Source organism: Nitrosopumilus sp., from assembly GCF_025698945.1.
Lineage (GTDB): Archaea > Thermoproteota > Nitrososphaeria > Nitrososphaerales > Nitrosopumilaceae > Nitrosopumilus.
The window spans coordinates 1-114,211 of the sequence record NZ_JAILWM010000002.1; the positions used below are offsets into that span (position 1 = coordinate 1).

Genomic DNA, 114,211 nt, shown 5'->3' on the forward strand with positions numbered 1-114,211 from the left:
AAAAAACGACAATATGACAATCAGATACGAAGCAAATCCACCAAAAATTTTACCTGGAGTAAACACGGATGAATCAGTATCAAAATTTCTCGATAAAATAAAAAGCATATCAAAAAAATGTGATGCAATACACCTTACAGAAAATGTACTTGGTCACCAAAGAGTATCACCAATTGAAGTTGGTAAAAAACTAAAAACAGAAATTCCAAATATTCCTATTACTGTAAGTCTGAGAGTTAGAGACAAAAGTGAGAAAGAGATTTCAGAATATGTAAAAAAATGCATTGATGTAGGTTTTTCTGGAATTTTAATCCTAATGGGAGATCCATCACAAACTGGAACTCCAGATTCAGGCCAATTCCCAAGTACAGTACTAAAGAGACTAAGAGATGAAAAAATAGATTCTAAAATTGATTTGTACCTTTCCATTTCAAATAACCCAGATTTTACAAAAATTTCAAAAAAGTTAGATGCTAAACCCAAAGGATTCATGACTCAAGTAATTCAAAAAATAGAACAAGTTCAAAATCTCGTAGATAATCTTAAAGGATTTTCAATAATTCCAATTATTTTATTTCCTTCAGAAAAAAATGAAAAATCAGCAAAATTTTTGAATTTAGATTTTGCATCCTATAATCAAAATTTTGAAGAGTTTGTAAAAAAAATTCATGATTTGACGGGGGATGTTTTAATTACATCTCCAAATGATTTTAATGGCTTGAATGAATTTTTGCAAAAAAATAGTTAGAGAACAAAATATTTTGCATCAGGATGATGAACAACTATTGCTGCAGTAGATTGTTCAGGAATTATCTGTCCAGATTCAGTTAATGTCATTCCAGACTTTTCAGGTTGCAATAATTTCCATACCAAGTGATGTTGTGCAACATCAGGACAACTGGGGAATCCCCAGCTATATCTTAAACCACCTTTTTCTAAATTCATTTCAGATTTTATTTTACGATTTACCCATTCTGCCAAAGCTTCTGCAACTTCTACGGCTAATCCATGCAGATAATATGCATCAGTATACTTGTCTTCCTTATTCCACTGTTCAATGATTTGTGCTACTTTATTCCCAACAGTTACAGATTGAAATGCAACAATATCATTTTCACCAAAATAATCTGTCAGACATAGGTGATCAGGTTTTGTAGAACGAGGAAATTCCAATTCCACATCCTCCCCGTGAGGATTCTCTACTAGTAATTTTCTATTTTTGTTATGACATTTGAAATAACCATAAACAATTTGGGGTTCAAAGAGTTTTTCTCTAATTATGCGCATCTTCCATTCTGTTAGAATCTGCTCATGATCATCTTCAGATGCAGAGCCTGCCTTTCCTCTCAACCCCCAAGATAATTTGAATAATGATTTTTTATCAATCATAGTCCAAACTTCTGCCATATTGATTTGATCGAATGTTAATCGAATTGGTTCTCCAATTGTTTTTAGAGTAGGGGCAGGTACAGGCTTTATATCACTTTTAGGAAGTGTGTCAGGATCTATGGATGCAGTAGATTTTTCTTTCCAATTTTCTAGTTTTATTTTCCAATCAGCTAAAAGTTTTGGTTTGTCATCTGAAATTAAAACATCCATTGTTTTTAGTCCTTCAAACATAGTATTACAATAAAAAACACCTGGCTCATAGATGCCACCATCTTTTGCGATTCGATTGATATAGTTGCTGTTAATTGCAGCACCTCCACAAAGAATAGGAATAGTCATTTTATTTTTCCTAGCATGTTCTACAAAAAACTGCATTTGTTTTGATGTAGAAACTAATAATGCAGATAAACCAATAGCGTCAGGTTTTACCTCATCAATTTTTTCTATGAATTTTTGTAATGGCACTTGTTTGCCTAGATCATATACTGAATAACCATTATTTTGAAAAATTGTTTTTACCAAATTTTTTCCAATATCATGAACATCACCATAAACTGTTCCCAGAACTAGTTTGCCTTTGCTAGTTCCTTCCTCTTTAACTAGATACTTTTCTAATTCTCCAACTGCAGCCTTCATACATTCAGCAGATTTGAGAACAAATGGCAAAATTAATTCCCCTGCACCAAACTTGTCACCAACTTCCTTCATTGCAGGAAGTAGATCTTCATTTAGAATTTTAATTGCCCCATCATGTGTTAATTCTTTAGGAGCATCAAGGGACAAAATACCATCATTATCTTTTATGATTTCAGGTTTTCCAATTTTATCAGCTATTGCCGCTACAACATCATTTTGAATTCCATCTTTTAGGCGATTTACGATTCTAAAATTTGCACGTTTTCCAGCAGGCCAAGAAGGATCAACATCTACTTTTTTAGATTCAGTAGTCCCTTGCGGACCTGTTTTTTCAAAATAGGAAATTAAATCAGATAATGCATTGGGATGAGTATTAAAGATCAGATCTTCTGCTAATTTTTTCTCTTTATCATCAATTTCACCATATGGAATTATTTCTTTGGCATTAACAATTGCAGAATCCAATCCAATTTTTACAGCATGATACAAAAATACAGAGTTGAGAATCTTTCTAGCGTATGGGGCCAACCCAAAACTGATGTTACTTAAACCCAATGTTGTAAATGAATTTGGAAATTTTTCTTTTACTAGTCGTATTCCTTCTAAAGTGTTTTTTCCTGCATCAAGAAATTCATCCTCACCAGTAGCTAAAGTAAATGTTAAAACATCAAAAATAAATTGTTCAATCTTTAAACCATATTTTTTTCCTGTCTCATAAAGTAATTCTGCAGTTTCTACTTTTTGCTGAGGAGTCTTTGCCATTCCGTTTGGCCCAATGCATAATGCAATTGCAGGTAAACCATATTTTGCCATTAAAGGTGCTAATTTTTTGAATCTACTCCCATCACCTTCAAGATTAATGGAATTAATTATGGGTCTTCCAGGAATTTGTTTTACAGCTGCTTCTATTACTTCAGGATCAGTTGAATCAATTACTAGAGGTGCATCAATTTCTAAACTTAATCGTTTTACAAGATTTAACATGAATGTTAATTCATCAGATCTTTCAGTTGTTGCAACACACACATCAAGACAATGTGCTCCATCCTCAACTTGAGCACGAGCTAAATCAACTAGTCCATCATAATCATCATTCAAAACAAGTTGTTTGGCTTTACGTGAGCCTTGAGTGTTAATTCTTTCACCAATAATTAATGGTGCAGGAATTTGTTTTAATTCAACTGCCTTTAATGCAGAACTAACTCTAGGAACATTCAATATTATAAAATCACCACAGTTTTTCTAAATACTTAACTCTCTATAGAGTTGGCTCTTTCGTCAATTACTTTTCGTAGTTCTTTAATGTGTTCAGGATTTGTACCGCAGCAGCCACCAATTATTCGAACTTTTTTGTACTGATCAAGAAAATCACTTAATGCCTCACCCATCTTTTCAGGAGTCATTTTGTAAACTGCTTGTCCACCTTGATTTTCAGGCATACCAGCATTTGGAACAACTAGCAAATTATGTTCATTTTGCTCATTTAGCCACTGTACACTAGGATTCATCTCAATTGGACCAGTAGAGCAGTTCAGACCAAAAACATCAATCCCCATATCTGAAACCGTGGTATATGCTGCTTGGATATTTGTTCCAAGTAACATTTTTCCGTATTGATCTAAAGTAGTGTTTGCAATAATCGGAACTTTCTTTCCTGTTTTCTCCATTGCATTATGACATGCTTCAATTATCAGTTTTACTTCCAATATATCCTGACTAGTTTCAATTAGTAATGCATCCACTCCTCCAAGAATTAATCCTTCAGCTTGTAACTCAAATGCAATTCTTAATTCATCAAGGGGTTTTTGTCCCAAGTCAGGATCATTTGAGCTTGGCAAATATCCAGATGGGCCCATAGAACCTATTACATATCGAGGTTTGTCAGAATATTCTTCACAAACTTCACAAGCTAATTTTGCTATCTTTTTGTTAAATTCTACAGTTTGATCGCCAAAACCATATTCATCTAATTTTATTTTATTTGAGCCAAAAGAATTTGTTTCAATACAATCAGCTCCTGCATCTAAATAATTTCTATGGATTTGTTTAATCCATTCAGGATGTGTAAGTATTAGACCGTCATTAAAGCCATCTTGATTATTTGGAAAGTCTTCAGGTTTTGGATCATATTTTTGAATCTCAGTACCCATAGCACCATCAAAAAGTAAAATACGGTTTTTTAATGCATCATTAAATGGTTCTTTAGCAGACAATTAAATTTCAAAATGTTCTTGGAGAGTTTAACTCTTTTCAGAAAAATCCACAAAGATTCAGGTTAATGACACGTATATTGAAATTAGGTAAAAAGTAGATGCAGTTACATTTATGCAAAAGATTCAAGTGAATAACCTAGTTCGTAGTGCAACCTTCTTTCAACATGCAGGAATCTCAATAATTTTTGTTTTCATGCCTTTAATTGCAAAGGGAGTTACCGAATCCATATTTGAGATTGGGCTCTTAGTAGCATCATTTAGTTTTTCCCAAATTTTATCAGAAATTTACTTTGGAAGACATTCAGATAAGAGAGGAACCAGGCTCAAATTTATCAGACTAGGCTTCATTGGTTGTGCCATTGCATTTGGATTGCATTATTTTGCCGATGATCTTGGAATGTTCTTTCTTGTTAGAATAGCAGCAGGAATTGCTAGTGGAATTATGATTCCTGCAATGATTGCATACACCTATGAGGCAAATATTGATAAAAAAAGAGCAGCAACGGTAATTTCATTTCATGCACTTGGATGGCTTGCAGGAATTGCAGCTGCAGGATTTGCTAACGATCTTAAATTAATTTTCATAATTAGTTCATTATCTTTTGTTATTGGATTTTTGTTTACAATAAAACTACCAAACCCTCAACAAGAAAAGGAATTAACACCGGGAACTACAAAAAAAGTAATTTCTAAAAACAAGTATCTTTTTTCATCATTACTACTTCGACATATTGGTGCAGCTGCTGTTTGGACTATACTTCCAATATTATTAATGGAGAGACTAGGGGCAGAACTTTATCAAATATCAATTGTTTATGTTGCAAATACACTGACAGCATTTATTTTGATGAATGTCATGGCAAGTAAAATTAATCTCTCAAATGTAACAAAATTTAAAATTGGAATTGGGTGCACAACTTTCGTCTTTATTGGATTAGCATTTATTACAGATTGGTGGATGGCAATGCCATTTATGTCACTAGTGGGAGGAACATGGGCATTTTTATTCATTGGAGGAAATTTTCATCTAATGGAAAATAATCCTCGTTCCACATCAACTGGGATATTTAGTTCAACAATATCTATTGCTACAGTAGTTGGTCCTGTAGTTGCAGGAAGTATTGCATTTCTATTTGATTACACTGCAGTAATGTATTTTGCAATTGCAATAATCATTTGTGCATTTGGCATTTCATTAAAAATCAAGTAGAAGATAGAAGATTATCTCAATCCCCATCGTGACATTACTTTATGTTCTAATCTCTTGAATATGAGACCATCAATTACAAGACCAATTCCCATAATCACAAGCATTATTGCAATTACCTGTGAGACATCAGTTAGAGAACGCCCAGCATTTAACAAAAAGCCCAATCCTAGGAATGAAAATAGTAGTTCGGCACCTATCACACCTCTCCAGGCAAATGCCCATCCTTGCTTGAATCCTGAAATCATGTATGGAAATGCTGCTGGTATCAAAACAGCAGTAATCAATTGAGTGCCCTTAGCACCCATATTTCTTGCAGCCTCAATAAAGTGAGGATTAATGTTTTTGACACCAGTGTAGGTGTTAATAGTTACAGCAAAAATTGCACCAATTGCCGTAACAAAAATTATTCCACCATCAGTTAATCCAAACCAAAGTATTGCAAGTGGAACCCATGCAATTGATGGAATTGATTGTAATCCCAATACAAGTGAACCAACAGTTTGATTTACAACTTCTACTCTTGCCATAAATATTCCCAACACAACACCACCTACAATAGCTATAGCAAGTCCAATTGCTAATCGCCACATACTTGTTGCAATTCCATAAAATAAACTACCATCAGATGCACCATATGCTAAATCTTCAGCTACCTCATATGGAGATGGAAAAATGTTATCAGGCCAAAGTCCAGACATAGAAATTACTTGCCAGACCACTATTATTCCAATGTAAAATGCAATTCTATGAGGAGTAAAATTTTTTGCCATCAGAATCACTCTTTACTTTTCTTTACCTCAGGTCGTAATTCTGCTAAAATGTCTTGTTGGAATTTTAATAATGATTCATCTTGAGTGACTCTGGGTCTTGGGAAATTATTTTCAACTTCTTTTTTAATTATTGACGGACGGTTAGTAAAAATTGCAACTTTAGTTCCAAGGACTGCAGCTTCTGCAACATTATGAGTTACAAATAGAATTGTTTTCTTTGTTTTTTCCCAAATCAATTGCATTTCAACTAACAATAAATCGCGAGTTTGTGCATCAAGTGCTGCAAATGGCTCATCCATTAACAGTACATCAGGATCCATTACAAGAGCTCTCGCAATAGCTACACGTTGTTTCATTCCAGTTGAAAGTTGAAATGTGTAAGAGTCTGCAAATTTGGTTAGCTGCATCATATCCAGATATCTATTGGATATCTTTGCTCGCTCATCTTTTGGAATTCCAGCCATCTTTAGTCCAAATTCTACATTATCCTGAACTTTGAGCCAAGGAAATAATGCACCTTCTTGGAAGACCATAATTCTCTCAGGACCGGTTTCACCAACTGGTCTACCATCAAATAGAATTTGGCCTTCATCAGGAGTTTCCAAGCCTGCAACGATTCGTAAAAAGGTAGATTTTCCACATCCTGATGGTCCAACTAAGCATACAAAATCACCAGCTTCTACCTGTAGATTTACACCTCCAAGTGCCTTTAGTTTGTGTGAATCATGGGCAAAATATTTTACAATATTTTTTGCTTCAAGTTTAGTCATTTAGTTAAATTTACCTCCAAAGTGTCAGTATCAAAATAATAAAAAATATTAGTCAAGTCATATCCATTTCGTCCCAAGTAACCAAGTGCATCTGCTTTTTCTGCAAACGAATAAACAGAGTTTGGAAGGGGGTTAGAAGTAATTACCAAATTAGATAGAGCAGTATCAATTACTTCATCAGACATTGATTTTCCCAAATGTGATTTTATAAAATCATTAAATATGATTCTTGTTTCAATAGGATTCTCATTAATCCACATTACAGTTTCTTGATGTGATTCTAAGAAATTAATTGCTAATGCAGGATTTTTTTTAACAAAATCAGTATTTGCAATTAAAAGAACAGTAGTAAATTCATTATTTGGCCATAAATCCTCTTCATAGAATAATCGTTTTCCATCAAGTTCAGTTTCTAAAATTGTGGCCCATGGTTCTGCAACCCAGGCACCATCAATTTCTCCTTTTACAAATAATGTATAGATGTCAGGGTTTGGAATATTATAGATTATTACAGAACCTCCTTTTTCTGCAGGTTTTAATCCATGTTCAGAGATAAAAGTTCGCAAAGAAACATCTTGAGTATTACCAATTTGTGGAGCAGCTATTTTTTTACCTCTAAAATCAGAAGCATTATTAATTTCTGAATTTGGATGAACAATAAAGCTGGCACCACCACTTGCAGCACCAGAAAGAATTCTGATGTTATGGTTTTCAGATTTTAAATATCCATTAATTGCAGGAATTGGTCCAACATATGCAAAATCAATTGAATTCGCAAATAATGATTCAATTACTTGTGGCCCACTATCAAAAACTCTAGTTTCAATTTTTATCTCATTACCAATTTTATTTGCAAAGAATCCTTTTTCAATTCCAACAATAGGTACTGCGTGTCCTATATTTGGAAAAAAAGCAATTCTAATCTTTTCAGTAGACGATTTATCAGAATTTTGAGAAATAATAAGCGCAGAAATCAATGCAACACCTACAATTCCTGCTACAAGTACCGATCTATTTTTCATAAAACAGCGTTATATTTGACCGTTAAATAATCATCGAATTTTAGCTTAAGCTAGTCAAAGATGTTTCCAAATTAATTCAATTCCAGCCGTATCACAAAAGATAAATTCCAAATTACGACGGAAAAGATGTTTTATGACTCAAAAAGGAATTCTTGCATTTTCTGGTGGACTAGATACATCAGTTGTTGTAAAATATTTACAAGAAGAACATGACATGGATGTAATTACAGTTACAGTGGATGTTGGACAAGGAGATGATAATAAAAAAATTGCAGCAAAGGCAAAAAAGTTAGGTGTAAAAAAACATTACAACATTGATGCAAGAAAAGAATTTGTCAAAGACTATATTTTCCCATCAATTAAGGCAAATGCATTATATCAAAAAAAATATTGTCTTGCAACAGCTCTTGCAAGACCATTGATTGCTGAAAAAGTTTTAGAGATTGCAAAAAAAGAAAAAGTCACATCACTTGCACATGGATGTTCGGGAAAAGGAAATGACCAAGTTCGTTTTGATATTACACTAAGGTCTGGATCTGATCTTCCAATCATTGCACCAATTCGAGATAAGAATTTGGATAGAGTTACAGAATTAAAGTTTGCAAAAAAACATGGAATAGAAATTGATTCTGTTGCAAAAAAATTCAGTATTGATCAAAATTTATGGGGACGTGCAATTGAAGGAGGAGTTTTAGAGGATCCATACAATGAACCACCAGATGATGCATTCATTTGGGTTAAAACAAAAAACTTACCTGATAAACCAACCTATCTAGAAATTAAATTTGATAAAGGAATTCCAGTAGCAGTAGATGGTAAAATTATGGAATCACAAAAATTAATAGAGTATGTAAACAAAAAAGCAGGTTCTGCTGGGGTTGGAATAGTTGATCATATTGAAGACAGAGTTGTCGGAATAAAATCAAGAGAAGTATATGAAACTCCTGCTGCAACTTGTCTAATTGAAGCACATCAAGATTTAGAAAAGATGGTCCATACAAAACATGAAAACAAGTTCAAGTCCTTAATTGATGATGAATGGTCATATTTGGTATACTCAGGATTATGGCAAGATCCTCTAAAAACAGATCTGGACGGATTTATTGAGGCATCACAAAAACCCGTATCAGGAACAGTCAAACTCAAGCTATACAAGGGCAGTCTCAGAGTAGTTGGAAGAAAATCAAAAAATTCATTGTATAGTCACAATATTGCAACATATGGATCAGAATCAACTTTCGATCAAAGATTAGCTAAAGGATTTGTCGAATTGTGGGGAATGCAATCAACAGAAGCTAATAAATTACAAAAGAAAAGGTCAACAAAAACATGAACTGCCCAGAATGTGACGCAACACTAAACATCCCAGATGATGCCTCAGTTGGAGAAATAGTCTCCTGTCCTGATTGTGGTGCCGACTTTGAAATCGCAAAAAAAGACGGATCAAATGTTGAGCTTAAACAAGCAGAAAGCGTAGGCGAAGACTGGGGAGAGTAATGTCAAAAGTCTGTATTGTGTTTGACCGCTTAAGAGCGGAAGAAAAGATGCTCCAAAAGGAGGCATCAGAACTAGGACATGATACAGTGATGCTAGATGCAAAGATCACACAGATAAACACAGATAGTAAAAAAGCCGATTTTGATCTTGGAGATGTTGTTTTAGAGAGATGTGTTAGTTATTTTAGAGGTCTTCACTTTACTGCAAGTTTAGAATTCCTAGACATACCAGTTCTTAACAAATTTGAAGTTGCAAATATTTGTGGAAACAAAATGTTCATGACTTTACTTTTAAAGAAAAATAATATTCCTACTCCTAAAACATATTTTTCATTTTCAAGTGAGAGTGCAGCTGAGAATTTAGAAAAAGTTGGATTTCCATTAGTCATCAAACCAGTAATTGGTAGTTGGGGAAGAGGAATAATGCCAATTAAGGATAAAGATACAATGGACGCAGTTTTTGAAATAAGAGATATCACAGATAGCCCACATGATAGAATTTACTATTTGCAAGAAGTTATCAAAAGACCTCCAAGAGATATCCGAGTAATTACAATTGGAGATGAGCCTATTGCAGCCATGTATAGAAAATCTTCAGGTGGCTTTAAAACGAATATTGCATTAGGAGCAGATCCAGAACTTTGTGAGATCACAAAAGACATGGAAGATCTTGCCAGTAAAGCTTCCAAAGCCATGGGGAGTGGCATTTTAGGAATAGACATGATGGAGGATGAGAAAAGAGGTTTAGTTGTTCATGAAGTAAATAATACTGTAGAATTCAAAGGATTAGCAAGAGTTGCCAAGCAAAATATACCAAAAAAAATGGTAGAATTTGCGCTAGACTACGTTAGGAAATAAATTATACTTCATTACGAGGAGGTTTATCATGAAAGTAGGTGTTGTAGGAGCATCAGGTTATGTAGGTGGAGAGACACTCCGTCTTCTTGTTAATCATCCAGATGTCGAGATATCCATGGTAACATCAAGACAACATGTAGGAGAATATCTACACAGAGTTCAACCAAGCTTAAAGGGATTTACCGATCTAACATTTTCAGAATTAGACTATGACAAGTTAACGGACAAATGTGATCTTGTATTTACTGCAGTACCTCATGGAACTGCCACTGAAATAGTAAAAGCCCTCTACGACAGAGGCATAAAAATAATTGATTTGAGTGCAGATTATAGATTACATGACCAGGATGCATACGATAAATGGTATGGATGGGAACACCCACATCCTGATTATTTAGCAAAATCAGTTTTTGGAGTTCCTGAATTACATAGAGAGGCAATTAAAAAAGCACAACTAGTTTCATGTCCAGGTTGTATGGCAGTAACATCAATGTTAGCCCTTGCACCATTAATTCGAAATGATATCATCGATACGGATCATATTGTAGTGGATTCAAAAATTGGGTCCTCTGGAGCAGGGTCTGGTTCAGGAACAGCACATGCAATGAGAGCAGGGGTGATTAGACCATACAAACCAGCAAAGCATAGACACACAGGCGAAATAGAACAAGAACTAAGTGAAATTGCAGGAAAGAAAATACATGTTTCAATGAGTCCACATGCAGTAGATGTTGTTCGTGGAATTTTATGTACAAATCACACATTTATGAAAAAAGATATTGAAGAAAAAGAGCTGTGGAAATTATATCGTCAAGCTTATGGCGAAGAGAAGTTCATTAGACTGATCAGAGATAAAAAAGGATTATACAAATTCCCAGATCCAAAGTTTTTGGTTGGTTCAAACTTTTGTGACATAGGATTTGATATTGACGAAGACAATAATAGATTAATTGCACTATCTGCATCGGACAATCTGATGAAAGGTGCTGCAGGTTCTGCCATTCAAAACATGAATGTAATGTGTGGTTTTGATGAAATGAATGGACTCAGATACACACCGTTAACTCCTGTTTAGAAATGATCACAATCAAAATTGGTGGAAGCGTTGTTGATAATTTACATCCATCTACAATTTCAGACATAAAAAAAGTTTCAGAAACTGAGGGAGTAATTTTAGTTCACGGTGGAGGAAAAGAAGTTACAAAAGTTTGCGAACAATTAGGAAAAGAACCAAAATTTGTAACATCACCAAGTGGAATCAAAAGCAGATACACTGACAAAGAAACAGCAGAAATTTTTACAATGGTAATGTCTGGCAGAATCAACAAAACCATTGTTCAAATGCTTCAAAAAAATGGAATTAATGCAATTGGACTTTCCGGAGTAGATGCAAAAATAATAGAAGCAGATAGAAAAAAGAAACTTCTAATTGTAAATGAAAAAGGCCGAAAACAAGCAATTGATGGCGGTTATACAGGTAAAATCAGAGATGTAAATGCGAAATTTATCAAGTTGCTCTTAGAGCAAGGGCTCACTCCAGTTATTTCACCAATAGCAATTAGCGAAGAATCAGAATTTCTAAATGTAGATGGAGATAGAGCAGCTGCATATGTCGCAGGGAAAGTAGGAAGTGACAAAGTATTGTTCATCACAAATGTAGATGGGCTTTTAATCGATGAGAAACTCGTTACTAATCTAACATTGGCTGAAGCAAAAGAGATCAGACCTAAAATTGGTCCTGGTATGGAGAAAAAAATACTTGCGTCAACTGAAGCCTTAGATATGGGGGTAAAAGAAGCATTAATTGCTAATGGTCAAAAAGAAAATCCAATATCATCTGCAATTGCACATGATAATTGTACGGTGATCAAACATGAGTGAAGATCAATTCATGGGAAATCTCTATCAGAGATTTCCAGTTACTATTGAAAAAGGAGTAGGAGCTCATGTTTGGGATATTGACGGAAAAGAATACATTGATTGTATGGGAGGATATGGTGTTTCATTAGTCGGTCATCAGAATCAAAGAGTAAATAATGCAATAAAAGAACAAATCGATAAAATAATTACAGTGCACAGTTCACTGTACAATAAAACTAGAGAAGAATTTTTAAAATTACTAATAGGATTAGCTCCAAAAGGACTAACACAAGTTCATTTAAACAACAGCGGTGCAGAAGCAATTGAAGCTGCAATAAAGTTTGCAAGAAAATTTACAGGAAAAAAAGGAATGGTTGCAATGAAAGGATCCTATCATGGAAAATCATTTGGAGCTTTATCATTAACATTTAATCCAAAATACAAAAAAGCATTTGAACCACTTGTGGAGAAAGTTTCATTTGCATCATTTGGCGACATACAATCACTTCGTGAAGTGATTGATGATGATACAGCATTTGTGATTTTAGAACCAATTCAAGGAGAGAGTGGAATTAATGTTGCACCAGATGGATTTTTGCAAGATGTTAGAAAACTCTGTGATGAAAAAGGAATTCTGTTAATTTTTGACGAAATACAAGCAGGATTGGGGAGAACAGGACGATTATGGGCATGTGACCATTGGAACACAGCACCAGATATTTTATGTCTTGCAAAAGGAATTGCAGGAGGAGTTCCAATGGGTGCAACACTAGTAAGACCAGATATACTTGCAGCAATGAGTAAAGGAGAGCATTCTTCAACATTTGGAGGCAATCCAATTTCATGCGCTGCAGGAATAGCAGCATTAAAAGCATTGACTGAAGATGGCTTGATTGAAAATTCTGAAAAGATGGGGAAATTATTCAGAGAGGGTTTAGAGAAACTAAAAGAAAAACACACCATGATTAGAGAAATTCGTGGAAAGGGATTAATGATTGGAGTTGAGATGAAATTTGAAGTCAGAGACATACTAATGGGTTTAATTAAAGAAGGAGTTCTAATGCTTTATTCAGGGCGAAATATACTAAGAATTTTACCACCATTAGTAATTACCGAAGATGACATAACAAAAGTTTTACATGCTCTAGATTCTGTATTAACAAAAGAGGAAGAAAAGAGAGATGTATAAAGACAAAGTAGACGAAAAAATTATTGGATATCTGAAAGAAGATTCAAGAGAATCTTTTGTAGATATTGGAAAAAAATTAAAGCTATCAGAATCAGCAGTTAGAAGAAGAGTTAAAAATTTAGTTGATAGTGGAACAATTAAAAAATTCACACTTGAGTTAGGTGAAGAAAATACAACAAGTGCAATTGTTCTTGTTTCAGTAGACTCTGCAACAGATACGGCAAAAGTTTCATTGAAGCTGGCTAAACTTGAAGGAGTGAAAACAGTTTATGAAATTACTGGTCAGTATGACATCACTACAATAATTAGTGCACCAAGTATTGCAGAAATCAATAGTAGTATTGATGCATTAAGAAAAATTACGGGTGTAGTCGATACAAACACAGTAATTATTTTAAGAAAAGTCATCTAATGCGACTTTCGCTTAAATTATTTATTTTAAAACTAAATTAGGATCAAAAATAATTAAAAATAACGAAGATAGTACGAATATGTTTATATCATCTATTTTAGTTAGCGATATCAGTAATGAAAGATCCGAATCACTATGCAAACATCTACAATGCATACGATAAAAATCCAAAGAAAATCAAGGTATTAGATAGTACCTTAAGAGAAGGAGAACAACATCCAGGTGTTTCTTTTACAAGTAAGCAAAGAATTCAGATTGCATGGATGTTAGATTATTTTGGAGTTGATCAAATTGAAATTTCGCCTGTTGTATCTAGTGATCATAAAGAAGCAACTAAAACAATAATCAAACAAGGACTCAAGGCAGATATTGTTTCACATGGACGTGCACTCAAAGAAGATATTGATGTGTCATTGGATTGTGATGCAAAATGGTGTGCGGCATATTTAGGAATTTCAGATATTCATCTTAAAGACAAATTAAGAATTTCTAGAGAGCAAGCACTTGAGAGAGCTGTTGAAACTGTAGAATATGCAAAATCACATGGACTAAAAATTAGATTCACAGTTGAAGATGGAAGCAGAGCAGAGCCAGAATTTTTACTAAAAGTATGTAAAGCAATTGAAGAGGTAGGAGTCGATAGAATTAGTCTTCCAGATACTGTTGGTATTTTACGACCTATTGGAATGTATAATTTTGTTAAAAAAGTCAGAGACGTAGTCGATGTACCCCTTGATGCACATGTTCATAATGATATTGGGTTTGCAGTAGCAAATGCATTTTCTGCGTGTGATGCTGGAGTGGACCAAATCCATACAACAATTGATGGTATAGGGGAAAGAACTGGAATTCCACCACTTGCAGAAGTTGCAGTAGCATTAACATATTTGTACAAATCACCAAATGATTTCAGATTAGATATGCTACTAGATCTTTCAAGATTAATTGAAGATTATACATCAATAAAACCATATGATTCAAAACCTATTGTAGGTTCATCGGCATACAAACACAAAGCAGGAACACATCTTGCCGCAATTCTTAGAAATCCAGCAGCATACGAGCCAATTCCTCCAAGAGCAGTGGGAAATAGGAGAAGAATTGTCTTTGGAGAATTAGCTGGTAAAACTGGTGCTGCCTACTTGATGTCATTATTGGGACTTGAAAAAGATGATGAGGGTGCAAAGGCAGTAGCAGCCGGACTAAAGAGTCTCAGAATGGGGGATCTAATTGAAATACCATTGGAAGACAGACTTGAAAAAAGGATAATTAATGATAAATAAAGAGGATTAATGGAGAGAAGATATGTCAAAATGTGAAGAATGTGATGCAGAGATTTCCATACCAAGTGACGCACTTGAAGGAGAGATTGTAACATGTCCGGAATGTGGCGCAAGTTTTGAATTAGCAAAAGGTTCAGACGGTTTCGATCTAAAGCCTGCCCAAACGGTTGGCGAGGATTGGGGGCAGTGAGTCCTGACGTTACGATTCTTTATGATACCATCCGTTGGGAAGAAAAAGCTCTATTAGAATCAGGTAAAAAAAACAACATAAACATCCAGATGGTAGATTGTAAGAAACTTGCATTAGATTTAGAAAAAAAACCAGAAGATTATGGAATAGTTATTCAAAGATGTGTTAGTTACTATAGAAATCTTCATTCAACTGCAGCTCTAGAGGGACTAGGAGTTAAAGTAATCAATTGTCTTAACACAGGAGTATTTGCAGGAAATAAATTATTTACACATATGCTTCTAAAAAAATTTGGTGTGCCAACGCCTGATGCAACTGTTGCCTTTTCAAAAGATGCAGCGTTAGAAGCATTAGATGTGCATGGTTATCCTAAAGTCATCAAACCAACAGTTGGCAGTTGGGGAAGATTAATTTCAAAATTAAATGATCGAGATTCAGCTGAGGGAATTATTGAAAGCAGAGAAAACATGTATCCAATTTATCAAATTCATTATCTAGAAGAATTTGTTCAAAGACCTCCAAGAGATATCCGAGCAATAATGGTAGGCGATAAGATTGTGGCTGCAATTTACAGGACATCAGGGAATGGGAATTGGAAAACAAATATGGCACTTGGTGGAATTGCAGAGCCATGCAAAGTTACATCAGAGATGGAAGAGATGTGTATTAAGGCTAAAAATGCAGTTCAGGGGGATATTGTAGGGGTGGATTTGATGGAAAGTGATGAAAAAGGATTAGTTGTTCATGAGGTTAACAATACTACAGAATACAAAAACACCGTTAGAGTATGTGAAGTTGATATTCCTTCTTTAATGTTAGATTATGCAATAAAGGTAGACAAGTAAAAATTGGACACACATTTTACCGTCACACCAAGATATGCAGTAAAAATGCTTGAGAAAGCACTGAGATTGTATACACCGTCACTTAGTGAAAAGCCAATGGCAGAATTTTTAGCTGATAAATGCGATGATCTTGGATTTGAAGAAATTCAAATTGATGAAGTTGGAAATATTATTGCAAAGAAGGGGTCGGGTTCGCCAAAAATTATGTTATGTGGACATATGGATGTAGTTCCAGGAAAAGTAAAGGTAAGAAAAGAAGGAGATTCATTGTATGGTCGGGGTGCATCAGATGCTAAAGCACCACTAATGGCAATGTTATTTGCAGCAGCTTCTATTCAAAATAATAACGGAACCGTATTTTTTGTAGGAGCAGTTGATGAAGAAGGCAATGCAACTGGAATTAAAAATTTAGTTAAAAAAAAGATAGGAATTGATTATGCAATTTTTGGAGAACCAAGTGGAATTAAACAAGTAACAATTGCATACAAAGGAAGACTGGCAATTAATCTAAAGATCAGTGTGGATGATAGTTCACATGCAAGTGCACCATGGCTCTCAAAAAACGCCATACAAGAATCAATAATTTTTGCAAAAGAACTCAAAGACAAATTAGAGGATGGACAAGATGAAAAATCAAAAGGAATGTTGTTAACAGCAACAATGACTGAAATCAAGGGTGGAACAAGTCATAATGTAACCCCAAAAGATTGTGAAACTACTTTTGATATACGAATCCCAGTTGATATGGATTGTAAAACTGTTGAACAAAAAATTGCAACGCTGGTTAAAGAGATAGCACAAAAAAGAGAAGTAGAGGCATTTTATTCAATTCTTGATGAAACTGAACCATTTGAGGCGCCTCATAATTCATCTCTAGTGAGGGCTTTCACGCTAGGAATAATGGAAGTTGAGAATTCAAGACCTTCATTAATAAGAAAAACAGGTACTGGAGACATGAATGTTCTAGGAAATCAATGGCACATTCCAGTTGTCACATACGGTCCAGGTGATCCTCACGAAGCACATACAATTGATGAAAAAGTATCAATTGATGAGTATCTACGTGGAATTGAAATTCTCAAAAAAACTCTACAGCACTTAAAAAGACTACACGATAGAAAGATGCAGTAATGCTTTGGTTTGTAGGTTTAGGTGTATCTGGATTCAAATCAATTCCAATTGAAGCTCTAGATGTTTTATCTAAAGCAGACATTGTCTATTTGGAGCAATTTACAAGTCCAATTGGAAAATCAGATTTAAAAAAAATTAAAAATTCAACAAAAGCAGAATTCAAAGAAGCAAAAAGATGGTTAGTTGAAGACGGCAATGAGATTTTGAAAAATTCAAAGAAGAAAAAAGTTGTTTTATTATCATATGGAGATCCGTATATTGCTACAACCCATATCGAATTAAGAATAAGGGCAATTCAAGAAAAAATCAAAACATTCTCAATTCATGCATCATCCTCATTAACATCTATGATTGGTGAATGTGGTTTACATTTTTACAAAGTTGGAAGAATTGCAACAATAATGAGTGAAATGAAATCACTTACTACCCCATACTATGTAATTTACAAAAATATCATTGAAGGAAATCACACAATTCTGCTATTAGAATATAATCAAGATAAGGATTTTTTCTTAGAACCAAATACTGCATTAAAGGGATTATTAGAAACAGAAAAAGGACAAATAAGAAATGTTATTGATTTATCAACATTTGTTATCGTTGCATCAAGAATCGGGTTCAAAGATCAGACTATAATTTCAGGTAAAATTTCTAATCTAAGAAAAAAAGACTTTGGAAAACCACCACACACTATAATTATTCCAGGAAGGCTCCATTTTACTGAATCAGATGCATTGAAGATATTAGGAGAGTGTATTGATGAACCATTTGACAATTCTGAAAAAACTAGTAAAATTTCTACCCAAATGATGAGAAAATATGTTCCAATGATAAGAGATGCATTAGAAGAAATCAAACCACTCTACAAAGATCAGAAGGAATTTCACATAATATTAGAAAATGCAGAATTATACATTCAAGATGCTGAGAAATTTTTAGAAGATGGGCAAGACGAGGTAGCTATTTTGAGTATCGGGTATGCTGATGGATTAATTGATGCATTGAGATTGGCAAAAGGCCTTGATCCAAAAATGTAGTTTTTAGCGATGAATTAAAGAGAGGGTCTAAGTTAGGAAAAATAATGGAGCAAAGTGAAAAGGTCATTCTTTCTTCAATGTATGTATCAGAAATTGAAGGAATATCACCATTTGAAATAATCAGTAAAAAAACTAGTCTGTCATTAAATGAAATTAATTCTAAAATTGATGAGTTGGTAAAAAAACAATTAATCAATAAAGACAGAACAACTCTGACAGAAATTGGCCGTAATTCATTACGAGTTGTTTTAGCAGGGGGAGTTTTTGATATTATTCATCCAGGTCATATTCATACTCTAAATGCTGCAAAGGCATTAGGAGATGTTCTGGTGGTGGTAGTTGCAACTGACAATACAGCAGTAAAGATGAAAAAAAGAAGGCCATTGCATAGCCAAGAGCAAAGACAGGAATTAGTTCAATCATTATCCATAGTTGATCTTTGTTTAATTGGACAAGAAGATGATATCTTCAAGACAGTTAATCGTGTCAGACCCCAAATAATTGCACTTGGGTATGATCAAGTTCATCAAGAAAAATTCATCATTGATGGATGTAAAAAGATTGAACTTGAAGCGACTGTAGCAAGATTACAGTCTCCAATGCCTGAGAGTTCTAGCTCAAAAATTGAAAAAGAATACGGGGAATCTATTCACGGAATTTAGGAATTTACTTGAATTCTGATTGATATTTTAGAGCCATCTTTGAGTTTTCCAGATTTCCTAATACATACTTTAGAAATTAATTCAATGATAGAATCATCATGATGAGTTCGCTCAAGAATAATTAATTCACAATTTATGGAATTGTTGATCTTAGCTTGAAAGCATTTAACCCAACCATATGTCCTTTTACCATCTGAAAAACTTTGAATTTTTACACCATTGAGAGTTTCAAATTGTTTTATAGCCTCTTGATGAATTTTTTTATCTAATCTTACATTTAGAGTTCCCGGAAATGGAATGTAACCAATTTTTGATTTGAATTGTTTTGTATAACCTTTAAGAGCCATGTAGTATGCACCTTCACCCATTCCTGAAACTAATGTTCCCTGAAGATCTACATGTGATGGTGATGAATCTAAGCTCTTTTGTAAAATGGATAATAGTTTAACCATTTCAGAATATCCTTTTGATGTAATTTTTACTGAGATATTTCTACCACTGATTATTCTTTCAATGAATTGATTTTGTTCTAACTCAAGTAGATGCTTTGATGCAGCTTGCTGAGATTTTTTAATATTTTTTCCAAGTGATGAGGTTGTAATGGTAACATAATTGTATTTTGCACCTTTTGATAGAAGATAAGATAGAGTTAGGATGTGCTGAATTTTTAGTTCAGTCATCTAGAATCCTATGCTACGCCTAGGTCACCGAATGTTTTTAGTGTCATTCCATCAGAGTTGGAAAGTTTTGCAACTCTATGTCCTATTACATATTCAATTCCAGCATTTTTGGCGCCTTCTAAGAGTCTCTGAGTAATAATTCCATCAAGAAGGAGATATTTGATTCCTGATTGAGTCGAGAGTTTACTTACAACTTCACTAATAGGAACCTTGAATATTTCATTTTGATCACTATCTAGAGCAACAGCTTCCAAAGTTTCATTGAGATTTGGAAATATTTTGGATGCAACTTCTGCAAGTGGTTTATCATCTTCACTTTTTAGAGAAGCAGTTGGTTTTCCACTTTTAATCTCTTCAGCTATTGGACTTAGTATTTCATCAATTCTTTGTGGAGTTAATTCTTCAACTTCAACTCCAGAATCTGCTTGGAGTTCATAATCCAAAGTAACAACAGATTTTAGCTCTTTGAGAATAAAGCCACCAGATCTATCACCATCTAAGAATGCAACAACTGTATCTTTAGAATTACATAGTTCTTTGATAGATTCATCAATTTTAGCACCTTCAATTGCCAATGCATTATCATAACCAGCTCTTAGAAGATTAATCACATCTGCACGTCCTTCAACTAGAATTACCCAGTTAGAATCAAACAATCCAGAACTGCATGTGAGTTTGGATGGACCATAAGTGGATAGTTTTCCAGTATCACCTTGATGAACATCATTTAGCATACTTTCTCCTTCACTTACAGTTTTAGTTGCCCATTTTTGCTTGATTTCTTTTGCACGTCTAACAATATCGTCTTTCTTTGCTGCTCTTACATCATCAATTGCTTCTAATCTAAATTTACAATCAAATGGACCTACTTTGTCAATGCTTTCAATTCCTGCTGCAATTAATGCACAAGTATCAATATCAGTACTCATTGGAATTAATGCATCACCAGTCGTAGTGTTGGCAGTAGATTTTGCATTAACTTCAATGCGACCTACTTTAGAAACTCGTTGCAGTTCATTCAGATTCATCTCTGGACCTAACAGACCTTCGGTCTGTCCAAAGATAGCTCCGATTATATCTGCTCTTTCAACGAGCCCATCAACTTCATAGGAAAGTTTAACATGATATTTGACAATTCCTGATTGAGGCATAAATTATTCATCTCCTTAATTATCATATTTTGAGTTTCTACCTTCGATATATGAGGGTATCGCAATTTCTTCAAAAATATTTGAAATTTAATTAAAAATCGATTAACACCACGGGCTAATCGAAGATAAAAATGAAAAATAATGATTTTAGTTTATTCAGTGCTAAATGAGTGACCACATGAACAGGATTTTGTAACATTTGGATTATTGATTTTAAATCCAGAGCCCATTAGGCTTTCAATATAGTCTACGTTAGCACCCTGTAGATGATCAACACTGTAGCTGTCAACTAGGAGTTTTACACCATTTTCTTCCATGACGATGTCATCTTCTTCTGGTGCTTTTTCGAAGCCCATTCCATAAGATAGACCAGAACAACCGCCACCTTGAACATATACTCTAAGGTATTCAGGGGCTTCTGCCTCTTCTTTCATGAATTCTTTGATTTTCTCAGCTGCTTTTGCTGAAACTGTGATCATCTTTTGTGTTTGTTCAGTTGCCATTATAAGAGAAAATGGCTGTTCAAATTATAATAAGCTTTTGCAACTCTACAGAGTAGTACAATTCTAGTTTCAGGCTAATTTGTGAAGAAATTAGAGATTTCAGTGATCCGCAATATGTTGTACCAAATCACTTGTGGTAATTATTCCAACCACATTATCATCATCAATAACGGGTAATTTTCTAACTTTTCTTGTAGACATTAGATCAGAGGCAGTCCATAAATCAGAATCAGAATCAATAGAAATTAGAGGTGTCGACATTATTTGTTTTACAGGAATATCATTAGAATTAGAATGTGCAACTATTTTAATTGCAAAATCTCTGTCCGTTACAATTCCAATAGGAAGTTTATTTTCTAAAACAATCATTGCACCAACCCCAGTATCTTCCATTATTTTTGCAGCATCATTGGCAGTAACAAATGAGTCAACAGAAACAACAAATCTATTCATAATTTCTCTAACACTAGTTTTTTGTTGGATTGGATCAGGTGGATTCATTAGTGATTTTAAACCAAAGCCATATTTGAAACAGTGAATTGAATTTCAAAATTGATAATTAATTTTCAATCTAAAAATAAAATAAGAAACCAAATTGTGGGTAAATTAATCTAAAGAAAAATCAATGATTAATTTATTCTAGAATTTGGAATTAATTCTACAGTTGTTTCTTCCAAATCACAATTGATAGAAATGGACTTTACTTTACTTTTGTATAGAAAGTATTTTTTTCCATCTTGGCTAATCGAACCAGAGATTGAGAGCAATTTTGCATCATACAGAGTTTGCAATCTTCGATAGACAGTACTGATTGGGATCTTTTTTTCGCTTGAGATTTCCATGGCAGACTTTGGTTTTTCCAAAGTATTTTGAAGTATTTGCTTGCAGTATTTATCAGCAAGGATTTCTAAAACTATCTGTTTTCTCTCTTCATCCATTATCTTTTGGGATTGAATTAGTTCTTGCATATACCATAAATATCAAAATTAGATATAACAAAGCAGTATACAGTGCAAGACAAAGCAGACTCATTGAATAAATTCACTATAGATGGCATTATAGTATGAAAAAGTTTGTGAAAATATGTCTTCCATTATTGATGTTTTCAATAATTTTGGTTTCATTATCTGCCAATACTGTTAATGCTCAATCCATCCCCGAATGGGTTAAAAACAATGCATTATGGTATGGTCAAGGAATTATTTCAGAAACAGAGTTTCTTGATGCAATTAAATTTTTGATCGAAAATGACATCCTAATTGTAGAAATGGGTGAGTCACAACCAGAAATCAAACACGCATCAGTGTTGATACCCAATGGAAACTCTGAAATTTCAAAGGCAGGATTTTATTCTCCATTAAATCTTCAAATTTCAACAGGCACTACAGTTTCATGGGTAAATGAGGACTCAGTATTGCACAACATCCAAAGCTTAGACGATAAGGGAAAAGTTGTTGATTGGTTTAACAGTCCTCCATTAGATACTGGCGATGTATACGAATTTACTTTTGAAAAACCAGGAGTTTATCACTACTATTGTTCATTCCATCCATGGAGAGTCGGAACAGTAACCGTAGAATAGAATAAACGAATTCAAATCCATTTTTTAATTTAATAAAATAATAAAGAAATTGGAGATAGCTATTTCTTTGACTTGTTTACAAACGCAGTCATTCTTTCTTCTCTGTCTGGATGAGTAAAGCAATTTCTCCAAGCAAGGATTTCTAGTGCAAGACCAGTATCAAGATCTGCATTTCTTCCCTTGTTGATTGCTACTTTAGACATTTGAACGCCCATTGTAGAGTTTCCAGCAATTTGTTGTGCCATTTTCAAAGCTTCTTCCTGTAATGATGCAAGAGGAACTACATGATTGACTAGTCCAATCTCTTTTGCCTCATCGGCTTTGATCATTTTGCCGGTGTAAACAAGTTCTTTTGCCTTTGCTATTCCCACAATTCTCATCAATCTTTGTGTGCCACCCCAGCCTGGAGGGACACCAATTGTTACTTCTGGTTGACCAAGTCTAGCAGTATCTGCTGCTATTCTAATATCACAAGACATTGCAAGTTCACATCCTCCACCTAAAGCAAAACCATTAACTGCTGCAATTGTTGGTTGTTTTACCAATTCAACAGTGGCAGTTAGAAGTTGACCAGTTTTTGCATATTCTACTGATTCATCTGGAGATATTTTTGACATGTATTCAATATCTGCACCAGCAGAAAATGCCTTTTCACCTTCACCAGTCAAAATGATAACTTTGACATCATCATTTTGGTTTAGATCTTCAAAAGTTTTGATTAGTTCTTTTGCAACATCAGTATTCATAGCATTGAGTTTGTCAGGTCTGTTTATTTTGACTGTACAAATGCCATCAGAAGTAGATGTGGTAACGAGTGACATAATAATTTGCCAAGTTATGCGAGACTTAAATGTTATCTATTTTTTGAGAAATTTGCCCCATTGAGCTAATGCCCCTGCAGCTTCAACCCAAGTTCTAAGATCTTGATAAACTGGCACTTGATGTTTTTCAACTAATTTTGCCATTTTTTCAGTATATGGGCCACCATTACATCCAACTAAAAGTGGTTTCTTTCCTTTCTTTTGGAATTCTGCAAGATAGTCAACAATTTTTTCTTCTAGAGGATCATCTTGGAAAACAAACCAAGGCATTGCAATATCAATATTTTTTTCTTCCATGAATTGTTGAATGACAAATCTATAATCATCTGCTGTTGCACCACCACCAACATCAGCTGGGTTTCCATTGTGAATTGGAACCGCTGGTGGAAAACGTGCTTTCATTTTTTTAAGAAGATTTGGAGATAACTTTCCTATAGTAAGACCAAATCTTTCTAATTGATCAATTCCACCAATCATTGGGCCTGCACCATTACTAGTCATAGCAACACGGTTACCCTTTGCAGGAGGTTGCCATGCTAATGCCTTTAGAACTCCTGCTAGTTGCTGATAACTGTCAACTGAAATAATTCCTGCTTGTTTGAATGCACCCATAATAATTGCATTTGAGCCTCCAAGAGAGCCTGTATGCGATGCTGCTTGTTTTGCTCCTGCTGCAGTTCTTCCACTCTTCCAAATAACGATAGGCTTCTTTTTTTCTTTCATTACACGTTTAGCAGTATTGATGAATTTTCTACCATCACCAAATCCTTCAACGTATAATCCAATGACTTTAGTTTGAGGATCATTTGCAGCATACCATATCATATCTGCTTCATCAACATCAGAGCGATTTCCAAAACTAATCATCTTTGATAACCCAAAGACATCAGCGCTTTCTAACATACTAATTCCCATTGTCCCACTTTGTGAGAAAAATGCAACAGGGCCCAATTTGGAACGTAGCATTCTTTCTTGTCCTTGGAATGCACAATCAAGGCGATTTGCTGCATTAAACATTCCAATACAGTTTGGACCAATAATTCGAATGTTATGTTTTTTAGATAATCTTGCAACTTCTGCTTCATAATCTGCACGTTCACCTCCAAGCTCTTTTCCACCTCCTGAAACAATAACCACACTGTGAACTCCTTTCTTTGCACAGTCCTCTAAGACAGGAGGAGTGACAGACAAATCAACCGAAATCACAACTAGATCGACATTACCTGGAATAGCTGAAACTGATGGATAACATTTTTGTCCAAAGATTTTATCAGCCTTAGGATTTATTGGATAAACCTTTCCTTTAAAATCATAATTTACAAGACTATCTAAGATAGAGTTTCCAATTTTTCCTGGTGTTGCAGATGCACCAACTAGTGCAACAGTTTTGGGAGTAAAGAATGTCTCCATGTTTTCTTTGTTGGGTTTTGCTTTTGAGATGGAATTTTTCTTTAATTCATTGTTGAGAATAATTTTTGCATCAACTACATAATGAGATTTAGGATAAACAATTACAGGATTAAAGTCGATGCTGTTAATATAATCAGCATTGTCTACGCCTAATTTTCCAATTTGAACTAACATTTTTGCAACCATATTAAGATCAATTGGTTCACTTCCTCTGAATCCTTTGAGAAGTTTTGAACCCTTTAGTTCATTAATCATAGATTTTGCATCAGAAGTTGTAATAGGAAGCATTCTAAAGGCAACATCTTTCATTACCTCAGTCATTATTCCTCCAAGTCCAACCATTATGATAGGACCAAATTGAGAATCATTTTGAATACCTACAATTAGTTCCACACCCTTTGGAACCATCTTTTCAAGAAGAATTCCTTTAACTTCTACTCCTTTCTTTTTAGAAAGACGACCATACATATCATTGAATGTTTTTTTGACATCATCCACATTATCTAATCCTACTTTAACACCACCAACATCAGTCTTGTGTAAAATTTGTGGTGACACTACTTTCATCACAAGTGGGAAACCAATTTTTTTAGCTTCTTTAACTGCTTGATCAGCAGATGTTGCAAGAGCATATGGGGGAACTTTAACTCCATACGTTTTAAGAATAGATTTTGATGATTCTTCAGTGATGACTTTGTGATCGGTTTGAATAATTTCCTCAAAAATTTTCTTAACCACAGTCATCGTTCGATCGATGAAATTAAAACTCAGTATATTAAACTTTGGTCAAAGATGAAATGAAGATTTGAAATTATTGTAAAAATTCTTCATATTTGTTTTCACAATTGAAATATTTTCATGGATATCAGATCTTATTTTTTGAGGATCAATGTATGGAATTTTTTGCAATTTTTCCTCAGTGTTATTTATCCAAAGATTCACCATTTCTTCATTAACCTCTAAATGAAATTGTAATCCAACTGCACTCTTGTACTGAAATGCCTGATTAGGATAATATTCAGATGAGACCAAACGCGTAGCATTTTGTGGTAAATCAAACGTATCACCATGCCAATGAAATACAGTAAATGGATTATCAAATCCTGAAAATAATGAATTGTTATTATGAATTATCAAATCATTGTAAAAACCAATTTCTTTTCTTGGACCACGATATACTTTAGCACCAAATGTTTTAGCAATCAATTGAGAACCTAAACAAATTCCTAAAACAGGAATATTTTTTTCAACATAATTTTTAATTAATTTTTGCTCAGCCTGTAAATATGGTAAATCATCATTTGCACTCTCAGGTGCACCTAAAATTATAGCTAAAGAGAATTTTTCGTTAGGAAGATCTTCATGTTTTGCATTAACTGAAGTGATGTCAAATCCATCATCTTGGAGTAATTCTCCTAAATATCCTGAACCTTCAATTTTTGTATTTTGTACAAGCAATACATTAGACATTATTCTATTATAACAAAAGTGCTTAATATGTTAGAATGAGTTTTAAAAATATGTTAGTTACAGAACAAGAAATTTTAGAATTAAAAGATTTCATATTAGAATTAAATTCCATACAAGATAGTGTAGTAATAGTAGAAGGAAAAAGAGATTCAAATGCTCTAAAAAAACTTGGATATATAGGACAAATTTTAGAATTTCACAAATATGGTGGAATGGTTAATTTTACAGACTCGGTGGCAAAATATGAAAAGATCATTATTCTTTTTGACAGAGATAAGAAAGGAAGACAGCTTACAGGAAGAACATTGAATTTACTACAAAGAAGAACTAATGTTGATCTTTCCTTCAAACGAAAGCTTCGATTAATTACAAAGGGAAAGATAATGTTTATCGAACAACTAGTTTGTTATGAATCGTATCTTGCCTAAGATTATGGCCAAATGCCTTTCTGGTTAAAGGCCTCTAATACACGCCCTACTGCTAGAACCATAGTTGCTTTTCTCATATCGATTTTGTGTTTCTTTGCAACGGCATAAGCATCCTTGAATCCTTTAGTGATATTTTCTTCCATCTTATTTGCAACTTCATCAAATGTCCAATAGTAGCCCATGTTGTTTTGAACCCACTCTAAATACGATATACATACACCTCCAGAATTTGCCAAAATGTCTGGAATTACCAAAATTTTCTTTTGGAAGATAATTGGATCTGCTTCAGGCAATGTTGGACCATTTGCAGCTTCTGCAATAATTTTACACTTTAGATTCTTTGCGATTTCTGCATTAATTTGATTCTCAAGTGCACCAGGTACTAGAATATCACATTTAGTAGTAAGTAATTCTTCAGTTGAGATTTTTTTGCTTCCAGGAAATCCAACTACAGAACCTGTTTTTTGTTTATGTTCAATAATTTTGCTAACCTTTGCTCCATTTGGAATAGAGATAGAACCTTTAGAATCACTGACTGCAATTACTTTAGAACCCATCTTTTCAAGATATTCACCTGCAAAAGTAGATGCATTTCCAAATCCTTGTAATACTACTTTAGCTCCTTTCAAACTTAATTTCAATGCTTTAGCTGCTTCTCTAATTGTATATGCAGCGCCTAATCCAGTTGCAACGTTTCTTGCAAGAGAACCACCCATTGAAATTGGTTTTCCGGTAATTACTCCAGGAGAATATTGATTATCATTTAATTTGCTAAAAGTATCCATGATTTGTGTCATTTCTTTTCCTGTTGTGTAAACGTCAGGAGCTGGAATGTCTTTGTTAGGACCAATTATTTCAGAAATTTTATACGCAAATCCTCTTGTCAGTCTTTCAAGTTCGCCTTCACTAATCTTTTCAGTTTTTGGATTTACAAAAATTCCACCCTTTCCTCCACCAAGTGGAACATCAACTATTGCACATTTCCAAGTCATCCAAGAAGATAAAGCCATGACTTCACGTTCCATATACTCAACTCCACCTTCAGGATTAAAGTAACGAATACCACCTTTGTAAGGACCTCTGTCATTGTTATGTTGACTACGAAAACCTGTGAAAATTCTAATTTGACCATTGTCCATCTTTACTGGAATCTTTACTCTCAAAACTTTGTTTGGCATTGCCAAATATTCTCTAATGCCTTTGTCTTTAATTCCTAAAACATCACATGCATCATTAACTTGTTGAGTAGCATTTGCAAATGGGTCATGTTTAACCAAGGTGATCGTATTACAGAATATCAGATTATATAAGTTTGGTTTAAAATGGCTGATCGCAAATTAAGATTTAGGTTTAGAGATAGATCTTTTTGTGATTTAGTTTTCTATCTAATTTGTCAATGGCTTCTTCTAAGGTGTGGATATTAATTTCAAGAAAATTAGACAGATGAAAAATTGCGCCATATTTTTCGCCAATTTTAGAAACCAAGTTGTTTTTCTCAAGAACATTCATGTGATGCTGAACTGCCTTGTAATCTATCTCTAGTTCTTGTGCTAATTGATGGGTATTGTATGGATGTTCTAGCAGATGCATCACTATACGTAACCTAGTAAATCCACCCCGAGTACTTGTAAACAAGTAAAGAAGAAGATTGCGAGTTTGTTTATCGACCTTTCTTTGTTGACTTGGTTGAGATCTAAGAATTTCTTTGAATTGAACTAGTTGATTGGCCATGTTAATTAAAAATTAGACAATTATGCTTAAAACCATATGTCCAGATCTTTTCCAAATTATGCATATTTCATATCAAGACAATTACCCTTAAATTGACTGAGAATAAACTCGTGATAACATGATGGCATCACGTGGTTACGATATGACACCTACAATGTATTCTCCAGATGGCAGAATATACCAAGTAGAATATGCCATAGAGACTGTAAAAAGAGGAACATTAGCTTTAGGAATACTTAGCAAGGATGGAGTAATTTTAGCAGTAGAAGAGAAACCACGAGCACTACAGACTGCAAATGTAACTCAGAAGATTTTCCAAGTTGATTTTCATATCGGGGTTGCTGCAGCAGGATATATTCCAGATGCACGAGTTCAAGTAGATAGTGCCAGATTCTTCTCACAGGGAAATAAAATGACATATGATGAATCTGTCGAAGTTGCAACAGTAGCTAAACATTTAGCAGATCAATCTCATCAATTTACTCAATATTCAGGAGTTCGTCCAAACGGTGTTGCATTGATAATTGCAGGAATTGATCAAAAAGGAGAATCAATCTATGTAACTGATCCAAGTGGAACATATGTTCAGTATGCAGCAATTGCAATTGGTTCAGGATCTGATGAAGTAAATGCATTCTTGGAAAAACATTACAATAATGAAATGAGTCTTGAGGATGCAGCAGCATTAGCAATTGCAGCAATTAATCTCAAAGCAGAAAACAAAGAAGGACTCAATCATGTAAAAATGGCAAAGATCACAGTTAAAGAAAAGATATTTGAAAAAATTTCGGAATCCGAGTTACAAAATTATTCTAAAAACTCATCAAAATTCAGCTGAATAGAATTAGATTTGAAAACTATTCAAACTAGGATATAGAAGCGAAGTATAATGGGATTAGGAAGTTACTGGGGAGAAGTAATGGAGGTACTTCGAGAGATAATTCCAGTTTATGACAAAGTAAACTCAATCATATCATTAGGAAAAGACGGTGAACATAGAAACAGAGGAATTTCCAAGAGAGTTCTACCTGGAAATAAGATTCTGGATGCAGGTTCTGGATTTGGAAACATGTCAAAGACAGCACTAAAGCTAACAGATGGAAAAATCTCAATCACACTTTACGATCCTCTTGTGCCAATGCTCAAAAACACTAGTTCGCACTTTGAAAAACTTCCAGATATGGCAAATGGAGTGTTTGAACACATTCCATTTAGAGACGAAGAGTTTGATGCAGTGCTATGTGGTTATTCATTAAGAGATGCAATCAATCTTAGAATTGCAATCTCTGAGATTCATCGAGTTTTGAAAAAAGAAGGTAGATTTGTTATTGTGGATTTGGGAAAGCCAGATAATGCATTCATTAGAGCAGGAGTTTCATTTTATCTAAGATGTATTTTGCCCATACTTGCATTTGCAGCTGGTGGAAGATTGGGATTAAAGTTTGGAACACTATATGGTACTTTTAAAAGATGGCCACAAAATAAAAAACTTGAAGAGTTATTGTTAGAAAAATTTTCCAAAGTAGAATTTGAGAAAGATCTTATGGGTGGCGCAATAATGGTTGCAGCATACAAATGAATAGAGTTCTGATACTAGTAAACATCACAGGTTTAATCATCGGTATTTCTTATGGATTACATGGACCTATACTTCCAGTATTTGCAAAAAATGTAGTTGGTGCAACTTATTCTGAACTTGGATTTATCGGATTAGCCAATTTTATTCCATACATGTTCATTCCACTTTTTGTAGGAGTTCTTCTTGATAGAATCAATAATGGATTCTTACTTGCACTAGGTGTAGCAATCAACTCTGCATCAATTTTTCTTCTATCAATTGCACAATCAGCTCCTGAAATAATGGGCTTTAGAATAATGACAGGAATTGCACATGCATTCTTTTGGCCTCCATGTGAATCTATAATTTCAAATCAAAGTACAGAAAAAAACAGAGTCAAAAACATCTCTTGGTTTACAATGTTTTTTGTAATGGGATTCATGGTAGGACCATTATTAGGCACAGTATTTCTTGAAGGACTGGACATCACATATAGAATTCTATTTCAGATTACGGCATTTATTCTTGCAACAGCAATAATTACAGCATTACTAGTCTCAAGAAAAAGAGTCAGAATTCATCATGATAGAATTTCGTTTTCATCAATAAAAGAAATGAAGAAATTTCCAGAAGTCATAGTTTTGTTGATTTTTTGTACATCATCATTTGGAATAATTCTGACTATCTATCCTGCATTCTTAAATGACAATGGAATGAGTGATACTGATATTTTGCTGTTGTTTTTTGTTTTTGGAATATCACGAGTTGTATCACTTGCGCTTGCAGGAAAATTAGCTAGAAAAACAAGTCAAACATTGATTGCAGCAACAATTTCAGTTTCGATTGGATTAGTAATCTCTGTTTTTGCCGATTCAATCATTACATTTGGAATAGCCTTGGTTCTAATGGGATTTGGATTTAGTATATTCTTTCCATTGACATTAGAGATCATTTTGAGTAGGACTTCAAAAGGAATTTCAGGTAAAATTATTGGAGCATATGAAACAATTTTTGGATTAGGTTGGGCAATTGGTCCAACAATTGGAGGCCCAATTACTCAATCATTTGGAAATCACACTCCATATTTGGTGTTTGGGGTTATTGGTATTGGAGTTACAATTCTTGCAATATTATCTAGAAGAAAATTAGAACCACAAAGAGTTCTAAATTGATGTTGTTCCACGCTTTTTAGAACAGATATCTAATGCATCACTTACTGCAGTTACAAACACTTTACCGTCTCCCTTGGTTCCAGTGCATGCAACATTAGCAATTGAATCTAAAACATCATCTAATTTTGGATCATCTACAACGCAAATTATCATATCTCGATTATAGTATTGACCAACTAAAGGAGGATCTTGTTTTCCTTGTCCTTGAACATGATGTATAGTAACACCACCAACTCCATGTTTTTTGATTGCAGCAACAACCTTGTCTCTTAATCCAGGTTGAATAATTGCTTCAATTTTTTTCATAAAATCAGTGTAACGTGAATTTCTTTAAATCAATAAGTGGATTCTCAGGGATGATTTTCAAAGATGGAATTGAACACTCAGGCATAATCCAAACATTAGGTTTAATTTTAAATTAGAAAATATCTCATTATGATTGATTATCCATTAAATGTTGGTGGTAGTGAATGGATAATCATAATTTTTGTTGCACTAGTTTTAATTTTGGGAACAGGAAAACTTCCAGGGGCTGCAAAAAAACTGGGACAAGCAGTAAACGAATACAACAAAGCAAAAAATGATATCAAAGATCACATGAAGGAAACAACTGAAGAAACGCCCAAAATTTCAGGTCCTGTTGGTACTGAGCGAGAGAAATTAGAGATCATGGCAAAATCAATTGGAGTCAAAGTTCAAGACAAAACAGATGATGAACTTCGAGAGATAATCTCATCAAAATTAGGTCAGAAAAAAACAGACAAGCCTGATCAGAATTAACTATTTTGATTTTTTAATGCGATACAAATCTTCATCAAGTCGTTTTTTTGCAAATTTGTAATAGTCTGGAACAATTTCAAATCCAAGAAAATTTCTTTTGAGAGATTTACTGACTACTGCAACTTGACCAGAACCAAGAAATGGATCTAAGACCAAGTCTTTTTTTTCACTAGAATAATGTAGAATTTTTTCAATAATTTCTGAAGGAAGTTTTGTAGGAGTCTTTTCATCGCCTGTCCAGTATTCTCGTTTTATTTCCCAAACATCTTCTTTATCCCTATAGTGTAGGCTTCTACCATCCTTTGTTTTAGAATCTTTTTTGAATCTAGAATATGGGAAAAATTTTCTTTTCTTGTCATCTTTGCATACATAAAGACAATGATAATGAGATGTTACAAATTTGCGTTTAGTTACAACTCCAAATTGATACTTCCAAATAATATGATTTACAGTAGTAAAACCAACATCATTTAGAGCTTGTAAAATATCTTTGAGATTATTCCAACCAGAGAAAACATACATGCTCCCAGAATCTTTTAAAATTCTAAAAACTTCACTCATCCATGCAAATGTAAAATCATAGTAATCCTCTGGTTTGATCTCATTATATCCAGAAAGAACTCGTGAAGATGTTCTGTTATAATTTGCTTTTTTAGCCTTAAAGTTTATAGCAAAAGGAGGATCAGTAATTACAAGATCTACAAAATTTTTCTTAACTGAATTCATTCCATCAATGCAATTAACATTGTAAATGTTGTTGATTTGTATTTTTTTCATTTTTAAATTGAAGACTATCCCCTATCTTAATAATGTCATGGGTAAATTGGAGTGATTAAACAATAAATCACCTAGAATGACTAATCGATTAGATGAAATTTTCATGTCCAAAGTGCAATTCTAAGATCGAGATTCAAAGAACATTCAATAAAAAAATGCATGTCTCATGTGTGAAATGTGGAATTGAGGATATTTTAGAATATTCTAAAAACATTGATGAAGTTTTCTTGGAATTTCTCTCAAGATTTGATCAAGGACTAGTTTCAGAGACTGGAATTTCAGAAGGCCTTCAAGATCAAGGAATTGTCAGAGCAGAAAGTGAAATCAAAAATATGATTGGAAAAAACAATCCAGACAAGATAACTGAAGATATTTTGTTTACAAAAAAAGACTATGTATCTGATTACAAAGTTTTGAAAAATCCTGAGCCTAAAATGGGTTCAAAAATAGAAGATTTTGGTTTAGATGATTCAATTTCAGATTACCTAAAAGAGATAAAAATTGAGCAACTCTATCAATTTCAAGAAGAGTCAATTCAGGAAATATTATTTGGAAAAAATATAGTAATTGAAGCTCCAACAGCATCAGGAAAAACTGAAGCTTTTTTGATTCCAGTAATTCAAAGAATAAAAAAAGATTCTGTAAATGGAAGTGTTTTTGCAATTTTTGTGTATCCAACCAAAGCATTATCAAGAGATCAATATCCTAAAATTCAAAATTTTGCAGAGAAAATCAATGTCAATGTTAAGATTTTTGATGGGGATACAAATCAAATAGATAGAAGAGACATTATTGATAACCCACCTCAGATCCTAGTTACGAATTTTGATGTAATTCATTATCATTTATGGCATCAAACAAAATTTTCATCATTGCTTGCATCAACTAGAATCTTAGTTGTGGATGAGGCTCATGTTTATTCAGGAATTTTTGGATCAAATGTTCATTACATAATTAAAAGACTCAAAAGAATCTGCAATAATAAATTACAATTTGTGGCAGCTTCTGCAACGCTAGATGATGCAAAAGAGTTTTGTCAGAAACTGTTTGGAGAGAAAATGCAAATCATTCATGGTTCAGGTAAAAAAGGCCAAACTGACTTTGTGATGTTATTTCCATCTCTGAGAACTCAAAGAGCACTAATGGTTGATTTGACAAAAAAATTAACTGAAAAAAATCACAAGACAATGGTTTTTAATAATTCACATCTGAATTCTGAACTTTTGGCAATTCAGGCAAAAAAACAAAAAGTAAACATCAAAGTTCACAGAGCCGGACTGATGGCAAATTATCGAACATCAGTTGAGAAGCAATTCAAAGAGGACAAACTGCAGGCAATATCATGCACTCCTACGCTTGAATTAGGCATAGATGTGGGAAATGTGGATTGCGTTATCTCATCTACCATTCCAGTAAATCGACTTGTTCAAAGAATTGGCAGGGCAGCAAGAAAAGGGCAAAGAGGATATGCATTTTTAGCATTAGGTAATGATCCTATTTCACAATACTACAAAAATCATCCAGATGACTATTTTGAAGACATTGAAAAAACATACATTGATCCAAAAAACCCCTTTGTAGAAGAATTTCAAGTATTAGCGATGGCATGTGATAGACCAATATCAAAGCACGAGTTAAAAGAACATCAAGAAGTAATTGAGCATCACATAATCAAAGAAAATCTTGTAGAAAAAAATAACAGAATTGTTCCTAATTTTGAGAAAATTAATTCACTACTAAATGACTATAGTATTAGAGGAATTGGAAACTCTGTTGATATTTTCTTAAATGATAGAAAAGTCGGAGACAGGGTATTACCAATTGCCTTAGAAGAATTGCATAAAGATGCAATTTATTTTTTAGCTGGAATACGTTACAAAGTAAAGGAGTTTGATTATCCTAAAAAAAATCATGCAAAACTAGAGAAAATTCCAAGAGATTATCCTTACTACACCAAATCATTAACTGAAGAATGGCCAACAATCGAAACAGTTTATGACAGACGAAAGGCAAGAGGTGTGGAAGTAGCGTTTTGCAAATTACATATACAAAAGAAGGTTTACGGATATGTCAACATTGAGCTCGGACAAGAGGTCACTCAGGGAGAAAAAGTATTACTTGATGATCCCTTGGAATATGATTTTGTAACAAAGGGAATCGTATTTCATGCACCAAGACCACTCAAAATTATTGAAGAATCAGAAGATGAAGAGTATACAGAAGCTAGTGGATATCACGCAACAGAACATGTGGTAATTGAGGGGAGTAACATGATTACAGGTGGAGTTTCACAAGATTTAGGTGGAATTTCACTAGGAACTTCAGGCTTGATTTTCATCTATGATGGTGCAATAGGTGGAAGTGGTGCAAGTAAAGCACTCTATGACAGATTTGAAAAAGCCCTTGAGCGAAGTATGCATATCGTAAAAGAATGTCCATGTCAAAATGAATCAGGGTGTCCAAGATGTACTTTCTCATATAGATGTGGAAATAACAACGAGTATCTACACAAGTATTCATCCTTAGAAATTCTTGAGAGAATCAATAATGGGGAAGAGACAGAACTAATAGATCCCTCTGAGGGAGACCGACCATTAGTATAGAAAAATCAAAATGGGATAAATATGCCACAAGTATAGCAACAATATGGAAAAAGTGGCTCTAATTACAGGAAGTTCTTCAGGAATTGGATTGGAGACTTCGCTTGCATTAGCAAGAGAAGGATATGTAACATTTGCAAGTATGAGGGACACAAAAAAGGCAGCAGAATTAGAGCATGCTGCAAAAAAAGAAAATCTATCAATTGAAGTTTTAGAATTAGATGTCGATAAAGAAGAATCAATTGTTTCAGCTGTAAAAAAAATCAAAACTCAATGTGGGAGACTTGATGTACTAGTTAACAACGCAGGGTATGGTCAGTTTGGATGTACAGAAGATGTGAGTGTTGATGATTTTAGAAAACAGTTTGAAACAAATTTTTTCAGTATTGTTCGAATCATTCAAGAAGTTGCACCTATTATGAGAGAACAGAACTCAGGAATTATTGTAAACATTAGTTCTGTTGTTGGAAGACTAGGATTGCCTGGATCTCCGGCTTATATCAGTACAAAATTTGCATTGGAAGGGTTAAGTGAATGTTTAAGATACGAGTTAGGTCAGTTTGGAATTAAAACCACTCTAATTGAACCCGGGGTGATAAAGACCAACTTTTTTAATTCAATGAAAGTTCCAGAATCAAAAACAGATCCTAAATACAAATCACTTACAGAGAACATTTTGGCAGGACTAAAAATGATGGTTGAGATGGGAACACCACCTTCAGAGGTAGCAAAAGTGATTATCAAGGCAATTAATGACAAGGAGATTTTGCCAAGATATACTGTTGGGACTGATGCTGCCATGTTTTTGGAAGCAAAAAAGATGAAAACAGACCTAGAATTTGAAAAATACATGAGTAAAGAGCTTTTTCCCAGCTGACATCGTACTTGTACGTTAAATTGATATACACATAGAATAGAGTTTTTGTCAAAGTCCTCAATTTTAAAGTGATAAGAATGAAATGGAAAACTCTGCAACATAATGGAATCTTATTCCCCCCTGAATATGAGGCTCAAGGAATTAAGATAAAGATCAAAGGAGAGACAGTCAATCTTGATCTGAATCAGGAAGAGATGGTATACCAGTGGGCAAAAAAGAAAGACACTCCATATGCTCAAGATAAAGTATTTCAAAAAAACTTTACAGCAGATTTTGCTAAAACTCTAGATCCAAAATTTAGAAAAATTTCATACGAAGATATTGATTTTTCAAATGCCTTCAAAATAGTTGACAAGGAAAAAGATCTACGTGAGATGATGACAAAGGAGGAGAAAAAAGCTCTGGCAGCAAAAAGAAAAGAACTTCGTGAGAAGCTAAAGGCAAAATACGGAGTAGCAATCATGGATGGAAAAGAAGTAGAAGTTGGAAATTACATGGCAGAGCCTCCAGGAATTTTCATTGGAAGAGGCGAGCATCCACTTAGAGGAAAATGGAAACCACGTGTCACCCCAAAAGATGTAACACTAAACCTTGGAAAAGAGGCAAAAGTCCCAGAGGGAGATTGGGGAAAAATTATTCACGATAAAGATTCTATGTGGCTTGCCAGCTGGATGGACTTTCTTACTCAAAAGAGAAAATATGTGTGGCTAGCTGATACTGCAGGATTAAAACAAGATAGAGACAAGGAAAAGTACGAAAAAGCAGTAAAGCTTGCAAAAGAGATTGAAAAAATCAAAGACAGAATTGTAAAAGATATGAAAAGCAGTGATCCAAAGATTAGCAGGATTGCTACTGCATGTTATTTAATTTATAGAACTGCTATGAGAGTAGGAGACGAAAAGGATCCTGATGAGGCAGACACAGTTGGTGCTACGACACTACGAAAAGAGCATGTCAAAATTACTTCAAATGCAATTGAGTTTGACTTTCTAGGTAAAGACAGTGTAAGATGGCAAGAAACAGTAGTTGCTCAAGGACACGATAAACAATTTCAGGAAAATCTAAAAAAATTAATTGAAAAGAAACAACCAAAAGATGAGATTTTCGATGGTATTACATCAAGACATGTAAATGCATATTACTCTAGCATTGTCAAGGGATTAACTGCAAAGGTGTTTAGAACATACCTTGCAACAAATGTTGTTAAAGACTATCTAGTAAAACATGACGATATCAAATCAAAGACTGCAAATGAGAAATTATATCATGCAAAATTGGCAAATCTTGAAGCTGCCATAATGTGTAATCATAAAAGAACCATCCCTAAAACATTTGAGCAATCACTAGAAAAGAAGAGAGAGACTCTCAAAAAAGTAGAAAAAGATCAACCTTGGAAAAAGACACAGGAGACTCTCAAAAAAGTAGAGGCAACAAATCCAAAGACTGATGCTCAAAAGAAGACCAAAGAGAAAAGAATCAAGACATTAAATGAGCAAATAAAAAAACAGAAAAAGAAACACAAAGAGAGATTAGAGAAATTAGAATTACAGATTGATTTGTCAGAAAAGACAAAGGATTACAACATTGGAACATCTCTGAGAAATTACATAGATCCACGAGTTTTCAAAGCATGGACTGATGAAGTGGGTGCAGAATGGGAAAAATTGTACACATCAGCATTACAAAAGAAATTCCTCTGGGTAAAAAATGAAAATGTCAAATGGCAAGAATTAAAGTAAATTTTTCATTAAAAAGCAAAAAATTATTTTAGAATCATTTAATTTCCCAAATTTTCAGGCTAATACTATGCCGGGGTAGCTCAGCCTGGTTAGAGTGCCAGTTCAATTGGTAGACTCTAACGGTTCTCCAACTAAGGCAATACTCATAATCTGGAGGTCGCGAGTTCGAAACTCGCCCCCGGCACACATAATTTAGTTACAAGCTCAGTACCACACGCTCATAACTATGCAGAACTAGGCAGTTTTTGGAGAGTATCAAACTAAAACATAAAACCGCAGTGGAGTTCAACTTCGCGGGGGATTCGTATACCATTTTGGGATCAAAATAAGACGCAAATAGGTTAAAGACAAGTGCCTACTGGAGGATTACCAGAAATTGTTTCAATAATTGTTCCATGACATGTATTGTTAATTGATCCAGAAGTATTGTTGAAAATACCTAAAGTATCTAGCTTTGTCAAACATACTTGCGCACAAAAATTGAAAAAGTATCTAATCTATTCTAGTTCTTCATTTGATTCTGAATCGTTGTTACTTTGAATTTTTTTTAGCATTGATTTTCTTACAAGAATTGGGATGTTATAGTATGTTGCTAATGCTATGGCATCAGAGGCCCTGAAATTTCTAAACACCATGTCTTTTTTTCCAGTAAAATACAGATTTGCTCTAAAGACTCCTCCACTTTCATAGATTTTTACCTTGACTAAAAGAATCTCATTTTCCTCACAAATTTGCTCAATAAGGCGATAGACAGTTGGAGGGTCTTCACGCTTTCCATCCATAAAACCTGAAATGATACTTGCTACTTCAGATGAAAAACCAGACATAAGAAACTCTACTTTTTCATCTTTGAAGAGAACTGCACCTGTAAGTGGATCTAAAATTCCAATTTGATCTATCTTGACTGTCTCATAGTCTGTGTCAATTTCATCAATTTTCATTGGCAATATTCATCACTTTTTTGATTTTTTCATCCTCTTCTAGCATTACTTTTTCAAATTTTTCTCGCAGTACATCACATTTTGCCTGCTTTTCACCTTCATCCATTTTTGAGAATCGTATGGCTCTAATTTCATTAACAAGTGCAGAAACTATTTCATTTGTTTCATACATGATAGCATCAATTTGTTTTTGTGATTTGGGATCCATGTTTTTAAAATAATACTTTGATAGTTAAACTTAGTTTAAAGTTATCATGTTTAAAAATTCAACATTGAGAATCATACCACTTGTTTAATTAGGATTTTCCCGTATGGTATACTGTATTGAACTTTGGTTTGATACAACACATGGAAACGCAGGGTTTTAACCCAATACGTTGTACTCAGGTATGCCGTATCATACGTTTCCATGAATCATATTACAAGTAAATATCAGTCAAGAAAATCAGATCTTTTCTTTTAATTCAAAAACAGATAAAAAATATTGTGAGAATCAAACCCACAATCTAAAGAAAACATATTGATTGTGGGATTTCCCAGTAACAGGCTTGTAGGTACTGCTTTTACTTGTTAGTAAGAATTGAAACTTCTTCAGAGAATTTTAGGTTTGGAATGAATATCTTGCGACCATCATCAGCGATTGCAATGGTTTTCATCAAGTGTATTTCAGAAATCTTTCCTTTCGCATCTCCAATCTGAATAATATCGCCTATGTTTATTTCAGGATTTAGATACAAGCCTATTCCAGATACAATGTTTTTCAAATGATTAAAGAGTGCAAATGTAAACAATGCAAATGCCAATCCCATAGAGGCTATCATTTCCGAGGCAAGATCAAAGAAGCCAAATACAAATCCAAGATAAGATGCCTCAATTACTATAATTATTAACGAGAAAAGTCCAGTTAGTTTTTGAACACCAATTAGATTGCTTAATTTTTTGTTGATGATTATTCGGATTGTCAGAAAAGCCAGCACTGAAATTATTAGTGAGATTATTACATACATTAGTTCTTGGTAATCCATAGTCTAAAATCTACGACATATAAAATAAAGAAGATCCTAATTATCAAGTTCAATGAATGACTAATGCAAAAACATGGCATCATTTTCATAAGTGAGAATTGCCAATTTATTGATAAATCATAAAAAGTTCTTAAATTAATGGCTAAAAAACCTGCAAACAAACCAACATCATTTCCTACACTGTCAAATCTTTCAGATTTTGACAGGGCAATAGATAATTTCAAAAGAGATCTTGAAAAATCATTTTGGTCTTTTCCAAGAATGGATTTTTCATTTCCCAAAATGCCTGAAGCTGGATATGACATAATTGATGAAGGAAAACAATTCCGAATGAAGATGGATGTTCCAGGATTGAAGAAAAACGAGATAAATCTCAACGTTACAGACAATTCAATTGAGGTTACTGGAGAACACAAAGAAGAAGAAAAAAAGAAAAACTATTTGAGAAAAGAAAGACACAGCATGTCATACTATCAGACCATTCCATTGTCTGAAAAAGTAGTTCCTGGAAAGGTCAAGGCAAAACTAACTGACGGTGTATTGGATATAACTCTGCCAAAAATCAAACCAACCCTTGTACCAAAGAAAAGATCTGTAAAAGTACAATAATCTTTTCTGCTTATTTTTTAAATCCAATAATTTGTAATTTTGGGTTTTATTTTCGATCTTGAAAATAATTAATCTGTTTTTGACTAAAGTTATGTGTAAAAGAAACATAAAAGAAACATAAAATAATCATAACAAAATTCACAAGTAAAAGATTAATCTCTTTGAATAGTAAGTATTATCATAGCTCCAAGGAAATTCTTTATTTACAAATCAGATGGGTGTAGAGTCCAATTTAATGAAAACAAAATACTTAGTACGTGTATGAGAGCAGGTGCAAGTAGAAAGACTGCAAAGATTATTTCTGATTACAGAACTCGTGAAGTGCCAGTAGTGGAAAATAATGAGATCATCGGAATAGTTACTGCAAAAAGAATCTTGGAGTTGCTTTCAACTAAAGGCAACAAATCGATCAAAGCTAAGATGATTTACACTAAAAACCCCATAATAATATCTTCAGAAAAACCTCTTAGTAACGCTAAGAAAATCATGACTTCAAAAAGATTAGATCATTTACCTGTTGTGGATGGTGGAAAAATCAAACAGACTCTCACTCCTGCACATGTAATTGAATATGTTTTACCTCAAGAACGTCAGGGAAACAGATCAGTTGGAATGCGAACTGCACATAAATTGGATTTTAAAATTGGCGATATTGGTAGAACACGAGTTCCTCAATGCGCTCCTGATGATGATCTTGATAAGATTCTAAGTTTAATGCTAAAAACTGACACTACTTGTTGTTTAGTTAATCTCGGAGATACTCTTGAAGGAATCATTACGTTTAGAGATATTCTAGGATTAATATCAAAATAAAATAAATCCAAAATTCTTAATGATAATAAAGTAGAATTAGCCATTAGAAAAATACTTCACATATGATTTGAACGCCAAATGTGGTTTTCCTAATATTGGTTTGATTAAAAAATCAAAAGTTAGTTTGTGGGATTCATCAGTGCTGCTCTTTCTTTGGTTTTTTGATCAACTAAAGCATCAACATATTGACCTGGTTTTGCATCACATTTACCTATATTTACTGCATATCCATCAAGGGTTTCAGCAACACATCCATTATCAGTGACTGCGATCACTTTTACCATTTCCACATTTTCTTGTGGTGTAGTGTATGCCATCAGATATACAAAAAGTAGACCTGCAGCTGCCAAAATAATCCCTCCTATCATAAGAGTAGAGTTTTTTGATGATTTTTTGTTTGGCTGTCTCTTTATTGCAGACATGATTCTACTAGGTAAAAATTGGATATAATATAGAAGTATACGTTGTATGACAATGCACTATAGTGTTGACTAAGTCGTTATATGCAATAATATCAAAATCTATTCATGCAAACACTCCAACTATCCAGAATACAAGATTCTGAAAGAAAAAATTGTATGTTAGAAGTTGTATCGGACAAATACTGTAGAGCAATACTAGAAATAATAAAATCTCAACCAAAGTCTGCAATAGAGATTACGAATGAGACTAAAATACCAATAAGTACAGTCTACAGAAGAATCCAAATGCTTCATGATAACAAATTGCTTGTAACATCTGGGATGATAAGTGAAGATGGTAAGAGATTGTTCATGTACAAAAGCAAAATCCAAGGAATGAAGTGCAATTTCAATGAGGGCAACGTAGAAGTTGAGTTAATTCTCAACAATTAATTCTTTTTTAATATTCATGTTCGTCAAAATCTGCCCCTAAAGATATTGTAGTTATGATAGTGGATTCTGTCGTTTCAGTCTTGATCTTTTTTTCTGGTAGAAATTCGTGAAATATCTCAGCTAGTAATTGTTCGGTAAATAGCGACCAAGATGCTCCTAGATTATGTTGGATTATAAAATGATGTAAAGACCCTTCTACTCTGTGATCTGATTTCATCCCAGAAGCACGCATATACTCTTCTAAAGTTTCTATACAACGTTTTAGATCATACTTTCCTTTCATAAACAGGACATTGTCTTTGATTATTGGTTTTAGCAGATCAACTATAATGTTTATGTCCTGGTTTTCCAAATTTACCCCTAGTGATTGTAAAATATCTTTAGGAACTGGAATCATTCCAATTTTGTCTCCAAACCTATCCCATTGAATATATTTTTCAAGAATTTGTCTAACCAATACATTTTGAGAGATTCCTTGTTGCATTGCATCAGTCTCTAAAGCCTCAACCAGTTTTACTGGAAGCCTATAAGTTACAGTCCTAGTTTTTTCTTTTTTTGTTAGATGTGTTTTGACATCCATTAACTAACAATTTTCATAAGATATGATAATTATTAAACCAAGATCAACCAAGTATTAAATATCACAATAACAGTTTTGAGAATCAACGAATTTAGTTTATTTGAAAATAAACAATCGTGCATATGGGAAAGTTCTACAAAAAATGTGGAAAGATTATGAGAAATTCTGAAACTAGTCATTGTTATGACGAATGTCTTTTTACAGAGGTCAAAAAAAGCAAATCACTAGAAGATTCTAAAGGTGCAGAATAGGGGATGAAGAAACATATCCTTGGAAAAAACCTTTATGCAGTTTCTAATTGTATCACTAACAACTCTGGATAGGCTGACATGTCTTGGAGATTTTTTGATCAGTGTTGCTTGTTTAAGATTGTCTTCATCAGTGTTTATTGTAATTCGTTTTGGTATGAAAAACGAGGCAGATTCTATATTTTATACCGTCGGTAAAAATGAAAATTATGTTCCTGCAATACTGCATCTGTTTGGACCAAGTTCTAAATCAGGAATGTCTGCTAGAGTCAACGGAATTGTTCCCTTGTTTATCTGTATTATTCTCTGATAGTTCATTGGTCTTGGAACCGTAATGCTAACTATATGTTTTACAAATTCGTCTTTTGATAGTTGCAATACATCATGTTGCTTTGCCTTCTCTATTGTAGTTGAATATACTCCATTTTCAGGCTTTACAGTTACCCCATGATGGGTTGGAAATACCAAAGTTTCAGGCAATAAAGTCAATATCTTGTTGTGCAATGAGTCGTAAAGATGATTTGCAAATTCTTCGGCCTGGTCTCGAAGATCTGGCCTTCCTATGCTTTCAATAAACAAGATATCGCCAGTAAAGACATACTTTTGATCAATTAGATAACAAAGACTTCCAGGAGTATGGCCTGGAGTATGAATTACTTTAATTTTTGAATCTCCAAATAATATTTCGTCTCCATCTTTTAGAAGATTTGTATTTCTATCCCATATTTCATGTCCACTTTCAAACATTGTAGCACCTGTAAGCTCTGAGAGTTGTTGAGCTGATGAGACATGGTCTGCATGTTGATGTGTATCTAGTATCTTGACTATCTTTGCGTTTTGTTGTTGTACAATCTCTTGGTATTTTTTTGGTGGAAACAAGGGATCAATTACAACTGCTTCTCCTTTTGATATGATCATGTGTGAAAGACAACCTTTTCCGACTTTTTCAATTTGAATCACATCTGGGTTTTGTGCTACTGTTTTTGAATTAAGAACTTGACTCCATCCAGCAAGACCACCTTCAAGTACATGTGATTGTAGGCCATTTCTTGCCAACGCAAATGTTGCAATCATAGCTCTGTTCCCATGTGGACATATAGTTATGATTTCTTTGTCTTGGGGAATCTTTGAAATGTTTTCAGAAATAAATACATCTGGAAGTGGAATATTCACACTACCAGGTATTTGAAAATCAGAAAACTCATCCTTGTCTCTTACATCTAGTAAGAATACATTATCATCAGAGAGTTTATTCCATAAATCCTCAGGTTTGATAGTAACGGGGGGATGACCTTTAACAAGTTCTTTATCCCATCCTTTCATTCCATCTTTTAGAAAATATGCATCTAATCCAAATGAACGCATCATTGAAGAAATCTCTGATGACATTGATCCATCTTCATCAATAAGAATAATTTTCACATTTTTTGGAATCTTTGGCATTATGGTTTCTTTTGACTTTGCATCACATACTGCATGAACTGAACCCTCAATATGTCCAGAACTATATGTTTCCAATAATCTTAGATCAAACAATAACAAAGGTTCTTTTTTTTGAAGAGATGAATACAGTTCATCTGATGTAATTGAGTATTGCTTATCTAATTTCATATTCTATATCACAGGATTTAACATATCTATTTTATTGATATTTCTCAAATTATGGATTTGATGATTGAATATGTTTTTCAATTTTTTCTAATAATTGTTGTTTTAATTCTGGATCATCAATAGCATGTTCAAGCAAGTCTTTCATTAGTAAATGATGTCTATCCATTTCGTTAATTACTTGTTGTTTCATCATAGGATCACTTATTCCTAACATCATCATATCATGCATTGATTGGTGTTGAGCCATACCTGTAGCGTTGCCCATCATCATTCCAGAACCCATCATGTTCATCATGTCTTGATTGTTCATCATTGAACTCATCATACCTTGATGGTTCATCATATGACTCATCATCTGTTGTTGCATTTGAGGATCATTCATCATAGTATTCATCATAGGACCCATCATCTGATTCATGTGTTGAGGATTTGACATCATCATATCATGCATTTGTTGCATTAATTGTGGATCATTCATCATAGTATTCATCCATTGATTCATCTGTTGAGGATCATTCATCATTTGTTGCATCTGTTGAGAATTCATCATTGGTGTTATAGGAGTAGTTGATTGTAAAGCAGCGTATCCTATTCCTAGTCCTGCAAAAAATACTCCAACTGCGACTCCAATTAGAATCCCCTGACTAACCAATACAGAATTTCATAATTTTTTTACATATTAGTATATTTTACAAAATCAAAGATGATTCTAAAAATTGATAATCAGTATTCCTAAATTCTCTATTTTAAAAACATAAAATGAATCCACAAAGGCCTGGGCCTTTTTTAGGTATCAAACTAATTTTACAAAACAGGCCAGCAGTATTTTCAGAATAACTAGAGTACCAAACTACACCGCAATGGAGTTTTAGATAGGAATAAGAGATAGAGTCTAATCATCATCAATTACAATCCATGACAAGCCCAGTAATTGCTCCCATGATTCATCATTTGACATATTACAGTAATGGTAAAATTTGCTTATAACGTTCATGAATCATTTGTTCAGATCAATGATCTATGTCATGGGATAATCTAGTTTTCATTTTCTTTTCTTCTTTTTTATGGCATAAATTACGATAAACAGTATAATCAGTCCTGCACCAAGGCTCTGAATCATCATAACAACCTCAGGATTAGATATTGTCTCGCCTGTCTGCAAGTCACGAAAATCAGAAGGTTTTGGGTTTTGTTTTTCTATCTCAAGTGTTGCCACATAGTCAGGCTTTTCAGTGCTGATTGGATATGGCTGGATGTCTGTCAGAGTAATCACATAAGGTGGAAAGGACTTTTCTACATTTCCAATGTTTCTAGAACCACCAATATCAAGAGTTGCGTTGCTAATTCTAATCATTGCCAAGACTTTGCCCTCCCAAATACACGTTACATCAGATGGACAACGAGAGTCCTCAATGTCATAAAAATAAAATTTCAAATGTTCATAAGATACAGTTTCTCCAAACTTTACTTTGATTTGCTCAGCGAAGGATGCAGAGATCATTGGAACAAGCACAAGTGCGCCAACTACTGCAAAAACAATGTATCTAGATTTCAAGTAAGCAAGCTAAAATTTATGGATTCATAAGTACTTCGAATCTTTTGTTAAGAAAAAAGAATGAAAATTCAGAAAATGGAGCGAAAATTAAAAAAATTATTTAACCACTTAAGTTTATTTTTTCTTTTTATCCAAAATTCTCACTCCACAATTAATTAGGATGGTTTGATAAAACCTGTATTTTTTTTGAATTAGTTTGGATTATTCATAACTAGTTGATGAAAAAGGTACATGAAATCAATTGATTTGTAAAAAGTACGTTTATTGTTAATTACCGTATTATTTATCAACTAATACGAAAATGCCTCTTTATGACTTTAGATCGAATAAAGGCATCAGATGAAGACACCTTTGATGATGATTATGAAAATGAATCTGATGAAGACTATGATTATGATTAGGTTCTAACTAATCCTTTTTTATTATTCCATTTTAATCTACAAGTTTTTATCTAAGATCTGTGTTGCACGTCTGTCCTTCATGACACTTTCATCTTCTGTAATTTCAGCCCTAAAGTTACTAAAACCCGATTCAATTAATACAGTATTTTTATCCTTTTTTGAGTACCTAAAATATGATTCAGATGAAATTCGAGCACAGCGAATTATTTTAAAAGAAAACATTCTTGAACAATTTAAAAAATCAGACAGGCAAAAAATCAAAACTCTTCCAAAGACGCTCTTAGAAGATTTTGATGAATTCGTAAAGATCTTATCAAAACTTAGATTACTTGAAGATGATGGTGATGTTTTACAAAATATCAAATGGGAGAAAATAATAGACATATGTAACATTCTTAGAAAAATTGAATCTAGTGATGAGAAAAAAGTCAGATGGGGTTTATTGTATTTACTTTCCAACGATAAAGATGAAATTAATATCAACGAACTAAAATTATTGTTAAAAAATTTCAAATTAACTAATATTGATAAAATTCTTCAAAAAATTATTAAAATTGAATCAAATTCAGGTTTGATGGTTGTAATTGATAATAATCAAATAAAATTTGAAACTGAACACAAGATAACAGAACACTACATAGCTGATGCAATTGAAGAAAAATCAAGAAGATCTCCTGGTGAAATTGAGAAAGATGTTTTGGAATTGCTAGATGAGGGGTCATACTCAAATCAAGAAATATCTCGAATTTTAGAACTTGATGAAGCTGTTGTTTCTAGGGTGATGACTAAATTAAGAAATCAAAATAAACTAGTATTATCAAATTTTGGCAACAAGGGATTTAGATATTACACAACAAATTGTCAGAACTGCCCATTTGGAAAAACCATATCTTCATGTAGAAAAGATGCTATTTCTTATATTGTTTCAGCATTCAAAGAAGCCTATGATGTAGAATTGACATCTCAGCATTTTGATGATGTTGAATCTAATCAGGCATTGTTAAGTATTAAGCGAATTACTAAAATGTCCAAAAAATACTTCATGACAAAACTTGAATCTAATCTATATGACAATTATGAAAAACTATTGCAAATTGTAATTAAAAATTCAACTAGCCAAAAAACTATGAACTATGGAAGTAATGATGAAATTGCTGTTCTACCTAACTTGTCTAAATTACCAAAAATATTCCAAATTGGATTTAAATCTGGAATGCAGTATGAAGTACAATTGATGAAGAAAATGCTCAATGATCCTAAAAAGAAACAATCAGACTTTGGCTCATTTCTATCTAAATTGATTCAAGATAGCAACAAAATGCTTCAGTTGTTTGATCACTAATTATTCTAGTTGACTTTTTTGAATTTAGAGTCGATTTATTCTTGATTCTATCTTAGAATAAGTTGCAGTGGGAGATGATGGAAATTTCTCTCCAACTCTATTTCCTGCAATTACTGCTGCTTCTTTTAAAATAGAATCTGTTTCTTCATTTGAAATGCTATTCAATTCAAAGTCTCCTCCAAATGAGTCACTAGTTATTTCGCTCAATAGTCCTGACATTACTTCAAACTCTCCACCTGCTTGTGGAATGAATTTACTTAATGCGGGCCCCATTGAACGTAGAATTGTAATTGCGGGTCCAATTGAAACCATAGCATCTCCAAGTTCATTCATAGTGGATAATCTGATCTGAATTTGTTCAAGTGCTAGTTTGACATTTTTTATTACGTTTTCATTTTTTCTAATTTCAATTAATTCATTTGCTAAAACTTTACTTGTGTATCTATCATGTCTTTGTTGAGATTCAACAATTCTCTTGAAAATCTTTTTGTCTTTTTCTTGTAATTTTTTAAACATATAATCCATTTTTGAAATTGTTTGATTTAGTTTTCCTACTGATTGCTGTATCCGAGGTTTTAGGGGGGGTTCTTTTTTAACGGTGTTAAGAATATGTTGATTTAATCCAACAGTTGGAGGTTTGTTCCAATTATCTTGAAATGTTGGCATTAATTACATTTCAAAATTTTTCTCAAATGATCCACAGTATACAAAATTACACTAACAGAATAAACATTTTGAAACAGATTTTTTTATTTATATTTCTAATTGATCTACTTTGCACATTTAATCAACTAGTTATTGTAAAATGAATCGTATTCAAATGAACTCTAGTTAATTAGTAAAATTGACATTTTACAGTTTATGATAAATAAAAAAATTACCAAGTCAGATCTTGCAGTTGTTGCATCTGTAATATTTTTCTCATCAGTATTATTTGGAAACAATGTATCCTTTGGTGATACAACACAACCTCCATCAAAAGCTCAGATTGCAAAACAACAGGCATAACTAAAGGCAGAAACAGAATATTCAAACTCTGTTGCTGTAGCAAAAGTCCAATATTCAAAAGCAAAAAATGCGTTGAATAAAAATACCAAATAATCAATTTTGAATTTTAATTCAATATCCAAGTTGCCTGATGTTTCCTATTTCTTTTTTATTTTCTCTTTTCTATGTTTTAAAACCCACTCTTCTAATTGAACTAAAATTTTTCCGAGGCTTTTTGCTTGAGTTGTTAAACTATATTCTACTCTAATTGGCACTTCTGCATATACCTTTTTTTTAATCAAATTATGTTCTTCAAGTTCTCTTAATCTGTCAGAAAGAACAGTGTTGCTAATCTGAGGAATTGCTTTTTTTATTTCATTGAATCTTGTTACATCTTTTTTTGATATTTTCTTTAAAATTAATAATGCCCAAGCTCTTCCAAGTACACTCCATATTTCTTCTGCATCACATTCAATTAGACTTTTCATATCTTCTTTATTTCGTTGTAATGTCATACATAGTAGTAAAACCCTACTTAGTTATAAAAAAATAGATTAGATGGTTGATGAAAATATATCATTTTAAAAATCAATTTTTCCCATCTTCCCATTGTTATAATCTAGTATTGCTTGTTTGATTTCACCTTCAGTATTCATCACAAATGGGCCATAGCGTGCAACAGGTTCTTCAAGTGGTACACCTGCAATCAGTAAAACTTGAAGAGGCGAATCTGAATTTTTGCTTGCTTCAATTTGTACTTCATTACCATCTTTTTCAAAAAACACGGATTGTTCTTTGTATACAGATTTTTGTTCTTGCCCAAATAATCCATTACCATCAATCACATATGCAAAAACATTGTAATTTTTTGGAACTTTTTGTACTGTCTTTGCACCAGGTTGTATGGTATAATGGAGATACATAATTGGTGTTCTAGTATCAATCACTGCTTGTTTTCCCATAGCTTCACCAGCAATTATTTTGACTTTGACTCCGTTGTCTTCTACTGTTGGGATTTTGTTTGAGGGCACATCTTGATACCTAGGATTCATCATCTTATCTTTTCTTGGAAGGTTTACCCACAATTGAAATCCATGTAATGTTCCTCCTCTTTTTGAAAATTCTTTTTCTGGCATTTCTGAATGTATAACTCCAGAACCTGCAGTCATCCATTGTACATCTCCAGATTTTAGAATACCAGAGTTGCCTTGAGAATCTTTGTGTTCAAATACACCTTCAATCATGTATGTTACTGTTTCAAATCCCCTATGAGGATGATCAGGTGCTCCTTTTGCCTCACCAGATGAAACTGCAAATGGTCCCATTTCATCTACCAAGAGAAATGGATCAAACTCTCTAACAGTTTCATTTGGAAACGCTCTATGTACAACAAATCCTTCTCCCTCTGTAGTGGTTTTTGCATTTACAACAGATGACACTGAACGTTGTTGGTTTGTTTCACTTACTAGATTTTGTTTATTGTTTGTATTTGCTTTCACAATATAGTATACTCAATATGTTATTTAAAGTAAGTAGTAATTACTTACTTAGTTAGATATAATTATCATACCAAGTAAGAAAAAAATTACTGGGTATTTTTTCTTTTTTATGAATCATAAAGATTTGAAGCGTTTTTGGGCATCAGAATAGGTAGGCATCAAACTAAATTCACAAAACTTCCAGATACAAAAATAAAATTGAATCAAATCTCAGACTAGCCTGATTTTTCAATATCTATTTCATCTGCATTAATTCGATTATCAAAGAACAGACAAGCAGTAAGATCTCCAGTAACATTTACCATTGTTCTAGTCATGTCCAAAACTCTATCAACCCCAAGTAGAAGAACTATGCCTACTGGAGGAATACCGGCTGCGATTAAAATGGTGGACAGAATTACAATTCCTGTTCCCGGAGCTGATGGAGCACCAATGGATGCTGCAAGAGCAGTTACTGTGATTAGAAGAATTGTAGTAAATCCCAAATCAATGCTAAAAAACTGTGCAAGGAAAAACACAGCTACAATTTGGTATAGTGCTGTTCCATCCATATTAATTGTTGCACCTAATGGAATAATGAATTGTGAAACTTTTGGTTTTATTTTCATTTTTTCTTCAGCAGTTTTAATGGATAATGGCATTACTGCAGCAGAGCTAGATGTAGAGAATGCAAGGAGTTGAGGATCTTTCATCATTGCAAATGTGGATGTTAAAGGTCTCTTTGCAAAAAATTTGATTATAATCATATAGACAACCAACATTACAAACAAACCAATAATGACTGTAATCATGTATGCACCAAGTACTGCTAATGCAGAAAGACCAAGTTTTGATGTGATACTTGCCATCAAACCGAATGCTGCAAAAGGAGCTAATCGCATTGCCCACGAAACTACTTTCATTGTGATATTTTGAATAGATTCTAGTAAGTCAAGTATTGGTTGAGAGCTCTTCTTTGGCAAGGAAATCATGGAAACTCCAACAATTAATGCAAAAATGATTATACTCAACATTTCTCCAGACATAAAAGATGCCAATGGATTACTTGGAATTACACCCACTATACTTTGGGGGATATCCATTATTGATAACTCAGTTTTTTCAACAGGTAGTACATCTTCTAGACCAAAACTTTCTCGAATCAAAGTGCTGTCTATAAAATTTCCAGGAGATATGGCAGTAACGACAACAATCCCAATTGTTAAAGCAATCAGAGTTGTAATCACAAAATATACAGCTACTCCCAAACCTAATTTTTGTAATTGTTCTAAACTTCCAGACGATGTGAGTCCTCTGATAATAGATGCAAAGATTAACGGTACAATTATCATTTGAATGATTTTTAGAAATAGATTAGCAGGAATTGATAACCATTCAGTGATTACTTCAGCAGTATTTTTTTCAAATATTCCAACTTCAGGACCTAAAATGATGCCTAGAGCCAACCCTAAAAATAGCGCAACTATGACTTGTGCCCATAATTTTTTTTTAATCAGATAAGTGACTTGGGGAGTGGTGATTTTGAAGGATCTTATTACCATGAATAGTCATCCCACACTTTTCTCATATATTATAAAACAGTGTGATTCTCATTGATGATTATAGGTGTGATTTTGATTGTTTCTAGAAATATCATCGAGTAACTTCTCCATCAATATCACCTACTATTTCTTCTAGAAGATCCTCGATGGTAATTATTCCTTGCAAGTTTTCATCATCATCTAAAACAACTGCAATATGGCTTTCATTTTTTTTAATTTCTACAAGTAAATTACTGATTTTTTCACTCGAATATACAAATAATGGCTTTCTAGAAATTTTTCCAATTCTGGTAGTTTCATATTTCTTTTCAGGTATTTTTGCAATATCCCATATGTGTAATATGCCAACAATGTTTTCAATGGCTTTAGAATATACAGGAATCCTAGAAAATCCTTTTGCCTTAATGGATGAAAAAACATTTGATAACTTACTATTGCCATCTAATGCAAAAATATCTTCTTTGGGAGTCATTACATCAATAATTGGCTTATCATCAAATTCCAAAGCTTTTCGAACTAAACTATGTTCTTCTTTTTCAATAGCTTTTTCTGTTAAACCTAAATCAACAACTTCTTTGATATCTTCTTCAGTGATTGGTTTTGGGTAATTACTACCTCCCACTAGTTTCAAAAAGGATTTTGTTAAATGTTCCAAGAACCAAACAAATGGATACATAGCATATGTAAATGCAAGAAGAAACGGACTAAATCGTAAAGCCATTTTTTCAGATTGAATGTATGAGTATGTTTTTGGAAATATCTCTCCAAATATCAAAATGACAAATGTCATTATTCCAATAGTAATCCCCACTCCTTGATTGTCCAATAGTTTGATTGCTACATCGGCAGCAAGAACCGAAGATGCAACATTTACCAACGTATTTCCAAGGTTAACACTAGATGTCATCATACTTGGATTTAATTTTAATTTGTAAAGAGCCCTAGCACCAGATACTTTTTTTCGATAAAGTCGCATTACTTTTGAGCGTCTAGTTCCAACTATGGCAATTTCAAGACCGCTAAAAAGAGCATAAAATCCTATGAGAATTACAATTATACCTATCTCAATTGCAATAAAATCCAATTTAAAATCAATGCTCTTCTGAGAAATTAAATGGTATTTAGAATATCACATGTGAGAATTTCAGGAGATACAAAAACACCTAAAAAATTTACGACTAGATTAAAAATAAAAAAATAGATCACATTATCAAAATCATTGAGTTTTTGATGCTCTTTTCAATGCTTTTTGATAAGATGTTTTCTTTTTTCTAGCTGATTTTTCTGCGGTTCTAAGAGCCTTCTTCATGCTTTTGATTTTGTTATTTGCTTGTTGAAGTTCTCTTTTTCTTTTGTTTGCTACCAAAGTTGCTCGTTTCTTTGCCTTACTTACTGTGCGTTTGACTTTTCGAGTAGCTTTTTTTGCTTTTGTGGCAGTTCTTTTTGCTTTTCTAGCAGTTTTTCTTACAGCTTTCTTTATACGTCTTACAGGTTTTCTTTTAGACGTACGTTTTTTTGTTGCCATGGAAAAGTTGTAATTTTATATTGTAAATAACATACACATCAGGAATTTTTTATGTAAACTCAAATAATTTTACTAAATTACTACATTTTAGAAAAAAATAAAAAAGAATTACTCTTCTTTTGCCTTGTTGTGTGTCCAGCAATACGAAATTTTTGATGGCAACAGCCAAAATTTTTTTGCATCACCGTCAATTTCTACTAGATCGGAGGATTTGTCAAATTTGACGTTGTGTTTGTGGAGTTCAAATTTTTCTCCAGTGTCAGACATGACCATGACTTCACCTTTTTCCTCAACTAGTTGTTGTAGTTGTTCGAGTTTTAACATGAGATTACTTTGTTCTAAATTCACATTAACATTGATAAAAGAATAAGCTAATTTTAAAAACAATAGCTTATGAAATTACTTATAATTTTGGATAGTGTGTTGAAGATTCAATATTTTAGAAAAATTATTTGAACATAATTAAAAAAAGAATGGATTACTTTACAGAAATGCTACCTTGCATCCATGGATGTACCAGACAGAAATAGTCGTATTCAAAGGCCAGATCTAGTTTAATTGAGTATGTATCTCCAGCCATTATCAATCCACTATCAAATAGCCCATCAGGACCATCATGAGGATTGCCAGAAGTAACAGTATGTGGAATAGAGTCATGATTTGTCCATATTACCTCACCGCCTTTTTTCATAACTGCTTTGGATGGAATGTAGCAGGCATCAGATATTTCACATCCAGGAGTGCCTGTCTCAAGAGGAATGCTTACAGTTTCAAGTAATTTTCCTTCAGATTGTTTTACTACCTTTGGTACATCAGGTAATACATCAACTATCACATCAGATGTTTTATCCAAGACTTCAGAAGGGGTTTCAGATTCTTCTAAAATTTCATCAGTAATTTGAGGTATGTCAGTTACCAAATTTTCTGTTTTTTCTAGTACGTTTGATGATACATCATCAAACACATCAGGAGCATTTTGTAGTTCTGATACGGTTCTATCAATTACAGAGGTTCCTTGTTGCTGAATTGAATTGTTTGCAGCAAATTCAAAACCAGCAACAACACCTATTGCAATAGCAGTCACAGCAATCGCGACTAGAACGCCAAATTTGTCATTAATGTTCTGCATAAAATATAATAAAAAAACATAGTATATGATTTTGCATAAGCAAGAATTATGAAATTAAGCTTCTTTTGTATTTGATTTTCTTGAGTGATGCCTAGAAATCTTTTTTGCCTTTTTCCAGTAATGCTCAAAATAATCCATACACCACTCATGAAACATACTAGTTTTTCCATAAAACATGTGTCGAAGATCTGGTTCGCCATCAGAAGTTGAAAAAATTATTCCAGCTTCTTTTTCATTTAAAATTAGAATTGTTCCAATATTGCCAATCTCTTTGCGTTCGATTTTATTTTTCTTAATTAAATCATAATATCCAAGCTTTTGCAAGTCTTCTTCTCTTCCTTCATGCTCCTTGAGATCCTTGCGAAAAATGTGGCGATACTTAACATCATTTTTTATTCTTTTTAAAAGTGCATCATCCATTCCAGGGGGAGATTCATTTACGATATCACAGATGAATTCTTTGGAGTTTTTGTAAATTTTCTTCCATGTATCCAATACCAAAGTCACACCTTTGATGTGTTCACAGTTTTCAAGAACACCCAATCTTCGAGCAAATTTTACAGGTAGTTGTCCTATATCATGAGATAAGAAATATTTTTGATTGGTGGAAACAAACAACATCAAAGGCATTTGACTTAGCATCAATTGCCCAACAGTAGTAATGTGAAAGTGTTCATCTGTACCTTTTTTGACAAATCCAGAATTTGAGAGGCGCTCAAGATTTCTATGGATTTCTTGAGATGTAACATTTAGTTTTTTAGCCATCTGAGAGACTCTATGAGGTCTGATGGTAAGATTTGAGAGAATTCGGAGTCTCTGCTCGCTTGCCAGCTCCAAAAAATTTGAAGATACGATTTCAAATTTATCCATTACAAAAAATATTATATATTTCCTCTTAAAATCTTTCCAATTATTTTATGGATTTATTTTTTAGTTTTTTTAAATCGTTTAGAGTATTCTTGAGCCAAGAGTACAGGAAAAGTAGTGAATTCGATCATATCATAATATGATTTTACTTGCGCATCAGATAACCTTTGAAGATATTTTTTAACATTTTCTTCAGTTTTTAAATAATCATTGTTTGGATCTAATAGATTTTTCATAATAACACAACACAAATCATTAGTTTGGCCACATCTCCTTCCATGTTTTATAAAAAGCCCGAAGTGTTACATGATAAGCATCCAACTTTGAAATGGAGTCTTTTTGTAATTTTTCTTGTATTTTAAATCCTAAATCTTGAAGAGATTTTTCAGTAGGATCAGATATTATTTTCTCATAATCTTCCTTAATAACAGGCATCAATTCAATATAATCAGTATCAATTTTTTTAATCCAAGAATGAATAAATTGTTTCGTAGTTTCTGGAGAGCTAGTTTTTGACTTTCTAATTACTTCAGAGTAAAGTCGTGTTAATTCAATAGATGAATTATGTACTACAGTAATTGCAGTCTGTAAAGTTTTCAAATTATGAAAATAATGACTTTTAAGATCAGACCAACTATCAGTAGAGTTTTTCAGCATGTGAATAATTAGTCATGATATTACTTAGATTGTTGTAAGCTAATTTTTCTAATTTAAGCAAGATATATGAAAAAATATCTACAATCAAAAACGCATAGCTTAAAATAAAAATTATAGCTTAGAATATTCTATTTGTAATAAATTTTTATTTGTAATAATGCAAGTTTTCACTCAAAAAAATGAGTAATGAAAATATAAAATCTGAAAAATGGGGTTCAGGGTTAGGTTTTGTACTTGCTTGTGTAGGATCTGCAGTAGGAATAGGAAACATTTGGAGATTTCCATACATAGTTGGAGAAAATGGAGGGGGTGCTTTTTTAATTCCATTTTTAATTATTGTTGCAAGTTTTGGTTTTCTTTTAATGCTTTTAGAATTCGGGATTGGACGTAGATACAAACTGTCAATTGTATCAGCATTGGAAAATATTTCAAAAAAATTCAGATGGGGAGGCGTATTAATTGCACTAGTCTCATTTGCAATGCTAAGTTATTATCTTGTAATATTAGGATGGATTCTTTCATTTTTTATTTCAAATTTAGGTCAATCGTTTCTAGAATTTGAAGAATTTACACAATCTTACTATCCAATAATTTCATTTATTGCAATTTCACTAGTTGTGTACATAATTGTTAATCGTGGAATTACATCAGGAATTGAAATTTTCAACAAAGTAGGGATTTTGTGCCTAATTGGAATAATCATACCATTAATGCTTTATGCTATTTCACTTCCTGGTGCAGACCAAGGAATATCATATTTTTTGGAACCAGACTTTACTAAGATAAATGAGCCTGAGATTTGGTCAATAGCTCTCGGTCAAGCATTTTTCTCCTTATCCCTAGGTTCTGGATCACTTTTGACATATGGGAGTTATCTACGTGGAAAACATTCTTTGATTAGATCATCGTCAATAATAATTGGGGCAAATACAGCAGTTTCCATAATTTCAGGATTGTTAATTTTTGCATTAGTGTTTTCTTTTGGAATGAGCCCTCAAGGTGGAATTCCTTTAATCTTTGAAGTTTTACCAAATATTTTTTCAAATATTAATTTTGGATTTTTTATTGGTGCAATATTCTTCTTTTTGTTATTGATTGCGGGTTTAACATCTGCAGTAGGATTATTTCAAGTACCTAATGCATCTTTACAAGATGTATTCAAAATATCAAATAAAAAATCAAGCAAGATCATAATTATAGGTATAATCATAATAGGTTTACCATCTGCATTAAGCTACAGTAGTACCAATTTGGAAATTTTTAATACAAAATTCTTAGATGGTATGGATTATATTTTTGGGACATATGGAATTACATTATCTGAGTTGATTTTTGTGGTCATAGTTACATGGTTTGTAGACAAAAAGAAAATTCTTGAAAATATCAATGCATCATCAAGATTCAACATTCCACATCATGCAATTTCATTTATAAAATATGCCACACCAATTGTAATAATTTTAATTTTAATTACAACAATTATTTCAAATTAGATTTTATAAAAATGTAAATTTTTAATTGAGACCTGCTCGTTTTTTCATCACAGACAATGGAATTCCACTTCCATGTCTTCCTGATTCCTTTGAGTGCTTTGATTTTGGTAATTTTTTATCAATTTTTGTGCCTAATTTTTTTGAAGTCTCTTTTACAATCATGACAGGAATTCGTGAATTTTGTAATACATAATTGGAAATACTACCAAAAACCAATTCTTTTAAAACGCCTTTTCCAGAGGAACCCATAATTATTAGGTCGTGATGATATTTTTTTGCAGTTTTAATTATTTCTTCAGCCTCATCACCTTTAACAATGATTTGTTTTGCGATGACATTTTTATTTTCACAGTATGTTTTGGCATAATTAATAGAGGATTCAGCAGTGTCTTGTAATTCTTTGAGAACATCCTTAATCACAAGAGATCTCCCAAAATTTATTTCAGGAATAACTTGCATTACAGTAACAGATGAGCCAAGGTGTTTAGTAAAATATATTGCAGCATCTAGTGCTCTAGTCGATTTTTTTGTCAAATCTACAGGTACAAGAATGCTAGATATACCATTTCTAATGATTCGTTTTTCTTTTTTTGTGCATATACTGCATAATGGAAAGATAAGACTTGAGCCAACATCTAATTCACCAATAAATTTTCCACAATTTGAGCAGTCTATCTGTTCTTTATCATAAATATTCATTTTCTCACCATTGTTTTCATCATGAATTTAATAAGACATAAGGCAAGATAATTTTTTGTAAGCTTGATTATGAAAAATAAGCTAGCGATATAGATTATTGTAATAGTTCATCTAGTTTTCCTTTTTTTATCATGTTTAAAACGAACATCTCTATTTTAGTCATGTTACATCTAGGAAAATGTTTTTCCATTCCATTTTGATTTTTGACAACAATTACATCATCAAAAACATGAATGGAAAGATGACTGTTATCGTACATGAGGATTCGATATTACTGGTGGCGAGGAATAGAGGGGAAGCACGCTAATAACATCATCAAGCGGACGTATACTTGATACTATGAGTTGCATGACATTATCAGAAGTCATTTTGTCAGTTTTTACGACACAGTCAAACGATCCAAACACGGGAATTGCTTCCTTTACTCCATCTAAATGACGAAGTTTTTCTGCTACAATCTGATTTTTGTGAATCGTGCAAGAAAGCAACAGAAAGGAATGATCCATAATCTAGGATAACAGAAAATAGTTTTTATTATTTTGTAAGCTTATTACTTTAAAATAAATAAATTATTTTATAATATTTTATATCTTTTTTTCACTAATTTACAATATGACGAAAAATAGAGATCTTGAAGATTATGAAAGAAAAAGATTGGAGAAGTGGCGTTTTGGTAGGAAGAATTTTTCCTGAATAAATAATACAATAAAGATTTTAACACCTATATTGTTTTTTGATAAAAATTTAGAATTATGATTATGAGTATTAAATCAGGATTAAAAATTGTTCGACGTAGTATAGTATTATTCTTACCATCATATCTACATCAACATGGAGAGAAGTTACAGAAATTCTAGATAAACCATTACATTGAAGAATATTTCTTAATGTAATTTCAAATTAATTTTTTGAGTGTCTTACATCGATTTCTTACAGTAACTTCTGTTATTCCTGCTGCATCAGCAATTTCTTTTTGAGTTCTATTCTCTTCTAAATTAATACTTGCAAGGTACAAAGCCGATGCAGCAACACCCATCGGATGTTTTCCAGCCAACAAGTTTTGTTTTTTTGCTTTTTTTAGAATATTAATGGCAAATCGCTTAGTTTTTTCAGAAATTTCAGCATTGCTTGCAATTTTTGAAATACACAAAACTGAATCAACTACAGGCACTTTAAGCTCAAGCTCTTTGAAAATAAGCCTATAACTAGCCGTAATTTCTTTGAGTTTTATCCCCATGGAGGTAGCAACTTCACGAATTGTTCTAGGAGTCTCAGATTCACGGCATGCAGCATAAAGAGATGCAGCAGCAATGGCAGATATTGAACGGCCTCTAATGAGTTTTTTTTCTAGGGCTTTTCTATAAACATAAGATGCTTTTTCAATTACAGCATTAGGCAACGATAATTTTTCTTTTACCTTTAGCATTTCAGAAAGTGCAAATTGAAGATTACTTTCATCATGTCTTTTAATACTGCTTCTAGAATCCCATTTTCTGAGTCTTTTCATAGAGGATTTCATTGGTGTGGATAAGAGATTTCCCGCAGAGTCTTTATCAAAAGGATTGATCATTGTTCTAAGACCACGATCATGTTTTGCTAATGATATTTTTCCACCTGTGTGAGATTTGTTTGTAGGAGAATTTGCAAATGTTCTTTCAGCTCTTCGATCATTTACTCTTTCCTCAATTACCATCCCACAATTTGAACAAAATATTTCATGTGACTCTACATCTGTGACAACAGAATTTTTTCCACATCTTTGACAAACGGTTTCTTGTAAACTCATCATAACAAAATATTCGTTATCAGAATCCCAGATATTTGTTTAAAAAGATATTTTTGAAATTACAATTACAAATACTAGAATTATTTTTTTGATCATTTAACACTGTCATGTTGTCAGAATATTATCATTTCACATTTTATAAAACTATCTAATATTTTTTAATTATAAAATGATACGTGTGATTTTGTAATGTAAAGATAAATGCAATTGGTTTCATACAAGTAAAATTATCATTCATAATTAGTTCAAATTAATGAAAACTACTATAAAGGATAACTACATAGTTATTTGCCATGATGAATGCACCATCCAAACAATCATCGGGAGACGAAAATTGTCCAATGTGTAGAAGACCAAAAGGTAAGCATACCGATGAAGAGCTTCTTGCATGTTCAAGAAAATTGCAAGAATTTAGTAAAAATACCACAGGCGGAGCAGGAATAGATTAAATAAAATTTATGATGCAGATTCCATAGTGGAAAAAACCTAATCATTGTAATTTCTGTGAGCGTAGTAATAGGAGTTGTAATGACATTAGTAATTAGATTTTTTTCACTATCAGACTAATGTTTTGGAAAAACTAACACCATTTCCTCACTGAATTTATGATTAGGAATAATCATCTTAATCCCATCTTCAGTCACTGCAATTGTTTTTGTTAAATGCAATCCCATAATTTTTGCCTTTACATAATCAAATTCAATAGTGTCACCAACGTTGATTTGGGAATTTAGAAATATGCTAATTCCAGAAATTGCATTTTTTAATTGATTTTGAAGCGCTATTCCAAGCACCACTGCTGCAGCACCTATTGATGCAATTACCTCTAATGCAAGATTAAACAATCCAAAGGACGTACCTAAGTAAATTAACTCTCCAACAATGATTCCAATAGATACCATCCCTAGAAGTTTATCAGATCCTTGCAGATCTTGTAATTTTTTATTAATTATCTGTCTAGAAATAAAATAAAAAATAATTGTGATTATTACAGACAGAAAACCATAAAATAATTCGGACATTTGCAGCTACAGTAAATCCTGATCATAGTATTGGATTAAATCTCCTTTTATGAAAACGTCTGCTCCTTTTTTAAAAGAAAGAGTTTCAGTCAAACCTCCCTGTAAAGTTAATGTTATCGAAGAACCATTTTCTTTAGATCTGAAATTCTGACTTTTGTCTTTTTGTTTCCAACTACCTTTTAGTTTGCATGTACTGAATATTTTATCTTGTTTTACACGCATATTCATTTGTTGTTTAATCATTAGAAATTCATCTCAACAAATATAATATTTTTAAATCTAGAATGTTAGAAACTTTAGAAAGTGTTTTATTTTTAATCATGTGCAAATTTCGCTTAAAACATTAATTAATTCATTTAATCAACATAGCTGAATTTTACTATTTCAGCTTAAGGTCTCCAACAATAACGATTACATCATATTGAAATTAATTACACAACAAATATTGAAAATTCCAAAGATTTTATCATGTTCTGATCTAATTTTGTAAATTGTTTGGCCATATAGCATTATAATAATGAAGATTATCCAGTATTCTAATTAATGTAAATGCTGTTTAAAAAATTCAAATCATTCTTTCTTACGAGGAATAGAGTTTCTGTAAAAGTTTGGTCAAATCAATTCCAATACTTTTCACTTTTTCTTCTTGTTTAGGATCTTTTAGAGAATTGTCAGGATTAAAGACTTCGTGAGCTTTTGATACTGCGATTTGATTTGGAATTACTAAAACTCCCATATTTTCAAGAATTGCTCTAACATGAACCAAACCTCTCAACCCACCTAAACCTCCAGGAGATGCACTCATCAATCCTGCAACTTTATCTTTGTAGCAGGATAACTGATGCTCATCATCACCTTGTCTAGATGTCCAATCTATTGTATTTTTTAAAACTCCAGAAATTGAGCTGTTATATTCAGGAGATGAAATTAAAAATCCCTGATGAGACGACATGAGTTCTTTTAATCTATTTGCATTAGATGGTATTCCTTCATTTTTTTCCAAATCCTCATCAAACAGAGGCAAAGGGTAATCTCGAAGATCAATCACAGTTACATCTGCTCCTGATTCATTTGCTCCTTGAGCAGCAACTTTGACTAGTTTTTTGTTAAATGAATCAGTACGAGTACTTCCAGCAAAAGCGAGGATCTTTGGTTTCATTTTCTCTTCTCAATAGAGAGTCATAAATGGTTCTAATTATCTATTTTTGAAAGATAAAAAATCATTCTTTAATTTCAAACCCTTTTTCTTTGAGATCATTTCGAATGTCTTGCTTGATTTGATCAAGTTCTGTTTTTGGAATATCAAAACTAATCATCTTTCGAATTTGGTTTAACATTACTCGACCATCCTGGTCATCAGTTAATTTTTGCCCTGACTCTTCAAATGTATAATATGCCTTCATGATTTCTAAGCGTTGATCTAGATCATTTCTATCCGAGTTATTCATCCAATCATCTATCATCAATCTAAGATCTTGCTGAGTAACAGGAGGAATTGGCTTAGAATCATATGAATACAAACCCACCACTAAAATCAAAATACTGATTCCAACTACAGAAATGATAGGAATGAATCTATTCAAGACATTCACCAGTATGATCAATTGTAATGTGTTGAGAATTAATCATGCATTTGTTGCCGTATGTTATTCCATCAATTCCACAAACAGGTGCATATTCTAGGGTACATGCAAAAACTGGAAAACTCTTCTGCCAGCCTCTCTCAACCAGATTCTCCATTGCATGATTGCTAACACATGCAGGAGACCCATCATGAGATTTGAAGATAAGATTCAAGTTTTCTGCACATATAACATCAGATGCTGCAATTCCTGCATTTCCTTGAAGCGATGGTCTAAGGTAGGGTTGTTTCATTCCATCCATAATGCATACCTTACCAGGATATATTCCAGGTCCACATCGGTCATTTAGAACACAAATTTCACCTAGGGAAATAAACCCTGGAGCACACAAGTTATTGTATGGAATATGTTTAGAGTATGATTTTTGGTCAAGAATTTCTATCTGAGTGTATTTTTTACTTGAAGAGTCTGCAGGTGGATTATTTACATCGGTGATTTTGACAGATATAGTGTAAGATTTTCCTTGGACATAATCAAATCCTTCAATTGAATTATAGAAATTCTGCCATCGAGAATCTTCATCTTCTCTGACTTGCATGCACTTTTGGGGTGCAACACCAACACAATCAACCAGATTAGGACTTATGAATAATATTTTTGTCTCATCTGCAAAAGAATATTGTAACACTGTAAAACTCAAGAAAAACAATACAATGACTGTTAAGAAAACTTTCATAACATTTCTACAAAATTATTCTTTAAAGCCTTTGATGAAAATGAAATTTTACTGATAATGGAGTAATAGCGAGAACATTGTGAAAAAAGTTCACAAATTTGTTCTGGTCTAGGGAAACATTGTTCTCGCATGCATTTGATAGATAATTAATTATCATATATGATAGTAAGCTAATAAGCTTACCAGTAATCTAAGAAAGATAGTACTTGCTATGTGTGACAAATCTTAATCACAATCATGAAAACACAACAAATCTCAAACTGGGATAAAATGGTACATGCTCCATTCAAAAAAGTTGTCAAATTCGATCTAATCTGCATGGGAATTGGTGCAATAGTAGGAATGGGAGCAGGTGCTTATCTTGTTGCTAGCGGTTTATTAGGCTAGCAATAATTTTTTATTTTTCCAAGAAACTTCTTTAAATTCAAATCAATCTATAAGCAAAATGAGATTGTATTTAACTAATTTAGCAAAACTTACCCAGGGTTTTAAAGTTAGAACAATAAATTAGGTTATAAGATAAAATGGCAAAAATTTTCAAAAACATAGCTGTTGCAATTATTACTCCAACCCACACCAAAAAATCATTTAACATAGGATTAGAGATGGCAAAAAAATTTGATTCAGAGTTAACTGTAGTTGAATGCATGCACAAAATCCAACCAAAATTGTATTTTTTTGAGACAAAATCGGACAAAAAAAGATCTCAAGCTCAGATTTCAAAACTAAAGAAAGAATTAGAAAATTGGAAAAAAATTGCTTTGGAGAAAGGAGTTAAAATTAAAACAAAATTTGGATTAACTGATTCTGTTTCACATTGGGTAATTGACTATGTTAAAGAAAACAAAATTGATCTACTAATAGTCGATTATCCCAAACTATCCATGGTGGAAATGTCACTTTATGACGATATAATTAATACCATACATCATGAATCCCAGTGTCATCTGTTAACTACAAAACAATAACAAGTTTTGAATTGTGTTTTTGTTTTCAAAATTTATTTTAATATCTATAATTTAGATGAAATTTCAAAATTGTGGTTTTAGTGATAAGAATCCAAGCAATATACTCAGTCCAATAAAAATGGTAATTGTAATAATCATGTGTCGTTGAGCCTTTTCTTTTTCGTAAAACTTTCTAGGAGTGACACCACCAATAAAGAATACGACCATCATTCCCAATACCAAACCAATAATGTTAGCTGCTGTTAGAGTTAGTGCACTTGAAAAGATTTCAAAATCCCATAGAGCCACTCCTATTCCTGAGACAGCTGCAGGAGGCACTAATGCTGCTGCAATTGCAACACCAACTAAAATTCCAGGAATATTTGAAGACATTGCGATACCACCTGCCAAACCAAGCGCAATTGCTACTGCGAGAAATACAGGAGAGACAATAGTTCTAGATAGTATTTCATCAGTTAATGGCAAATCTACGAATTGTACAGTAATTCCAGTTACTATGGCACCAGTTGCAATGACTGAAACAAGTAGAACTGATCCAGACACAAATGCCTTGAGCATTTTGTCAGTCTTACCCACTGCAGTGTTAAATGAAAAAGCAGAGATCGGTCCAAGCAAAGGGGAGATAAGCATTGCACCAATTACCAAAGATGCATTATTTGCAAATAATCCGGCCACTGCAACTCCTGCTGCAATAACAATCATGAAAAGTAGATTTTTGTTAAACTTTACATTTGGCTCAATTAATGACTCGTATTCTTCAATGAGTTTCTTCTTTTTTATTTTGACTTTCTTTTTATCAAGTTCTTTGATATAGTTTGAAAGGTAATCAGATAGGGTGGCCTCAATTGCCAAACTAGTCACATACAACTCTTTTTTTCTTGTATCAATAATTTTGTTTAGTTCGTTTGTTAATGCGTTTGCCAAAGAATCAGGACATATTCCAGTATAGCGAAGAAGTTTTTCATCTTCTGCCATAGTTAATTCAACATGAAATGGGATTTTGTATTTTTTAAAAGTATATTCTAAGCTTTTGCTTTGTTGCTCATAACAAATAACTTCAATTTTTCTCAATTCTAATCTTGATTAGTTGTTTGCTTTATGAGTATGATAAACATTTTCAAATTTGAAATTTATCTAATATCTTTATCAACAATGATTGAATATACCACGCTTGAACATGGTAAAATTCAAAAAGATTCTTGTTCCACTTGATGATTCAGCAAATTCAATTAGGAGTACATCTAAAATGGAATTAAAACTAGTAAAATAGTTCAAAATGAGAAAATAAAACGATGAAATTTAATTTAAGAAAATTAGGTATGGGTTTAGGACCTTTACTTTTTTTCCTAATCTTATTTATGCCAACACCAGAAGGAATGTCCTATACTGCTAAGGCAGTTTTAGCTATTTCTGTATGGATGATTGTATGGTGGATCACAGAAGCTATACCAGTTTATGCAACAGCGTTACTTCCAATAGGATTAATTCCATTATTAGGAATACTCCCAGTAAAACAAATTGCAGCAGAGTACATGCATCCAATAATCATATTATTACTTGGAATGTTTATGATTGCACTTGCAATTGAAAAATCAGGATTACATAGAAAAATTGCATTTGAATTAATTTCAATATTTGGGTATTCTCCAAAAAGAATAGTTTGGGGGTTTATGATTACTACAGCATTACTCTCTACAGTAGTGATGAGTACCACAGTTGTTTTGATATTACTTCCAATTGCAGGAATAATTTTGACTGCACTATCTAAAACAAATTTTGTTACAACAAAGTTCAAGGTGATTTTCATGTTATCCATTGCATATTCGTCATCCATTGGAAGTGTAGCAACTTTGATTGGTGCACCACCAAATTTACTTTATGCTGCAACAGTAATGGAGATGTTCTCACATAAAGTAACTTTTGCAGAATGGTCTATACTTGGAACACCACTTGCATTTTCAATGCTGATTCTTTGTGGATTATACATGAATACACAAATTGGAAAAAATAATCATGAAACAACATCTGAAATCAAGAGAATCATTTTGTTAGAAAAGACACAAGTTGGAAAAATGACGATGGAGCAAAAAACGGTGCTAAGTGTACTTGTAGGAGTGCTTGTATTGATGTTCACAATTCCTCTATGGCAACCCGAAGGATCATTTATTACAAATTCTGTAATTGCAATTTTAGGTGGTATTTCCCTATTTATTTTGCCAAAGACACGTTCTGAGAGCTTGATGAATTGGGCAGGGATTGAGAAACTTCCTTACGGATTGTTGTTCTTGTTAGGAGGAGGATTTGCGTTGTCTTTAGCATTTGTAGATTCAGGATTGGCAAATTGGATTGCCCATTCTTTTTCATTTGTTGGAAACTATCCATTTGAATTAGTAATTATTGTTTTAGTCACAATGATTATGTTTCTAACTAATGTTAAATCTAATACTGCAACAGCTGCAATTTTCATTCCAATCGTTGGAACGATGGCCATTCTTTATGGATGGACACCATTACCAGTTTTGTTTGCAATAACAGTTGCAACATCATTTGCATTTCTACTACCCATGGGAACTCCTCCGAATGCACTAATTTATGAAAAAGCACAGATTTCAATCAAGGCAATGGTAAGACATGGTTTAGTTCTCAACATCATGGCAATTGGGTTAATATCTGCATTCACAATATTGGTTTCAACCAAAATTCTAATTTGAGAAACAATTGAAAGTTTCTTTAACAAATTAGTAGTTATGATGTGTAAAAACATGAATTTTGAATTCCAATACGCTTAAGTTGACATAGAATTCAGATATGCATGAACTGTCATCAAAAAAGTGAACCACATGTTTGGAGGTATTCAAAACATAATAAAATGCGTAGATGCACAAAGTGTAAAACTCGAATTCCAATAACTCAGAAAGAATTTGAGTTAAAATGGGGCAAAAAAACAAGTAAATCTGTATAAGATTTAGTCATTTTTCCAAGAATGGCATAACAAGATCAGATTAGAAAATTAGGCCAGTACAAATAGAGCTAGAACTAGGATAAACCATGAGTTTGTTTTGTGAAAAATGTAATAATCGAAGATTGCCAAAATGGATTAAAGCAGAAAATGTGACACTTTGGCTTTGTGATACATGTAGTAATTATGTTGATGCTAAGAATCAGATCATACGAGATGTGAATTAACTAGAAGGCATACATTGTGTTTGAAAAATTTCTGCGTCCAATTGATTGAAATTAGAAAAAATAAAAAAATTAAATCTACATACCAGCAAACTGATTGCCTAACAATGAATCAAGCAGATTAATCATTTCAGGATCATGTCCAATGTATTGAACAATTATTTTTCCTTGGCTGTAAAAATGAGGAACATCCATCCATCTAATTATACTCAATCCAATCTCAGTTCCATCTAAAGAAACCATTTCTATGGCTTTTTGAACTTCTGATGCTGAACCAAACTCATAGACTTGTAGATCTATATCACTAACAGAGAGAACTTTAGTGGAGACTAAGAATGGAGAGTCGATAATCTCATCAACTTGCTTTACCAAAAGGCCACGGGATTTTATTGCGCTAACAAGTGTTTGATAGTCTATTACTTGTCCTTCAAACTCTATTATCGAGTCTTGACTAGATTGCAGTTTTAATTGAGGTTTTTTTAGAACATACTGATTGTTTAATTCATCCCAGGTTTCATCAGTAACTGCAGAGATTACATTTCCTTCAGATACAATGATTTCCATTGTGTGAGGAGTAATAACTTGGATTAGGAATTGTCCTTCTCTATTTCCAAAACCACCATGAGATGAATCAAATGTTGCACGGAACATATGCTGAGAAGGAATAGATTTTGTAGAGCCCAAATAGTCCATATGAAGTGTATTAATGTCACCATCAAAAACAAATGTTGGACTTGTAACAACAAATCTTTGCACATAGCCTAATGCATCATATTGGTCTTCAACTTGTTTTTCAGGAATACTAATTACAGTACTTTGTGCAGGAATAAAATAAGCTCCTGTAACAACTATTCCTGTTAATCCAAGAACTATGGCATATATTTTGAATTTTTTATTTTGTGGATTTAAAGACATTTTTGTCTATCCTAGTATAGAGTGTCAAAATTATAACCTTTGATGAAATTTGGTTTTTACCAAAAAAATACAACAGTAAAATGAGAATTTTTAATGGTTTATGATAAAAAGAGAAAAATGAGAATAACTAAAAATTATTTCTAACGTTTAGCTTTTCTAGCAGTTCGTTTTGCTTTGGTTGCAGTTTTTCTAACCTTTCTTTTGGTTGTACTAGCTGCTTTCTTTGCAGTACGTTTTGCTTTAGTTGCAGTTTTTCTAACCTTTCTTTTGGTTGTACTAGCTGCTTTTTTTGCAGTACGTTTTGCATTGGTTGCGGGTTTTCTAGCCTTTCTTTTGGTTGTACTAGCTGCTTTCTTTGCAGTACGTTTTGCTTTTCCAACAACTTTTTTTACAGTTTTTTTGGCTTTTGCCATAGCAAATTTGGAAATTCATTGTGTTTTAAATACAAAACAAAAGCACAAACTGAGCTTTGGTTAAATTTTTTTAGTTAAAAAAATCAAAATAAAATTCAGATCAATAATTTACCACATATGTAGATCATCGCCAAAATAGAGAATTTCTCAAAAATTACCAATAGAAGTTAAGAAACTAAAGAATGTGGAGGATAGTCCTCCACATCAGTGAATCATTCGTTCTTTGATTTATGCCAGCGAAGCAACTGTATGACTCAGGAGATTACCACACATGCATTTACTATGGAATTTGATTTGTGTGGTCTTGAAGCAATTCTTGCAAATCTCCTGAATGGGATTAGTGCAATGGAAACACTTCAAGTTGACTTGAAGGTCTCCACCACATTTCCTACATGAAGTATCTGGCAAAGAATATCACCTCAAGGGAAATTTCTTCTGCCAATCCTCCATTTGTTTACTATATCCTCAGGGTATGAAGAAATTTTGTCAAATGAAGATTTGACAGATTTTCTGATCTGAGAGATTGTAGTTTTCGTCATATAATCTCCCTCCTATTCAACTGACACTAACCTGCCTTTTGGTTTTTCTTCGGCAAGTGAAAGAGTCAGCTCTAGTACTCCATTTGTGTACTTTGCTTTAGCAGAGTTTTCATCTACTTTGTATTTGAGAGGAATCTTTGTACTGTATTTTCGATCCCCATGTTCTGCTGAAATGGACACAGTGTTATCATCCACGTTTACTTTAATGTCAGATTTTTCAATTCCTGGCATCTCAGTAACGAGTTTTAGTATTCGTCCTTTTTCATCAATTGTCTCATCAACAAATGGTTCACGTACACCAGATCCACTAATTGCAGAAACTGGTTTAGCATTTCCCCATTCCTTGACATGAGGTTTTCCGTCAGAACCTACGGTCATTTCATATCCATAATAATAGGGACCGAAAGTTTGGACTTGTCCTCCCATTGGATAATCGAAGACGTCGCCGGAATTAAAAAAGCGATTCGACAATCTTCGAAATGTATTTTCGAATTGGTCATCAAACCACATTTGTTATCACCAAATTAATGTAATAGACATTACAAAATATAAAGATTTTGCATAATATGTCTATTTTTTACTTGATGTCATTTTTATGACAAAATTAAAATATAGATTGTTTTAGTGAAAAACAATGCAAGTTCTCCATCAAGAATATGAACAAAACCAATCAAGACCAAGATTGGAAAGACAGATCACATATTTTTGCAGGCTCTGCAGAGAATATGGGATCAAAACAAGAAAAGCACATTTACAAAATTTTCATAATGCCAACAGAGACACGGTTACAAAAAGAAGTAATCAAGATCTTGTAGATGTTATTTTCATTGAATCAAGGTAACTATCTAATTTTAGAATAAACAAAAATGAATTTTTTAAAAAAAACAGAACTTCAAAAAATTATTTCTTTTTTGAAGCCTTTTTTGCTGTTGTCTTTTTAGTTGCTGCTTTTTTCTTTGCTGCCATATTAATCGATATTTTTACTTAGATTTCTATAGGTGAAATTGAAAAAAATATACCAATTAGGTATAATTTGGGTCACTATTTTGTAATACAGTAGATCAAAAATTGATCTAAAAATTGTCCCAAATTCATGATTTTATCAAAGCATGTATTTTCAATGGGGAGTGAGTAGAAAGATCTTTTAATGGATTAAGAAAAATTTTCCATATGATTGACTATGACAAATATCTAAAGTGTCAAGATTGTAAAGATTCTGGATTGTATTGTAAAAAACATAGAAAAGAAGTAGAAAGAATTCTACAAGAACAAATCAATTCCTAAAATAACATAGATTTTAAAGATTAACCACATAATGGATTATAAGCAATATGAATCCATTATTTCAGTTAAGCACTAGAAGTTATGACAAAGAGATTACCATTGTAAAAAATGCATTACAGGAATTAGAAAATGAATGCAATGTAAAAAATGGATACACAATTGAAGAGCCATTTCAAAAATTTGGGTGGACTTTTTTCAATATACAGATAAGCGAAGAGATGTCAAATAAGATTGAAAAATCAGGAATGATGGAAGGGGCATTGGGATATAAAATTGGAGAACAGATGACAAATTTTATCGGACATTATTTAGAAACAAAAGGCAGTTCAGTGAGAATAAAAAAAATAGATTATGGATGATTTACTGAATCATTCAAGAAACGCACGTAGCATCCAAGCCATTTTCTCATGTTGTTCCATAAGACCTGTTAGAAAGTCAGAAGTACCTGCATCACCTAGCTGTGTACAAGTTTCAAGATCTTTTCTCAAACTTTGTATTACAGACTCGTGATCATCTAAAAGATTCCTCAGCATAGTTTTTGCCTCTGGATAGGTGTCAGTTTGTTCTTTGAGTCTTGTGTTTTTAAGAAATTCTTCTAGAGTGGCCATTGATTTTCCACCTAGTGAACGACTTCTCTCTGCCACCTCATCAATAATGGAATCTATTTCTTCATATTGGGATTCAAAGAACTTGTGCAAATCATTGAATTGAATTCCAGTTACATTCCAATGATAGTTTCTAGTCTTTGTATACAAAATATACTCATCTGAGAGTAGATTTTTTAGAATTCCCACAATATTTTTTGAATTATCAGGAGAGATTCCTATGTTTGGTTCCATAATGTAAAGTATATGTTATAAAATTTAAGGGATTTGTGAAAAATTACCGTAAGATAGTATCTTAGGAAATTTTATAGAGTTCTTTTGCGTTTTTATACATAAAATTATCTCTAAATTCTTTTTTGATATTGAGTTTTGCAACAAAGTTAAGGTATGAATCCATTGTACTAATTGGCCAATCAGTACCATACAACAAATATCTAGGTTCTCCTGCATAGTTAATTAATTCAGCAACCTTATCTTTCATCATTTTTTCAAAAAAGTGATCAAAAGAACCAACAACAAGTCCAGATACATCTGCAAAAACATTCTTGTTTTTGTAGAGTACCTCCTGGGCATCCTGAATCCAAGGATTGCCTAAATGACACATTACTATTTTTAGTTCAGGATTATCAACTGCAACATCATCTAGATTAAGAGGTCTTGAATATCGTAATTTTCCTTTTTCTGAATAAGTATCACCAGTGTGAAACATTACAGGAATGTCAAATTCAATGCATGTATCATAGACTTTCTGGTATCTTTCATCATAAGGATAGTAGTGCTCATATCCAGAATAAACTTTCATGGCTTTAATGTGACCATCTTTAATCCATTTTCGGTATTGCTTTAGATCTTCATCTGTGTGATTATCAATTGTAAATCCTGCTGCAACACCCAGATTATCATATTTTTTGATTCCATCAATGATTTGTTTTGTTGATGGTCGTTGTGGGTTTACCTTGTAAGATGATAAAATGATAGCATAATCTACATTATTGCTGATCATTTCAGTTTGAAGCATTTCCAGTCTATCCTCAAGTAGCGGAATGTGTTCTGTTAACTCATACTGATTAACATGAACATGACAATCAATGATCATTTTATTCTACAAATTGGGGATTTTTCCACTCAATAAAAGTTGCATAGTTTAATGATCGTGGATCCTTCATATAATTAGGTAGAATTTTAATAAATTTGAAACCATTTCTCAACTGGAAAGACAAGACAGGTTCTTTGATTTCATGTCTTTTTACCTTTTGAACATATTCCAAAGGAGTCATATTTTTTGCATTTTCACCATAATTGATCAACCTCCCACCTGAAATTATTCTACGCAATCCAAGTTTAATTGCCAAATCTTTTCTTGCATTATACAATTTTGTTGCAACCCCTAGTCTTCTAAAATCAGGATGGGCAGAGACATCGGCACCATATAGAGAATCTCCTTTGGGATTATGATTCTTAAAGAGGCTTCCACCACATGCTTCTTGCCATGTATGTTCTTTGTATTCAGGTTCCAAATTTATGATTAGACTGCTACAAGATCCAATGATCTTATCTTTGTATGCAGCAACAAACTGACCTTCTGGAAATACACTTAGGTGAGATTTCAAATGGTCTGGCTTCCAATAGACACCTTCAGCTGCCATTAAGGGAAATGAAGCTTTTTGTAATTCTACAACCTTTGGAATATCATCAGAATGTAGATTACGGATGATCACTTTAGTTCTATCTGTATCATTCAAGTTAAAGCACCGTGATCAAAGATACAGTTATCAAATATGAATTTTTTACAATTAAAGAAAAATTTAACGTGATATTTACCTCAGATTTAATACTAAAAAAGTACAAGCCAGATATTTTAACATATCTAAGTAGAGTTTGAATTAATTTTTATCACTTTAATTCTTCAAGCAGATTCTTTGCAAATCTTGGAGAATTTGTATTTCTAAACTGATTTAGTCTCAAGACAAGTGAACAAGTTTTTTGCTCTAAAAAATAATACACTACATCAAGATATTCTTGCATTAAACATCATCCTTGTTAAAAATCCAAGATAACCCCATCATATCCATTGCCAACAAACTGGTTGAAGCTGGGTTTTTGGCCTCAAGTTCAACCAGAGAAAAGGACTGGTTTGATTTTTGGTCATATTTGTGTTGAATTATAGTTGACATAAATTACAATAAATTGAGAATTATATCATAATGTGTTTTAATTTGTGGTATGCTATTTACCATAAAGGATTAAGAAACTTTGATTATTCCTTGACTAATTAGAAATTCAATTCCTTTTACAAAATCTCTTTCAGAAATTAATCCTTGAGCCCACCATCCAGCATTGTTTTTAATCCATAAAGGAATTTCTTCAGAATTGTTTGTATTTACTTGATTAGTATTTACTATCAGGAGTTTTTCTTTGATAAGAAACTGAATTGATTGAATGAATTCACTATCTGCAACAATCCCATCTGCCCACCACCCTGCACTATTTTTAATCCAGGATGGAATAACTGTAGTTTGTTGTTCAGAGAGTAAATTATTTGAAGAAAAACTAAAATCAGATTTTGATGTAAAAAAACTATCAAAGTTTTTAGAATTTTGCCCAGTTAAAATTAATTTAAATTGATATTTCCCATCTTTAGGTATCAAAATAGATTCTTGAATAACACCATTTTGAGCTAACAGACCTAGATGCTGATCATGTGAACCAATATTGGACCAGATATCTTTTCCAGATGAATCTGAAATGCTATATGCAAACAATGTATTTTTAGCCAGATTTTTTGAATTATCAAAAAATGAAATTGTGAATGGTATTTCTTTTCCAGATGTGAGTTTTGAGTCCCATGTAACATTTGCAGTGTAACCATTTTCAAAAGTAAAATCTAGGTGATGTAGTTCAGTCTTTTGTCCAGATATGATTTCAATATTCATATTATTACTATTCTTGGAGTTTAGTTTGGTCTCTATCTGCATCATTTCCTCATGTGGAATACTTATTCGAAGAATATTTTCATCAGTAGAGGATATATCATAAACTATTGCATTGTCTGGAAGTTTTATTCCCTCTACATATACACCAATATCATATCCTTGTTTGAAAACTGGAAAATTTTTTTGTAAATAAATTATATTGGTATTTTTTGAAGAATGATCTTGCTCAGACTCCAATTCATACGACATTTCATAGGAGAGCTTGCTTGAGTTCTCATCAAAACTAAAGTTACTAATTTGAGAATCATAAGATTTTATAACAATAGGATATTCTTGAGCATTAGCTGTTTTTACTACAAATGTTTCTTTGAGTGGAATAGATAGAAAAGTTTCAAAAAGTAAATCACTTGTAGTCATTGTTTTTGGATTAGTCGCACCCACAATGGAGACTTTGATTGTGTATTCTCCATTTTTATCAAAAACAGGACCTTGAATTATGGGTCTAGAGTCACCTCTTGCGTAATAACCACCTGCTATAGCATGCTTCTCACCAAAATATTTTGTGCATTTCCAAAGATTTTGATCTTGACATCCTGTTGTTGGTCTGATTTCTAGATCTAACTTTCCATCTTCATCAAAAAAATATTCATTTGCCACTAGATTGTCTTCTTGATAAATTTGAACTCTATACGTGACACTTGGAATGTTAATGTTAGTATCAGTGTTAAAAAATCTAATCGATAAATTTGCACTCTTTGAATCTTCAAAAATAAAATCCAAAGGGGACAAAATAGAGGTAACAGCAACATTAATTCCCCCTAAATCAATTGGAGGTGCAGTAGAGCCAGAATGGTGTTGAGCAAAAGCTGGTGTTATAGAAGTAACAAAGATTACTAAAACCAATCCTAAAATTATTTTCATAATCACAGTTTTTTATTATCATGTAAGGATAAATATTATTGCAAAAAAGCAAAGAATTTTTTAAAACAAGAATATTTAACATAAAAGGCACTCCACAAAATGAAAATTATATTTATCAAAAATTATGTGATACTAAATATACGTCCTAACCTGTAATTCAAAGGTGTGCCGCATGTATCCAATTTTATGCGGTCACCAATTTTGTGCCTAAAATAGACAGAATGTATTAAACAAGATATTTTCATTAATTTGATAGCAATTTTTTCCCTATAACAAAATCAACTTTATAATCCAATGTTGCACGTGGATTTAATTTTAATTTCCATGGAATAAAAGAAGGATTTTTTGTTTTTTGTGAAATATTAAATCCCAATTCTAACATTTTTGTGCGTAAAGTATGTTCATCAAGAGGATTTTTTACTGATTTTGTTCCCCTATCAAAATCATAAGGATCTGAAATGAGCAAAGCACCATTTGAGATTTGTTTTGAAATATGTTTTAGAAATTCTATTGGTTCAATCAATTCTAAAACATTTAATGCAATAACCAAATCAAATTTAACAGAACCAAATACAGGAGATAAAGAATCAGCTACGATATAATCAAGATTGTTTTTTTGAGATTTTTTTGCGTATTGTAAAGCACTAAAGGAACGATCAACTCCAATTACAAAATTACTATAATCAGACAAATAAGATGTAATTATTCCAATAGAGCAACCATATTCTAAAACTAAGTTAGATTTTGAGAGGGGTTTAAGATTTCTCTGCATCAGTGAATAAAATTTAGAGTTTTTACTGTTTTGATAAATTTTAGACCATCTCTCTTCGAGAACGGTTCTATCATCATTATCAGATTTGTTTAGTAATGAAGATTTCAAAAGGGATTTCAATTTTTTATTATGAATTTTTTGATATAGTTTCCCTCCAAGAGTTTTACGAGAAGAAAAATAATCTGAAAAATCATTCCATAGAATTGGTATTTTTTCAATAATTGGAAATTCCAATTTACATTTTTTGCATTCTAAAATTCCTTCATCAATTTCTTTATCACGACTTAATACTTCAAGTTCTAGATTTCCACCACATTTGGCACATCTAATAAATTCAAGAGTTGATTCAAGCACTAACTAATCAATAATTGGTAATCTAATAATTTCTTTTATTCAAAAAATCAAGATAATGTTAAATGTAGTATTTTTTGATTTTATGCAAATTGGGAGAATTTGAAGAGTTTGCAGAAGCCTTGTTTGGGCAACTATCAGTTGAAATCAACGAGGAAAAAGAGATCAGGCAGCTTGCAATTACAGCAAAAGAGGACATTGGAGAGCAGGTAAAATTTAGAGATATTGAGGATATTGCAAAGGAAATTTTTCCAGAATACAAAGACAAGGTAGAAAAATTTCTCGGAGTAAAAGTTCCAGACAATATACAGCTAAAGTTCCCAGAATTAGAGGATTTGAAAAGGTTGAAAGGAGACAAGGTATTTGCAGACAAAGAATCTAAAGATTTTGTAATAGAGCTATTTGATGCAGTTGCAAAAGAAGATCTTAAAAAAATAGCAGAATTGATGAAAAAAGATACTGCAAAGTATTTGGTGTACTCTACATATGCAATTCAATACATATCTAAAATTACTACAACATATGGAGATTACTTAGATTCTGTAATTTATCTAAACAAGTTCATTTTGTCAAGATATCCTCAAATAATCCTCCACAAACAGGGGGAACCATACAAATCAAAATTTGAAAATGTGAATTCGGGATATATTGGTGCTGTAAAAATGACAGTACTAGAAGAATTAATTCATTCAGCACAAGAGAATTTACAGAAAATTAACAAAAATGCTGCAACGCAGGTAAACAAAATTAATGAAGAGTTGGCAACAATAATTTTATCCCTAGATACACAAACTGTCAACAAATTATCAGAATATTGTCAGCTACAAGCAGTTCCAGATGATTTTCCATTTGCAAAGAAAGCAAATCTATTTTTCTTTTTGAATCCAGATCACTTCCTAATTGAACAGATAGGACCAGATGTAATGACTTTCACACATGTAGAGATTGATCCTAAAATTGGAGAATCAATTCCACAACTTTTAGATATTTACAAACGATGGCTTGTTCCAATTCAGCAACATCATGCAGCATTTACTGCAATGGAAGGAATGGCAAGTTTTGCAATTGAGAGCATATTAAAAGATGATGAAGATTTTCAGAATTATCTAACAACCTTTATGGGAACAGATTTCTCATCATATCAGGTTAGAAAAAGTATGGGAAAAGATTTTACAAATTCACTATATGAAAAATTAGGCACAGATACTTTCAAAAAAATGATTGAAATTCCTCCAAACACAAGGGAACTCAAGGAACCTCAATTGTATCTAAAAAAACTGAGTTTGTGATAATTGGAAGAAGATTTTGATCCATTTGTTGCTGAATGGGTTTCATTTGTAAAGAATCCAAACTTCAACCTTGTTGAGAAATGTTTGAAATTTGCGCAGATCCTAGAGTATCCAGACCTTAATGTTGAGGAATATATCAAAAAAATCAATGAGATTGGAATGTCTCTAAAAGAGTCATTAAGTGATGTAAAAAATCCAACGTACTTAATTTCAATGTTAAATGAACATCTCTTTGAGAATTTAGGATTTAGTGGAGATGATAATGATTACTATAATCCTAAAAATAATTTTCTAAATGAGGTAATTGATAAAAAAGTGGGACTTCCAATAACCATCTCAATACTATACGCAGAAATTGCAAAATTTATTGGATTGGAACTTAAAATTGTCGGATTCCCAAGCCATGTTCTTGTAAAATACAATGAGGAAATGATTTTAGATCCGTTTTATGATGGCAGATTATTAGATGTTGATGATTTGCAAGAAATTCTAGATACGAACTTTGGAGGAGAGTTAGAATTCCAACCAGAATTTCTAGATGAGATAAGTTCAGAACAAATTCTAATTAGACTAACACGAAATTTAAAAAATTCATATGTCCAATCGTTTGTCTACGATAAAGCACTTCGATGTGTAAATATGGTTTTAGCAATAGAGCCTGAGTCACCCGAAGATATCAGAGATAAAGGAATTTTAGAAGAAAGATTACTACATCCAGAAATTGCTTTAAAATACCTCAACAAGTATTTAGAAATTAATCCAAATGCAGAAGATGTAGATTTTATTTTAGAATTAATTAGAAGTATAAAGACAAAGAATTAATCAATAATTGAATCTACGTCGGTTCCTTTTTTGATCATGGAGATTTCATGACGAGCTATTTTATTTCGTAGTGCTCTTTTTAGAATATCGACTTCACTTCGGAGTAATGCAATTTCATCTTCAAGTTTTGCAACTCTCTCATAAATGGTTTCAGCTTCTGAACTCATATTTATCTATCAGGAAAAATTTGTCTTAAAAAGTTATGGGTAAATATTTTGATGGACGGGTTAGCTTTTTGAACTACAATTCAAACTCTTGGCGACATTTCTCGCATTTTCCTCTCTCTTGTCCTGGTGGACCAAGAAGGAATACCTTACCAATTGTTTTACATACTGGGCACATACCAGTAGTTGCATTTTTTGGGCCTGTACGAATAATTTTTTGAGTTTTTCTTCGTCCCATAAGAGAAACCTGCTGATTCGGTCTATTAAGTTTAATTTTTGATGGCGCGGGGAGGGGGATTTGAACCCCCGAGTCCTTGCGAACATGGGATTAGCAATCCCACGCCCTACCAGGCTAGGCGACCCCCGCATGAGAAGCCTAGAATTAATCTGTAATTAAGTCAAACTTTTCATGATTTTATTTACAACATATTATAAAAATTGCCCAATTCTATTTACGGCTATTTCAAATTAGCCACAGTTTTATCATTCTCAGTTAATAAAAAAATGTGAAAAAAATAATTAAAATCAGCATTTCAGTTGTATTAATAATTGCAGCAGCATATGTAATTCAAAACATTGTTGGAGAAAAAACGTCTTTAGTACCAGAGTCAATCCAAGAAAATGATAGAAAAGACAACACTAGTACAGTATCTGAGAATTCATTATTTTTTGTATATACTGAAGAGGATGACTTTATTGGAAAAAGTGAATCAGGAGTAGATAATTTTGTCAGATATTTACTGCATCCTAAAAAAGAAAATATGGAACTGTATAATTCATTGAGTTCAAAAAATACAAAACAATCCACAGTAGTAATAATTCCACTTTTTACAATGTTAGCATATACCAATCCAGGTTTTTATGATTACTATGCAGGCATATGTGATGAATCTTGTCTAACAGTAAATGCCATTTCAGCACACCAAAATGCAAAATTTGACTATCGTTCTAGTGCAATGGCAAACCAAGTTTTTCAGATTCTTGGATATGAAAGAATTTCAGATGCAGATGTAAACCAAGATCCTTCCATACTATCAAAATATGACAGAGTGATTCTATTACATAATGAGTATGTAACAAAAAAAATGTTCGATGCAATTACTAATCATCCAAAAGTGATCTATTTGTATCCTAATGCACTATATGCAGAGATATCAGTAGATGAAAAAAATAGTACCATTACTCTAATACGAGGACATGGATATCCAGAGGAAACCATAGCCAATGGGTTTGATTGGGAATTTGAAAATACTGACCCATATGAATTTGACAAGAAATGTGAAAATTGGGAATTTTACGAGATCGATAATGGCTTTATGTTAAATTGCTATCCTGAAGAAATTATTTTTAATGATGTAAAACTATTAGAAACAATTCGAGATTTATGATATTCCAAAAATTGCTATAATACACAAAAACATGCGTAAAAATGCATAAAATTATGAATAAAGTGTCGCAAATAATCTACTGGTCATCTAATAAATTGTAGTTATTTACCAATTCATCAATGGGCATTCTTTTTCCACCTACAATTTTTAGATCGACTTGTATCTTTTTGTTTGAAATGGTAAGTATGTTGTATGTATTTTCAAATAGTCCACGAACACGCTCAGAGGTTGCAGTTCCAGCATTGACAACTGTGAGTGTTTTAAAATTCCAAGCCCAAGGTCTGTGCTTGTGTCCACATAAAACAACATCAACTTTTGAATCCAAAACAGTTCTTAAAACATCACCAGCATCAACTACGGTTAGTTGATCAGACCCTGTATCAGGTATCGCAATTAGGTGATGATGCATTGCTACAATTTTTATTTTATCTTTGTATTTTTTCATAGTTCTCTCCAACCACAAGTTTTGTCTATGTCCTACTTCTCCCTCATTTCTATCAGGTCTTGCAGTTCCAACAGTAACTAAAACTACATCATCATCTAGCTCATTTACTGTTTCAAATGGAAAATATTTTTTGAATAAAAGATAACCAGTGTTTCTATAATCATGATTTCCACTGATGGTGATAATTTTTTTTGTTTTAAATTTCTCTAATAGTGATTTGCATTTTTTATATTCTCCCATCAATCCCTCATTTGTAAGATCACCCGTAATTACGATCACATCAGGATTAAGTTCGTTTACTTCCTTAACTAGAATATCAAATTTTTCTTGTAAAAATTGTGAACCTACATGAAGATCAGAGATTTGAACTATTTGCATTATTGTTTAATGTACAAATCATCTTTTAAATCGTATCTATAGATTGTATGTAATTAACTTCCATTACCAAGGTAGGATTAAATAATAATCTCCTCAAATTCATGCAGTTTTGAGTAAAAAAGCAGCAGTAATGAAGGGAGATGGAATTGGCCCTGAAGTAGTTGAATCAATGCTCAAAGTTCTAAAAGAGTGCAACATGCAGTCCGAAGTAATTCTGTGTGAGGCAGGCTCTGAGCAATGGGATAAAAATGGTAGAAAGGACAAATCATACATTCCTGATGAAACTATCAGGATTTTAGAAGAATCAGATGCTTGCTTTAAGGGACCAACTACAACCATTCCAGTTCCAGGTGCACCAAGAAGTGTAGCAGTCACACTACGTCAAAAATTCGAATTATATTCCAATATCAGACCAACTAAAACATTTGATAGATTGACACCAAATAGAAAGCTTGATTGTGTTTGTTTCCGAGAAGCAACTGAAGGACTCTATACTGGAGTTGAAGCAAAAATTAATGAAGATGCAGCTATTGCAATTAGAAAGATAACAAGACAAGGTTGCGATAGATTCCTAAATTCAGCTGTAAAGTGGGCAAATCAATACAATTTGAAGAAGATGGTTGCAATTACTAAAAGAAATATCCTAAAAGAAACTGATGGAATTTTTTGGAATTGTGCCCAAAAAGCTGTTGAAAGGACAGGAATTGAATTATCTGAAATTTACATTGACAACATGGCTCAACAAATGGTTGTGGCACCTGAACAATTCAATGGAGCAGTATTAGTTAGCACTAATTTATTTATGGATATTATCTCGGAGCTTGCTTCAGGTCTAGTTGGTTCTATTGGATTAATTTATTCTGCAAATATGGGAGATAATTTTGCAATGTTTGAGGCAGCACATGGAAGTGCACCACAATTTGCAGGACAAAACAAGGTAAACCCAACAGCAACTGTTCTATCAGGTGCATGGATGGCTGAGTATCTTGGAGAAAAAGACATCAGAGATGCAATCTTTGATGCAACATACCAAGTAATTAACGAAGGAAAGAAGGTAACTTGGGATATTGGAGGCAATGCATCAACTACTCAGATGACTGATGCAATAATTGAATATGCAAAAAATAATCTAAAGAAATAATCAATTTATTGCCTCTACTAAAATCAGTTCTTCAAAGAATAGTTTCTTTTTTGCGATAATTCTAGTACTCAAGCCTAATTTTTGTGCGTAGTTGATTAGTCTTTCATAGTTTGAAAGAGAAGAAGTGACAAAAACAAATTTGCCATTCTCTTTGAGATTATTAATTACTGAATCAAATATTTTTTTTGGAATTTCAAATCCCTCTGTACCACCATCAGTTGCAATATCTAAGATTTCATCTGTAGCAAGGTAAGGTAAATTGCATACAATAAAATCAAATTTAATTTTTAGTGCATCCGAACCGTTACAACAAATCAGATTTTGTGTTCTGTATGAGGTTTGATGTGCCAATACATCAAAGTTAATATCAGTTCCAATAACAAATGAGAAATTATCAGCTAAAAGTTTGGTTAGATATCCAGAACCACTACCAATATCTAAAGCAAAAACTCCTTTTTCATTTTCAATATTGTTAGCAATGAAAAAAGTATCCTCTGAGGGAGGATATTCCTCATTTTTCAAGTATTTGGTTTGCAAGATTAATTATTTCATCTCCAGATAGATCATCCACTCGTTTATCGATTAATGATTCCTTGTCAAATTGCTTTAGAATATTTTTAATAGTTTTGCGTCTATATGAGAAAATTTTGTTAATTGTATGAATTAATTCCTTTGGAAGAGTATTTCTTTGTTTAATTTTTAAAATTACCGAATCGATTTTTGGTGGAGGTGAAAAATTATTTTTTCCTACTTTGGAAATGGTCTTTATTTCAAAAGCATGCTGTGCTATAATGCTAATTGCTTTTCTTTGTTTGGTAGATTTTGCAAGTAGTTTTTCAGCGAATTCTTTTTGAACCATTATTATTCCATGTGAAAAGGATTTTTGTGAAAGCCACTCTATTGCATCTTTACTTCTAGAATAAGGCAGATTTGATACAAAAATTGTAAATGAATCTTTTTTTTTAAATCCATCACCAAATTTTAAAATCAAATTATTATGATTGGAAAACTTTGTTTGGGCGTTTTTTATTAATTTCTCATCAGCATCAACTGAGATGACTTGTCTTGCCTTTTCACATAGTAGTGGAGTTAGTATTCCTAGTCCTGTTCCCAACTCAAAAACAACATCATCTTTTGAAATTTTAGCCTCAGAAACTATGGATTGTGCAATTGATTGCGAGTTTAGAAAGTGTTGTCCAAGTAGTTTTCGCTTTATCATCTCTTTACAAAGAGATTCATTCTACTTTCACCAGTGATTTCATCCATGATTCTCTCTGCAATGTGTTTGATCGGTTCTTTGAATCCAACTCTGTCTTGCAAATCCTGATAACTCTCAAACTGTTTCTTTTCTCTCTCCTCTAGCATTGTTTTCATGTAGGTTTTTCCAATTCCAGGAATTAATTCAAGTGCGTGAATTCGGGGAGTTAGTGGTCTTGCATTATTTAGATATGAAACAAATTTTGATTCATTATTGGTCACAATGTTTTCTACCACATTTGGCAACTCGCTTTGAGCAGATGAAGATATTTTATCATAATCCATTTTACCTAAAACAGATAGAACTTTGATTCGTCCTTCTTTTCCGATGTATATCTTCTCACCAATATCAAAAGTAGAATTTGGAACTCCAAGAATTTCTAAAAGTGTTAAACGATCTTCACCAATGGCAGTTACAATAATGCCTTCTCTTCCTCTAACTGTTGATGATTTCCCTCTTGGATTAAAATCTAGAACATATGCATATTCCTCATACTTTCTAGGTGGGGATTGTGCCCGATGCAAAATAAAATGCTCCTGAAAAGTTACGAGTGCTCCTTGATTATCTTGAGCATTTTTTCTAGTGTCTCAGCAAGAATTAGTTTTTTCCAACCAAATGTAAAAGAACGTAATTCAGCTAAACTTGTTGGTCTAATGTTTACAATCTCAACAGCTTCATCTTCTGTTAATTCACATTCTTTAATGAGTCGTTTTTTCATTTCTTTGGCATCTTTTGGATCTATAGATACAAATTTTGAAACATAATCAAATGTCCAACGTTGAATTTGGTCCATCTCTTCAGGATCAACTTTTCCTAAAATTTCTTTAACTTCTGATAGAGAAATAGCTTGTTTCTTTTTTATTTCTTCCATATCTATACACCGAATGGTTTTATGTGATCCAATCTAGTGATTAAGGTTTTCGATTTATCACCTAATTTGACATCAAGGGTTATTGCGCGTCTTCCAACCTTAGTAACGACACCTACTTTACCGTGATATCGTCTGTGTGGCAGTCCCTTGTGCTGTCTTGGATCAATGATGACAAGTGCTTGCTGACCCTCATGATATTCACGAAGTAAGAATGAAACTCCTCTTGGGGAGTCTTTTTTCATAACAGATCGGGATTTGTGTTTAAATCCATGTGAACGACCATGAGATTTCTTAGTTGCCATAAGTGTAAAATCTCTGAAAGCCCTATTTTAAGACTTAGAACAGATTTTAGCAAAAATTAGCCAATAATATCGGTTCGCAGTTGTCCACAAGCAGCAGAGATCTCAGTTCCTTTCTCCACTCTCACAGTACAATTTACACCAGATTCAGACAAAATTCTCTCAAATTCAAGTACTCTTGCCTTTGATGGTCTCTTAAAATCCCCTGCAGTAGGATTAATTGGAATTAGATTAACATGAGAACCATTTCCTTTCAAAAGTTTGGCAAGTTCTTTTGCAATTTCAGGAGAGTCATTAACTCCCTCCATCAAGGCATATTCAAAAGTCACTCGTCTTCCAGTTTTTTTGAAATAACGTCTTCCGGCATCAATAATATCTTCAACAGAATTTGGTCCTGCAGTAGGAACTAATTCCTTTCGTAATTTGTTGTTTGGAGAATGAAGTGATATAGCAAGACCAATCTGTAGATGTTCATCAGCTAGTTTATCGATTCCAGATACAATACCTATTGTAGAAACTGTGATATGTCGTTGTCCTAGTCCGAATCCTCTATCATGTGTTAAAATTCGTATTGCTCTAATCATTTCATCATAGTTTGCCATTGGTTCACCCATTCCCATAAACACCAAATTTGTAACATGTTCCCCTCGTTTCTCTAAAATTTCTGCAAAATGAATCACTTGAGATACAATATGTTCAGCTTTGAGATTTGTTTCAAATCCCATCTGTCCTGTTGCACAAAACACACACCCCATTGCACATCCTATTTGAGTTGAAACACAGATTGTTGATCTTGGATGACCACCAATTTTAGTTGAAGGATATTGCATCAAAACTGTTTCCACATTATTATCATTAGATAAATTGAGTAATAGCTTTGTTGTCTCTCCATCATCACTTACAATTCTATGAATCTCTTTAGCAGAACCAATTGTGTATCCCGCTTCTGTTAGTTCTTCTCGTAATTTTTTGGGAAGTTGTGGTATATCATTGATGTCTTTTGGAAATTTGTAATATAATGGAAGTAGGATTTGATCAGCTCGATATCTAGGATAGCCCATATCCATTACTAGTTTTTCCATCTCTTCAGGAAGAAATCGATAAAGATCTGTCATGAAGTACTAACTTCTCAAATCATATTATAATTTAATCAATGAATAAAAAATTAAAGAAAATAGAAAATAGGAGAAAATAGAGAGATTTACTCTTCTATTGGTTCAGAATCATCAGATTCTGCACTTGTAGATTCTACAGATTTTTCTTTAGCACTTTTTGCAGGAGCGTCTTCCGGTGTTTCTACTGTAGCCTCTACTTCTGGTGTTTCTACTGTAGCCTCTACTTCTGGTGTTTCTACTGTAGCCTCTACTTCTGGTGTTTCTACTGTAGCCTCTTCTTTGGTCTTTTTGGTAGTTGCCTTTTTAGTAGTCTTTTTGGTCTTTTTCTCTGCATCTTCAGGGTCTATGACTCCTGCTTCACCTAATGCAAAGATGACTTCTTCTTCTGGATGATGAGGACTATCCACCATTCTGGCAATTCGTTTTTTACCTGATTTCTTAAAGTAGATTCTGTAGGTACTTGTATGTGCAACTACATTTCCACCAATTGGACGTGTTGGATCTCCAAAGAAAACATCAGGGGAAGCCATTACTTGGTTGGTTGCAATTGCAGCACAATTGTATGTCTCTGCAATTCTAGACAGCAGATGAACAAAGTGATTTAGTTTTTGTTGTCTTGTAGATAGTGTACCTCGTCCAAGATATTCAGAACGGAATAATCCAACTGCAGAATCTGCAACAATTAGTTTTACATTATGCTCTTCAATTATTGGACCAGCTTCTTCTAGGATTAGTACTTGGTGCGCACTGTTGTATGCACGTGCTACTATGATGTTATCAAGTACTTTTTCTGGATCCATCTCATGAGCTTGTGCAATAGACACAATCCTTTCAGGTCGAAAAGTGTTTTCAGTATCAATATACAAAACGCTGCCTTCAAGACCACCTTCTTCTTTACTTTTTTGAACCATTACAGACATTGTATGAGCAAATTGTGTCTTACCACAACCAAATTCACCATACACTTCTGTTAATGCTTGAGTTTCAATTCCACCATCAAATAATGTATCAAGACAGTTTGTACCTGTTGTAATTTTACCTATACTTTGTCTGTGTTTGTAAATTTCACTTGCACTAACAAAATCTTTGGCAATTAACCCACCTTCAACTAAATGTTGACGGGCTTTATTGACAATTTTGTCAGCAGTATCCTTTTCCATTCCAGTGATTTCTGCAATTTCTACAGGACCTCTGACGATGAGATCCATGACGTTGTGGATACCTGCATCGGATAATTTTCTTGTAGTTACAGGACCTACGCCCTCTAAACTATCTAATCTTAAATCTTCTACCATACCGTATGGTACGGTACCAGTACTTTATAAGAGTATTGTTTTAGGGTTCTGTCAAATCTGCGGTGTATTTGTTGACTGTAAATAATCGGTTGAACGCTTAGAGATTCTTATCAGCCCATTTGATAGCCTTGTACCCTGCATAGAGACTAACTCCAATAGTGGCTAAAGTGACTAATCCTTGCGGAATACCTGTTTTTTCTTCTACATAATTTGAGAAATGTTTGACTGTGCCAACTGGAAAATCAGTGGCGTTGAATTGATCATAATGGATATCTCCCCAAAATGCACCATTTTCAAATACTACATGTCTATTACCAAATTCTTTTTTCTCTCTATATTCGATCTTATCATCTGAACGTAAGGCGGTAGTGTTTATCCATTGTTCTGGATGTGATCTTACTTCGTCAATTGAAATCATCAATTCAGTATTATTTTTATCATATTTAACAAATATGTGACAAAATTAGATCGTTATACCTAACCAAGCAAAAAAGACTTGTTCAGACACATAATTGATTACTCCATACATAATTGCATACCCAATTGTTGACCATAATCTTTTGGATTGAATTGTTTTACTAAGAGTTTTTTTGGTTTTGTATGCAGATATTGAAGCAACAACAGGGGGTGCTAAAGCAATAATAATTTTTTCAACAATAGTAAGTTCAAAAACTATGGAAATTCCTAAACTAATAATCACACCTACAACAAACGATCCGATTAATTTTCCAAGTGGAAACTTCTTCATTATTTGCTTCTGTCGCATAAAGTGCAGATACATCTTTGAGTATTTTAACACATTCCAACAATTCACCCTAATAATTCAATAATTTAGGCATAAATTCATGACCCCATAAATCTAATATACTTCAAACAAGATAATTCATTGTGGCAAAAATACAGCGCGTTAAAGCGTATACATACAAAGATCATGACATTTACAAATACAGAATTAATGTACCATCAGATATTATTGAAGAGTTAAAATGGAAAGAAGGTACCGAAATAGATTTTAAAATTAAAAATAAAAAATTAGAAATATCTAAAAATTAGAACCTGCCCATGCTGGAACTTTTTGAGATCTAAATCCTTTATCATTTCTGATGTGTTTACTAACAATTCGATTACATTTTGGACATGGAATACCACCTGAAAAAGTCATAACAATAACATCTTCCATTTTGAGATATAATTCATTTAAAATACACGCACATTTTTTATTTTTGCATTCAAATTTCACATACACTCCTTCAGGATCTCGTGACGTCATACGTGCTAATTCCTGTAATGAGGAATCATGTGAACGCATTGCAGTATCAAATAACAAATTTGTTGTTTTTGTTTTATAATATTGAATTACAGTGTCTTTTTGGGATTCATCTAAAATAGATAATGCTTGCAATACAGCATTACTTAATGCGTGAATTTCTGAAGATTTTGCCTGATTTACGCCATTTTGTGCTATTTTCCACAGATTAGGTTCACTACTTGTTTCAGCGTTTTCAACAAGATTTCGGATGAATTCTAAAACGTATCTTTGGATTCCATTATTGATACAGTTTAACAATACAGTTCGTACAAAAAAAGTCATGGGGTCACTACCTCTTTCAGGTTGGAAAATTTTCTGAAGTATTACGGTTTGGTCTCCCATTACTCGTTTTTCATCAACACTAACAGCTAAAGCCATAAGTTTTCCTCCATCACTTAATTCATACTTGGAATCTTTTCTTGCAGAATGCTGTGCAACTATCAAAGGAGTAACAAAATTAGTCTTTACAAAAGTTTTGACGTAATCATGTGTATCAGTGTAAGGAACACCTGATTTGGCACTAAGTTGTTTTATTGAAATGGGGGAATGAAATTCAAACATAGTGATCAAAACTTCTCTTCGATTTTTATCCCCTACTTTCAACTTTCCATGTCGTTTTTCTCTTGAAAAAAAAGTAAATCGTTCCATCATCATATAATAATTAACATTTTTATTCATTTAAGCATAGATCATGCAAAATCCGACAGTGTCGAAAAATGCATGCAAAATCCGACAGTGTCGAAAAGTGATTGAACAGTCGTTATATCTTCTCAAGACTATCAATTATTGAGGTGATAATGAGTACAAACCAAACTCCTACAAATTGTAGTTAGTGATCTGAAACATTGTTTGAGGTTTTGTCAATCAGAATCTAGGACAATAATGTTGAACAGGTCATGAGCTGAAGAACACTAATGCAAGTAGGATGAATTTGGTTTGTACTCAAATCATATAAAATTATGGGTGTTTTTATGACCCCATAATGTTTATATAATTATGACCCCATAAAGAAGGTGTTGAAAGACGAGAAAAATCAAAGACAAGAAAAGGGAAAACAGATAGCACTAAAATCAGATCTAATCAGAATATCAGACTATCATTATCAGGTACATTCCCAGACAACAAACAGGGATTACCATGTTATCAAATCAGATGGAGTATGGCATTGTGATTGCCCAGACCACAGATTCCGCAAAGTCTGTTGTAAACACATTCACGCAATAGAATTTTCACTCAAAATCAGAGAAGAAGTTAGAGAGAAAAACAAGGTAACTATTGAGCCTGTTAGTGTAGATTCATGCAGATTCTGCAAGAGTAAAAACATCAAGAAATACGGTGTAAGACGAAACAAACACACAGCAATTCAGAGATTCTCATGTTCAGACTGTCACAAAACATTCTCAATGAATCTAGGTTTTGAGAAGATGAAGCATAACCCAAAAGGGATTACTACTGCAATGCAACTATACTTTTCAGGCGAGTCACTAAGAAACGTGGCTAAATCACTCAAACTCTTAGGCATGGATGTAACCCATCAGACAGTCTACAACTGGATTAACAAATACACCAAACTCATGAACCAATACTTAGACAAGATAGTACCGCAAGTCGGGGATGCATGGAGAGCCGATGAAGTTTATGTCAAGATTCGTGGTGAGTTGAAATATGTATTTGCAATGATGGATGATGAGACAAGATTCTGGATTGCACAGGAAGTAGCAGATAGAAAAGAAGGTCATGATGCAAGTACCTTACTGCAAAAATCAAAAGATGTAACAAAAACAAAACCAAAAGTGTTCATTACTGATGGTTTAGAATCATATCACAAAGCATACAAGAAAGAGTTTTGGACATTGAAAAGATTGAATCGAACTCTACACATTAGACATATTCACTTACAGGGAGATATGAACAACAACAAAATGGAGAGGTTGAATGGTGAAATCAGAGATAGAGAAAAAGTAATGAGAGGAATAAAGAAAAAAGATTCCGTTACACTAACTGGTTATCAGTTATTTCATAATTACATCAGACCACATAGTGCATTAGATAACATGACACCAAGTGAGAAATGTGGAATTACAATTAATGGAGATAACAAATGGATTACATTAATTCAAAATGCGAGTAAAGATTAGGAGATTAAAATTGACGATGGTTTCTATGTTGTTCTAAGCCATGAGTGTTGATGGATATGATGTATACTTTTTGTTCATCTTTCTTAATCACATAATTTACTGGCATTTCCATTGTTTCTTTTGTTTCATCATATTCATCAACAATATCATACTCAAAGTCTTCAGTAATGTCTGCATTATTTAAAATAAAATCAATCCAATCAGATACAAAACTTCTTGCATCCCTTTCTAACTTCATAAATTGAAGAAGAAATTTTTTAGTGTAGGCTAGAGTCCACAAGTTGTTCTATTCCAGCCAAGTAGGATTTTGCTTCTAGTATAGAGCCCTCAAAAACAATATCAGTTGTATTGTTTTCTAAAGCATCAACGAACTGTTTCTGTTCTTCAATTTGCGCTGGAGTAAATACAAGTTTCACTACACGTTGCGAATTGTTTTGATACATAGTCTCAAAGTTACCAAATTCGGATTTAAACGTTACCACAATTACCGTACAAAGTACGGTACCACCTAAAACAATAACCCATTAGACATAACTCATAACCCATTCATAATTCATACTCATAGGCATACCCTACACCACCCCCCTAGGGGGGCGGACGACCATTATGAAGTATGTAAAAAGCATGTAATTCTGAAACATGCATGTTTCAGAAAATGTTTGTTCATTTGAACAAACAAAATCTGTTTTAGATCGTACCTACGCCTAGTGCGGTACTGCTGAAAATCATATCAACCGACTTTTTACGCCTAGCGTATCAACCGTAGGCTTTACAGAACCTGTTTTAGAAAATGATCGCAACTTGATAAAATTCTAATAATAATTGACTATCGTCTCTTTCTTCTTTGGCCCGGTTTGTTTTGTCCTGGGAATCTACCAAGAACAAATCGTTTTTTGAAGTTGCTCTTATTTCTAAGACTAGAGTTTGTACCTACAATCTTTCTTCCTTCAACCTTTGGAGTTTGTCCTCTTACTTTACCTGCTTTGGTAAGTGAACCGTGTGTTGCCATGTGATAATATTACCATTTAGTGAATTTATGTATTTGTATAACTACCAGTACTTGGCTTTAACAGTATCAATAACTTGTTCGTGTTCCTTGCTCTTTCTGCGTGCATATCTTTCCATTGCACCTAATGGAACACCGCCAAGAGATCTTGCTATTGCATTAAAGAAGTATCTCTGTGGTCCTTTAGAACCAGTCTTAGTCATGAATTTTTGAATACCATATTTGAAATTGTGTTGCCATGTCTTATAGAGAACACCCAATTGAGCAGGAGTCATTTCATTTCCAATGTTAAAGAAATCAGATTTTTCTAATAGTCCAATTGGGACAAATGTGAGTGCTGTTGCAGTAAACATTGAATCAGGTTGTTCATGTTCTAATTCACTAATTAGGCGAATAGTCTCCCATGAATCTTCAGGAGTTTCATCATTATCAAGACCCATAATCAAAGTGAATGCAGGAATCCAGTAATCCTGATTCAAGGTCTTGACACCCTCTTTTACAACCCAATGCCATTCATCTGGCGAGTATGGTGCAAGTTTTCTATCTGCGTATTTACCAATTAATCTAAGACTGCCAGTTTCAAATCCAGCTTGGACACCAATCATGTTGTCAGGACCAGCCTTCATGATTTTAGAAAGATTTGGAATTAATTTTTCATCGGCTATAGCTCCTGCCAAAGTTCCATGTGTAGGATTTGTATGTTCAACCCCTGTAGACATGATTGCGGTGAATAATTCTTCTAGTGCTTCTCTGTTTGGCTCCATGCCTTTTGCAGTACGCGGATCCATTCCATAAACAAAGATATCATCACTGTGAATCCATGCAGATTTAGAACCACCTTTCTTCATGTTAATTTCAATTTCTCTTTTTACTTTTTCTGGAGGATAGTATCTCAATGATCTTAATGTAACATCACAGAATTTACATCCCCTACCACAACCGCGCATTACTTCAACCATTCCATGCATACTTGGTTCTACGATATCAGGAATCTCTTCTAATTCGGGTCTATCCCAGAAATTTACAAATCTTCCATGTAGTTTCTTTCCATTTCTTTCAAATTCTTTAATGTTAACTTTAAAGTCACTTCGTTTTCTGAAAGGATCCATATTTTCAAAATCACCATTAATCAAATAGTTGAAGAATCTACCTGCATGTCCATCAATTTCTGGAGCAATGCCTCCAAGTTCTCCCTCCAAAATAGCATAAATTCCAAATTCTTCGATTTTTTCTGGATCATAATTGTATTGCCAAGTTCCTGAAGCACCAGAAATTACTTTGGCTTTACTTCCAGTTTTTGCTTTTGCAGCTTTAATTCGATGATGGAGTTCTGTATTATAATATTCATCATAAGACATTTGTTTTCTACCATAAGTGAATGTCATTGTTACAGGACCCATTCCAAGTGGATCCATCTCATAAGTTCCAATGACTTCAGTTTGAGGTCCAATGAACTGCTCAATATGATCAGGATGAGCAACCACAACATCTTGTCTACTAAAACCATCTCGAAGTAAACCAGCTTCTAATTTTCTCAAGCCGTATGGAGCATAATTTGCAACACCGTTTGTGTGAGGGATATAATTACAAATAAAATCAAACAAAATTTTTGGAGTTACTTGTTTTCCAAGAATCTTGTACCAAAAACTACTCTTATCTCGATTTGGGTCTATTGCCGGAGCACATCCAAAAAATGTCGCTAATGACAAACCACGATATGGCGACATTAATGTTCTATCAGCAGTTAACACTATCTTTGGAGTTCCCATACCCTTCAACGAAATAATTTTATGATTTATTTTAAACCTTGCTAGTCAAACTTAATAATTTTCTAAAATTCCAGCCTTATTCCTGTGAAAATAACCAAATTCTTTATTTTTTGATAAATGTTCCCCATCAAAGACAGTCCCATCTCTGCAAACTAGATCTTCACCAACACAACAGCTTCCACAAATACCAACTCCGCATTTCATCATTCTTTCAAGACTTGCCTGTACGAATAAGCCTCTGGAATGAGCTGATTGTACCGTCTTGTACATCATTACTTCAGGCCCGCAAGTATAGATGCCATCAAATTTTGTTTCATTAACAAGTTTTTCAACCAAATCAGTAACAAAACCTTTTTCACCATAACTGCCATCATCAGTTGAAACAATTACTTTGTGAGGGTTTTTTTCTAAAAGTTCATTTGCCAACTTTTCAAAGAATACTTCATCTTTTGTTTTTGCGCCAATTAGAACAGTGACATCATCAGTTGGTTTAACAAATGTAAGTAATCGCATCATTGGAACAAGTCCAGTTCCACCACCAACTAACAACAATCTACCTTCTTTAAGATCAAAAGAATTGCCATAAGGACCACGAATTCCTATTTGTTCTCCTTTTTTGATATTAAATAACCCAGTAGAAGCTGGTCCGTGTTTTCTAACAGTAAATGCTGCTTTTCCTGAATCTTTAGAAATCATCACACTCATTGGCAACTCATTAATACCAGGAATCCAAACCATTGCAAATTGTCCAGGTAAGACATCAGACATTATTTCATCGGAGAAAACCAAAGTTCTAACAGTTGGTGTTTCGTCAATTACTTTCTCAATGGTTACAATTGTTGGGTGATTATGATTTCTTTGCAAGTCCAACCATCTCCTTAATTGTAGAAAATTCTTTTCTTTTCATATATTGAATAATTCCATCATTAATCTCATCAAAAACTTGAATCCAATTATCACCTATTGCACTACCCAATTGAATCCCAGAAGCACCTGCTAAGAAAAATTCAATTGCATCTTCCCATGTAGATATTCCACCACAACCAATTATTGGAATATCATATTTTGAAGAAATTTCATAAACACATCTTAATGCAATTGGTTTAATTGGAGTTCCCGATAATCCTCCAAATTTATTACTCAAAATTGGTCTTTGTGTTTCAGTATCAATTGCCATTGCCCTAACAGTATTAATTGCAGTAATAGCATCTATTCCAGACTCAATTGCAGTGCCCACAGTTTCAAGATAGTGAGTTGTACCTAAACCAACTTTTGCTATAACCGGAACATTTGTGGTATTTTTTACTGCAGTCACAATTTTTTTTACCAATTCAGGATCATCTCCAACTTCTAGACCAACTTTGGCAACATGGGGACATGATAAATTCAATTCATACGCAGTAACTTTACAATTTTCAAACTGTTTTACCATCATCTCAAAGTCTCCAGGAATTGAACCAACCAAACTTACAATTATTGGAACGTCCTTGTTTGGTTCAATCATTTTTGCAAAATTAGGGGCACCAGGATTTGAGAGTCCAACAGCATTAATCCAACCGCCTCCCTTTACACTAAAGATAGTAGGATTTGGATAACCTTCCCATGGTTCTGTACTCAAAGATTTTGTAACAACGGCTCCAGCTCCAGAACGATAAAGTCGATTAAAAACATCCAAAGAAATGCCTAAAATTCCTGAAGCCAACATCACAGGTCTCTTTAGATGAATTTGACCTATGGAAGTTTCAAGACTAGGTTCCACTTTGATTAATGAACTTAGTTTGGGATATAATAGTTGATTTGCTCATCTGGTACCTTTTTTAAAGGTGACTTAGATTGTACTAGTCATGTATTCTGTAATTTTAACAGAATTGGGAATTTCAGTTTTTAATGATGGAAAGCTGGACAAGGCATTCCCATTTTCTAATTCAGTTAAAGAGTATCTTGCAGTGAAAAATAAAGAGTCAAAACTAAATGAGCTTGTAAATTATCTTGCTTCGATTCAAAGAGGAGTTTCAGTCAGTGATGAATCATTATTGGCTATTTTGAAAAAATATTCGATTGACTCTCATCTAATGGATTCAAGCGAACTTGAAACGGTTCAAGCAACAAAACCACAAATTATAGTTGATTCAGGTTTTGCATCAAATCTTCAAGACACATTAGGAAAATTAAGAGAGTTTGCATTAGGAATTTCATCTTCTAAAGTAACAGAGGTTTCAGAAAGTCCAGATCTTCATATCATTCAAGCAATAAATTCACTTGATGAGATTGACAAAATTGCAAATGGTCTAAGCTCAAGACTTAGAGAATGGTATGGATTACATTTTCCAGAATTAGATAATGTGATTGATAGTATCAATGGTTATGCTCAAATCGTAATGGCTGGAAAAAGAGAATCATTAACAAAGCAAATTTTTGAGGATGCAGGTTTTCCTGAATCTAAAGTAGAAATGTTATCATTGATTTGTACTAAAAGTAGAGGAGGGGACATATCAGATGTCAATTTAGCAATTGTTCAATCTATTGCAAAACAAATTCTAGATTTTCATGATTTACGTAAAAAACTTGAAGAGCATGTAGAATCTGAGATGAATACAATTGCTCCTAATCTTTCAGCAATACTTGGTTCTGCAGTTGGAGCAAGAATTTTAGGAAGAGCAGGTAGTCTCAAAAGATTGGCATCTCTACCAGCAAGCACAATACAAGTTTTAGGAGCTGAAAAAGCATTGTTTAGATCATTGAAAACTGGTTCTCAACCACCAAAACACGGATTACTATTCCAACATGCAATGGTTCATTCTGCACCAAGATGGCAAAGAGGAAAAATTGCACGTGCAGTTGCAGCAAAGGCGGTAATTGCTGCTAGAGTAGATGTTTACGGTGAAGGACTAAACCAAACATTACTTGAAAAACTCAATGTTAGAGTTGATGAAATAGGCAAGAAATATGAAAATCCTACTGAAAAAGATATGAGACCACCTCAAACCTTTAGAAGAGAAGGTGGAAACTTTGGCGATAGAAGAAGAGAAGGTGGAGAAAGAAGAAGAGGTGGAAACTTTGGCGATAGAAGAAGAGAAGGTGGAGAAAGAAGAAGAGGTGGAAACTTTGGCGATAGAAGAAGAGAAGGTGGAGCAGACAAAGAAAGATCTGGTTCAAATAAAAAGAGAAAGAAGTTTGGAAGAAGATAATCAATCATTTTTTTGGATAAAATCAGATGGCGAAAGAAAACTAGCTACTGAAAATATAGTTCCTGGAAATCAAGTATACAAAGAAAAATTAATTTCTAAAAAAGGAGTGGAGTACAGATTATGGGATCCCTTTAGAAGTAAATTAGCAGCAGCAATTATGAATGAACTAGACTACTTTCCATTTGAAAATAAAAGTAAAGTTTTGTATTTAGGAGCATCAACTGGAACCACAGTAAGTCATATTTCAGACATTGTAGGTCCAAGTGGAATAGTTTTTGCAGTGGAACATGCAAGTAGAGTTGCAAGAGATTTTTTGGATAGAGTTGCAACATATAGAAAAAACATTATGCCAATACTTCAAGATGCGAGAAAACCTAAAGAATATTTTTCAGTATTTGGAAAAGTAGATGTTGTGTATGTTGATATTGCACAACCAGACCAAACACAAATTGCATTAGATAATTGTGAAATGTTTCTAAAAAAAGAAGGGTATTTTTTTCTAGTAATCAAAACAAGAAGCATAGATGTAACAAAATCACCAAAGAGAATAATAGAAGAAGAAACAGAAAAATTAAGAAATAAATTTCATATTTTACAATCCATTGATTTGCATCCATATGATAAGGATCATGCAATGATCATAGCAAAATCAAAAAATTAGCTTTTTAAAATAATTTTCTGGACTGGTTTCCAGCTTTTACGTACAAAACTAGGCATTGATTTATTGATTTGATAGTATTTTCTAACAAATGTCACAGTAACAGAATCTGATGGGTATCCACTTCCCAAATCATGATTTTTACGCAATTTTGCTATTGCCTTATCTCTAGATACTTTTGCTAAAATTGATGCAGCAGATACTACTACAAACCTACTATCTGCATGATGATATGATTTAATTTTATGATTGTTGGATAGTTGAGAAATTTCCTTACCAAATCTATTTGGATTTACATCACATGAATCAACATATGATGTATCAGCATTTAGTTTTGAAACAACTTTTGCCATATATTTTGCCTCTAATCCATTCAAACAGTGATTTTTAACACTTGCATCAATGATTCGGGGAGAAATTTTTGTTATGTAATAACTATCAACTAGTTTGATGATTTCCTTGTAAAGTATCTCACGGGATTTCGGAGCTAGTTTTTTAGAGTCTTTAACACCCAAAGAAGATAATTTTCGTAATTTTCTTTTATCTAATGAAATTCCTGCAATTACTAGTGGACCTAACATTGAGCCTCTTCCAGCATCATCAATACCACAAATTTGCACGAACTTTGTCTAAAAACACAAGTATTAAACCGTTATACGTTTAGAAAAAATGAAATTAGTTTGGAATTTCCCGATGAATCATTTCAAGAAATAGTTGAAGGTAAAACAAAATTACTTGTACCAAAAAAATCATTAACAGATAAAGTTCCACCAAAAAAACCTGCATTCTTTAATCCAAAAGCTAGACTCAATAGAGATTTTTCTATAATTGCATATGCAGCTTTTCTCAATAATTTCCAAGCTCCAAAAATTTTCCTAGAAGGGCTATCAGGTATTGGTGCAAGAGGATTACGTGTTGCAAATGAATTAGATGTAGATAAAGTGGTAATTAATGATCTAAATCCAACGGCTCTAAAAATGGCTGAGTATTCAGCCAAGTTAAACAAATTAGAAAATGTAGAATTTTCTGAAAAAGAGGTATGCAGATTTTTAAGCCAATATTCAAAAAAAGGGGAACGAGGCTCAATTGTAGATATAGATCCATTTGGTTCTCCTGCAGCATTTTTTGACTGTGGAATTAGGGCAACTATGCATGGAGGAATTCTCTCAACTGCAGCCACAGATCTTCAAGTTCTAAATGGGTTATTCCAAGAGGCATGTAAGAGAAAGTATGGAGGTATTCCTGTTAGAGCAGAATATGGAAACGAGATTGCAATAAGATTGATTTTAGGTTGCCTAAGAGTAGTTGCAGCAAGATTAGGCGTAACAATAATTCCATTATTTGTGGAAAGTGATATGCACTACTATAGAACATTTGTAAAAATTCTAAACAGACCAGATCAACAAAATAATTTGGGTTACATAGTTCATTGTAAGAATTGTAGACACAGAAAGATTTCATTGGAAACTCAGCAAACCTGTGAATTATGTAAATTAAAAATAAATTTAGCAGGACCATTATGGATTGGAAAAATTTTTGAAAAAGATTTCATTCAAAAAATGTTATTAGAAATTTCTAATCTAGAAATAGATAAAAATTGTGAGAAAACACTAAACAAATGTCTTGCTGAGTCAGAAATGCCTGGAACATATTTTACGATTGATGAGATTGCATCAAAAATGAAAGCATCACCACCAAAACTAGAAAATGCAATATCAAATTTACAAAAAAATAATTTCCTAGCAAGTGTCACTTCATTGAATCCAACCGGGTTTAGGACAAATGCAAACATAGATGAGATTATTAAAATTTTTCAGTCTATCCAATAAAACCTAGACAAACATAATACAATTCACTACTTTGTTTTCTACTTGCTTTAGGTTTAGTAAGATTTATTCTTGCAAATTTTTTCTTGACATAGTCTTTGAATTCCATTGAAAATTCGCCATCAAAAACTTTGAAGACTGCATTACCCTTATGAGCTAAAACTTTATCCATAATTTTTGTGCAATCATAATTTAACGAAATTTGTTTAGCATGATCCACTGTCCAATTCCCACTAACTTGAGGAGATAAATCGCAAATTACAGCATTAACTTTACGCCCAAAATAAGACATTACCTCATCAACTACAATCTCATCCTCTATATTTTCACGAATAATATGGGCTCCAGGTATCTCTTCAACATAGGACAAATCAACTCCCATAACTTTTCCTTGATTCCCTGCTAATTTTACGGCCATCTGAGTCCATCCACCAGGTGCACATCCTAAATCAAGTACATAAAATCCCGGACCAATTATTCTATAGGATTGATTCAGTTCTTTTAGTTTGTAAGCTGCTCTACTACGATAACCCTGTTCATGAGCTAATTTTCTGTAATGATCTTTTCGTGCATCTTGAAGTTTCATTTGGATTTCGCAGGTTTCTTCATTTCAGCAATTACCCAATCTTCAATGAATTGACAATTTCTTGGACTAATTTCACCTTCTAGAGAACATTTTTGTTCAACAGGACAAACCAAACAAGGAGCATTTTCAATTGATTGAGTACTAATGGGTGTTTTTTTAATTATTAGTTTGTAAGTCCAACGACCTTTCTCAAGAATTTTTTCTCTAGTGATCGTACCCATTCTTTCAAGTTTTAATGCTAATCTAGAACCGTCACGACTTGTAAGTTTAAGTTTTTTCCACAATTCACTTTGGAACATTCCATCAGATTCACGTTCTGCAAGAATATCATAAACTCTGTTAGTAAGTCTCTCCATGTCAACTTTTTCGATTTGGAAATTTTCTATTTCCTCATCAGAGAGTTGTTCTTCTAATTCTTCTTCTAGTGTTTTTTCAGCTTCCTTTTTAGCTTCTTCTAATTCTTTTTTAGTTAATTTTTTTACTTTTGCTGGTTTTTCTTCTGTTTTCTTTGCTGCTTTTGCTGCAGGTTTCTTTGCTGTTTTTGCTGCAGGTTTCTTTGCTGTTTTTGCTGCAGGTTTCTTTGCTGCAGGTTTCTTTGCTGCTTTTGCTGCAGGTTTCTTTGCTGTTTTTGCTGCAGGTTTCTTTGCTGTTTTTGCTGCAGGTTTCTTAGATTTAGAAGGGGTTTTTTTCTTTTTTAGTTGATCAATTTCACTTTTTATTTTTTCAGCCTCTTCAATTAGAGAATTTTTTTTCTTTGCCATTAAATCACCTTATTTTTAACCTCAATTTCTTCTGTACCATCCAATAACTCATTCCTATTTAACACTAAATGTCCCGCTAATTGAGATATTCTTTAGTTGTTTTGAAACCATATCCACTACGATCTCATAATTACCTGGAATATCTATAGCCTTGGAAAATTTGTCTCCAATGGGCAAAATTTGATTTCCTTTAACAAAGCATTGTTCAAAGAATCCACCCTGAGTAATAACATCACTTTTACCAGCAGAGTAAATGGTCACATAAAGATCTCCACAATCAAATGAGGAATCATTGATTTTGATTTGAATTTCAACAGGTTCAGATGTTGAATATTGTTTTGAAAGTCCAATAATTTCAATAGACGAACTATGAGATAAAACACCATCAGAATAAGACATTGGCCACATGTTTAACTCTCTATCAGGCTTATCAAGAATATCAGCCATTACTGCAGAGCCAAAAAGGACTGATAATATTACAGGTAACAAAAATACAACAAAAACTCTTCCTGATGCCATTTGTTTTAACAACTGTGATTCCCTTATATCTATTTAGTAGATTTTGAAAACTTGAGATCAATTTGACGAATGAGTTAAATCGTAGCCGACTAAATATCGCTAGATGCGACTTAGAAAATTCAGAGTTAGAGCATATCGTTGCATTCATGATTCTGGAGAAATAACGGTAGGTGATTTAGCTGCTTTTGTAGGCAGAAATGAGAGTGGAAAAACAACCATTCTTCAAGCATTAACTCTTTTGAATAGAGATGAAACTGTTTCAGAATTAGATCTATGTGATGAAATGAGTGAAGAGCTCAAAGAAGAGATCAGGTTAGCAGAGGGAGAATTTGAATTAAATCAACATGAAATTGGACTGATTAAAGAAAAATTTCCCAATTTACCTGAAATTAAAAAAATCAAATTAATTAGAACAAATAGAAATTCAAAAGTTCAATACGAATTTGAAGACATCAAACTCAGTGATAATTCAAATGAAGGAATTAATTCCTGGGAGAATTTTTCTAAAGAAATTTTAGAGTTTTTGAGTACAATTCCAAATCATCTAAGAATACAAATCGATACCAAATTTTTTGAAGGACCAGTGCCAAAAAATCAAGAAGCATTTGATAGCGGCATGGCTGAATTTAGTAATCAATTCCATGTTATTGCAATTCAAGAGCCAAAAGTGATTGAGGAATGGGAAAAAATCTACGAAAAACCAGAAAACCAATATCCAAATCTTCTAAGCGGTGAGAGTGAAAAAACAGCACTGCAGAATTTTATTTGGTCAGATTTGCATCCAAGATTTGTGTATTTTTCTGATTACAAAAAAATCTATGGAAATATCAACCTCAATGAATATCTCAGAGAAGAAAGAGGTGAAAGAGCAGACTCTATAGAGTATATTGAAGAATTTGACAAGGCTGAAACTGTAAGGAATCTATTTTATTTAGCAGAGTTAGATATGAAAGAATTAGATCAAGTAAAAGAAAGCCCATCAAAGTGTATTAAACTTCTAAATGCTGCAAGTAATAGATTAACAAGTAAATTAAATCCCGCATGGAAAGGAGACCCAATACATGTAGACCTAAGATACAATCCTGGAAATATTATGAGTGTTGTAATTTCAGATGTTCACAAGGATGGAACCATAACAAATACTGGATTGTTAAATAGAAGAGCTGAAGGTTTCAAGTGGACATTCTCTTTTATTGTAAACTTTGCAGCTGAAACTCAAAGAGCAGAACTAAAAGAAGCTATATTGCTACTTGATGAACCCGCAAGAAATCTTCATCCAACACAACAGATGGGAATTTCAGATTTGTTGAAAAATTTAGCAGGTTCAAACCAAGTATTGTATGCAACTCACTCACCATTTATGATATTTGATTACACACCTGGAAATTTACTAGTTGTAGAATTAGATAAGAGAAAACATCTGAGTAGAATATTTTATGATTATTGGAATGCAGATGATAAAACACTTACACCAATTTTGTATGGATTATCAAGAGGACAAGTTGAATCGATTGTAGACAGAGAGATTGGAACAAATTCACGACCAGTAATAATAGTAGAGACAATGTCAGATGCAATGTATCTTAATGCTTTTGATAAATTCCTACAAGATCCCAATATTTCTATGAATCCGTTAAATGTTGTGGCAGCATATAACAAAAATTCTGTTCTACCATTGGCCATATTTTATAGAAACCATGGCTACAAGACATTCATCTTATTAGATAATTCTGATGAATCCAAGCAAATCTCAGCACAATTAGCATCAAATGAGTTTTCATCAATTCAAACTATTTTCTTTGAAAGAGAAGGAAAGAAATTAGAATCAATTGAGGATTATATTGTTTTAGAAGATTATCTTTATCCTGTAAATCAAACATATGAAATCAAATTAAGACGTGAAGGATTTTCAAATTTGACTCCGTTAGAAGTTTCTTCAAAAGAAGGAAAAGGTATTTTGGAGAAATTAAAGAAGATATGGCAAGAACACCGAGATGATGATTGGGGACAATTTAACAATGAAGAGATCACTAGGTATATTTGTGAAAAAATTGCATTAGAGGAAACAAATTTTCTATCAGATAAAACTAAAGACCAATTTAGATCATTGTATAGATTAATTGCTGAGAGAATTAGACAGTATCAAAATGTGGTTACCAAACCTGATTTTGATAAATTTCAAAGGGCACGGGCTTAAGATTTAAGAAGTTTTCTCATGATAAATACTGAACTAAAAAATAAAAAAATAGGAAAAAAGCTTTAAGGTTAAATGAGAGATGCAGAATCTAACTTACATGAATAAATCCTCTACGAGAGGAATTTTCCTTTCAACTGCATTAGTATTTTCTATTTTACTAATTACAAATTTACCAAATTCATTTGCCCAGGAAGTTAGTGTAAAAAGTATTGCATTAGAAGAGACAACAGTTATTGAATTAACTAATGATTCAACTAAAGACATTAGCTCTTTTAGAATTTGGTTAGGAAGTGACTTTAGTTTTAAATCTTTTAAAACTGAAAAAGGATGGGTTGGTGAGAAAACACCTCAAGGTGTTATAATATTTACATCATCTGAAACAATCAAACCTGGAGAATCAGTCAAATTTGGAGTAAAAACAGACAAAGCTAAACCTGGAATTAACTGGAAGGCCCTAGATAAAGACGACAAACAATTAGATACAGGGAAAGTGTTAGCGGACGATTTACCAAAGGTTACTAAAAATTCCCAACCAAAACAAAATCAGCCTACAGATAACATAACTGGGAGTATCTCAGAAGATTCAACATTTAGAATAATTCCAGAAAAACCAAATGTAGGTTCAACCATCAGAGTTACAGGAGAAAAATTCGGAGCTTCTGAAGAATTTGATTTTTACATTAATTCAAAAAAGATAGGCAGTTTTCAAACAGACAGTAATGGTCATTTTATGACTACTATGAAAATTCCTGAAAATGAAAATGCAGATAGAGTAGATTTTAAAATACAAAATAAAGTAGGTGAAGAAAAAAAAATCAGTCTTAGAATTGGTGAAGTAGATAACAGAATACCAGTTGATGATGTTAAACTTACAGTTCAAGGAGTTCCTAATGTAATTAAGAGAGGAGATGAATTGAATATTTTCGGCACTGGAAACCCAGGAAGTGCAATCAAGGCCGATATTTATTCGCCAGAAGGAGTGGTAATCAATTCACGTACTTCAGCAATTGATTCCAAGGGGAATTGGAAGTTACCTGAGCCAATCATGGTCCCATTAGATTCGATGTTAGGAGAGTACAAATCTACTATTTCAGATGGTAGACAAACTATTGATATCAAATGGAAAGTAGAGCCACGAAGAGTGATCATTATCAATCCCATAGATTTACAATTTGAACTTGGAGACGTTATGAAATTTAACGGAACTGCAATTCCAAATGTACCAATGGAGATAAGATTAGAAGATCCTATTGGAAATGAAGTGTATTCAGATATTATTCAAATTGATGAAACAGGTCTTGTGGAGTTTGAATATCAAACTACAATGAATTCTCCAAAAGGAACATACACATTAATTGCTGCACAAGAAAAAAATAAAGAATTAATTTTTGCAGGACTTGGACAATTAGCGGTAATTCCAGTCAATTTAGAATTTGATAAATTAAATTACAAAGCAACCGAGACAGCAATAATTACGTTTTCTGGTCAGCCCTCAGATGTTGTAAGTCTTTTAATTGTTGATCCTGGGGACAAGCCTAAAGAGTCAGATATCACAATTCAGCTTTTGCCTGATGGACGAGGAAAATATTCTCTTCCATTAACAGGTTATGCATCTGGTGTTTATACTGCAGTTGTACAAAAGGGAAGTGCACAAAGTTCAGAAACATTCACAGTAGGTCTACAAATAGGCTCTGGAGAAATCGAGATCAATACTACAAAAGTAGATTACAATCCAGGAGATTCGATATTAGTCTTAGGCGAAACTGGACCTAACATAATTCTAACTTTAACATTAATTGATCCTGAAGGAAATGAAATAAAAATTAGAGAAACATATTCAGATAAAACTGGAAAGATTTCTGAAGATTCTTTTAGAATTCCATCTGATGCAGAACCAGGAGTTTGGACAATAAAGGCAAAAAGTGGCGCAAACTTTGACATTACAAAAATAAATGTTCTGGGAGTAGTCAAAGAAGGAATAGTAGTTGTGGTTACTGATGCTGGAAAGTTAGACGGAGTAAATGAATTTATCAATATACATATTTTCGGTGCAAAACAGACAGTAAGAATTACAATTTTATCAGATAGCGGAGAGCAGATAGAAAAATTAGAATTCCCTGCATCAAAATCAGGCGAGTTAAATCTACCATGGAAGATTCCAAAAGACATAGTACCAGGAACATATACACTAAAGGTATCTGATGCAGTTAACGAAGCAGAAACAACTTTTGAAATTTAGTTTCAAACAATTTTATTTCAGAGAATATTTGATTGTATCATGAATCTAAAAGACAAGATTGCTGATTTTCCAAATTTTCCTAAAAAAGGAATTTTATTTAGGGATTTTAGTCCCATATTGAAGGATCCTTCATCATTATCATATATTGCAGATGAGTTTACAAAATATTTTCATCCAAAGAATATAGACATATTTGCTGGAATTGAATCAAGAGGATTCATTCTTGCTACTGTTTTAGCCTCCAGATATAACAAAGGAATGGTAATGATTAGAAAAGCTGGAAAATTACCTGGAAAAACTGTAAAATTATCATATACTATAGAGTATGGCAAGGATACAATAGAGATTCAAAAAGGCATTATCAAAGAAGGTCAAAGAATCCTCATCTGCGATGATCTACTTGCAACAGGAGGCACTGCAAAGGCATCTGCAAAATTAATTGAGAAGATTGGAGGAAAAATTGCAGGTTTTGCATTCATTATAGAATTGACAGAACTTGGTGGAATAAAGGGAATTAGTAATTATGATTGTAAATCATTGGTGAAATATTAATGGAAAAAGATGTAGAAATTGGGATTTTTGGAGGAACTGGAATTTATGATTCAGGATTACTTGAGAATCCTCAAGAAGTTGATATTGACACACCATATGGAAAACCATCAGATACAATCACGGTTGGTATTTTTAAAGGAAGAAAAATTGCATTTCTTCCAAGACATGGAAAAAAACATTCAATTCCACCACATATGATTAACTTTAAAGCAAATATTTGGGCATTTAAGGAATTAGGAGTAACAAGAATAATTGCACCATCAGCTGTTGGGAGTCTCAAAGAAGAACTAGAACCAGGACATTTTGTTTTACCATCACAGTTTATTGATTTTACAAAATCAAGGGAAGGTTCATTTTCTGAAAATGGAAGAGTAATTCATATTTCTGTAGCAGATCCATTTTGTCCTGAATTACAATCATCAATTCTTCAAGTTACAAATAATCTTGAATTAAAAATGCATAAAGATTGCACATATGTCTGCATTGAAGGACCAAGATTTTCAACTAAAGCAGAATCAAAATTCTATAGAACAACAGGAGCAGATATTATTGGAATGACTTTAGTTCCCGAATGCCAACTTGCAAGAGAAGCCCAAATATGTTATGCGTCAATTTCCACGGTAACTGATTATGATGTTTGGGCCGAAAAACCTGTTACTGCAAAGGAAGTACTTGAAACGCTTTCAAAAAATGTTGAAATGACAAAAAAAATCCTGACTGAATTAATTGATAAAATTCCAAAGACTAGAAGTTGTTCATGTGCAAAAGCATTAGAAGAAGCTGAATTTTAGTCATCAACAAAGGATTCCTTTTTGAGACCTTCAGGAAGAGTCAAATCGCCTTGAAGTAAATTTTTTTGAAGTAGCATTATTACTTCATCAACATCATATCCCAGTTTTTCCAATTCCTTTTCTGTGGATTTAGAAATTTTAGCACCAATATTTTGTCCGCCAATTCGACCAAACGCAATGGCAGTAAAACGAAATTCATTATTATCTATTGTAAAATTACCTGTAATCTTTGCAGCCATTTGGCTTCCATGAACATTATTTATGTGAACTTTAAGATCCATCTTAAAAATTAAATTTCAACTGCTTTGTTAATATTATCATCAATCAAAAAGCTCCAATGCTTATCATCTTCAACTTTGAAATTATTAATTTTGAGAGGAACAATCTTTTCATCTAGGCATTCATGTTTGATTTCTCCATTTTCAGTTAGTCTAACTAATTTCCATTTGTATTTCCCTTGTTGAAGTTTACATACGGTAACGCCCCATTTTGCATTTGCATCAATTTTTGGCATCCCTACTAAATCAGCAATCTCTTCAATTCCTAGTTGCTTTTCCTCACAAAATCGTTTCTTACAAACGCCACAGCGCCAAACATCAACTGAACCAATAGTTCTCTCATCTATGTTGATGTTTACTACTCCAAAGTAGATAGGTTGATGTTTGCAAGTTTCAGTATCCATACTCAATGTTGTTCACCAATAATTAGGATTATTTAGTTCTTGCATCATCATAAAATCTTTCTAAAATTACCCCTATATTATCAACTATTTTATTTCGTTTAAATTCAATTTTTTCACGCTCACACATTCTTCTAAACATATTGACTGCAGTAAATCTGGGATGCATTGCTTCAAATTCAGATTCAGAAATATCAATGAAGGCACCTAATTCCATCAGTTGTTTAGCTGCTTTTTGTGCGGATTCAAAAGAGATCTTCAGTTTTTCTGAAATTGTTGTAGATGACATTTTTCCATAACAAGTAACAAGCAAATACACTTTTGCCTGAATAGGATCTAGTTTAATTTCAGAAATAAGATCATTTTCTAATTTAGAAGCATCCATCATTTATCAAAATACAGCATTATACATAAAACATATTCTAAGAATTACTTTTTTACCAATATTTTTTTTGAAATTTTTAAGGAAAATCCCATTGCAATAAAATGAACTACTGCTCCAAGAATTGCCCCCATCATTAGGTTATCAAAAACAATCCAGATTAGAAAAAACACTACTAGCGATGGTACAGAAACAATAATTGCAATAATACTACCTTTTAGAATAATTTCTTTTATTGATAGTCTAGATCCCTTATCATCAGACAATAGCAAAATTTTCAAAAAATGGTAATAAAAACCAAAGATTAGTCAGAAAATATTGTCCTAATTTTTTATGTTAAATTCGATATACACACAATTTATCATCAATGCTTATGATTTTTGAATAGTTACCACAAAATTCAGAGCCGCAATCATTACATAAAACTAATTGGTCAGGTTGTTTTAGTTTTCATTTTCTTTTTTCCCACATATCTTGCATTTGTAATAGCCAAGATCAGAATCAGACTCATTTGTTTTTCTAGTTTGATCTTTTGAAATAAACTCAAACTCTTCAGAACCACAGAACTTGCATCTTCTTGGATTGTATTCCAAGTCTTCAAATTCTTTTTTCCTTTTCAGATATTCCTCTTTGGTGATTTTTTCTTCAATGTACTTTTTTTCTAATATTCTCAGGGCCTCATCGTTTTGTTCTTTTTCATATTCATTAATTGGATCTATCCGTCTGTAATTCAAAAGAGAGTCTTTATCTCTAGAAGCATGTTTTTTTGTATACCATAAAATTGCGACAGCAAGCACAATGCCCAAAATCAACCCGTAAGGAAATGGCATGACAGTTTGAATCAAAAAGAAAACAACAATTGCAGATATTATTCCAGGGAAGATAGTTTTCATTTTCTAATTCCTCTCAAAATTTATCCCCAAACTCAAGTCATATGAAATGGAGTGTTCTATGATATCAGGAACTTCACATGGAAGCAATGCGTCAGGCATCTTAACATGACTTCCCCAGAATTCAATGTATGTTCTTCCTTCCATTTCAAATGTATCAAGATATTCTACTACATGAGCCATTTTTCTATCAGTTCCGGTACAATGAGACACAAATGTTTGACCCGGAACAAGATTTGCAAAGTATTCAAACTGAGGTTCTGGTGGATTCATGTTATGATTTGCAAATTTTATTCTAATTTGCTTAGTGTCAGAATGGATCAAATCAACTTTGTCAATATCAAAGAGTCGTCCATCATCAGTCGTAAGACCATCTGGAAAATACAAAAACTCACCATATTCTGAGGGAAATGCAGTACGCATCTGTACTTCTCTGTCAGGATAAAAAATCCCTCTAGGGGGTCTACAAACATATTCATTTTTTGTAGTTTCAGTACAAGAAAATCCATCTGCCTCCCATTTTAATTGGCATTCTTTGTCACATCCAAGGTCATGGAATTGTTTTATGTCACGCAATGCTTCCCAATGTGGGATTGTATTTGGCTCAATGAAAATCAGTCCTACAGATATGCATGCTAAAACTCCAACAGACATTATTATTCTGTACTCTAGTCTCATTTTTTCTCCCACTCATTTTTGGCAAACTCTAAAACAACACCTATACCTGAAATTGCCAATCCTGGAACTATTACATAAAATATTATTGAAATTTCAATGTCGGAGGAGAGTTTTAGATCAGAGTCTCCAAATATCTCATAGGTCAATACAGAAATACCAATTAAGAAAATAACAATCCCTGCAATAATCAAAAGTCTAGTTTTCATTTTGTATCAACTACCTCAAATTCACAAATTGCAACACACACATCACGTCCATGTCCTTTTTGTCCATCAGACATACAGGATATAGTTCCGCCTGAGTTTTCACATGAAGCCTCAGTCGGTTCGTTAAAATCTATACAATTATGGAATTTGTAATCCCATTCACCACCAATTGACTTGCATTTTTCGTGAGATGCCCAATCAGGGGATTCATAGTTTAGTTGATAATCAAAGTTATCACAATTGCCAATATTCATAGTATGTTTGGTGAACTCTATGCTAGAGCACCTATCTTTAGTGATGATTCTATCATTAGGATGACTGAATCTGTCTTGGGTATTATCAAATGTTATATCAATGGAACATTCCTCATTTCCATTCACAACTGCACTTAGATATCTAGGATCGCCTTCTATTGTGTAAATGACATAATTGATCATTGCAGGATTACAAGATTCAAAAGAATTGGCAAAGCACTCTAGTTCTTCTCTTCCATCAACTCCATTACAATTTTTGACATCAGTTTCAAATTCTATATTGCCCACATATTTTCCAATTTTTTTCCATTCACATCCAAGATTCATAAAAACATGAGTTCCATTTGAATATCTTAATGAGTTTGCCATTCTTTCTTTTGGAGAATCATTTGTACAACTATCTAGTACTGTTTGAAGATCAGTATCACTCATTTGGTTATAATACCAAGAATTTATTGGAGGTACACGGAATTCTTTGCTAACTGTTGTTGGAAAATACTGACTTGGTCTATCAAAAGTAACAGTAACGGTGTATGTTCCAGGATTTTGTAATGTGATATGACCAAATGTGGTACCTAGTTCTTTTTTAATGTCAAAAACAAATTCTTCCATCGGCACACCTGCAATACATGACGAACTCGAAATTATTTTTGTGATCTCGCCATGTTCATCAGGAAAACTTACTTTTTTGCTTCCGCAAGGATATCCATATCCTGAAATAATATATGAAAAATCGTACTGTTCTCCCATAAGATAGATGTCTTTGAGTCCAGTAATCTCAATTTCATAATATTCTCGTTCAGGAATTTGACCAGGAAAACCATCAGAAGGTTCTGCGTCTGTTTGCATTCCAATAATCAGTTTGATTTCCTGATTATACACAAGGAAGATGGGAATCATAGAAATTGCAATAGCAATAATTATTCCAATGATTATTAGTGATCTAGTTTTCATTTTCCAACCATAATGCAGTAACTCTGTCCGGCTCAGTCATCAAAACATCTATCTTCCATATTTTGTGGCAGTCATCAGGCTGTGTTTTGTCAATGTATGTTCCAGTTATCTCAAATGGTTTCAGATCAAATGTTGAAGATATAAAAAATTCAGTTCCGTTAGGTGCAACAAGTGGAGAACAAACCTTGTCATGTTCTGCAAATCCATCTGCATTATTCCAGTACGTCTGGTCTTTTGGAACAAAATCTATGTTCTTCTGATGTAAAATTTTGTTCCACAGATACGGAATTACAGTTTCAATGTGTTTTTCAATTGGTTCATCATATACTACATAGTCAACACTGACATCTTTTCCTACAATATGTTGAATTTCTTGTTTGACTGTCTTAAATGAATCAGAGTCTGTGTATTTTGATGCAATATCAACAATCAATACATCATCATAGGTTCCAAATCCCATAATCACATCCTTCATGAAATATGGTCCCAGATTCACATGGTTTTGGTATGCATTTTGCAGAGATTTTCTTGCATTAGTTAGTTGTATTTCTGAATCAGATGATCTTTCAGGTTCTGGTTCTGGTGGCATAGTTCTTTTTACTTCACATCCCTTGCTGACATCGCTGTAAATCCAGGCTGAAGGACAAGTACACTTGCCATCAATGCAGTCAGGCTCTGGAATAGGGTTTGGATCAGGTTCTGTTTCCACTCCTTTTCCTGTGTAATTTGGGATCATACATTTGCCGTCCCATTGTCCTCCCAACATCTGGCATTTGTCAGATCTTTCCAAATTCATGCATTCGCCCGTTCCATCAAAGAATCCTCCACCATACAGTTCACACAAGAATCTAGGAATGTTCTTGTCTGCTTGTTCTTGGGGATCTGTGTCAATCCATCCCCTTTGAATCAGCTTTGGTATGGTTTTACTTTCAACGCATGAAGGAGAGCCGTCACGTTTTTGGATTAAGATCAAGTTGTCTTTGCATTGTATTTCATCAAAAGAAATTCCAGACTTGAACTGCTTTAATGGAGATTCTGCCAGTACAGAAAAGAACTGATTGCTAATAGAGAAATTAGACATTACTTTGTAGACTCTACCATTTAGAAGATAGTTTCCAGCATCAGGTGTAAACTCCCATCCAGATACAGACAACCATTCACATGGTTGTGAATCTGCAGTAATGGTTTGATTCAGTACAATGTCTTTGTATGTTTTTCCCACTTGTTTGCTGATAAACACATCATACTCCAAGCTTGCACCAAACAATGTACCCATGTCTCTTTTAGCTGTAAATTGTATCGGGGAGTTTGCAGTAAAGTTGTCTTGTTTTTTAATGCCGTTTTGCATCAGGGTATAATCAGAACCAATCATACGTGGTTTTGTAATTACAGAGTGTGTGTTACACTGCTTTGGGATAAGAAATGATTCTTTTGAATATGTATTGATGCCATCAAAAGATTCAATGTAAAACAACACCCTGTCTCCCACTTCAAATCCTTCATAGGGCAAAAGTCTACCAGGAGTGCTTACTGTTGGCTGCCGTACAGTAATGGTTTCAGGAATTTGTGTGTCTTTGACAGATTCTTCCACAGACACAGTATATTCATCAAGAATCAATGGAAAATTTTCATTGTAGAGAGGCTGTTCAATTTCCAATTGATTTACAGATATTATGGTTCCAACAAAGATTACTTGGCTTTCTTCTAGCAGTTCTTCTGGTGACTGTGGAAGCCATATTCCATAGGCAGTGCTTGCCGTAAAAAAAGAGCATACAATAAAAAACATTACAAAATACTTCATACAGTATGAAATCAATAACAGTCATTGAAAAGTGCTTCTGAGATTTTGTATCTAGTATTCATTTAGTAAATTCCTCATATTCAATTTTCTCACCACAGTATGGACAGTAATTCATTGGAAAAAATGCAATATTTCCATCCGTACTGATATCCTTAAAATGGAATTTTGCCCATTTTACATTCCATAACTGAAAATGCTTGTCATGCTCTTTGAGTTGTTTGCAACACCACCATGTTCTATGAGTATCAACACGAAATTCAGTGAATTTTTCACAAGTGGGATCATCAAAGTGTTTAGTATAAAATATCTTCAACAAATAAATCTCAAATCATGATGCTCATAAAGACTTCTAACCTTGTACTTTTGTGTTGCATAGACATCAGAAATTAATTCGAATAATACCAACATGAATAATTACTTTCGTAAAACAACTTCATAACCAATCTTTGCAGCATTTAATCTAACTTCAATATAGGGATCCTGCTCATAAAGAGATATCAACTCCTCCATACTATTCTCAAATTCTTTTTCTAGATTATTCAGATCATCAATTTTATCATCTAGAATTTTCTCCTTTTCATCCTCATAATCTTCTCGAATTTCAGCAATCGTGATGCTTAATTCTTCTTTGCTCATTCCAGGGCGTTGAGTATAATCCAAAGTAACTTTCTTTTCTTCAAGTTTTGATTGCACTAGTGCTTCATCATATATTTTATCATAGAAGTTTTTTATCTCAATTTGCTTGTCTTCATAGTCTCGTCTCATGTCTTGTATTTGCAATGCAACCTCGTCAATTCTTTGGGAATTTTCTTTATTTTCGATGCTACTTGCAATATAATCCTCAGGATCGTGAATCTCAGCTAATCCCTGCTCTACCCAGTTATTGGCAGTATCACCTAAAACACAGGAATATTTTTTTGTCTCCACCGTAAACACTACGATAAATCCATCATTGCATTTTGTCAACGGGGTAATCTCCTCTCTATCAAAAATATTTTTTGAATCCCCAGTAATTTCACCCATTCCATGTCTTATCCACATCTCAGCAGTGGAAACAGACACACAAACATAATCACTTGCATGAAATCTATACACAACTACATTTCCATCTCTGCATTCGGTATTGGCATTAGTCTTTCCAAGATCCTCCCAAGATACTTTATCATCAGGATTTGCCTGAAGATATGCCGGATTTGTTCTATAATCCTCATAGTATTCTCTAAGTTTTTCACCAGTAAGTGGTGTATCAATGAACTGACCAGTTTTATCAAATAGAATCTGCTGCGAATAATATGCAAGATTTCGATTAACATTAAACTGTGAATTTGCCTCAATTAGTTCAATTCTTTTTGTTTCAGCAGCAGTAAGATATGCTTGAAGTGCATCACGTCTTGAACCGCCATCTGCAAGTACTTTCTTTAGGGCATCACGTCCAGCATTAACTTTTTGTTCCTTGAATTCAAACTGATCCCAAAAAACATCCTGAACTTGTGAATCTGAAATCTTATCCACAAAACGCTCAAAGGAGTTGTATGGTGAATAATACTCCCAAAGTTTTTCCCATTCAGCAAGATCCTGATTCAGTCTTGCTAGAGATTGTGCTCTTTTTGCTTCTAGTTCCTTTTGTTTTTCTAGAGAATCATAATTTCGCTGCTCAAGTTCTGCAATCCATTTTTTTGTTTGCTCTATCTTTCTTAAAATATCCTGAGCCACAGGATTGTTTG

138 protein-coding genes and 2 tRNA genes (1 of these 140 cut by a window edge) are annotated in these 114,211 nt (G+C 33.1%); 51 read left to right on the forward strand and 89 right to left on the reverse strand.

Annotated elements, in window-relative coordinates; all coding sequences use genetic code 11:
- On the forward strand, window positions 1-748 hold a 748-nt coding region (locus K5790_RS05165), incomplete at its 5' end, for a methylenetetrahydrofolate reductase (RefSeq protein ID WP_297593014.1).
- On the opposite strand, the gene K5790_RS05170 is transcribed toward K5790_RS05165, so the two are convergent.
- Window positions 745-3,243, reverse strand: a complete 2,499-nt coding sequence (locus K5790_RS05170; RefSeq protein ID WP_297593016.1) for a dihydropteroate synthase — start codon at window positions 3,241-3,243, stop codon at window positions 745-747. The genes K5790_RS05165 and K5790_RS05170 overlap by 4 nt on opposite strands.
- Before the next feature lie 32 nt (window positions 3,244-3,275).
- Entirely contained in the window at window positions 3,276-4,238 is a 963-nt protein-coding gene (locus K5790_RS05175) for a homocysteine S-methyltransferase family protein (protein WP_297593018.1), read from the reverse strand.
- Between the two features lie 112 nt (window positions 4,239-4,350).
- Between K5790_RS05175 and K5790_RS05180 the strand changes: the two genes are divergently transcribed.
- A complete protein-coding gene (locus K5790_RS05180; protein ID WP_297593020.1) occupies window positions 4,351-5,448 on the forward strand; it encodes an MFS transporter in 1,098 nt (365 codons plus the stop codon).
- Between the two features lie 11 nt (window positions 5,449-5,459).
- On the opposite strand, the gene K5790_RS05185 is transcribed toward K5790_RS05180, so the two are convergent.
- Genes K5790_RS05185 through K5790_RS05195 form a run of 3 tightly spaced genes read right to left on the reverse strand, consistent with a single transcriptional unit; the run spans window position 5,460 to window position 8,010 of the window.
- Entirely contained in the window at window positions 5,460-6,218 is a 759-nt protein-coding gene (locus K5790_RS05185) for an ABC transporter permease (RefSeq protein WP_297593022.1), read from the reverse strand.
- A 5-nt stretch (window positions 6,219-6,223) separates the two neighbouring features.
- Complete coding sequence (locus K5790_RS05190) at window positions 6,224-6,988, reverse strand: ABC transporter ATP-binding protein (protein ID WP_297593024.1); 765 nt, start codon at window positions 6,986-6,988, stop codon at window positions 6,224-6,226.
- Window positions 6,985-8,010, reverse strand: a complete 1,026-nt coding sequence (locus K5790_RS05195) for an ABC transporter substrate-binding protein (RefSeq protein ID WP_297593026.1) — start codon at window positions 8,008-8,010, stop codon at window positions 6,985-6,987. Before K5790_RS05195 ends, K5790_RS05190 begins: the two co-directional genes overlap by 4 nt.
- Before the next feature lie 133 nt (window positions 8,011-8,143).
- Here K5790_RS05195 and K5790_RS05200 point away from each other — a divergent pair, with 133 nt between their 5' ends.
- The 13 genes from K5790_RS05200 (at window position 8,144) to K5790_RS05260 (ending at window position 18,973) form a co-directional block, all read left to right on the forward strand.
- Window positions 8,144-9,343 (forward strand): argininosuccinate synthase, encoded by a 1,200-nt coding sequence (locus K5790_RS05200; RefSeq protein ID WP_297593028.1) that lies wholly within the window; start codon window positions 8,144-8,146, stop codon window positions 9,341-9,343.
- Window positions 9,340-9,507: an alpha-aminoadipate/glutamate carrier protein LysW gene (gene lysW/argW / locus K5790_RS05205; RefSeq protein ID WP_014963701.1), complete on the forward strand. Its 168-nt coding sequence runs from the start codon at window positions 9,340-9,342 to the stop codon at window positions 9,505-9,507. Before K5790_RS05200 ends, lysW/argW (K5790_RS05205) begins: the two co-directional genes overlap by 4 nt.
- Window positions 9,507-10,364 carry a lysine biosynthesis protein LysX gene (gene lysX / locus K5790_RS05210; protein ID WP_297593033.1) on the forward strand — a complete coding sequence of 286 codons (858 nt, stop codon included), beginning with the start codon at window positions 9,507-9,509 and terminating at the stop codon, window positions 10,362-10,364. Before lysW/argW (K5790_RS05205) ends, lysX (K5790_RS05210) begins: the two co-directional genes overlap by 1 nt.
- Before the next feature lie 28 nt (window positions 10,365-10,392).
- Window positions 10,393-11,439: an N-acetyl-gamma-glutamyl-phosphate reductase gene (argC, locus tag K5790_RS05215; RefSeq protein ID WP_297593035.1), complete on the forward strand. Its 1,047-nt coding sequence runs from the start codon at window positions 10,393-10,395 to the stop codon at window positions 11,437-11,439.
- Window positions 11,440-11,441: 2 nt separating this feature from the next.
- Entirely contained in the window at window positions 11,442-12,245 is an 804-nt protein-coding gene (locus K5790_RS05220) for a [LysW]-aminoadipate/[LysW]-glutamate kinase (RefSeq protein WP_297593037.1), read from the forward strand.
- Window positions 12,238-13,413, forward strand: coding sequence for an acetylornithine/succinylornithine family transaminase (locus K5790_RS05225; RefSeq protein WP_297593039.1), 1,176 nt, complete (start codon window positions 12,238-12,240; stop codon window positions 13,411-13,413). Before K5790_RS05220 ends, K5790_RS05225 begins: the two co-directional genes overlap by 8 nt.
- Window positions 13,406-13,825, forward strand: a complete 420-nt coding sequence (lysM, locus tag K5790_RS05230) for an HTH-type transcriptional regulator LysM (protein ID WP_297593041.1) — start codon at window positions 13,406-13,408, stop codon at window positions 13,823-13,825. Before K5790_RS05225 ends, lysM begins: the two co-directional genes overlap by 8 nt.
- Window positions 13,826-13,941: 116 nt before the next feature.
- Entirely contained in the window at window positions 13,942-15,108 is a 1,167-nt protein-coding gene (locus tag K5790_RS05235; protein ID WP_297593043.1) for a 2-isopropylmalate synthase, read from the forward strand.
- Between the two features lie 22 nt (window positions 15,109-15,130).
- On the forward strand, window positions 15,131-15,298 hold the full coding sequence (lysW/argW, locus tag K5790_RS05240) for an alpha-aminoadipate/glutamate carrier protein LysW (protein WP_141977799.1): 168 nt from the start codon (window positions 15,131-15,133) through the stop codon (window positions 15,296-15,298).
- A complete protein-coding gene (gene lysX / locus K5790_RS05245) occupies window positions 15,295-16,143 on the forward strand; it encodes a lysine biosynthesis protein LysX (protein WP_297593047.1) in 849 nt (282 codons plus the stop codon). Before lysW/argW (K5790_RS05240) ends, lysX (K5790_RS05245) begins: the two co-directional genes overlap by 4 nt.
- 3 nt (window positions 16,144-16,146) lie before the next feature.
- Window positions 16,147-17,274: a M20/M25/M40 family metallo-hydrolase gene (locus K5790_RS05250; RefSeq protein WP_297593049.1), complete on the forward strand. Its 1,128-nt coding sequence runs from the start codon at window positions 16,147-16,149 to the stop codon at window positions 17,272-17,274.
- Window positions 17,274-18,311, forward strand: coding sequence for a diphthine synthase (gene dph5, locus K5790_RS05255; protein WP_297593051.1), 1,038 nt, complete (start codon window positions 17,274-17,276; stop codon window positions 18,309-18,311). Before K5790_RS05250 ends, dph5 begins: the two co-directional genes overlap by 1 nt.
- Before the next feature lie 44 nt (window positions 18,312-18,355).
- Window positions 18,356-18,973, forward strand: coding sequence for an FAD synthase (locus K5790_RS05260; protein WP_297593053.1), 618 nt, complete (start codon window positions 18,356-18,358; stop codon window positions 18,971-18,973).
- Here K5790_RS05260 and K5790_RS05265 read toward each other — a convergent pair.
- The 5 genes from K5790_RS05265 to K5790_RS05285 all read right to left on the reverse strand — a co-directional run bounded on the left by K5790_RS05265 (window position 18,970) and on the right by K5790_RS05285 (window position 22,275).
- Window positions 18,970-19,653 carry a CTP-dependent riboflavin kinase gene (locus K5790_RS05265; RefSeq protein ID WP_297593055.1) on the reverse strand — a complete coding sequence of 228 codons (684 nt, stop codon included), beginning with the start codon at window positions 19,651-19,653 and terminating at the stop codon, window positions 18,970-18,972. The genes K5790_RS05260 and K5790_RS05265 overlap by 4 nt on opposite strands.
- A gap of 8 nt (window positions 19,654-19,661) precedes the next feature.
- Window positions 19,662-20,804: a DNA primase DnaG gene (gene dnaG, locus K5790_RS05270; RefSeq protein WP_297593057.1), complete on the reverse strand. Its 1,143-nt coding sequence runs from the start codon at window positions 20,802-20,804 to the stop codon at window positions 19,662-19,664.
- A gap of 152 nt (window positions 20,805-20,956) precedes the next feature.
- The gene (erpA, locus tag K5790_RS05275; protein ID WP_297593059.1) at window positions 20,957-21,307 is read right to left on the reverse strand and encodes an iron-sulfur cluster insertion protein ErpA; all 351 of its coding nucleotides are present in this window, start codon (window positions 21,305-21,307) and stop codon (window positions 20,957-20,959) included.
- 99 nt (window positions 21,308-21,406) lie between these two features.
- A complete protein-coding gene (locus tag K5790_RS05280) occupies window positions 21,407-21,808 on the reverse strand; it encodes a CBS domain-containing protein (protein ID WP_297593061.1) in 402 nt (133 codons plus the stop codon).
- Between the two features lie 128 nt (window positions 21,809-21,936).
- Complete coding sequence (locus K5790_RS05285; RefSeq protein WP_297593063.1) at window positions 21,937-22,275, reverse strand: ArsR family transcriptional regulator; 339 nt, start codon at window positions 22,273-22,275, stop codon at window positions 21,937-21,939.
- Between the two features lie 95 nt (window positions 22,276-22,370).
- Between K5790_RS05285 and K5790_RS05290 the strand changes: the two genes are divergently transcribed.
- On the forward strand, window positions 22,371-22,889 hold the full coding sequence (locus K5790_RS05290; protein WP_297593065.1) for a plastocyanin/azurin family copper-binding protein: 519 nt from the start codon (window positions 22,371-22,373) through the stop codon (window positions 22,887-22,889).
- Window positions 22,890-22,948: 59 nt separating this feature from the next.
- Here the strand turns inward: K5790_RS05290 and K5790_RS05295 are convergent, their stop codons facing one another.
- Genes K5790_RS05295 through K5790_RS05305 form a run of 3 tightly spaced genes read right to left on the reverse strand, consistent with a single transcriptional unit; the run spans window position 22,949 to window position 26,590 of the window.
- A complete protein-coding gene (locus K5790_RS05295) occupies window positions 22,949-23,710 on the reverse strand; it encodes an enoyl-CoA hydratase-related protein (RefSeq protein ID WP_297593067.1) in 762 nt (253 codons plus the stop codon).
- Between the two features lie 36 nt (window positions 23,711-23,746).
- Window positions 23,747-25,864 carry a 3-hydroxypropionate--CoA ligase gene (locus K5790_RS05300; protein ID WP_297593069.1) on the reverse strand — a complete coding sequence of 706 codons (2,118 nt, stop codon included), beginning with the start codon at window positions 25,862-25,864 and terminating at the stop codon, window positions 23,747-23,749.
- A 42-nt stretch (window positions 25,865-25,906) separates the two neighbouring features.
- Window positions 25,907-26,590 (reverse strand): type 1 glutamine amidotransferase, encoded by a 684-nt coding sequence (locus K5790_RS05305; protein ID WP_297593071.1) that lies wholly within the window; start codon window positions 26,588-26,590, stop codon window positions 25,907-25,909.
- A gap of 50 nt (window positions 26,591-26,640) precedes the next feature.
- Between K5790_RS05305 and K5790_RS05310 the strand changes: the two genes are divergently transcribed.
- On the forward strand, window positions 26,641-27,018 hold the full coding sequence (locus K5790_RS05310) for a toprim domain-containing protein (RefSeq protein WP_297593527.1): 378 nt from the start codon (window positions 26,641-26,643) through the stop codon (window positions 27,016-27,018).
- Window positions 27,019-27,020: 2 nt separating this feature from the next.
- On the opposite strand, the gene K5790_RS05315 is transcribed toward K5790_RS05310, so the two are convergent.
- Both K5790_RS05315 and K5790_RS05320 read right to left on the reverse strand, forming a co-directional pair.
- Window positions 27,021-28,295, reverse strand: coding sequence for a Glu/Leu/Phe/Val dehydrogenase (locus tag K5790_RS05315; protein ID WP_297593073.1), 1,275 nt, complete (start codon window positions 28,293-28,295; stop codon window positions 27,021-27,023).
- Window positions 28,296-28,368: 73 nt separating this feature from the next.
- On the reverse strand, window positions 28,369-28,749 hold the full coding sequence (locus K5790_RS05320; protein ID WP_297593075.1) for a winged helix-turn-helix domain-containing protein: 381 nt from the start codon (window positions 28,747-28,749) through the stop codon (window positions 28,369-28,371).
- A 118-nt stretch (window positions 28,750-28,867) separates the two neighbouring features.
- Between K5790_RS05320 and K5790_RS05325 the strand changes: the two genes are divergently transcribed.
- The 3 genes from K5790_RS05325 to K5790_RS05335 are packed head-to-tail and all read left to right on the forward strand — an operon-like array spanning window position 28,868 to window position 31,479.
- Window positions 28,868-29,587 carry an archaeal proteasome endopeptidase complex subunit alpha gene (locus K5790_RS05325; protein WP_297593077.1) on the forward strand — a complete coding sequence of 240 codons (720 nt, stop codon included), beginning with the start codon at window positions 28,868-28,870 and terminating at the stop codon, window positions 29,585-29,587.
- Between the two features lie 51 nt (window positions 29,588-29,638).
- A complete protein-coding gene (locus K5790_RS05330; protein ID WP_297593079.1) occupies window positions 29,639-30,328 on the forward strand; it encodes a class I SAM-dependent methyltransferase in 690 nt (229 codons plus the stop codon).
- Window positions 30,325-31,479 (forward strand): MFS transporter, encoded by a 1,155-nt coding sequence (locus tag K5790_RS05335; RefSeq protein WP_297593081.1) that lies wholly within the window; start codon window positions 30,325-30,327, stop codon window positions 31,477-31,479. Before K5790_RS05330 ends, K5790_RS05335 begins: the two co-directional genes overlap by 4 nt.
- Here the strand turns inward: K5790_RS05335 and K5790_RS05340 are convergent.
- Window positions 31,471-31,785: a P-II family nitrogen regulator gene (locus K5790_RS05340; RefSeq protein WP_297593083.1), complete on the reverse strand. Its 315-nt coding sequence runs from the start codon at window positions 31,783-31,785 to the stop codon at window positions 31,471-31,473. The two genes, K5790_RS05335 and K5790_RS05340, sit on opposite strands and share 9 nt — an antisense overlap.
- 129 nt (window positions 31,786-31,914) lie before the next feature.
- Here K5790_RS05340 and K5790_RS05345 point away from each other — a divergent pair, with 129 nt between their 5' ends.
- Window positions 31,915-32,259, forward strand: a complete 345-nt coding sequence (locus K5790_RS05345) for a twin-arginine translocase TatA/TatE family subunit (RefSeq protein ID WP_297593085.1) — start codon at window positions 31,915-31,917, stop codon at window positions 32,257-32,259.
- Here K5790_RS05345 and K5790_RS05350 read toward each other — a convergent pair whose 3' ends face one another.
- The gene (locus K5790_RS05350; protein WP_297593087.1) at window positions 32,260-33,036 is read right to left on the reverse strand and encodes a site-specific DNA-methyltransferase; all 777 of its coding nucleotides are present in this window, start codon (window positions 33,034-33,036) and stop codon (window positions 32,260-32,262) included.
- A gap of 92 nt (window positions 33,037-33,128) precedes the next feature.
- On the opposite strand from K5790_RS05350, the gene K5790_RS05355 reads away from it, so the two are divergent.
- The 4 genes from K5790_RS05355 to K5790_RS05370 all read left to right on the forward strand — a co-directional run bounded on the left by K5790_RS05355 (window position 33,129) and on the right by K5790_RS05370 (window position 38,436).
- Window positions 33,129-35,639 (forward strand): DEAD/DEAH box helicase, encoded by a 2,511-nt coding sequence (locus K5790_RS05355; protein WP_297593089.1) that lies wholly within the window; start codon window positions 33,129-33,131, stop codon window positions 35,637-35,639.
- 43 nt (window positions 35,640-35,682) lie between these two features.
- On the forward strand, window positions 35,683-36,513 hold the full coding sequence (locus tag K5790_RS05360; RefSeq protein WP_297593091.1) for an SDR family oxidoreductase: 831 nt from the start codon (window positions 35,683-35,685) through the stop codon (window positions 36,511-36,513).
- A 77-nt stretch (window positions 36,514-36,590) separates the two neighbouring features.
- Window positions 36,591-38,252, forward strand: a complete 1,662-nt coding sequence (locus K5790_RS05365) for a DNA topoisomerase I (RefSeq protein ID WP_297593093.1) — start codon at window positions 36,591-36,593, stop codon at window positions 38,250-38,252.
- A 69-nt stretch (window positions 38,253-38,321) separates the two neighbouring features.
- Window positions 38,322-38,436: transfer RNA gene (locus tag K5790_RS05370), tRNA-Met, on the forward strand.
- 313 nt (window positions 38,437-38,749) lie between these two features.
- Here K5790_RS05370 and K5790_RS05375 read toward each other — a convergent pair.
- From K5790_RS05375 to K5790_RS05385, 3 genes are all read right to left on the reverse strand, one after another.
- Window positions 38,750-39,193, reverse strand: a complete 444-nt coding sequence (locus K5790_RS05375; RefSeq protein ID WP_297593095.1) for a bifunctional nuclease domain-containing protein — start codon at window positions 39,191-39,193, stop codon at window positions 38,750-38,752.
- Entirely contained in the window at window positions 39,183-39,401 is a 219-nt protein-coding gene (locus K5790_RS05380; RefSeq protein WP_297593097.1) for a hypothetical protein, read from the reverse strand. The genes K5790_RS05375 and K5790_RS05380 overlap by 11 nt, the downstream gene beginning before the upstream one ends.
- A gap of 355 nt (window positions 39,402-39,756) precedes the next feature.
- The gene (locus K5790_RS05385) at window positions 39,757-40,218 is read right to left on the reverse strand and encodes a mechanosensitive ion channel domain-containing protein (RefSeq protein WP_297593099.1); all 462 of its coding nucleotides are present in this window, start codon (window positions 40,216-40,218) and stop codon (window positions 39,757-39,759) included.
- Window positions 40,219-40,356: 138 nt separating this feature from the next.
- Between K5790_RS05385 and K5790_RS05390 the strand changes: the two genes are divergently transcribed.
- Both K5790_RS05390 and K5790_RS05395 read left to right on the forward strand, forming a co-directional pair.
- Window positions 40,357-40,827: an Hsp20/alpha crystallin family protein gene (locus tag K5790_RS05390; protein WP_297593101.1), complete on the forward strand. Its 471-nt coding sequence runs from the start codon at window positions 40,357-40,359 to the stop codon at window positions 40,825-40,827.
- 261 nt (window positions 40,828-41,088) lie between these two features.
- The gene (locus tag K5790_RS05395; RefSeq protein ID WP_297593103.1) at window positions 41,089-41,640 is read left to right on the forward strand and encodes a CBS domain-containing protein; all 552 of its coding nucleotides are present in this window, start codon (window positions 41,089-41,091) and stop codon (window positions 41,638-41,640) included.
- A gap of 119 nt (window positions 41,641-41,759) precedes the next feature.
- Here K5790_RS05395 and K5790_RS05400 read toward each other — a convergent pair whose 3' ends face one another.
- On the reverse strand, window positions 41,760-42,062 hold the full coding sequence (locus K5790_RS05400) for a hypothetical protein (RefSeq protein ID WP_297593105.1): 303 nt from the start codon (window positions 42,060-42,062) through the stop codon (window positions 41,760-41,762).
- 105 nt (window positions 42,063-42,167) lie between these two features.
- On the opposite strand from K5790_RS05400, the gene K5790_RS05405 reads away from it, so the two are divergent.
- The gene (locus tag K5790_RS05405; protein ID WP_297593107.1) at window positions 42,168-42,494 is read left to right on the forward strand and encodes an ArsR family transcriptional regulator; all 327 of its coding nucleotides are present in this window, start codon (window positions 42,168-42,170) and stop codon (window positions 42,492-42,494) included.
- A 7-nt stretch (window positions 42,495-42,501) separates the two neighbouring features.
- Here K5790_RS05405 and K5790_RS05410 read toward each other — a convergent pair whose 3' ends face one another.
- From K5790_RS05410 to K5790_RS05425, 4 genes are all read right to left on the reverse strand, one after another.
- Window positions 42,502-43,074: a hypothetical protein gene (locus K5790_RS05410; protein ID WP_297593109.1), complete on the reverse strand. Its 573-nt coding sequence runs from the start codon at window positions 43,072-43,074 to the stop codon at window positions 42,502-42,504.
- Between the two features lie 455 nt (window positions 43,075-43,529).
- The gene (locus K5790_RS05415) at window positions 43,530-44,933 is read right to left on the reverse strand and encodes a rhodanese-like domain-containing protein (RefSeq protein WP_297593111.1); all 1,404 of its coding nucleotides are present in this window, start codon (window positions 44,931-44,933) and stop codon (window positions 43,530-43,532) included.
- A gap of 49 nt (window positions 44,934-44,982) precedes the next feature.
- On the reverse strand, window positions 44,983-45,585 hold the full coding sequence (locus K5790_RS05420; protein ID WP_297593113.1) for a hypothetical protein: 603 nt from the start codon (window positions 45,583-45,585) through the stop codon (window positions 44,983-44,985).
- Between the two features lie 390 nt (window positions 45,586-45,975).
- Window positions 45,976-46,488, reverse strand: a complete 513-nt coding sequence (locus K5790_RS05425) for a hypothetical protein (RefSeq protein WP_297593115.1) — start codon at window positions 46,486-46,488, stop codon at window positions 45,976-45,978.
- A 480-nt stretch (window positions 46,489-46,968) separates the two neighbouring features.
- Between K5790_RS05425 and K5790_RS05430 the strand changes: the two genes are divergently transcribed.
- Entirely contained in the window at window positions 46,969-48,231 is a 1,263-nt protein-coding gene (locus K5790_RS05430) for a hypothetical protein (protein WP_297593117.1), read from the forward strand.
- 24 nt (window positions 48,232-48,255) lie between these two features.
- Here K5790_RS05430 and K5790_RS05435 read toward each other — a convergent pair whose 3' ends face one another.
- Window positions 48,256-48,897 carry a Snf7 family protein gene (locus K5790_RS05435; protein WP_297593119.1) on the reverse strand — a complete coding sequence of 214 codons (642 nt, stop codon included), beginning with the start codon at window positions 48,895-48,897 and terminating at the stop codon, window positions 48,256-48,258.
- Window positions 48,898-49,092: 195 nt separating this feature from the next.
- Here K5790_RS05435 and K5790_RS05440 point away from each other — a divergent pair, with 195 nt between their 5' ends.
- Window positions 49,093-49,239 carry a hypothetical protein gene (locus K5790_RS05440; protein ID WP_297593121.1) on the forward strand — a complete coding sequence of 49 codons (147 nt, stop codon included), beginning with the start codon at window positions 49,093-49,095 and terminating at the stop codon, window positions 49,237-49,239.
- A gap of 137 nt (window positions 49,240-49,376) precedes the next feature.
- On the opposite strand, the gene K5790_RS05445 is transcribed toward K5790_RS05440, so the two are convergent.
- The 10 genes from K5790_RS05445 to K5790_RS05490 all read right to left on the reverse strand — a co-directional run bounded on the left by K5790_RS05445 (window position 49,377) and on the right by K5790_RS05490 (window position 56,436).
- On the reverse strand, window positions 49,377-49,733 hold the full coding sequence (locus tag K5790_RS05445; protein ID WP_297593123.1) for a helix-turn-helix domain-containing protein: 357 nt from the start codon (window positions 49,731-49,733) through the stop codon (window positions 49,377-49,379).
- 66 nt (window positions 49,734-49,799) lie between these two features.
- Window positions 49,800-50,717, reverse strand: a complete 918-nt coding sequence (locus K5790_RS05450; protein ID WP_297593125.1) for a pirin family protein — start codon at window positions 50,715-50,717, stop codon at window positions 49,800-49,802.
- A gap of 215 nt (window positions 50,718-50,932) precedes the next feature.
- Window positions 50,933-52,258: a dicarboxylate/amino acid:cation symporter gene (locus tag K5790_RS05455; RefSeq protein WP_297593127.1), complete on the reverse strand. Its 1,326-nt coding sequence runs from the start codon at window positions 52,256-52,258 to the stop codon at window positions 50,933-50,935.
- A 91-nt stretch (window positions 52,259-52,349) separates the two neighbouring features.
- A complete protein-coding gene (locus tag K5790_RS05460) occupies window positions 52,350-53,342 on the reverse strand; it encodes a hemolysin family protein (protein WP_297593129.1) in 993 nt (330 codons plus the stop codon).
- A 132-nt stretch (window positions 53,343-53,474) separates the two neighbouring features.
- Complete coding sequence (locus K5790_RS05465; protein WP_297593131.1) at window positions 53,475-53,783, reverse strand: hypothetical protein; 309 nt, start codon at window positions 53,781-53,783, stop codon at window positions 53,475-53,477.
- Window positions 53,784-53,891: 108 nt separating this feature from the next.
- Complete coding sequence (locus tag K5790_RS05470) at window positions 53,892-54,107, reverse strand: hypothetical protein (RefSeq protein ID WP_297593133.1); 216 nt, start codon at window positions 54,105-54,107, stop codon at window positions 53,892-53,894.
- A gap of 154 nt (window positions 54,108-54,261) precedes the next feature.
- Window positions 54,262-54,912 carry a plastocyanin/azurin family copper-binding protein gene (locus tag K5790_RS05475; protein WP_297593135.1) on the reverse strand — a complete coding sequence of 217 codons (651 nt, stop codon included), beginning with the start codon at window positions 54,910-54,912 and terminating at the stop codon, window positions 54,262-54,264.
- A gap of 54 nt (window positions 54,913-54,966) precedes the next feature.
- The gene (locus K5790_RS05480) at window positions 54,967-55,782 is read right to left on the reverse strand and encodes a transcriptional regulator (RefSeq protein WP_297593139.1); all 816 of its coding nucleotides are present in this window, start codon (window positions 55,780-55,782) and stop codon (window positions 54,967-54,969) included.
- Between the two features lie 53 nt (window positions 55,783-55,835).
- Window positions 55,836-56,015 carry a hypothetical protein gene (locus K5790_RS05485; RefSeq protein ID WP_297593140.1) on the reverse strand — a complete coding sequence of 60 codons (180 nt, stop codon included), beginning with the start codon at window positions 56,013-56,015 and terminating at the stop codon, window positions 55,836-55,838.
- Window positions 56,016-56,034: 19 nt separating this feature from the next.
- Entirely contained in the window at window positions 56,035-56,436 is a 402-nt protein-coding gene (locus K5790_RS05490; protein ID WP_297593142.1) for a hypothetical protein, read from the reverse strand.
- Between the two features lie 179 nt (window positions 56,437-56,615).
- On the opposite strand from K5790_RS05490, the gene K5790_RS05495 reads away from it, so the two are divergent.
- Entirely contained in the window at window positions 56,616-57,929 is a 1,314-nt protein-coding gene (locus tag K5790_RS05495; RefSeq protein WP_297593144.1) for a sodium-dependent transporter, read from the forward strand.
- 21 nt (window positions 57,930-57,950) lie between these two features.
- Here the strand turns inward: K5790_RS05495 and K5790_RS05500 are convergent, their stop codons facing one another.
- Both K5790_RS05500 and K5790_RS05505 read right to left on the reverse strand, forming a co-directional pair.
- Window positions 57,951-58,628, reverse strand: a complete 678-nt coding sequence (locus K5790_RS05500) for a universal stress protein (RefSeq protein ID WP_297593146.1) — start codon at window positions 58,626-58,628, stop codon at window positions 57,951-57,953.
- 895 nt (window positions 58,629-59,523) lie between these two features.
- Window positions 59,524-60,414 (reverse strand): TFIIB-type zinc ribbon-containing protein, encoded by an 891-nt coding sequence (locus tag K5790_RS05505; RefSeq protein ID WP_297593148.1) that lies wholly within the window; start codon window positions 60,412-60,414, stop codon window positions 59,524-59,526.
- A 296-nt stretch (window positions 60,415-60,710) separates the two neighbouring features.
- Between K5790_RS05505 and K5790_RS05510 the strand changes: the two genes are divergently transcribed.
- A complete protein-coding gene (locus K5790_RS05510; RefSeq protein ID WP_297593150.1) occupies window positions 60,711-60,863 on the forward strand; it encodes a hypothetical protein in 153 nt (50 codons plus the stop codon).
- Between the two features lie 114 nt (window positions 60,864-60,977).
- Here the strand turns inward: K5790_RS05510 and K5790_RS05515 are convergent, their stop codons facing one another.
- The 5 genes from K5790_RS05515 to K5790_RS05535 all read right to left on the reverse strand — a co-directional run bounded on the left by K5790_RS05515 (window position 60,978) and on the right by K5790_RS05535 (window position 63,755).
- Complete coding sequence (locus K5790_RS05515) at window positions 60,978-61,436, reverse strand: mechanosensitive ion channel domain-containing protein (RefSeq protein ID WP_297593152.1); 459 nt, start codon at window positions 61,434-61,436, stop codon at window positions 60,978-60,980.
- Window positions 61,437-61,442: 6 nt separating this feature from the next.
- On the reverse strand, window positions 61,443-61,679 hold the full coding sequence (locus K5790_RS05520; RefSeq protein WP_297593154.1) for a hypothetical protein: 237 nt from the start codon (window positions 61,677-61,679) through the stop codon (window positions 61,443-61,445).
- Window positions 61,680-62,016: 337 nt separating this feature from the next.
- Window positions 62,017-62,595, reverse strand: coding sequence for an NADPH-dependent FMN reductase (locus K5790_RS05525; protein WP_297593155.1), 579 nt, complete (start codon window positions 62,593-62,595; stop codon window positions 62,017-62,019).
- A gap of 61 nt (window positions 62,596-62,656) precedes the next feature.
- Window positions 62,657-63,019 carry a proteinase inhibitor gene (locus K5790_RS05530; protein ID WP_297593157.1) on the reverse strand — a complete coding sequence of 121 codons (363 nt, stop codon included), beginning with the start codon at window positions 63,017-63,019 and terminating at the stop codon, window positions 62,657-62,659.
- Window positions 63,012-63,755, reverse strand: coding sequence for a DUF4377 domain-containing protein (locus tag K5790_RS05535; RefSeq protein WP_297593159.1), 744 nt, complete (start codon window positions 63,753-63,755; stop codon window positions 63,012-63,014). Before K5790_RS05535 ends, K5790_RS05530 begins: the two co-directional genes overlap by 8 nt.
- 237 nt (window positions 63,756-63,992) lie before the next feature.
- Between K5790_RS05535 and K5790_RS05540 the strand changes: the two genes are divergently transcribed.
- Entirely contained in the window at window positions 63,993-64,142 is a 150-nt protein-coding gene (locus K5790_RS05540) for a hypothetical protein (protein WP_297593161.1), read from the forward strand.
- 137 nt (window positions 64,143-64,279) lie between these two features.
- Window positions 64,280-64,723 carry a universal stress protein gene (locus tag K5790_RS05545; protein ID WP_297593163.1) on the forward strand — a complete coding sequence of 148 codons (444 nt, stop codon included), beginning with the start codon at window positions 64,280-64,282 and terminating at the stop codon, window positions 64,721-64,723.
- Between the two features lie 63 nt (window positions 64,724-64,786).
- Here K5790_RS05545 and K5790_RS05550 read toward each other — a convergent pair whose 3' ends face one another.
- Window positions 64,787-65,794 (reverse strand): TIGR00341 family protein, encoded by a 1,008-nt coding sequence (locus K5790_RS05550; RefSeq protein WP_297593165.1) that lies wholly within the window; start codon window positions 65,792-65,794, stop codon window positions 64,787-64,789.
- Between the two features lie 221 nt (window positions 65,795-66,015).
- Between K5790_RS05550 and K5790_RS05555 the strand changes: the two genes are divergently transcribed.
- A complete protein-coding gene (locus K5790_RS05555) occupies window positions 66,016-67,434 on the forward strand; it encodes a DASS family sodium-coupled anion symporter (protein WP_297593167.1) in 1,419 nt (472 codons plus the stop codon).
- Window positions 67,435-67,984: 550 nt separating this feature from the next.
- On the opposite strand, the gene K5790_RS05560 is transcribed toward K5790_RS05555, so the two are convergent.
- Together K5790_RS05560 and K5790_RS05565 are read right to left on the reverse strand one after the other, a co-directional pair.
- Window positions 67,985-68,821 (reverse strand): hypothetical protein, encoded by an 837-nt coding sequence (locus K5790_RS05560; protein ID WP_297593169.1) that lies wholly within the window; start codon window positions 68,819-68,821, stop codon window positions 67,985-67,987.
- A gap of 140 nt (window positions 68,822-68,961) precedes the next feature.
- A complete protein-coding gene (locus K5790_RS05565; RefSeq protein WP_297593171.1) occupies window positions 68,962-69,234 on the reverse strand; it encodes a hypothetical protein in 273 nt (90 codons plus the stop codon).
- A gap of 249 nt (window positions 69,235-69,483) precedes the next feature.
- On the opposite strand from K5790_RS05565, the gene K5790_RS05570 reads away from it, so the two are divergent.
- Window positions 69,484-69,630 (forward strand): hypothetical protein, encoded by a 147-nt coding sequence (locus K5790_RS05570; protein ID WP_297593173.1) that lies wholly within the window; start codon window positions 69,484-69,486, stop codon window positions 69,628-69,630.
- A gap of 155 nt (window positions 69,631-69,785) precedes the next feature.
- On the opposite strand, the gene hsp20 is transcribed toward K5790_RS05570, so the two are convergent.
- Window positions 69,786-70,283: an archaeal heat shock protein Hsp20 gene (gene hsp20 / locus K5790_RS05575; protein WP_297593175.1), complete on the reverse strand. Its 498-nt coding sequence runs from the start codon at window positions 70,281-70,283 to the stop codon at window positions 69,786-69,788.
- Window positions 70,284-70,407: 124 nt separating this feature from the next.
- Here hsp20 and K5790_RS05580 point away from each other — a divergent pair, with 124 nt between their 5' ends.
- Window positions 70,408-70,614 carry a hypothetical protein gene (locus K5790_RS05580; protein WP_297593177.1) on the forward strand — a complete coding sequence of 69 codons (207 nt, stop codon included), beginning with the start codon at window positions 70,408-70,410 and terminating at the stop codon, window positions 70,612-70,614.
- Window positions 70,615-71,104: 490 nt separating this feature from the next.
- Window positions 71,105-71,416, forward strand: a complete 312-nt coding sequence (locus tag K5790_RS05585) for a hypothetical protein (RefSeq protein WP_297593179.1) — start codon at window positions 71,105-71,107, stop codon at window positions 71,414-71,416.
- A 9-nt stretch (window positions 71,417-71,425) separates the two neighbouring features.
- Here the strand turns inward: K5790_RS05585 and K5790_RS05590 are convergent, their stop codons facing one another.
- The 7 genes from K5790_RS05590 to K5790_RS05620 form a co-directional block, all read right to left on the reverse strand.
- Window positions 71,426-71,896 carry a DNA starvation/stationary phase protection protein gene (locus tag K5790_RS05590; protein WP_297593180.1) on the reverse strand — a complete coding sequence of 157 codons (471 nt, stop codon included), beginning with the start codon at window positions 71,894-71,896 and terminating at the stop codon, window positions 71,426-71,428.
- A 61-nt stretch (window positions 71,897-71,957) separates the two neighbouring features.
- Complete coding sequence (locus tag K5790_RS05595) at window positions 71,958-72,758, reverse strand: amidohydrolase family protein (RefSeq protein WP_297593183.1); 801 nt, start codon at window positions 72,756-72,758, stop codon at window positions 71,958-71,960.
- A 1-nt stretch (window position 72,759) separates the two neighbouring features.
- Entirely contained in the window at window positions 72,760-73,404 is a 645-nt protein-coding gene (locus K5790_RS05600) for a GNAT family N-acetyltransferase (RefSeq protein ID WP_297593185.1), read from the reverse strand.
- Between the two features lie 151 nt (window positions 73,405-73,555).
- Entirely contained in the window at window positions 73,556-73,687 is a 132-nt protein-coding gene (locus K5790_RS05605; protein WP_297593187.1) for a hypothetical protein, read from the reverse strand.
- Window positions 73,687-73,836 carry a hypothetical protein gene (locus K5790_RS05610; protein WP_297593189.1) on the reverse strand — a complete coding sequence of 50 codons (150 nt, stop codon included), beginning with the start codon at window positions 73,834-73,836 and terminating at the stop codon, window positions 73,687-73,689. Before K5790_RS05610 ends, K5790_RS05605 begins: the two co-directional genes overlap by 1 nt.
- Before the next feature lie 69 nt (window positions 73,837-73,905).
- Window positions 73,906-75,516 (reverse strand): hypothetical protein, encoded by a 1,611-nt coding sequence (locus tag K5790_RS05615; protein ID WP_297593191.1) that lies wholly within the window; start codon window positions 75,514-75,516, stop codon window positions 73,906-73,908.
- 244 nt (window positions 75,517-75,760) lie between these two features.
- Window positions 75,761-76,642 (reverse strand): methyltransferase domain-containing protein, encoded by an 882-nt coding sequence (locus tag K5790_RS05620; protein WP_297593193.1) that lies wholly within the window; start codon window positions 76,640-76,642, stop codon window positions 75,761-75,763.
- Between the two features lie 89 nt (window positions 76,643-76,731).
- Here K5790_RS05620 and K5790_RS05625 point away from each other — a divergent pair, with 89 nt between their 5' ends.
- Complete coding sequence (locus K5790_RS05625; RefSeq protein ID WP_297593195.1) at window positions 76,732-77,928, forward strand: hypothetical protein; 1,197 nt, start codon at window positions 76,732-76,734, stop codon at window positions 77,926-77,928.
- A 3-nt stretch (window positions 77,929-77,931) separates the two neighbouring features.
- A complete protein-coding gene (locus K5790_RS05630) occupies window positions 77,932-78,750 on the forward strand; it encodes a SirB1 family protein (RefSeq protein WP_297593197.1) in 819 nt (272 codons plus the stop codon).
- Here the strand turns inward: K5790_RS05630 and K5790_RS05635 are convergent.
- The 3 genes from K5790_RS05635 to K5790_RS05645 all read right to left on the reverse strand — a co-directional run bounded on the left by K5790_RS05635 (window position 78,747) and on the right by K5790_RS05645 (window position 79,281).
- Window positions 78,747-78,917, reverse strand: coding sequence for a hypothetical protein (locus K5790_RS05635; RefSeq protein WP_008299658.1), 171 nt, complete (start codon window positions 78,915-78,917; stop codon window positions 78,747-78,749). The genes K5790_RS05630 and K5790_RS05635 overlap by 4 nt on opposite strands.
- 73 nt (window positions 78,918-78,990) lie before the next feature.
- Window positions 78,991-79,152, reverse strand: coding sequence for a hypothetical protein (locus K5790_RS05640; RefSeq protein ID WP_179371275.1), 162 nt, complete (start codon window positions 79,150-79,152; stop codon window positions 78,991-78,993).
- Window positions 79,153-79,194: 42 nt separating this feature from the next.
- Window positions 79,195-79,281: transfer RNA gene (locus tag K5790_RS05645), tRNA-Ser, on the reverse strand.
- A 139-nt stretch (window positions 79,282-79,420) separates the two neighbouring features.
- Here K5790_RS05645 and K5790_RS05650 point away from each other — a divergent pair.
- Window positions 79,421-80,302: a hypothetical protein gene (locus K5790_RS05650; protein ID WP_297593200.1), complete on the forward strand. Its 882-nt coding sequence runs from the start codon at window positions 79,421-79,423 to the stop codon at window positions 80,300-80,302.
- Between the two features lie 76 nt (window positions 80,303-80,378).
- Here K5790_RS05650 and K5790_RS05655 read toward each other — a convergent pair whose 3' ends face one another.
- Window positions 80,379-81,125 carry a metallophosphoesterase family protein gene (locus tag K5790_RS05655; RefSeq protein ID WP_297593201.1) on the reverse strand — a complete coding sequence of 249 codons (747 nt, stop codon included), beginning with the start codon at window positions 81,123-81,125 and terminating at the stop codon, window positions 80,379-80,381.
- A 109-nt stretch (window positions 81,126-81,234) separates the two neighbouring features.
- Between K5790_RS05655 and K5790_RS05660 the strand changes: the two genes are divergently transcribed.
- A complete protein-coding gene (locus K5790_RS05660) occupies window positions 81,235-82,266 on the forward strand; it encodes an isocitrate/isopropylmalate dehydrogenase family protein (RefSeq protein WP_297593202.1) in 1,032 nt (343 codons plus the stop codon).
- Here the strand turns inward: K5790_RS05660 and K5790_RS05665 are convergent, their stop codons facing one another.
- From K5790_RS05665 to K5790_RS05705, 9 genes are all read right to left on the reverse strand, one after another.
- A complete protein-coding gene (locus K5790_RS05665; RefSeq protein ID WP_297593203.1) occupies window positions 82,267-82,803 on the reverse strand; it encodes a HemK2/MTQ2 family protein methyltransferase in 537 nt (178 codons plus the stop codon).
- The gene (locus tag K5790_RS05670; protein WP_297593205.1) at window positions 82,778-83,485 is read right to left on the reverse strand and encodes an rRNA adenine dimethyltransferase family protein; all 708 of its coding nucleotides are present in this window, start codon (window positions 83,483-83,485) and stop codon (window positions 82,778-82,780) included. The genes K5790_RS05665 and K5790_RS05670 overlap by 26 nt, the downstream gene beginning before the upstream one ends.
- The gene (locus tag K5790_RS05675; protein WP_297593207.1) at window positions 83,482-84,048 is read right to left on the reverse strand and encodes a DUF655 domain-containing protein; all 567 of its coding nucleotides are present in this window, start codon (window positions 84,046-84,048) and stop codon (window positions 83,482-83,484) included. The genes K5790_RS05670 and K5790_RS05675 overlap by 4 nt, the downstream gene beginning before the upstream one ends.
- Window positions 84,049-84,068: 20 nt before the next feature.
- Window positions 84,069-84,395, reverse strand: a complete 327-nt coding sequence (locus K5790_RS05680; RefSeq protein ID WP_297593209.1) for an RNA polymerase Rpb4 — start codon at window positions 84,393-84,395, stop codon at window positions 84,069-84,071.
- 2 nt (window positions 84,396-84,397) lie between these two features.
- Window positions 84,398-84,697, reverse strand: coding sequence for a 50S ribosomal protein L21 (locus K5790_RS05685; RefSeq protein ID WP_297593211.1), 300 nt, complete (start codon window positions 84,695-84,697; stop codon window positions 84,398-84,400).
- A gap of 56 nt (window positions 84,698-84,753) precedes the next feature.
- Complete coding sequence (gene rlmN / locus K5790_RS05690) at window positions 84,754-85,809, reverse strand: 23S rRNA (adenine(2503)-C(2))-methyltransferase RlmN (protein ID WP_297593213.1); 1,056 nt, start codon at window positions 85,807-85,809, stop codon at window positions 84,754-84,756.
- Between the two features lie 86 nt (window positions 85,810-85,895).
- The gene (gene radA / locus K5790_RS05695; protein WP_297593215.1) at window positions 85,896-87,104 is read right to left on the reverse strand and encodes a DNA repair and recombination protein RadA; all 1,209 of its coding nucleotides are present in this window, start codon (window positions 87,102-87,104) and stop codon (window positions 85,896-85,898) included.
- Window positions 87,105-87,201: 97 nt separating this feature from the next.
- The gene (locus tag K5790_RS05700; protein WP_297593217.1) at window positions 87,202-87,522 is read right to left on the reverse strand and encodes a hypothetical protein; all 321 of its coding nucleotides are present in this window, start codon (window positions 87,520-87,522) and stop codon (window positions 87,202-87,204) included.
- 45 nt (window positions 87,523-87,567) lie between these two features.
- Window positions 87,568-87,870: a hypothetical protein gene (locus K5790_RS05705; protein WP_297593218.1), complete on the reverse strand. Its 303-nt coding sequence runs from the start codon at window positions 87,868-87,870 to the stop codon at window positions 87,568-87,570.
- 122 nt (window positions 87,871-87,992) lie between these two features.
- On the opposite strand from K5790_RS05705, the gene K5790_RS05710 reads away from it, so the two are divergent.
- A complete protein-coding gene (locus K5790_RS05710; RefSeq protein WP_297593219.1) occupies window positions 87,993-88,157 on the forward strand; it encodes an AbrB/MazE/SpoVT family DNA-binding domain-containing protein in 165 nt (54 codons plus the stop codon).
- Here the strand turns inward: K5790_RS05710 and K5790_RS05715 are convergent.
- A complete protein-coding gene (locus K5790_RS05715; protein ID WP_297593221.1) occupies window positions 88,147-89,064 on the reverse strand; it encodes a hypothetical protein in 918 nt (305 codons plus the stop codon). The two genes, K5790_RS05710 and K5790_RS05715, sit on opposite strands and share 11 nt — an antisense overlap.
- Window positions 89,065-89,429: 365 nt before the next feature.
- On the opposite strand from K5790_RS05715, the gene K5790_RS05720 reads away from it, so the two are divergent.
- Complete coding sequence (locus tag K5790_RS05720; RefSeq protein WP_297593223.1) at window positions 89,430-90,551, forward strand: DDE-type integrase/transposase/recombinase; 1,122 nt, start codon at window positions 89,430-89,432, stop codon at window positions 90,549-90,551.
- Window positions 90,552-90,555: 4 nt separating this feature from the next.
- Here the strand turns inward: K5790_RS05720 and K5790_RS05725 are convergent, their stop codons facing one another.
- The 6 genes from K5790_RS05725 to K5790_RS05750 form a co-directional block, all read right to left on the reverse strand.
- A complete protein-coding gene (locus K5790_RS05725; protein WP_297593224.1) occupies window positions 90,556-90,789 on the reverse strand; it encodes a hypothetical protein in 234 nt (77 codons plus the stop codon).
- A gap of 19 nt (window positions 90,790-90,808) precedes the next feature.
- Window positions 90,809-90,994, reverse strand: a complete 186-nt coding sequence (locus tag K5790_RS05730; RefSeq protein WP_297593225.1) for a hypothetical protein — start codon at window positions 90,992-90,994, stop codon at window positions 90,809-90,811.
- Window positions 90,995-91,377: 383 nt separating this feature from the next.
- Window positions 91,378-91,560, reverse strand: coding sequence for a 30S ribosomal protein S30e (locus K5790_RS05735; RefSeq protein WP_012215770.1), 183 nt, complete (start codon window positions 91,558-91,560; stop codon window positions 91,378-91,380).
- Between the two features lie 41 nt (window positions 91,561-91,601).
- Window positions 91,602-93,326, reverse strand: coding sequence for a radical SAM protein (locus K5790_RS05740; protein ID WP_297593227.1), 1,725 nt, complete (start codon window positions 93,324-93,326; stop codon window positions 91,602-91,604).
- A gap of 51 nt (window positions 93,327-93,377) precedes the next feature.
- Window positions 93,378-94,190, reverse strand: a complete 813-nt coding sequence (locus K5790_RS05745) for a dihydroorotate dehydrogenase electron transfer subunit (RefSeq protein ID WP_297593228.1) — start codon at window positions 94,188-94,190, stop codon at window positions 93,378-93,380.
- On the reverse strand, window positions 94,174-95,085 hold the full coding sequence (locus tag K5790_RS05750) for a dihydroorotate dehydrogenase (protein ID WP_297593229.1): 912 nt from the start codon (window positions 95,083-95,085) through the stop codon (window positions 94,174-94,176). Before K5790_RS05750 ends, K5790_RS05745 begins: the two co-directional genes overlap by 17 nt.
- 85 nt (window positions 95,086-95,170) lie before the next feature.
- Between K5790_RS05750 and K5790_RS05755 the strand changes: the two genes are divergently transcribed.
- Both K5790_RS05755 and K5790_RS05760 read left to right on the forward strand, forming a co-directional pair.
- A complete protein-coding gene (locus K5790_RS05755) occupies window positions 95,171-96,514 on the forward strand; it encodes a ribonucleotide-diphosphate reductase subunit beta (protein WP_297593231.1) in 1,344 nt (447 codons plus the stop codon).
- The gene (locus K5790_RS05760; RefSeq protein WP_297593233.1) at window positions 96,432-97,175 is read left to right on the forward strand and encodes a fibrillarin-like rRNA/tRNA 2'-O-methyltransferase; all 744 of its coding nucleotides are present in this window, start codon (window positions 96,432-96,434) and stop codon (window positions 97,173-97,175) included. The genes K5790_RS05755 and K5790_RS05760 overlap by 83 nt, the downstream gene beginning before the upstream one ends.
- Here the strand turns inward: K5790_RS05760 and rnhB are convergent.
- Complete coding sequence (rnhB, locus tag K5790_RS05765) at window positions 97,172-97,792, reverse strand: ribonuclease HII (RefSeq protein WP_297593235.1); 621 nt, start codon at window positions 97,790-97,792, stop codon at window positions 97,172-97,174. The two genes, K5790_RS05760 and rnhB, sit on opposite strands and share 4 nt — an antisense overlap.
- Window positions 97,793-97,852: 60 nt before the next feature.
- Between rnhB and K5790_RS05770 the strand changes: the two genes are divergently transcribed.
- The gene (locus K5790_RS05770; RefSeq protein ID WP_297593236.1) at window positions 97,853-99,001 is read left to right on the forward strand and encodes a tRNA (guanine-N1)-methyltransferase; all 1,149 of its coding nucleotides are present in this window, start codon (window positions 97,853-97,855) and stop codon (window positions 98,999-99,001) included.
- Here the strand turns inward: K5790_RS05770 and K5790_RS05775 are convergent.
- Genes K5790_RS05775 through K5790_RS05785 form a run of 3 tightly spaced genes read right to left on the reverse strand, consistent with a single transcriptional unit; the run spans window position 98,991 to window position 100,864 of the window.
- Window positions 98,991-99,584 (reverse strand): RlmE family RNA methyltransferase, encoded by a 594-nt coding sequence (locus tag K5790_RS05775; RefSeq protein ID WP_297593238.1) that lies wholly within the window; start codon window positions 99,582-99,584, stop codon window positions 98,991-98,993. The two genes, K5790_RS05770 and K5790_RS05775, sit on opposite strands and share 11 nt — an antisense overlap.
- Entirely contained in the window at window positions 99,581-100,345 is a 765-nt protein-coding gene (locus K5790_RS05780; protein WP_297593240.1) for a transcriptional regulator, read from the reverse strand. Before K5790_RS05780 ends, K5790_RS05775 begins: the two co-directional genes overlap by 4 nt.
- 54 nt (window positions 100,346-100,399) lie before the next feature.
- Window positions 100,400-100,864: a hypothetical protein gene (locus K5790_RS05785; RefSeq protein WP_297593241.1), complete on the reverse strand. Its 465-nt coding sequence runs from the start codon at window positions 100,862-100,864 to the stop codon at window positions 100,400-100,402.
- 103 nt (window positions 100,865-100,967) lie between these two features.
- Between K5790_RS05785 and K5790_RS05790 the strand changes: the two genes are divergently transcribed.
- The 4 genes from K5790_RS05790 (at window position 100,968) to K5790_RS05805 (ending at window position 106,643) form a co-directional block, all read left to right on the forward strand.
- Window positions 100,968-103,061, forward strand: a complete 2,094-nt coding sequence (locus tag K5790_RS05790; RefSeq protein ID WP_297593242.1) for an AAA family ATPase — start codon at window positions 100,968-100,970, stop codon at window positions 103,059-103,061.
- 97 nt (window positions 103,062-103,158) lie between these two features.
- Window positions 103,159-105,300, forward strand: a complete 2,142-nt coding sequence (locus K5790_RS05795) for a biofilm-associated protein (RefSeq protein ID WP_297593243.1) — start codon at window positions 103,159-103,161, stop codon at window positions 105,298-105,300.
- Window positions 105,301-105,339: 39 nt separating this feature from the next.
- Window positions 105,340-105,852 (forward strand): adenine phosphoribosyltransferase, encoded by a 513-nt coding sequence (locus tag K5790_RS05800; protein ID WP_297593244.1) that lies wholly within the window; start codon window positions 105,340-105,342, stop codon window positions 105,850-105,852.
- Window positions 105,852-106,643, forward strand: coding sequence for an S-methyl-5'-thioadenosine phosphorylase (locus tag K5790_RS05805; protein ID WP_297593246.1), 792 nt, complete (start codon window positions 105,852-105,854; stop codon window positions 106,641-106,643). Before K5790_RS05800 ends, K5790_RS05805 begins: the two co-directional genes overlap by 1 nt.
- On the opposite strand, the gene K5790_RS05810 is transcribed toward K5790_RS05805, so the two are convergent.
- The 11 genes from K5790_RS05810 to K5790_RS05860 all read right to left on the reverse strand — a co-directional run.
- Window positions 106,640-106,924 carry a hypothetical protein gene (locus K5790_RS05810; protein WP_367182863.1) on the reverse strand — a complete coding sequence of 95 codons (285 nt, stop codon included), beginning with the start codon at window positions 106,922-106,924 and terminating at the stop codon, window positions 106,640-106,642. The two genes, K5790_RS05805 and K5790_RS05810, sit on opposite strands and share 4 nt — an antisense overlap.
- An 8-nt stretch (window positions 106,925-106,932) precedes the next feature.
- Window positions 106,933-107,331, reverse strand: a complete 399-nt coding sequence (locus K5790_RS05815; protein ID WP_367182864.1) for a hypothetical protein — start codon at window positions 107,329-107,331, stop codon at window positions 106,933-106,935.
- A gap of 22 nt (window positions 107,332-107,353) precedes the next feature.
- Entirely contained in the window at window positions 107,354-107,707 is a 354-nt protein-coding gene (locus tag K5790_RS05820; RefSeq protein WP_367182867.1) for a hypothetical protein, read from the reverse strand.
- Window positions 107,708-107,751: 44 nt separating this feature from the next.
- Window positions 107,752-107,970, reverse strand: a complete 219-nt coding sequence (locus K5790_RS05825; RefSeq protein ID WP_297593253.1) for a hypothetical protein — start codon at window positions 107,968-107,970, stop codon at window positions 107,752-107,754.
- Between the two features lie 177 nt (window positions 107,971-108,147).
- Complete coding sequence (locus K5790_RS05830; RefSeq protein ID WP_297593255.1) at window positions 108,148-108,597, reverse strand: hypothetical protein; 450 nt, start codon at window positions 108,595-108,597, stop codon at window positions 108,148-108,150.
- 3 nt (window positions 108,598-108,600) lie between these two features.
- A complete protein-coding gene (locus K5790_RS05835; RefSeq protein WP_297593257.1) occupies window positions 108,601-109,272 on the reverse strand; it encodes a hypothetical protein in 672 nt (223 codons plus the stop codon).
- On the reverse strand, window positions 109,269-109,478 hold the full coding sequence (locus K5790_RS05840; RefSeq protein ID WP_297593259.1) for a hypothetical protein: 210 nt from the start codon (window positions 109,476-109,478) through the stop codon (window positions 109,269-109,271). Before K5790_RS05840 ends, K5790_RS05835 begins: the two co-directional genes overlap by 4 nt.
- The gene (locus tag K5790_RS05845; protein WP_297593261.1) at window positions 109,475-110,686 is read right to left on the reverse strand and encodes a DUF4362 domain-containing protein; all 1,212 of its coding nucleotides are present in this window, start codon (window positions 110,684-110,686) and stop codon (window positions 109,475-109,477) included. Before K5790_RS05845 ends, K5790_RS05840 begins: the two co-directional genes overlap by 4 nt.
- Complete coding sequence (locus K5790_RS05850) at window positions 110,676-112,487, reverse strand: hypothetical protein (RefSeq protein ID WP_297593263.1); 1,812 nt, start codon at window positions 112,485-112,487, stop codon at window positions 110,676-110,678. Before K5790_RS05850 ends, K5790_RS05845 begins: the two co-directional genes overlap by 11 nt.
- 58 nt (window positions 112,488-112,545) lie before the next feature.
- A complete protein-coding gene (locus K5790_RS05855) occupies window positions 112,546-112,800 on the reverse strand; it encodes a hypothetical protein (RefSeq protein WP_297593265.1) in 255 nt (84 codons plus the stop codon).
- A 101-nt stretch (window positions 112,801-112,901) separates the two neighbouring features.
- Window positions 112,902-114,211, reverse strand: partial view of a hypothetical protein gene (locus tag K5790_RS05860; protein ID WP_297593529.1) — the 3' portion only. Its footprint extends 118 nt past the window's final position; 1,310 of the gene's 1,428 nt are visible here — the last part of the coding sequence; its start codon lies off the right edge, out of view — the gene reads right to left on this strand; it ends in the stop codon at window positions 112,902-112,904.

Bases quoted from the DNA above. Each gene is read 5' to 3' on its own strand.
- K5790_RS05180 (WP_297593020.1), top strand. From the start codon at position 4,351: ATGCAAAAGATTCAAGTGAATAACCTAGTTCGTAGTGCAACCTTCTTT.
- K5790_RS05185 (WP_297593022.1), bottom strand. From the start codon at position 6,218: ATGGCAAAAAATTTTACTCCTCATAGAATTGCATTTTACATTGGAATA.
- K5790_RS05190 (WP_297593024.1), bottom strand. From the start codon at position 6,988: ATGACTAAACTTGAAGCAAAAAATATTGTAAAATATTTTGCCCATGAT.
- K5790_RS05195 (WP_297593026.1), bottom strand. From the start codon at position 8,010: ATGAAAAATAGATCGGTACTTGTAGCAGGAATTGTAGGTGTTGCATTG.
- K5790_RS05200 (WP_297593028.1), top strand. From the start codon at position 8,144: ATGACTCAAAAAGGAATTCTTGCATTTTCTGGTGGACTAGATACATCA.
- lysW/argW (WP_014963701.1), top strand. From the start codon at position 9,340: ATGAACTGCCCAGAATGTGACGCAACACTAAACATCCCAGATGATGCC.
- lysX (WP_297593033.1), top strand. From the start codon at position 9,507: ATGTCAAAAGTCTGTATTGTGTTTGACCGCTTAAGAGCGGAAGAAAAG.
- argC (WP_297593035.1), top strand. From the start codon at position 10,393: ATGAAAGTAGGTGTTGTAGGAGCATCAGGTTATGTAGGTGGAGAGACA.
- K5790_RS05220 (WP_297593037.1), top strand. From the start codon at position 11,442: ATGATCACAATCAAAATTGGTGGAAGCGTTGTTGATAATTTACATCCA.
- K5790_RS05225 (WP_297593039.1), top strand. From the start codon at position 12,238: ATGAGTGAAGATCAATTCATGGGAAATCTCTATCAGAGATTTCCAGTT.
- lysM (WP_297593041.1), top strand. From the start codon at position 13,406: ATGTATAAAGACAAAGTAGACGAAAAAATTATTGGATATCTGAAAGAA.
- K5790_RS05235 (WP_297593043.1), top strand. From the start codon at position 13,942: ATGAAAGATCCGAATCACTATGCAAACATCTACAATGCATACGATAAA.
- lysW/argW (WP_141977799.1), top strand. From the start codon at position 15,131: ATGTCAAAATGTGAAGAATGTGATGCAGAGATTTCCATACCAAGTGAC.
- dph5 (WP_297593051.1), top strand. From the start codon at position 17,274: ATGCTTTGGTTTGTAGGTTTAGGTGTATCTGGATTCAAATCAATTCCA.
- K5790_RS05260 (WP_297593053.1), top strand. From the start codon at position 18,356: ATGGAGCAAAGTGAAAAGGTCATTCTTTCTTCAATGTATGTATCAGAA.
- K5790_RS05265 (WP_297593055.1), bottom strand. From the start codon at position 19,653: ATGACTGAACTAAAAATTCAGCACATCCTAACTCTATCTTATCTTCTA.
- dnaG (WP_297593057.1), bottom strand. From the start codon at position 20,804: ATGCCTCAATCAGGAATTGTCAAATATCATGTTAAACTTTCCTATGAA.
- erpA (WP_297593059.1), bottom strand. From the start codon at position 21,307: ATGGCAACTGAACAAACACAAAAGATGATCACAGTTTCAGCAAAAGCA.
- K5790_RS05280 (WP_297593061.1), bottom strand. From the start codon at position 21,808: ATGAATCCACCTGATCCAATCCAACAAAAAACTAGTGTTAGAGAAATT.
- K5790_RS05285 (WP_297593063.1), bottom strand. From the start codon at position 22,275: ATGCAAGAACTAATTCAATCCCAAAAGATAATGGATGAAGAGAGAAAA.
- K5790_RS05290 (WP_297593065.1), top strand. From the start codon at position 22,371: ATGAAAAAGTTTGTGAAAATATGTCTTCCATTATTGATGTTTTCAATA.
- K5790_RS05295 (WP_297593067.1), bottom strand. From the start codon at position 23,710: ATGTCACTCGTTACCACATCTACTTCTGATGGCATTTGTACAGTCAAA.
- K5790_RS05300 (WP_297593069.1), bottom strand. From the start codon at position 25,864: ATGACTGTGGTTAAGAAAATTTTTGAGGAAATTATTCAAACCGATCAC.
- K5790_RS05305 (WP_297593071.1), bottom strand. From the start codon at position 26,590: ATGTCTAATGTATTGCTTGTACAAAATACAAAAATTGAAGGTTCAGGA.
- K5790_RS05310 (WP_297593527.1), top strand. From the start codon at position 26,641: ATGTTAGTTACAGAACAAGAAATTTTAGAATTAAAAGATTTCATATTA.
- K5790_RS05320 (WP_297593075.1), bottom strand. From the start codon at position 28,749: ATGGCCAATCAACTAGTTCAATTCAAAGAAATTCTTAGATCTCAACCA.
- K5790_RS05325 (WP_297593077.1), top strand. From the start codon at position 28,868: ATGATGGCATCACGTGGTTACGATATGACACCTACAATGTATTCTCCA.
- K5790_RS05330 (WP_297593079.1), top strand. From the start codon at position 29,639: ATGGGATTAGGAAGTTACTGGGGAGAAGTAATGGAGGTACTTCGAGAG.
- K5790_RS05335 (WP_297593081.1), top strand. From the start codon at position 30,325: ATGAATAGAGTTCTGATACTAGTAAACATCACAGGTTTAATCATCGGT.
- K5790_RS05340 (WP_297593083.1), bottom strand. From the start codon at position 31,785: ATGAAAAAAATTGAAGCAATTATTCAACCTGGATTAAGAGACAAGGTT.
- K5790_RS05345 (WP_297593085.1), top strand. From the start codon at position 31,915: ATGATTGATTATCCATTAAATGTTGGTGGTAGTGAATGGATAATCATA.
- K5790_RS05350 (WP_297593087.1), bottom strand. From the start codon at position 33,036: ATGAAAAAAATACAAATCAACAACATTTACAATGTTAATTGCATTGAT.
- K5790_RS05355 (WP_297593089.1), top strand. From the start codon at position 33,129: ATGAAATTTTCATGTCCAAAGTGCAATTCTAAGATCGAGATTCAAAGA.
- K5790_RS05360 (WP_297593091.1), top strand. From the start codon at position 35,683: ATGGAAAAAGTGGCTCTAATTACAGGAAGTTCTTCAGGAATTGGATTG.
- K5790_RS05365 (WP_297593093.1), top strand. From the start codon at position 36,591: ATGAAATGGAAAACTCTGCAACATAATGGAATCTTATTCCCCCCTGAA.
- K5790_RS05375 (WP_297593095.1), bottom strand. From the start codon at position 39,193: ATGAAAATTGATGAAATTGACACAGACTATGAGACAGTCAAGATAGAT.
- K5790_RS05380 (WP_297593097.1), bottom strand. From the start codon at position 39,401: ATGGATCCCAAATCACAAAAACAAATTGATGCTATCATGTATGAAACA.
- K5790_RS05385 (WP_297593099.1), bottom strand. From the start codon at position 40,218: ATGGATTACCAAGAACTAATGTATGTAATAATCTCACTAATAATTTCA.
- K5790_RS05390 (WP_297593101.1), top strand. From the start codon at position 40,357: ATGGCTAAAAAACCTGCAAACAAACCAACATCATTTCCTACACTGTCA.
- K5790_RS05395 (WP_297593103.1), top strand. From the start codon at position 41,089: ATGAGAGCAGGTGCAAGTAGAAAGACTGCAAAGATTATTTCTGATTAC.
- K5790_RS05400 (WP_297593105.1), bottom strand. From the start codon at position 42,062: ATGTCTGCAATAAAGAGACAGCCAAACAAAAAATCATCAAAAAACTCT.
- K5790_RS05405 (WP_297593107.1), top strand. From the start codon at position 42,168: ATGCAAACACTCCAACTATCCAGAATACAAGATTCTGAAAGAAAAAAT.
- K5790_RS05410 (WP_297593109.1), bottom strand. From the start codon at position 43,074: ATGGATGTCAAAACACATCTAACAAAAAAAGAAAAAACTAGGACTGTA.
- K5790_RS05415 (WP_297593111.1), bottom strand. From the start codon at position 44,933: ATGAAATTAGATAAGCAATACTCAATTACATCAGATGAACTGTATTCA.
- K5790_RS05430 (WP_297593117.1), top strand. From the start codon at position 46,969: ATGACACTTTCATCTTCTGTAATTTCAGCCCTAAAGTTACTAAAACCC.
- K5790_RS05435 (WP_297593119.1), bottom strand. From the start codon at position 48,897: ATGCCAACATTTCAAGATAATTGGAACAAACCTCCAACTGTTGGATTA.
- K5790_RS05440 (WP_297593121.1), top strand. From the start codon at position 49,093: ATGATAAATAAAAAAATTACCAAGTCAGATCTTGCAGTTGTTGCATCT.
- K5790_RS05445 (WP_297593123.1), bottom strand. From the start codon at position 49,733: ATGACATTACAACGAAATAAAGAAGATATGAAAAGTCTAATTGAATGT.
- K5790_RS05455 (WP_297593127.1), bottom strand. From the start codon at position 52,258: ATGGTAATAAGATCCTTCAAAATCACCACTCCCCAAGTCACTTATCTG.
- K5790_RS05465 (WP_297593131.1), bottom strand. From the start codon at position 53,783: ATGGCAACAAAAAAACGTACGTCTAAAAGAAAACCTGTAAGACGTATA.
- K5790_RS05470 (WP_297593133.1), bottom strand. From the start codon at position 54,107: ATGTTAAAACTCGAACAACTACAACAACTAGTTGAGGAAAAAGGTGAA.
- K5790_RS05475 (WP_297593135.1), bottom strand. From the start codon at position 54,912: ATGCAGAACATTAATGACAAATTTGGCGTTCTAGTCGCGATTGCTGTG.
- K5790_RS05480 (WP_297593139.1), bottom strand. From the start codon at position 55,782: ATGGATAAATTTGAAATCGTATCTTCAAATTTTTTGGAGCTGGCAAGC.
- K5790_RS05485 (WP_297593140.1), bottom strand. From the start codon at position 56,015: ATGAAAAATCTATTAGATCCAAACAATGATTATTTAAAAACTGAAGAA.
- K5790_RS05490 (WP_297593142.1), bottom strand. From the start codon at position 56,436: ATGCTGAAAAACTCTACTGATAGTTGGTCTGATCTTAAAAGTCATTAT.
- K5790_RS05495 (WP_297593144.1), top strand. From the start codon at position 56,616: ATGAGTAATGAAAATATAAAATCTGAAAAATGGGGTTCAGGGTTAGGT.
- K5790_RS05500 (WP_297593146.1), bottom strand. From the start codon at position 58,628: ATGAATATTTATGATAAAGAACAGATAGACTGCTCAAATTGTGGAAAA.
- K5790_RS05505 (WP_297593148.1), bottom strand. From the start codon at position 60,414: ATGAGTTTACAAGAAACCGTTTGTCAAAGATGTGGAAAAAATTCTGTT.
- K5790_RS05510 (WP_297593150.1), top strand. From the start codon at position 60,711: ATGAATGCACCATCCAAACAATCATCGGGAGACGAAAATTGTCCAATG.
- K5790_RS05515 (WP_297593152.1), bottom strand. From the start codon at position 61,436: ATGTCCGAATTATTTTATGGTTTTCTGTCTGTAATAATCACAATTATT.
- K5790_RS05520 (WP_297593154.1), bottom strand. From the start codon at position 61,679: ATGATTAAACAACAAATGAATATGCGTGTAAAACAAGATAAAATATTC.
- K5790_RS05525 (WP_297593155.1), bottom strand. From the start codon at position 62,595: ATGAAACCAAAGATCCTCGCTTTTGCTGGAAGTACTCGTACTGATTCA.
- K5790_RS05535 (WP_297593159.1), bottom strand. From the start codon at position 63,755: ATGAAAGTTTTCTTAACAGTCATTGTATTGTTTTTCTTGAGTTTTACA.
- K5790_RS05540 (WP_297593161.1), top strand. From the start codon at position 63,993: ATGAAAACACAACAAATCTCAAACTGGGATAAAATGGTACATGCTCCA.
- K5790_RS05545 (WP_297593163.1), top strand. From the start codon at position 64,280: ATGGCAAAAATTTTCAAAAACATAGCTGTTGCAATTATTACTCCAACC.
- K5790_RS05555 (WP_297593167.1), top strand. From the start codon at position 66,016: ATGAAATTTAATTTAAGAAAATTAGGTATGGGTTTAGGACCTTTACTT.
- K5790_RS05560 (WP_297593169.1), bottom strand. From the start codon at position 68,821: ATGTCTTTAAATCCACAAAATAAAAAATTCAAAATATATGCCATAGTT.
- K5790_RS05565 (WP_297593171.1), bottom strand. From the start codon at position 69,234: ATGGCAAAAGCCAAAAAAACTGTAAAAAAAGTTGTTGGAAAAGCAAAA.
- K5790_RS05570 (WP_297593173.1), top strand. From the start codon at position 69,484: ATGACTCAGGAGATTACCACACATGCATTTACTATGGAATTTGATTTG.
- hsp20 (WP_297593175.1), bottom strand. From the start codon at position 70,283: ATGTGGTTTGATGACCAATTCGAAAATACATTTCGAAGATTGTCGAAT.
- K5790_RS05580 (WP_297593177.1), top strand. From the start codon at position 70,408: ATGCAAGTTCTCCATCAAGAATATGAACAAAACCAATCAAGACCAAGA.
- K5790_RS05585 (WP_297593179.1), top strand. From the start codon at position 71,105: ATGAATCCATTATTTCAGTTAAGCACTAGAAGTTATGACAAAGAGATT.
- K5790_RS05590 (WP_297593180.1), bottom strand. From the start codon at position 71,896: ATGGAACCAAACATAGGAATCTCTCCTGATAATTCAAAAAATATTGTG.
- K5790_RS05595 (WP_297593183.1), bottom strand. From the start codon at position 72,758: ATGATCATTGATTGTCATGTTCATGTTAATCAGTATGAGTTAACAGAA.
- K5790_RS05605 (WP_297593187.1), bottom strand. From the start codon at position 73,687: ATGCAAGAATATCTTGATGTAGTGTATTATTTTTTAGAGCAAAAAACT.
- K5790_RS05610 (WP_297593189.1), bottom strand. From the start codon at position 73,836: ATGTCAACTATAATTCAACACAAATATGACCAAAAATCAAACCAGTCC.
- K5790_RS05615 (WP_297593191.1), bottom strand. From the start codon at position 75,516: ATGAAAATAATTTTAGGATTGGTTTTAGTAATCTTTGTTACTTCTATA.
- K5790_RS05635 (WP_008299658.1), bottom strand. From the start codon at position 78,917: ATGAGTTCAGAAGCTGAAACCATTTATGAGAGAGTTGCAAAACTTGAA.
- K5790_RS05640 (WP_179371275.1), bottom strand. From the start codon at position 79,152: ATGGGACGAAGAAAAACTCAAAAAATTATTCGTACAGGCCCAAAAAAT.
- K5790_RS05655 (WP_297593201.1), bottom strand. From the start codon at position 81,125: ATGCAAATAGTTCAAATCTCTGATCTTCATGTAGGTTCACAATTTTTA.
- K5790_RS05670 (WP_297593205.1), bottom strand. From the start codon at position 83,485: ATGATAAAGCGAAAACTACTTGGACAACACTTTCTAAACTCGCAATCA.
- K5790_RS05680 (WP_297593209.1), bottom strand. From the start codon at position 84,395: ATGGAAGAAATAAAAAAGAAACAAGCTATTTCTCTATCAGAAGTTAAA.
- K5790_RS05685 (WP_297593211.1), bottom strand. From the start codon at position 84,697: ATGGCAACTAAGAAATCTCATGGTCGTTCACATGGATTTAAACACAAA.
- rlmN (WP_297593213.1), bottom strand. From the start codon at position 85,809: ATGACAGATCTTTATCGATTTCTTCCTGAAGAGATGGAAAAACTAGTA.
- radA (WP_297593215.1), bottom strand. From the start codon at position 87,104: ATGGTAGAAGATTTAAGATTAGATAGTTTAGAGGGCGTAGGTCCTGTA.
- K5790_RS05700 (WP_297593217.1), bottom strand. From the start codon at position 87,522: ATGATTTCAATTGACGAAGTAAGATCACATCCAGAACAATGGATAAAC.
- K5790_RS05705 (WP_297593218.1), bottom strand. From the start codon at position 87,870: ATGCGACAGAAGCAAATAATGAAGAAGTTTCCACTTGGAAAATTAATC.
- K5790_RS05715 (WP_297593221.1), bottom strand. From the start codon at position 89,064: ATGATGGAACGATTTACTTTTTTTTCAAGAGAAAAACGACATGGAAAG.
- K5790_RS05725 (WP_297593224.1), bottom strand. From the start codon at position 90,789: ATGAAGTTAGAAAGGGATGCAAGAAGTTTTGTATCTGATTGGATTGAT.
- K5790_RS05730 (WP_297593225.1), bottom strand. From the start codon at position 90,994: ATGTATCAAAACAATTCGCAACGTGTAGTGAAACTTGTATTTACTCCA.
- K5790_RS05735 (WP_012215770.1), bottom strand. From the start codon at position 91,560: ATGGCAACACACGGTTCACTTACCAAAGCAGGTAAAGTAAGAGGACAA.
- K5790_RS05740 (WP_297593227.1), bottom strand. From the start codon at position 93,326: ATGGGAACTCCAAAGATAGTGTTAACTGCTGATAGAACATTAATGTCG.
- K5790_RS05755 (WP_297593231.1), top strand. From the start codon at position 95,171: ATGTATTCTGTAATTTTAACAGAATTGGGAATTTCAGTTTTTAATGAT.
- K5790_RS05775 (WP_297593238.1), bottom strand. From the start codon at position 99,584: ATGAAACTTCAAGATGCACGAAAAGATCATTACAGAAAATTAGCTCAT.
- K5790_RS05780 (WP_297593240.1), bottom strand. From the start codon at position 100,345: ATGGCAAAGAAAAAAAATTCTCTAATTGAAGAGGCTGAAAAAATAAAA.
- K5790_RS05785 (WP_297593241.1), bottom strand. From the start codon at position 100,864: ATGGCATCAGGAAGAGTTTTTGTTGTATTTTTGTTACCTGTAATATTA.
- K5790_RS05790 (WP_297593242.1), top strand. From the start codon at position 100,968: ATGCGACTTAGAAAATTCAGAGTTAGAGCATATCGTTGCATTCATGAT.
- K5790_RS05795 (WP_297593243.1), top strand. From the start codon at position 103,159: ATGAATAAATCCTCTACGAGAGGAATTTTCCTTTCAACTGCATTAGTA.
- K5790_RS05800 (WP_297593244.1), top strand. From the start codon at position 105,340: ATGAATCTAAAAGACAAGATTGCTGATTTTCCAAATTTTCCTAAAAAA.
- K5790_RS05805 (WP_297593246.1), top strand. From the start codon at position 105,852: ATGGAAAAAGATGTAGAAATTGGGATTTTTGGAGGAACTGGAATTTAT.
- K5790_RS05810 (WP_367182863.1), bottom strand. From the start codon at position 106,924: ATGGATCTTAAAGTTCACATAAATAATGTTCATGGAAGCCAAATGGCT.
- K5790_RS05820 (WP_367182867.1), bottom strand. From the start codon at position 107,707: ATGGATGCTTCTAAATTAGAAAATGATCTTATTTCTGAAATTAAACTA.
- K5790_RS05830 (WP_297593255.1), bottom strand. From the start codon at position 108,597: ATGAAAACTATCTTCCCTGGAATAATATCTGCAATTGTTGTTTTCTTT.
- K5790_RS05835 (WP_297593257.1), bottom strand. From the start codon at position 109,272: ATGAGACTAGAGTACAGAATAATAATGTCTGTTGGAGTTTTAGCATGC.
- K5790_RS05840 (WP_297593259.1), bottom strand. From the start codon at position 109,478: ATGAAAACTAGACTTTTGATTATTGCAGGGATTGTTATTTTCTTAATT.
- K5790_RS05845 (WP_297593261.1), bottom strand. From the start codon at position 110,686: ATGAAAACTAGATCACTAATAATCATTGGAATAATTATTGCTATTGCA.
- K5790_RS05850 (WP_297593263.1), bottom strand. From the start codon at position 112,487: ATGAAGTATTTTGTAATGTTTTTTATTGTATGCTCTTTTTTTACGGCA.